Annotated in this window: 99 protein-coding genes, 1 tRNA gene and 1 rRNA gene (1 of these 101 running past the window's edge); 64 read left to right on the top strand and 37 right to left on the bottom strand. The window is 72.1% G+C overall.

Features of this window, described 5'->3' with window-relative positions; all coding sequences use genetic code 11:
• On the bottom strand, positions 1-1,358 hold the 5' portion of the coding sequence (locus tag ACZ470_RS12280; RefSeq protein ID WP_468426798.1) for a DEAD/DEAH box helicase. The gene continues 1,237 nt to the left of window position 1, outside the view; the window shows 1,358 of its 2,595 coding nt (coding positions 1-1,358); its start codon is at positions 1,356-1,358; the stop codon falls past the left edge of the window.
• A gap of 79 nt (positions 1,359-1,437) precedes the next feature.
• Between ACZ470_RS12280 and bldG the strand changes: the two genes are divergently transcribed.
• The 11 genes from bldG (at position 1,438) to ACZ470_RS12335 (ending at position 17,456) form a co-directional block, all read left to right on the top strand.
• Entirely contained in the window at positions 1,438-1,779 is a 342-nt protein-coding gene (gene bldG, locus ACZ470_RS12285; protein ID WP_003991900.1) for an anti-sigma factor antagonist BldG, read from the top strand.
• A gap of 112 nt (positions 1,780-1,891) precedes the next feature.
• Positions 1,892-2,329, top strand: a complete 438-nt coding sequence (locus ACZ470_RS12290) for an ATP-binding protein (RefSeq protein ID WP_468426799.1) — start codon at positions 1,892-1,894, stop codon at positions 2,327-2,329.
• A gap of 321 nt (positions 2,330-2,650) precedes the next feature.
• Complete coding sequence (locus ACZ470_RS12295; protein WP_468426800.1) at positions 2,651-5,056, top strand: sodium-translocating pyrophosphatase; 2,406 nt, start codon at positions 2,651-2,653, stop codon at positions 5,054-5,056.
• 192 nt (positions 5,057-5,248) lie between these two features.
• The gene (locus tag ACZ470_RS12300) at positions 5,249-5,839 is read left to right on the top strand and encodes a small secreted protein (protein WP_468426801.1); all 591 of its coding nucleotides are present in this window, start codon (positions 5,249-5,251) and stop codon (positions 5,837-5,839) included.
• 49 nt (positions 5,840-5,888) lie between these two features.
• Complete coding sequence (locus ACZ470_RS12305; RefSeq protein ID WP_468426802.1) at positions 5,889-7,418, top strand: DUF7059 domain-containing protein; 1,530 nt, start codon at positions 5,889-5,891, stop codon at positions 7,416-7,418.
• Positions 7,419-7,660: 242 nt separating this feature from the next.
• On the top strand, positions 7,661-7,858 hold the full coding sequence (locus ACZ470_RS12310; RefSeq protein ID WP_468426803.1) for a hypothetical protein: 198 nt from the start codon (positions 7,661-7,663) through the stop codon (positions 7,856-7,858).
• A 244-nt stretch (positions 7,859-8,102) separates the two neighbouring features.
• On the top strand, positions 8,103-10,919 hold the full coding sequence (gene topA, locus ACZ470_RS12315; protein ID WP_468426804.1) for a type I DNA topoisomerase: 2,817 nt from the start codon (positions 8,103-8,105) through the stop codon (positions 10,917-10,919).
• A 135-nt stretch (positions 10,920-11,054) separates the two neighbouring features.
• On the top strand, positions 11,055-14,264 hold the full coding sequence (tmk, locus tag ACZ470_RS12320) for a dTMP kinase (protein WP_468426805.1): 3,210 nt from the start codon (positions 11,055-11,057) through the stop codon (positions 14,262-14,264).
• 90 nt (positions 14,265-14,354) lie between these two features.
• Positions 14,355-15,560 carry a DNA polymerase III subunit delta' gene (locus tag ACZ470_RS12325; protein WP_468426806.1) on the top strand — a complete coding sequence of 402 codons (1,206 nt, stop codon included), beginning with the start codon at positions 14,355-14,357 and terminating at the stop codon, positions 15,558-15,560.
• 97 nt (positions 15,561-15,657) lie between these two features.
• Positions 15,658-17,262, top strand: coding sequence for an alpha/beta hydrolase (locus ACZ470_RS12330; protein ID WP_468426807.1), 1,605 nt, complete (start codon positions 15,658-15,660; stop codon positions 17,260-17,262).
• Between the two features lie 117 nt (positions 17,263-17,379).
• Positions 17,380-17,456 (top strand) — tRNA-Thr (locus tag ACZ470_RS12335).
• A 155-nt stretch (positions 17,457-17,611) separates the two neighbouring features.
• On the opposite strand, the gene ACZ470_RS12340 is transcribed toward ACZ470_RS12335, so the two are convergent.
• Both ACZ470_RS12340 and ACZ470_RS12345 read right to left on the bottom strand, forming a co-directional pair.
• The gene (locus ACZ470_RS12340) at positions 17,612-18,088 is read right to left on the bottom strand and encodes an MmyB family transcriptional regulator (RefSeq protein ID WP_468426902.1); all 477 of its coding nucleotides are present in this window, start codon (positions 18,086-18,088) and stop codon (positions 17,612-17,614) included.
• Positions 18,089-18,454: a helix-turn-helix domain-containing protein gene (locus tag ACZ470_RS12345; RefSeq protein ID WP_468426808.1), complete on the bottom strand. Its 366-nt coding sequence runs from the start codon at positions 18,452-18,454 to the stop codon at positions 18,089-18,091.
• A gap of 112 nt (positions 18,455-18,566) precedes the next feature.
• On the opposite strand from ACZ470_RS12345, the gene ACZ470_RS12350 reads away from it, so the two are divergent.
• The 4 genes from ACZ470_RS12350 (at position 18,567) to ACZ470_RS12365 (ending at position 25,466) form a co-directional block, all read left to right on the top strand.
• A complete protein-coding gene (locus ACZ470_RS12350; protein WP_468426903.1) occupies positions 18,567-19,409 on the top strand; it encodes a hypothetical protein in 843 nt (280 codons plus the stop codon).
• Positions 19,410-19,622: 213 nt separating this feature from the next.
• Positions 19,623-20,879, top strand: a complete 1,257-nt coding sequence (locus tag ACZ470_RS12355) for an RICIN domain-containing protein (RefSeq protein WP_468426809.1) — start codon at positions 19,623-19,625, stop codon at positions 20,877-20,879.
• 183 nt (positions 20,880-21,062) lie between these two features.
• Positions 21,063-21,956, top strand: a complete 894-nt coding sequence (locus ACZ470_RS12360; RefSeq protein ID WP_468426810.1) for a glycosyltransferase family 2 protein — start codon at positions 21,063-21,065, stop codon at positions 21,954-21,956.
• Positions 21,957-22,181: 225 nt separating this feature from the next.
• The gene (locus ACZ470_RS12365; RefSeq protein WP_468426811.1) at positions 22,182-25,466 is read left to right on the top strand and encodes an AfsR/SARP family transcriptional regulator; all 3,285 of its coding nucleotides are present in this window, start codon (positions 22,182-22,184) and stop codon (positions 25,464-25,466) included.
• Here ACZ470_RS12365 and ACZ470_RS12370 read toward each other — a convergent pair whose 3' ends face one another.
• A complete protein-coding gene (locus ACZ470_RS12370) occupies positions 25,467-27,158 on the bottom strand; it encodes a bifunctional 3'-5' exonuclease/DNA polymerase (RefSeq protein ID WP_468426812.1) in 1,692 nt (563 codons plus the stop codon).
• A gap of 52 nt (positions 27,159-27,210) precedes the next feature.
• A complete protein-coding gene (locus ACZ470_RS12375) occupies positions 27,211-27,963 on the bottom strand; it encodes a Clp protease N-terminal domain-containing protein (protein WP_468426813.1) in 753 nt (250 codons plus the stop codon).
• An 86-nt stretch (positions 27,964-28,049) separates the two neighbouring features.
• On the opposite strand from ACZ470_RS12375, the gene ACZ470_RS12380 reads away from it, so the two are divergent.
• Entirely contained in the window at positions 28,050-29,162 is a 1,113-nt protein-coding gene (locus ACZ470_RS12380) for a DUF2786 domain-containing protein (protein WP_468426814.1), read from the top strand.
• A gap of 221 nt (positions 29,163-29,383) precedes the next feature.
• Here the strand turns inward: ACZ470_RS12380 and ACZ470_RS12385 are convergent, their stop codons facing one another.
• Positions 29,384-29,899 (bottom strand): DUF4232 domain-containing protein, encoded by a 516-nt coding sequence (locus ACZ470_RS12385; RefSeq protein ID WP_468426815.1) that lies wholly within the window; start codon positions 29,897-29,899, stop codon positions 29,384-29,386.
• A gap of 78 nt (positions 29,900-29,977) precedes the next feature.
• On the bottom strand, positions 29,978-30,520 hold the full coding sequence (locus tag ACZ470_RS12390) for a hypothetical protein (RefSeq protein ID WP_468426816.1): 543 nt from the start codon (positions 30,518-30,520) through the stop codon (positions 29,978-29,980).
• A 386-nt stretch (positions 30,521-30,906) separates the two neighbouring features.
• Here ACZ470_RS12390 and ACZ470_RS12395 point away from each other — a divergent pair, with 386 nt between their 5' ends.
• The gene (locus ACZ470_RS12395; protein ID WP_468426817.1) at positions 30,907-31,191 is read left to right on the top strand and encodes a DUF397 domain-containing protein; all 285 of its coding nucleotides are present in this window, start codon (positions 30,907-30,909) and stop codon (positions 31,189-31,191) included.
• Between the two features lie 88 nt (positions 31,192-31,279).
• Here ACZ470_RS12395 and ACZ470_RS12400 read toward each other — a convergent pair whose 3' ends face one another.
• Positions 31,280-31,798 carry an ATP-binding protein gene (locus ACZ470_RS12400; RefSeq protein ID WP_468426818.1) on the bottom strand — a complete coding sequence of 173 codons (519 nt, stop codon included), beginning with the start codon at positions 31,796-31,798 and terminating at the stop codon, positions 31,280-31,282.
• A gap of 377 nt (positions 31,799-32,175) precedes the next feature.
• Here ACZ470_RS12400 and ACZ470_RS12405 point away from each other — a divergent pair, with 377 nt between their 5' ends.
• The 3 genes from ACZ470_RS12405 to ACZ470_RS12415 all read left to right on the top strand — a co-directional run bounded on the left by ACZ470_RS12405 (position 32,176) and on the right by ACZ470_RS12415 (position 35,285).
• Complete coding sequence (locus ACZ470_RS12405) at positions 32,176-33,000, top strand: helix-turn-helix domain-containing protein (RefSeq protein WP_468426904.1); 825 nt, start codon at positions 32,176-32,178, stop codon at positions 32,998-33,000.
• A gap of 133 nt (positions 33,001-33,133) precedes the next feature.
• Complete coding sequence (locus ACZ470_RS12410; RefSeq protein ID WP_468426819.1) at positions 33,134-34,594, top strand: aldehyde dehydrogenase family protein; 1,461 nt, start codon at positions 33,134-33,136, stop codon at positions 34,592-34,594.
• 49 nt (positions 34,595-34,643) lie between these two features.
• A complete protein-coding gene (locus tag ACZ470_RS12415) occupies positions 34,644-35,285 on the top strand; it encodes a PadR family transcriptional regulator (protein WP_468426820.1) in 642 nt (213 codons plus the stop codon).
• A 13-nt stretch (positions 35,286-35,298) separates the two neighbouring features.
• Here ACZ470_RS12415 and ACZ470_RS12420 read toward each other — a convergent pair whose 3' ends face one another.
• Together ACZ470_RS12420 and ACZ470_RS12425 are read right to left on the bottom strand one after the other, a co-directional pair.
• Entirely contained in the window at positions 35,299-36,696 is a 1,398-nt protein-coding gene (locus ACZ470_RS12420; RefSeq protein ID WP_468426821.1) for a glutamate decarboxylase, read from the bottom strand.
• Positions 36,697-36,747: 51 nt separating this feature from the next.
• Entirely contained in the window at positions 36,748-38,034 is a 1,287-nt protein-coding gene (locus tag ACZ470_RS12425; protein ID WP_468426822.1) for an ion channel protein, read from the bottom strand.
• A 103-nt stretch (positions 38,035-38,137) separates the two neighbouring features.
• On the opposite strand from ACZ470_RS12425, the gene ACZ470_RS12430 reads away from it, so the two are divergent.
• Together ACZ470_RS12430 and ACZ470_RS12435 are read left to right on the top strand one after the other, a co-directional pair.
• Entirely contained in the window at positions 38,138-38,899 is a 762-nt protein-coding gene (locus ACZ470_RS12430) for a MerR family transcriptional regulator (protein ID WP_468426823.1), read from the top strand.
• A 190-nt stretch (positions 38,900-39,089) separates the two neighbouring features.
• A complete protein-coding gene (locus ACZ470_RS12435) occupies positions 39,090-39,959 on the top strand; it encodes a DedA family protein (protein WP_468426824.1) in 870 nt (289 codons plus the stop codon).
• 129 nt (positions 39,960-40,088) lie between these two features.
• Here the strand turns inward: ACZ470_RS12435 and ACZ470_RS12440 are convergent, their stop codons facing one another.
• Positions 40,089-41,783: a threonine/serine exporter family protein gene (locus ACZ470_RS12440; protein WP_468426825.1), complete on the bottom strand. Its 1,695-nt coding sequence runs from the start codon at positions 41,781-41,783 to the stop codon at positions 40,089-40,091.
• A 137-nt stretch (positions 41,784-41,920) separates the two neighbouring features.
• Positions 41,921-42,412, bottom strand: a complete 492-nt coding sequence (locus ACZ470_RS12445; RefSeq protein ID WP_006132604.1) for an inorganic diphosphatase — start codon at positions 42,410-42,412, stop codon at positions 41,921-41,923.
• Between the two features lie 127 nt (positions 42,413-42,539).
• Here ACZ470_RS12445 and dacB point away from each other — a divergent pair, with 127 nt between their 5' ends.
• The 6 genes from dacB (at position 42,540) to folE (ending at position 50,292) form a co-directional block, all read left to right on the top strand.
• Positions 42,540-44,117 carry a D-alanyl-D-alanine carboxypeptidase/D-alanyl-D-alanine endopeptidase gene (dacB, locus tag ACZ470_RS12450; protein ID WP_468426826.1) on the top strand — a complete coding sequence of 526 codons (1,578 nt, stop codon included), beginning with the start codon at positions 42,540-42,542 and terminating at the stop codon, positions 44,115-44,117.
• 217 nt (positions 44,118-44,334) lie between these two features.
• Positions 44,335-45,468, top strand: coding sequence for a zinc-dependent metalloprotease (locus tag ACZ470_RS12455; RefSeq protein ID WP_468426827.1), 1,134 nt, complete (start codon positions 44,335-44,337; stop codon positions 45,466-45,468).
• A gap of 191 nt (positions 45,469-45,659) precedes the next feature.
• Positions 45,660-46,688 (top strand): tRNA lysidine(34) synthetase TilS, encoded by a 1,029-nt coding sequence (tilS, locus tag ACZ470_RS12460; RefSeq protein ID WP_468426828.1) that lies wholly within the window; start codon positions 45,660-45,662, stop codon positions 46,686-46,688.
• Positions 46,689-46,756: 68 nt separating this feature from the next.
• Positions 46,757-47,317, top strand: coding sequence for a hypoxanthine phosphoribosyltransferase (gene hpt / locus ACZ470_RS12465; RefSeq protein WP_037933814.1), 561 nt, complete (start codon positions 46,757-46,759; stop codon positions 47,315-47,317).
• 187 nt (positions 47,318-47,504) lie between these two features.
• On the top strand, positions 47,505-49,544 hold the full coding sequence (gene ftsH, locus ACZ470_RS12470) for an ATP-dependent zinc metalloprotease FtsH (RefSeq protein ID WP_468426829.1): 2,040 nt from the start codon (positions 47,505-47,507) through the stop codon (positions 49,542-49,544).
• Between the two features lie 142 nt (positions 49,545-49,686).
• On the top strand, positions 49,687-50,292 hold the full coding sequence (folE, locus tag ACZ470_RS12475) for a GTP cyclohydrolase I FolE (protein ID WP_468426830.1): 606 nt from the start codon (positions 49,687-49,689) through the stop codon (positions 50,290-50,292).
• Between the two features lie 183 nt (positions 50,293-50,475).
• On the opposite strand, the gene ACZ470_RS12480 is transcribed toward folE, so the two are convergent.
• From ACZ470_RS12480 to folP, 5 genes are all read right to left on the bottom strand, one after another.
• The gene (locus ACZ470_RS12480) at positions 50,476-50,964 is read right to left on the bottom strand and encodes a DUF3180 domain-containing protein (RefSeq protein ID WP_468426831.1); all 489 of its coding nucleotides are present in this window, start codon (positions 50,962-50,964) and stop codon (positions 50,476-50,478) included.
• A gap of 59 nt (positions 50,965-51,023) precedes the next feature.
• A complete protein-coding gene (gene folK, locus ACZ470_RS12485; protein ID WP_468426832.1) occupies positions 51,024-51,635 on the bottom strand; it encodes a 2-amino-4-hydroxy-6-hydroxymethyldihydropteridine diphosphokinase in 612 nt (203 codons plus the stop codon).
• A complete protein-coding gene (folB, locus tag ACZ470_RS12490) occupies positions 51,632-51,991 on the bottom strand; it encodes a dihydroneopterin aldolase (RefSeq protein WP_361035546.1) in 360 nt (119 codons plus the stop codon). The genes folK and folB overlap by 4 nt, the downstream gene beginning before the upstream one ends.
• A gap of 270 nt (positions 51,992-52,261) precedes the next feature.
• Positions 52,262-52,765: a nuclear transport factor 2 family protein gene (locus tag ACZ470_RS12495; RefSeq protein ID WP_468426833.1), complete on the bottom strand. Its 504-nt coding sequence runs from the start codon at positions 52,763-52,765 to the stop codon at positions 52,262-52,264.
• Positions 52,762-53,676, bottom strand: a complete 915-nt coding sequence (gene folP / locus ACZ470_RS12500; RefSeq protein ID WP_468426834.1) for a dihydropteroate synthase — start codon at positions 53,674-53,676, stop codon at positions 52,762-52,764. Before folP ends, ACZ470_RS12495 begins: the two co-directional genes overlap by 4 nt.
• A gap of 461 nt (positions 53,677-54,137) precedes the next feature.
• Here folP and ACZ470_RS12505 point away from each other — a divergent pair, with 461 nt between their 5' ends.
• Positions 54,138-55,361: a hypothetical protein gene (locus tag ACZ470_RS12505; RefSeq protein WP_468426905.1), complete on the top strand. Its 1,224-nt coding sequence runs from the start codon at positions 54,138-54,140 to the stop codon at positions 55,359-55,361.
• Between the two features lie 365 nt (positions 55,362-55,726).
• Here ACZ470_RS12505 and ACZ470_RS12510 read toward each other — a convergent pair whose 3' ends face one another.
• Complete coding sequence (locus ACZ470_RS12510) at positions 55,727-57,061, bottom strand: PH domain-containing protein (protein WP_468426835.1); 1,335 nt, start codon at positions 57,059-57,061, stop codon at positions 55,727-55,729.
• Positions 57,058-57,588, bottom strand: coding sequence for a PH domain-containing protein (locus ACZ470_RS12515; protein WP_468426836.1), 531 nt, complete (start codon positions 57,586-57,588; stop codon positions 57,058-57,060). Before ACZ470_RS12515 ends, ACZ470_RS12510 begins: the two co-directional genes overlap by 4 nt.
• A 31-nt stretch (positions 57,589-57,619) precedes the next feature.
• Here ACZ470_RS12515 and ACZ470_RS12520 point away from each other — a divergent pair, with 31 nt between their 5' ends.
• Positions 57,620-58,771, top strand: coding sequence for an NADH-quinone oxidoreductase subunit D (locus tag ACZ470_RS12520; RefSeq protein ID WP_468426837.1), 1,152 nt, complete (start codon positions 57,620-57,622; stop codon positions 58,769-58,771).
• 12 nt (positions 58,772-58,783) lie between these two features.
• Here ACZ470_RS12520 and ACZ470_RS12525 read toward each other — a convergent pair whose 3' ends face one another.
• Positions 58,784-59,785, bottom strand: a complete 1,002-nt coding sequence (locus ACZ470_RS12525) for an SAM-dependent methyltransferase (RefSeq protein ID WP_468426838.1) — start codon at positions 59,783-59,785, stop codon at positions 58,784-58,786.
• Positions 59,786-59,935: 150 nt separating this feature from the next.
• On the opposite strand from ACZ470_RS12525, the gene ACZ470_RS12530 reads away from it, so the two are divergent.
• The 3 genes from ACZ470_RS12530 to ACZ470_RS12540 all read left to right on the top strand — a co-directional run bounded on the left by ACZ470_RS12530 (position 59,936) and on the right by ACZ470_RS12540 (position 62,545).
• On the top strand, positions 59,936-61,138 hold the full coding sequence (locus tag ACZ470_RS12530; protein WP_468426839.1) for a sensor histidine kinase: 1,203 nt from the start codon (positions 59,936-59,938) through the stop codon (positions 61,136-61,138).
• Positions 61,139-61,209: 71 nt separating this feature from the next.
• Positions 61,210-61,881: a response regulator gene (locus ACZ470_RS12535; RefSeq protein ID WP_468426840.1), complete on the top strand. Its 672-nt coding sequence runs from the start codon at positions 61,210-61,212 to the stop codon at positions 61,879-61,881.
• Between the two features lie 31 nt (positions 61,882-61,912).
• Entirely contained in the window at positions 61,913-62,545 is a 633-nt protein-coding gene (locus ACZ470_RS12540) for an AAA family ATPase (RefSeq protein WP_468426841.1), read from the top strand.
• Positions 62,546-62,563: 18 nt separating this feature from the next.
• Here the strand turns inward: ACZ470_RS12540 and ACZ470_RS12545 are convergent, their stop codons facing one another.
• Together ACZ470_RS12545 and ACZ470_RS12550 are read right to left on the bottom strand one after the other, a co-directional pair.
• Positions 62,564-63,670 carry a DUF5937 family protein gene (locus ACZ470_RS12545; RefSeq protein WP_468426842.1) on the bottom strand — a complete coding sequence of 369 codons (1,107 nt, stop codon included), beginning with the start codon at positions 63,668-63,670 and terminating at the stop codon, positions 62,564-62,566.
• 112 nt (positions 63,671-63,782) lie between these two features.
• Positions 63,783-65,009: a threonine aldolase family protein gene (locus tag ACZ470_RS12550; RefSeq protein WP_468426843.1), complete on the bottom strand. Its 1,227-nt coding sequence runs from the start codon at positions 65,007-65,009 to the stop codon at positions 63,783-63,785.
• A gap of 171 nt (positions 65,010-65,180) precedes the next feature.
• Here ACZ470_RS12550 and ACZ470_RS12555 point away from each other — a divergent pair, with 171 nt between their 5' ends.
• The 10 genes from ACZ470_RS12555 to ACZ470_RS12600 all read left to right on the top strand — a co-directional run bounded on the left by ACZ470_RS12555 (position 65,181) and on the right by ACZ470_RS12600 (position 73,642).
• On the top strand, positions 65,181-66,137 hold the full coding sequence (locus tag ACZ470_RS12555) for a Rossmann-like and DUF2520 domain-containing protein (RefSeq protein WP_468426844.1): 957 nt from the start codon (positions 65,181-65,183) through the stop codon (positions 66,135-66,137).
• 70 nt (positions 66,138-66,207) lie between these two features.
• Entirely contained in the window at positions 66,208-67,206 is a 999-nt protein-coding gene (gene panC, locus ACZ470_RS12560; RefSeq protein WP_468426845.1) for a pantoate--beta-alanine ligase, read from the top strand.
• Entirely contained in the window at positions 67,203-68,909 is a 1,707-nt protein-coding gene (locus ACZ470_RS12565; protein WP_468426846.1) for an L-aspartate oxidase, read from the top strand. The genes panC and ACZ470_RS12565 overlap by 4 nt, the downstream gene beginning before the upstream one ends.
• Positions 68,910-68,914: 5 nt before the next feature.
• Positions 68,915-69,889, top strand: a complete 975-nt coding sequence (gene nadC / locus ACZ470_RS12570; protein WP_468426847.1) for a carboxylating nicotinate-nucleotide diphosphorylase — start codon at positions 68,915-68,917, stop codon at positions 69,887-69,889.
• Positions 69,890-69,897: 8 nt separating this feature from the next.
• The gene (locus ACZ470_RS12575; RefSeq protein WP_468426848.1) at positions 69,898-70,695 is read left to right on the top strand and encodes a type III pantothenate kinase; all 798 of its coding nucleotides are present in this window, start codon (positions 69,898-69,900) and stop codon (positions 70,693-70,695) included.
• A 523-nt stretch (positions 70,696-71,218) separates the two neighbouring features.
• Positions 71,219-71,812 (top strand): glutathione S-transferase family protein, encoded by a 594-nt coding sequence (locus tag ACZ470_RS12580; RefSeq protein WP_468426849.1) that lies wholly within the window; start codon positions 71,219-71,221, stop codon positions 71,810-71,812.
• A gap of 26 nt (positions 71,813-71,838) precedes the next feature.
• Entirely contained in the window at positions 71,839-72,015 is a 177-nt protein-coding gene (locus ACZ470_RS12585; protein ID WP_468426850.1) for a hypothetical protein, read from the top strand.
• Positions 72,016-72,186: 171 nt separating this feature from the next.
• Positions 72,187-72,564, top strand: a complete 378-nt coding sequence (locus ACZ470_RS12590; protein WP_468426851.1) for a BlaI/MecI/CopY family transcriptional regulator — start codon at positions 72,187-72,189, stop codon at positions 72,562-72,564.
• Positions 72,565-72,573: 9 nt separating this feature from the next.
• Positions 72,574-73,107, top strand: a complete 534-nt coding sequence (locus ACZ470_RS12595) for an amino-acid N-acetyltransferase (protein WP_468426852.1) — start codon at positions 72,574-72,576, stop codon at positions 73,105-73,107.
• Between the two features lie 199 nt (positions 73,108-73,306).
• Positions 73,307-73,642, top strand: coding sequence for a histone-like nucleoid-structuring protein Lsr2 (locus tag ACZ470_RS12600; protein ID WP_037939819.1), 336 nt, complete (start codon positions 73,307-73,309; stop codon positions 73,640-73,642).
• Here the strand turns inward: ACZ470_RS12600 and ACZ470_RS12605 are convergent.
• Positions 73,621-74,364, bottom strand: coding sequence for an SCO3374 family protein (locus ACZ470_RS12605; protein WP_468426853.1), 744 nt, complete (start codon positions 74,362-74,364; stop codon positions 73,621-73,623). The two genes, ACZ470_RS12600 and ACZ470_RS12605, sit on opposite strands and share 22 nt — an antisense overlap.
• Before the next feature lie 480 nt (positions 74,365-74,844).
• Here ACZ470_RS12605 and ACZ470_RS12610 point away from each other — a divergent pair, with 480 nt between their 5' ends.
• On the top strand, positions 74,845-77,370 hold the full coding sequence (locus ACZ470_RS12610) for an ATP-dependent Clp protease ATP-binding subunit (protein WP_468426854.1): 2,526 nt from the start codon (positions 74,845-74,847) through the stop codon (positions 77,368-77,370).
• Positions 77,371-77,433: 63 nt separating this feature from the next.
• Here the strand turns inward: ACZ470_RS12610 and ACZ470_RS12615 are convergent, their stop codons facing one another.
• Positions 77,434-78,069 (bottom strand): HAD family acid phosphatase, encoded by a 636-nt coding sequence (locus ACZ470_RS12615; protein WP_468426855.1) that lies wholly within the window; start codon positions 78,067-78,069, stop codon positions 77,434-77,436.
• A 443-nt stretch (positions 78,070-78,512) separates the two neighbouring features.
• Here ACZ470_RS12615 and ACZ470_RS12620 point away from each other — a divergent pair, with 443 nt between their 5' ends.
• On the top strand, positions 78,513-79,232 hold the full coding sequence (locus tag ACZ470_RS12620) for a M23 family metallopeptidase (protein WP_468426856.1): 720 nt from the start codon (positions 78,513-78,515) through the stop codon (positions 79,230-79,232).
• A 19-nt stretch (positions 79,233-79,251) separates the two neighbouring features.
• Here ACZ470_RS12620 and ACZ470_RS12625 read toward each other — a convergent pair whose 3' ends face one another.
• The gene (locus ACZ470_RS12625; protein ID WP_468426857.1) at positions 79,252-79,848 is read right to left on the bottom strand and encodes a TetR/AcrR family transcriptional regulator; all 597 of its coding nucleotides are present in this window, start codon (positions 79,846-79,848) and stop codon (positions 79,252-79,254) included.
• Positions 79,849-79,987: 139 nt separating this feature from the next.
• Between ACZ470_RS12625 and ACZ470_RS12630 the strand changes: the two genes are divergently transcribed.
• The 3 genes from ACZ470_RS12630 to ACZ470_RS12640 all read left to right on the top strand — a co-directional run bounded on the left by ACZ470_RS12630 (position 79,988) and on the right by ACZ470_RS12640 (position 82,807).
• Positions 79,988-81,580 carry an MDR family MFS transporter gene (locus tag ACZ470_RS12630; protein ID WP_468426858.1) on the top strand — a complete coding sequence of 531 codons (1,593 nt, stop codon included), beginning with the start codon at positions 79,988-79,990 and terminating at the stop codon, positions 81,578-81,580.
• A gap of 285 nt (positions 81,581-81,865) precedes the next feature.
• Entirely contained in the window at positions 81,866-82,303 is a 438-nt protein-coding gene (locus tag ACZ470_RS12635) for a helix-turn-helix transcriptional regulator (protein ID WP_468426859.1), read from the top strand.
• A gap of 60 nt (positions 82,304-82,363) precedes the next feature.
• Positions 82,364-82,807 (top strand): VOC family protein, encoded by a 444-nt coding sequence (locus tag ACZ470_RS12640; RefSeq protein WP_468426860.1) that lies wholly within the window; start codon positions 82,364-82,366, stop codon positions 82,805-82,807.
• Between the two features lie 10 nt (positions 82,808-82,817).
• Here ACZ470_RS12640 and cseC read toward each other — a convergent pair whose 3' ends face one another.
• From cseC to ACZ470_RS12665, 5 genes are all read right to left on the bottom strand, one after another.
• On the bottom strand, positions 82,818-84,164 hold the full coding sequence (gene cseC, locus ACZ470_RS12645) for a two-component system sensor histidine kinase CseC (protein ID WP_468426861.1): 1,347 nt from the start codon (positions 84,162-84,164) through the stop codon (positions 82,818-82,820).
• An 8-nt stretch (positions 84,165-84,172) separates the two neighbouring features.
• Positions 84,173-84,871: a two-component system response regulator CseB gene (gene cseB, locus ACZ470_RS12650; protein WP_468426862.1), complete on the bottom strand. Its 699-nt coding sequence runs from the start codon at positions 84,869-84,871 to the stop codon at positions 84,173-84,175.
• 143 nt (positions 84,872-85,014) lie between these two features.
• Positions 85,015-85,668, bottom strand: coding sequence for a hypothetical protein (locus tag ACZ470_RS12655; protein WP_468426863.1), 654 nt, complete (start codon positions 85,666-85,668; stop codon positions 85,015-85,017).
• Positions 85,656-86,195, bottom strand: a complete 540-nt coding sequence (locus ACZ470_RS12660; protein ID WP_468426906.1) for a SigE family RNA polymerase sigma factor — start codon at positions 86,193-86,195, stop codon at positions 85,656-85,658. Before ACZ470_RS12660 ends, ACZ470_RS12655 begins: the two co-directional genes overlap by 13 nt.
• Positions 86,196-86,492: 297 nt before the next feature.
• Positions 86,493-87,428, bottom strand: a complete 936-nt coding sequence (locus ACZ470_RS12665; protein ID WP_468426864.1) for an HhH-GPD family protein — start codon at positions 87,426-87,428, stop codon at positions 86,493-86,495.
• 131 nt (positions 87,429-87,559) lie between these two features.
• Between ACZ470_RS12665 and ACZ470_RS12670 the strand changes: the two genes are divergently transcribed.
• The gene (locus ACZ470_RS12670; RefSeq protein WP_468426865.1) at positions 87,560-89,143 is read left to right on the top strand and encodes a sensor histidine kinase; all 1,584 of its coding nucleotides are present in this window, start codon (positions 87,560-87,562) and stop codon (positions 89,141-89,143) included.
• Positions 89,140-89,805 (top strand): response regulator transcription factor, encoded by a 666-nt coding sequence (locus ACZ470_RS12675; protein WP_468426866.1) that lies wholly within the window; start codon positions 89,140-89,142, stop codon positions 89,803-89,805. Before ACZ470_RS12670 ends, ACZ470_RS12675 begins: the two co-directional genes overlap by 4 nt.
• Before the next feature lie 6 nt (positions 89,806-89,811).
• Here ACZ470_RS12675 and ACZ470_RS12680 read toward each other — a convergent pair whose 3' ends face one another.
• Positions 89,812-90,465: a phosphatase PAP2 family protein gene (locus ACZ470_RS12680; protein WP_468426867.1), complete on the bottom strand. Its 654-nt coding sequence runs from the start codon at positions 90,463-90,465 to the stop codon at positions 89,812-89,814.
• Positions 90,466-90,639: 174 nt separating this feature from the next.
• Between ACZ470_RS12680 and ACZ470_RS12685 the strand changes: the two genes are divergently transcribed.
• Positions 90,640-91,479, top strand: coding sequence for a hypothetical protein (locus tag ACZ470_RS12685; RefSeq protein WP_468426868.1), 840 nt, complete (start codon positions 90,640-90,642; stop codon positions 91,477-91,479).
• A 128-nt stretch (positions 91,480-91,607) separates the two neighbouring features.
• Here ACZ470_RS12685 and disA read toward each other — a convergent pair whose 3' ends face one another.
• Together disA and radA are read right to left on the bottom strand one after the other, a co-directional pair.
• Positions 91,608-92,732, bottom strand: coding sequence for a DNA integrity scanning diadenylate cyclase DisA (gene disA / locus ACZ470_RS12690; protein ID WP_468426869.1), 1,125 nt, complete (start codon positions 92,730-92,732; stop codon positions 91,608-91,610).
• A gap of 81 nt (positions 92,733-92,813) precedes the next feature.
• Positions 92,814-94,223 carry a DNA repair protein RadA gene (gene radA, locus ACZ470_RS12695; protein ID WP_468426870.1) on the bottom strand — a complete coding sequence of 470 codons (1,410 nt, stop codon included), beginning with the start codon at positions 94,221-94,223 and terminating at the stop codon, positions 92,814-92,816.
• Between the two features lie 183 nt (positions 94,224-94,406).
• Between radA and ACZ470_RS12700 the strand changes: the two genes are divergently transcribed.
• A complete protein-coding gene (locus ACZ470_RS12700) occupies positions 94,407-96,185 on the top strand; it encodes a BACON domain-containing protein (RefSeq protein ID WP_468426871.1) in 1,779 nt (592 codons plus the stop codon).
• Between the two features lie 132 nt (positions 96,186-96,317).
• Here ACZ470_RS12700 and ACZ470_RS12705 read toward each other — a convergent pair whose 3' ends face one another.
• Positions 96,318-97,193 carry a DUF3109 family protein gene (locus tag ACZ470_RS12705; RefSeq protein WP_468426872.1) on the bottom strand — a complete coding sequence of 292 codons (876 nt, stop codon included), beginning with the start codon at positions 97,191-97,193 and terminating at the stop codon, positions 96,318-96,320.
• A gap of 95 nt (positions 97,194-97,288) precedes the next feature.
• Here ACZ470_RS12705 and ACZ470_RS12710 point away from each other — a divergent pair, with 95 nt between their 5' ends.
• The 4 genes from ACZ470_RS12710 (at position 97,289) to ilvD (ending at position 101,814) form a co-directional block, all read left to right on the top strand.
• Positions 97,289-98,221 (top strand): Ppx/GppA family phosphatase, encoded by a 933-nt coding sequence (locus ACZ470_RS12710; RefSeq protein ID WP_468426873.1) that lies wholly within the window; start codon positions 97,289-97,291, stop codon positions 98,219-98,221.
• A gap of 90 nt (positions 98,222-98,311) precedes the next feature.
• The gene (locus ACZ470_RS12715; protein WP_468426874.1) at positions 98,312-99,148 is read left to right on the top strand and encodes a sugar phosphate isomerase/epimerase family protein; all 837 of its coding nucleotides are present in this window, start codon (positions 98,312-98,314) and stop codon (positions 99,146-99,148) included.
• A complete protein-coding gene (locus tag ACZ470_RS12720) occupies positions 99,145-99,831 on the top strand; it encodes a TetR/AcrR family transcriptional regulator (protein ID WP_468426875.1) in 687 nt (228 codons plus the stop codon). Before ACZ470_RS12715 ends, ACZ470_RS12720 begins: the two co-directional genes overlap by 4 nt.
• A 129-nt stretch (positions 99,832-99,960) precedes the next feature.
• Positions 99,961-101,814 (top strand): dihydroxy-acid dehydratase, encoded by a 1,854-nt coding sequence (gene ilvD / locus ACZ470_RS12725; protein WP_468426876.1) that lies wholly within the window; start codon positions 99,961-99,963, stop codon positions 101,812-101,814.
• 50 nt (positions 101,815-101,864) lie between these two features.
• On the opposite strand, the gene ACZ470_RS12730 is transcribed toward ilvD, so the two are convergent.
• The gene (locus ACZ470_RS12730) at positions 101,865-103,961 is read right to left on the bottom strand and encodes a protein kinase domain-containing protein (protein ID WP_468426877.1); all 2,097 of its coding nucleotides are present in this window, start codon (positions 103,959-103,961) and stop codon (positions 101,865-101,867) included.
• Positions 103,962-104,144: 183 nt separating this feature from the next.
• On the opposite strand from ACZ470_RS12730, the gene ACZ470_RS12735 reads away from it, so the two are divergent.
• The 6 genes from ACZ470_RS12735 (at position 104,145) to proC (ending at position 108,540) form a co-directional block, all read left to right on the top strand.
• The gene (locus ACZ470_RS12735; protein ID WP_468426878.1) at positions 104,145-104,465 is read left to right on the top strand and encodes an SH3 domain-containing protein; all 321 of its coding nucleotides are present in this window, start codon (positions 104,145-104,147) and stop codon (positions 104,463-104,465) included.
• A 93-nt stretch (positions 104,466-104,558) separates the two neighbouring features.
• Positions 104,559-105,047 (top strand): EamA/RhaT family transporter, encoded by a 489-nt coding sequence (locus ACZ470_RS12740; protein ID WP_468426879.1) that lies wholly within the window; start codon positions 104,559-104,561, stop codon positions 105,045-105,047.
• A gap of 64 nt (positions 105,048-105,111) precedes the next feature.
• Positions 105,112-105,906 (top strand): class I SAM-dependent methyltransferase, encoded by a 795-nt coding sequence (locus ACZ470_RS12745; RefSeq protein ID WP_468426880.1) that lies wholly within the window; start codon positions 105,112-105,114, stop codon positions 105,904-105,906.
• Between the two features lie 33 nt (positions 105,907-105,939).
• The gene (locus tag ACZ470_RS12750) at positions 105,940-106,731 is read left to right on the top strand and encodes an ABC transporter ATP-binding protein (protein WP_468426881.1); all 792 of its coding nucleotides are present in this window, start codon (positions 105,940-105,942) and stop codon (positions 106,729-106,731) included.
• Positions 106,728-107,513, top strand: coding sequence for an ABC transporter permease (locus tag ACZ470_RS12755; protein ID WP_468426882.1), 786 nt, complete (start codon positions 106,728-106,730; stop codon positions 107,511-107,513). The genes ACZ470_RS12750 and ACZ470_RS12755 overlap by 4 nt, the downstream gene beginning before the upstream one ends.
• A 214-nt stretch (positions 107,514-107,727) precedes the next feature.
• The gene (proC, locus tag ACZ470_RS12760; protein ID WP_468426883.1) at positions 107,728-108,540 is read left to right on the top strand and encodes a pyrroline-5-carboxylate reductase; all 813 of its coding nucleotides are present in this window, start codon (positions 107,728-107,730) and stop codon (positions 108,538-108,540) included.
• Positions 108,541-108,558: 18 nt separating this feature from the next.
• On the opposite strand, the gene ACZ470_RS12765 is transcribed toward proC, so the two are convergent.
• Positions 108,559-109,158 carry a cysteine hydrolase family protein gene (locus ACZ470_RS12765; protein ID WP_468426884.1) on the bottom strand — a complete coding sequence of 200 codons (600 nt, stop codon included), beginning with the start codon at positions 109,156-109,158 and terminating at the stop codon, positions 108,559-108,561.
• An 82-nt stretch (positions 109,159-109,240) separates the two neighbouring features.
• Between ACZ470_RS12765 and ACZ470_RS12770 the strand changes: the two genes are divergently transcribed.
• Positions 109,241-110,215 carry a GlxA family transcriptional regulator gene (locus ACZ470_RS12770; protein ID WP_468426885.1) on the top strand — a complete coding sequence of 325 codons (975 nt, stop codon included), beginning with the start codon at positions 109,241-109,243 and terminating at the stop codon, positions 110,213-110,215.
• Here ACZ470_RS12770 and trpS read toward each other — a convergent pair.
• The gene (gene trpS, locus ACZ470_RS12775; RefSeq protein WP_468426886.1) at positions 110,170-111,180 is read right to left on the bottom strand and encodes a tryptophan--tRNA ligase; all 1,011 of its coding nucleotides are present in this window, start codon (positions 111,178-111,180) and stop codon (positions 110,170-110,172) included. The genes ACZ470_RS12770 and trpS overlap by 46 nt on opposite strands.
• Positions 111,181-111,939: 759 nt before the next feature.
• On the opposite strand from trpS, the gene ACZ470_RS12780 reads away from it, so the two are divergent.
• A 16S ribosomal RNA gene (locus ACZ470_RS12780) occupies positions 111,940-112,014 on the top strand; the annotation flags it as partial.

A 112,014-nucleotide genomic window follows, 5' to 3' on the forward strand; every position in this document is an offset into this window, starting at 1 on the left:
AGGACGGCGAGGGCGCCCTGCCCGGACCGTCCCGCGCGGCCGGCCTGCTGCCACAGGGAGGCCCGGGTGCCCGGATAGCCGGCGATCACCACGGCGTCCAGGCCGGAGATGTCCATGCCGAGTTCGAGGGCGTTCGTGGCGGCCAGGCCGAGGAGTTCGCCGGAGTGCAGGGCGCGTTCGAGGGCGCGGCGCTCCTCGGGGAGGTAGCCGCCCCGGTACGCGGCGACGCGCCGGGCCAGCGAGCGGTCGACCTCGCCGAGGCGTTCCTGGGCGATCACGGAGATCAGCTCGGCGCCGCGCCGGGAGCGCACGAAGGTGACCGACCGGATGCCCTGCACGGTGAGGTCGGTCAGCAGGTCGGCGGCCTCGGCGGTGGCCGTGCGGCGGACGGGTGCGCCCTTCTCGCCGTGCAGCTCGGTCAGCGGCGGTTCCCAGAGGGCGAACACCAGTTCACCGCGTGGTGAGGCGTCGTCGGCCACCTCCACGACCGGCACGCCGGTGAGACGGCGGGCGGCGACCGAGGGCTCGGCGGCGGTCGCGGAGGCCAGCAGGAACACGGGCGAGGAGCCGTAGCGGGCGCACAGGCGGCGCAGCCGGCGGAGGACCTGGGCGACGTGCGAGCCGAAGACCCCGCGATAGGTGTGGCACTCGTCGATGACGACGTACTTCAGCGCCTTGAGGAAGGAGGACCAGCGGGGGTGGGACGGGAGGATTCCCCGGTGCAGCATGTCCGGGTTGGTCAGGACGTAGTTGGCGTACTGGCGGATCCACTCGCGTTCCTCGAACGGCGTGTCGCCGTCGTGGACGGCCGCGCGCACCGAATGGCCCAGTGGTTGTGAAAGTTCCTTCACGGCCCGGCACTGGTCCGCCGCGAGGGCCTTCGTGGGGGCGAGGTAGAGGGCGGTCGCGCCGCGGCCGTTGGGGGCCTCCGCGCCGTCCAGGAGCGCCGACAGGACGGGCAGGAGGTACGCCAGGGACTTGCCGGACGCGGTGCCGGTGGCGACCACGACGGACTCGCCGTCCAGGGCGTGCTCGGCGGCGCGTGCCTGGTGGGCCCAGGGGTGCTCGATGCCGGCGGCCCGCACGGCGGCGAGGATCTCCGGACGGATCCGGTCCGGCCAGACGGCATGGCGGCCCTCCCGCGGGGGCAAGTGCTCCGTATGAGTGATGCGCGAAGCCCGGCTCGGTCCGGACGCGAGCCGGTCCAGGACCGCGCCCGGCGCGGGCCTGGACGGGAGGTCCGTCGGGGGTCGATCGGATCGGTGATTCTTGGCCATCGGCACCGAGTGTGTCACTGGCGTGACGGACAATGGAGCCAAGGCGTCGTGCACGCCTGCCGGTAAGTGATTGAATGCCATCGCGGCTGGCGAACCGTCCCGGGGGCTGAGCCGAGATGCCCCAAGGGCGACCGCTCGATAGCTAGGTGCTGGAGGATCCGTGGACCTGTCCCTGTCGACCGAGACCATGGGCGATCGCACGATCGTCAGGGTCGGTGGCGAAATCGACGTATATACCGCGCCCAAGCTGCGCGAGCAGCTGGTCGAGCTGGTGAACGACGGCAGTTTCCACCTTGTCGTCGACATGGAAGGCGTGGACTTCCTCGACTCCACCGGACTCGGCGTGCTGGTCGGCGGCCTGAAGCGTGTCCGTGCCCATGAGGGCTCACTGCGCCTGGTCTGCAACCAGGAGCGTATTCTCAAGATCTTCCGCATTACCGGCCTCACCAAGGTGTTCCCGATCCACACCTCGGTCGAGGAAGCGGTGGCGGCCACCGACTGACCACCCCGCTCCCGGGCCGACGCGCCCGGGCGGCAGAACTGAACCACGAGGAGGGCCGGGCTTTCGGCGGCCCGGCCTCTCCACAGCACGCCCGTAGTCGCGAGGGGGATGCATGGCCACCGTCGAACTCCGCTTCAGCGCGCTGCCCGAGCACGTCAGGACCGCCCGTCTCGTGGCGGCGGCGGTGGCACGCAGGGCCGGAGTGGACGAGGCCGTCCTCGACGAGGTGCGGCTCGCCGTCGGCGAGGCGTGCACCCGTGCCGTGGGACTGCATCAGAACGTCGGAATCTCGGCGCCGGTGAAGGTGCTGCTGATCGAGGAGGAGAAGCAGTTCTCCATCGAGGTCGGCGACGAGGCACCCCACGCGACCCACGGCGCGCGGGCGCCCGGTGACGGGCCCGGCGACGCCGACACGGAGACCGAGGAGGACGAGATGGGCCTCGCGGTCATCAGCGGCCTCGTCGACGACGTGGAGGTCAGCGCGGGGGAGCACGGCGGATCGATCCGCATGAGGTGGCCCACCACGCCGCCGGCCACCCTCCTCGCCTGACCGGTTCACCCGGACGGCGACTGTTTTTCCGAAGGGCCCCACTCGTGGGGCCCTTCGGCATGTGCGGGTGTCAGTGCCCCCGCTTACAGTGGTCTCGTGCGGTTGATCGCGTGAATTGATTCACGATCGGCCGTGCCCTGGAAAATGCGATCACGTGAATGCTTCAAAGGCATTACCGATTTCTGGTCGTCGGCCGTCCGGCGATCATTGCGGAAGAGTGCGTGCAGGCCATTTACATTTCACGCGCTCTGTTTTGATCAGGTTCCGGTACCTACAATCCCGTCCACATCTTGAGCTCAGCCCAAGCGTCAAGGAGGACGAATGGCGGGGCTTTCCATCACACAAGAGTCGGGCCAACCCACATCCCTCGCAGCCGCCGTGCTGACCGACGACAACCGCCTGCTCGTGGTGGTCATCGGCGTGGTCGCGCTGGCGGCGCTGGTGGTCGCGGGAGTCCTGGTGCGCCAGGTTCTCGCGGCCGGCGAGGGCACCGACAGCATGAAGAAGATCGCGGCAGCGGTCCAGGAGGGCGCCAACGCCTATCTGGCCCGTCAGCTGCGCACCCTCGGCGTATTCGCCGTGGTCGTGTTCTTCCTGCTCATGCTGCTGCCCGCGGACGACTGGAATCAGCGTGCCGGACGGTCGGTGTTCTTCTTGATCGGAGCGGCGTTCTCGGCGGCCACCGGCTATATCGGTATGTGGCTCGCCGTGCGCAGCAATGTGCGGGTCGCGGCGGCGGCGCGCGAAGCCACTCCGGCCGAGGGCGAGCCGGAAAAGGATCTCACCGCCGTCTCGCACAAAGCGATGAAGATCGCTTTTCGTACGGGCGGCGTCGTCGGCATGTTCACCGTGGGCCTCGGCCTGCTGGGCGCCTCCTGTGTGGTGCTGGTGTACGCGGCCGACGCACCCAAGGTGCTCGAGGGGTTCGGTCTCGGGGCCGCGCTGATCGCGATGTTCATGAGGGTCGGCGGCGGCATCTTCACCAAGGCCGCCGACGTCGGCGCCGACCTGGTCGGCAAGGTCGAACAGGGCATTCCGGAGGACGATCCGCGCAATGCCGCGACCATCGCCGACAACGTGGGCGACAACGTCGGCGACTGCGCGGGCATGGCGGCCGACCTGTTCGAGTCGTACGCCGTGACCCTGGTGGCCGCGCTGATCCTGGGCTCGGCGGCGTTCGGCGACGCCGGGCTGGCCTTCCCGCTGCTGGTGCCCGCGATCGGCGTCCTCACCGCGATGGCGGGCATCTTCGCGGTGGCCCCGCGCCGCGCCGACCGCAGCGGCATGAGCGCGATCAACCGCGGGTTCTTCATCTCCGCGGCGATCTCGATCGTCCTCGTCGCGATCGCGGTGTTCACCTATCTGCCGTCGTCGTACGCCGACCTCGACGGTGTCACCGACGAGGCGATCCTGGGCAAGGACGGCGACCCGCGGATCCTCGCGCTCGTCGCGGTGGCCATCGGCATCGTGCTCGCCGCCCTCATCCAGCAGCTCACCGGCTACTTCACGGAGACCACCCGGCGCCCGGTGCGGGACATCGGCAAGACCTCGCTCACCGGCCCGGCCACCGTCGTCCTGTCCGGCATCTCCATCGGCCTCGAATCCGCCGTCTACACGGCGCTGTTGATCGGCCTCGGCGTGTACGGGGCGTTCCTGCTCGGCGGTACGTCGATCATGCTGGCGCTGTTCGCGGTGGCGCTGGCCGGCACCGGACTGCTCACCACGGTCGGTGTGATCGTCGCGATGGACACCTTCGGCCCGGTCTCCGACAACGCGCAGGGCATCGCCGAGATGTCCGGCGACGTCGAGGGCGCGGGCGCCCAGGTGCTCACCAACCTGGACGCGGTCGGCAACACCACCAAGGCCATCACCAAGGGCATCGCGATCGCCACGGCCGTACTGGCGGCGGCGGCCCTGTTCGGCTCGTACCGGGACGCCATCACCACCGGCGCGCGGGACGTGGGCGAGCGGCTCAGCGGCGAGGGCGCGCCGATGAGCCTGATGATGGACATCTCGCAGCCCAACAACCTGGTCGGTCTGATCGCCGGCGCGGCGGTCGTCTTCCTCTTCTCGGGGCTGGCGATCAACGCGGTGTCGCGGTCGGCGGGCTCCGTGGTCCTCGAGGTGCGGCGGCAGTTCCGCGAGCGGCCGGGGATCATGGACTACAGCGAGAAACCGGAGTACGGCAAGGTCGTCGACATCTGCACCAAGGACGCCCTGCGCGAGCTCGCCACACCCGGTCTCCTCGCCGTCATGGCGCCCATCTTCATCGGGTTCACGCTCGGCGTCGGCGCCCTGGGAGCGTTCCTCGCGGGCGCGATCGGCGCGGGCACCCTGATGGCGGTGTTCCTCGCCAACTCCGGTGGCGCCTGGGACAACGCGAAGAAACTCGTCGAGGACGGCCACCACGGCGGCAAGGGCAGCGAGGCCCATGCGGCCACCGTCATCGGCGACACCGTCGGCGACCCGTTCAAGGACACCGCGGGACCCGCGATCAACCCCCTGCTGAAGGTGATGAACCTGGTGTCGCTGCTCATCGCGCCCGCGGTCATCAAGTTCTCCTACGGCGCGGACAAGAGCGTCGGGATGCGGGTGCTGATCGCGGTGCTGTCGCTGCTCGTGATCGTCGGCGCGGTGTACGTGTCCAAGCGGCGCGGTATCGCCGTGGACGACGAGGACAACCCCGAGCCGAAGCCCAAGTCCGCCGATCCGGCGGTGGTTTCCTAGGGACGGGCATCGGACCCCGGATCAAGGTGCGGGCGGGCAGCGCGTATTGACGCGGTGCCCGCCCTTCCGTGCGCGGGGCACCCGCGCCGTGAGCCTTCTCTCGCATGGTGCAAATGGCTTCAAAAGTGTCTTACCGGACGTTCGACGGGTGGGTGTAGCCCATCCGGCGTGTATGTTCCGGGGCCGAGAGCCATGGAAGGGACCAATCCGGTGAACAAGAAGCTCGCGGCCGCACTGTCCGGCGGTGCGGTACTGGTACTGGCGCTGACGGGATGCGGCGGCGACGACAACAACGAGAAGCTGGACGCCTGGGCGAAGGAGGTCTGCGACGCGGTGCAGCCGCAGGCCGCGAAGATCAAATCGGCCAACGCCGCGATCCAGAAGGAGACCTCGGACAACAGCACGCCGGAAGAGGTCCAGAACGCCGACTCGAAGGCCTTCCAGGACATGTCCGACGCCTACAAGGCGATCGGCACCGCCGTGAACAAGGCCGGACCGCCGGACGTCGAGGACGGTGAGAAGAAGCAGGCGGACGCGGTCAAGGAGCTCAACAGCATCTCCGCGTCGTACGCCTCGCTGCAGAAGCAGGTCGACGGCCTCGACACCGACGACCAGGCGAAGTTCGCCGACGGCCTGAAGGACATCGCCGCCGAGCTGGACAAGCTGGGCAAGAGCGGCAGCAACGCCCTGAGCACGCTGGAGGAGGGCGAGGTCGGCGAGGCGATGTCCCGGCAGCCGAGCTGCCGGACCGCCACCGCGTCGGCGGAGGTCACCAAGAGCTGACGCGTCGGCAGCAGCCCGCGGGACGCGCCGGGCGAGGGCGGCGGCCACAATGGGGGGCGTGAGTGACGCCAGCCTGCCGCCCCTGCCCTCGTCCGACCGTCCCGAAGCAGCCGCCCGGCTGCGGGACGCGCTGCTCGGAGCCTCCTTCACCGCCGACGGACTGCTCGAACTGCTCGGCGCCCCCGCGTACGCGGCGCTGGCCCGCAGCGAGACCGTGCCCGCGCTCCGGGCCACCCGCGGGGACACGCCCCTGGAAGTGCTCGTACGGCTGTTCCTGCTCCAGCAGCCCGTGCCGCGCGCTCGGGTCGCGGACGTGCTGCCCGTGGACGTCTGCCTGGAGTCCGGGTGGCTGACGCGGGCCGGTGCGGACGAGGTCACCGCGACCGTGGACGTACGGCCGTACGGCGGGCCCGGCGGTGAGGACTGGTTCATCGTGTCCGACCTGGGGTGCGCGGTCGGCGGCGCCGGGGGCATCGGCAGCCGCGACGAGGGCGTGGTGCTCGGTGTGGGCGGGGCGTCCATGACGCTGGCCGGCATCACCGTCCGTACGCCCGTGGCCTCCGCGCTCGACCTCGGCACCGGATCCGGCATCCAGGCGCTGCACGCCGCCCGGCACGTCACGCGCGTGACGGCCACCGACGTCAACCCGCGCGCCCTGCACATCACGGCACTCACGCTGGCCCTCTCCGGAGCCCCGGCGGCCGACTTGCGCGAGGGGTCGCTGTTCACCCCGGTCCGGGACGACGAGACGTACGACCTCATCGTGTCCAACCCGCCCTTCGTGATCTCGCCGGCCGCCCGGCTCACCTACCGCGACGGCGGGATGGGCGGGGACGATCTGTGCCGCACGATCGTTCAGCAGGCGGGGGAACGGCTGAACGAGGGCGGGTTCGCGCAGTTCCTCGCCAACTGGCAGCACGTCGAGGGGGAGGACTGGCAGGACAGACTCAGGTCGTGGGTGCCCCGCGGCTGCGACGCCTGGATCGTGCAGCGCGAGGTGCAGGACATCACGCAGTACGCCGAGCTGTGGCTGCGGGACGCGGGCGACCACCGCGGGGACCCGTCCGAGTACCGGGCGCGGTATGACGCGTGGCTGGACGAGTTCGAGGCGCGCAAGGTGAAGGCGGTCGGCTTCGGCTGGATCACCCTGCGCAAGTCGGGCTCCGCCGTGCCGTCGGTCACCGTGGAGGAGTGGCCGCACCCGGTCGAGCAGCCACTCGGCGAGACGGTCAGGGCGCACTTCGACCGGCTCGACTATCTGCGGGCGCACGACGACGCGGCGCTCCTGGAGGCGCGCTTCGAGCTGGCCGCCGAAGTCGTGCAGGAACAGGTCGGGCTGCCCGGCGCCGAGGACCCGGAGCACGTCGTGCTGCGCCAGAACCGGGGGATGCGCCGGGCCACCAAGGTGGACACGATCGGCGCGGGCTTCGCGGGCGTGTGCGACGGCACCATGAGCGCGGGCCGGATCCTGGACGCCATCGCCCAGCTCCTCGGCGAGGACCCGGTGCTGCTGCGCGACCGCACGCCGGCCCAGATCCGGCTGCTGGTCGAGCAGGGCTTCCTGGAGCCGGCCCGCTGATCCGAGCCGATGGGGCACACAGGTCACATGAGCCGCCGCTTTCACGCCGACCACAGCCACCGCCCCGGCCCTCCCGCAGCGATCCGGAATTTCTTTGAAGGGACCTTCGGGCCGGCGTCCGGGCGACCCGCTCGGGTCCGTAGTCCTCACGTTCACCTCCGGTTCGCCCGCCCGCCGCCCGGGCGTGGCAGCGTCACCGCGGAGCCGGTTCCAGCGGACGGGAAAGAGGGCGTCGGGCGACCATGGAGAGCGGACCAGCGATCTTCGCGGGGATGGTGTTCTGCCTGTTCGGGGCCGCATTGCTGGCCTGGACCGTGACCCGCGTGCGACAGCACCGCCCCGTCGCCCAGGGTGTGAGCCCCGTCGCATCCGTCGCCGTCGCCGGCCTGGTGGCGATGATCTCCCTGGCCCTCGGCGCATGGTGCCTCACCCGCCTCTGAGGAGCGCGGATCCCCGGCGGCTCGCGGTAACCGATAGGTCGCGCTCCGCATAAGCGCGGGCCGAGTCTGGACACTCCGGGCGGCAGGAACGGTGGTAGTCGGGTTACCGTTCGAGTGGCCGTTGTGGGCTTTTCCCGTTTGACACGGGGGCGGGATGTACCGTCACACTCCGCAGCGTCACCATGACCGACCCCGGGGAGACCGCCTGGGGGATCCCGAGCGCCGACCGGAGAGAAGAGCGAAGTTGTCCCCGACCAGCGAGACCGCGAAGGGCGGCCGCCGACTCGTCATCGTCGAGTCGCCTGCCAAGGCGAAGACGATCAAGGGCTATCTCGGCCCTGGCTACATCGTCGAGGCGAGCGTCGGGCACATTCGCGACCTTCCCAACGGCGCCGCCGAGGTGCCGGAGAAGTACACCGGCGAGGTCCGCCGCCTCGGTGTGGACGTCGACCATGACTTCCAGCCGATCTATGTGGTCAACGCGGACAAGCGGGCCCAGGTCAAGAAGCTCAAGGACCTGCTGAAGGAGTCCGACGAACTCTTCCTCGCCACCGATGAGGACCGCGAGGGCGAGGCCATCGCCTGGCATCTCCAGGAAGTGCTCAAGCCGAAGATCCCGGTCAAGCGGATGGTCTTCCACGAGATCACCAAGGACGCGATCCGCGAGGCCGTGGCCAACCCGCGCCAGCTCAACCAGAAGCTGGTCGACGCCCAGGAGACCCGCCGCATCCTCGACCGTCTCTACGGCTACGAGGTCTCGCCGGTCCTGTGGAAGAAGGTCATGCCCCGGCTCTCCGCCGGCCGTGTCCAGTCCGTCGCGACGAGGCTCGTGGTCGAGCGGGAGCGCGAGCGCATGGCGTTCCGCTCCGCCGAGTACTGGGACCTGACGGGCACCTTCTCGACCGGCCGCGCGGGGGACCAGTCGGACCCCTCGTCGCTGGTCGCCCGCCTCCAGACCGTCGACGGGCGCCGGGTCGCGCAGGGCCGCGACTTCGACTCCCTCGGGCAGCTCAAGAGCGCCAACACCCTCCACCTCGACGAGGCGAACGCCCGCGCGCTCGCCGCCGCCCTGGAGAACACGCGGTTCGCCGTGCGTTCCGTCGAGTCCAAGCCGTACCGCCGCTCGCCGTACGCCCCGTTCCGTACGACGACGTTGCAGCAGGAGGCGAGCCGCAAGCTCGGCTTCGGCGCGAAGGCCACGATGCAGATCGCGCAGAAGCTGTACGAGAACGGCTACATCACTTACATGCGTACGGACTCGACGACCCTGAGCGAGACGGCGGTCGCCGCCGCCCGCGCCCAGGTGACGCAGCTGTACGGCGCCGACTACCTGCCCCCGCAGCCCCGCACCTACGCGGGCAAGGTCAAGAACGCGCAGGAGGCGCACGAGGCGATCCGCCCCTCGGGCGACCGTTTCCGTACGCCCGCCGAGACCGGCCTGACCGGCGACCAGTTCAAGCTGTACGAGCTGATCTGGAAGCGGACCGTCGCCTCGCAGATGAAGGACGCCACCGGCAACTCCGTCACTGTGAAGATCGGCGGCACCGCGGCCGACGGCCGGGACGTCGAGTTCACCGCGTCCGGCAAGACGATCACCTTCCACGGCTTCCTGAAGGCCTACGTCGAGGGCGCCGACGACCCGAACGCCGAGCTCGACGACCGTGAGCGCCGGCTGCCGCAGGTCGCCGAGGGCGACGCGCTCGGCGCCGAGGAGATCACGGTCGACGGGCACGCCACCAAGCCCCCGGCCCGCTACACCGAGGCGTCGCTGGTCAAGGAGCTGGAGGAGCGGGAGATCGGCCGCCCGTCGACGTACGCGTCGATCATCGGCACGATCCTCGACCGCGGCTATGTGTTCAAGAAGGGCACGGCCCTGGTGCCGTCCTTCCTCTCCTTCGCCGTGGTCAACCTGCTGGAGAAGCACTTCGGCCGGCTCGTCGACTACGACTTCACCGCGCGGATGGAGGACGACCTCGACCGCATCGCGCGCGGCGAGGCGCGGGCCGTGCCGTGGCTGAAGCGGTTCTACTTCGGCGAGGGCACCAGCAACGGTGACGCGGCCGAGGCGGGCAACGGCGACGGGGACCACCTCGGCGGCCTCAAGGAGCTGGTGACCGACCTGGGCGCGATCGACGCCCGCGAGGTGTCGTCGTTCCCGGTGGGCAACGACATCGTGCTGCGGGTCGGGCGCTACGGCCCGTACATCGAGCGCGGCGAGAAGGACACCGAGCAGCACCAGCGCGCCGACATCCCGGACGACCTGGCGCCCGACGAGCTGACGGTCGAACTCGCCGAGGAACTGCTCGCCAAGCCGAGCGGCGACTTCGAGCTGGGCGCCGACCCGGCGACCGGTCACACGATCGTCGCCAAGGACGGCCGCTACGGCCCGTACGTCACGGAGGTGCTCCCCGAGGGCACCCCGAAGACCGGCAAGAACGCGGTCAAGCCGCGCACGGCCTCCCTCTTCAAGTCGATGTCCCTGGACACGGTGACCCTCGACGACGCCCTGAAGCTGATGTCGCTGCCCCGGGTGGTCGGCACGGACGCCGAGGGCCAGGAGATCACCGCGCAGAACGGCCGCTACGGGCCGTATCTGAAGAAGGGCACCGACTCGCGGTCGCTCCAGTCCGAGGAGCAGCTCTTCACGATCACGCTGGAGGAGGCGCTGGCGATCTACGCCCAGCCCAAGCAGCGCGGTCGGGCGGCCGCCAAGCCGCCGCTGAAGGAACTGGGCACCGACCCGGTCAGCGAGAAGCCGGTGGTGGTGAAGGACGGCCGCTTCGGTCCGTACGTCACCGACGGCGAGACCAACGCGACGCTGCGCTCCGGCGACAGTGTCGAGTCGATCACACCGGAGCGCGGTTTCGAGCTCCTCGCCGAGAAGCGGGCGAAGGGCCCCGCCAAGAAGACCGCCAAGAAGACGGCGGCCAAGAAGGCGCCGGCGAAGAAGACGACGGCCGCCAAGAAGACCGCGGCGAAGAAGACCACGACCGCGAAGAAGACGACGGCGAAGAAGACCGCGGCCAAGAAGGCGACCGCCTCGAACGGCGCGGAGGACTGACCCTTCCCCCGTGACGCCGGGCGATCTTCGCCCGGCGTTCGGAATGCGAACGCCCCGGCAGCACTTCGCTGTCGGGGCGTGTGCATGTCAGGCGCGTCGCTCCGGGCTGTGGGCGCGGGCCGATAGGCTGAACGCATGACGCGAGCCGAGCAGCCAACGGCCCCTCAACCGGCCCCCGACGACGCCCTGGTCGCGGACTCCCGCGAGCGTGCCGTCCGCGCCCTGCTGCGCCGACCCCAGCTGAAACGGCTGTGGAGCGCGCAGCTGGTGGGCGGGGTCGGTGACGTCCTCGCCCTCCTGGTGCTGGTCCTCCTCGCCCTCCAGGCGGCCATCGCCGAGGGGGCCTTCGGCGGGGGCTACCGGGGCGCGGCGTTCGCAGTGGCGACCGTTTTCGGGGTGCGCGTCCTGGCGACGCTGCTGTTCGGGGCCGTACTCCTCGGCCCGCTGACCTCGCTCACCTCGCACGACGGGCCGCTGGACCGCCGCTGGACCATGGTCGGCGCGGACGGGCTGCGGGCCGCCCTGCTCATCGTGGCGCCGCTGTGGATCGACTGGACCCCCGAGAACGCGCTGGCGGTCCTCCTCGTCACCGCCTTCGTGGCCGGTGTCGCCGAGCGGTTCTGGACCGTGTGCCGGGAGAGCGCCGCGCCCGCGCTGCTGCCCGCCCCGCCCCCGGAGGGCGCGACCGTACGGCCGCTGCCCGACCACATGGACGCGCTGCGCCGCCTCTCCCTGCGCACCGGCTTCGTCGCGATACCGCTCGCGGCCGTCACGCTCGTCGTCGCCGCGCTGTTCAACAACCTGCTGGGTACGGGGGTCGACTGGTTCGGCGAGCACCGGGCGGCCCTCGCCTCGTACGTCGCGGCCGGACTGTTCGCCGCGTCGCTGTCCGTCCTGACCTTCCTGGAACTGCCCGACACGCGCACCCCCCGCGCGCGCTCCCCGCTCGAGGGGCTGCGCCGCCCGAGGAGCGCCGCCGGCGCGGACAAGGGCCGCACCGGCGCGATGCCGCTGCTGGTGCTCGCGTCCGCGTCCGTCGCCGCCGCGGTGGCCGCCGCCGTCGCCGTGTCGGTGCTGCACGCCAAGGACCTGGGCGGCGGCCCCGTGCTCTACGGCCTGCTGGTGGCCGCGCTGACCGGCGGCGTCGTCGTCGGCATTCGTACCGCCCCCGCCCTGCTGCCGGCCCTGTCGCGGCGCAGGCTGCTCGCGCTCGCCCTCGCCTTCACCGGCGTCGCACTGCTGGCCGCCGGACTGGTGCCGGACGTCACCAGCGTGCTGCTGATCATGGCGCTGGCCGGCGTCGGCGCGGGCATGGCCGCCAACACCGGCCACACGCTGCTCGACCAGGAGACCGAGGACCAGCGCCGGGCCCGTACGACCGAGCACCTGCACGCGGTGGTGCGGGTCTTCGTGGCGCTCGGCGCGGTGATCGCCCCGGTGGTGGCGGCGGGCATCGGGCCGCACCGGCTGGAGAACGGCCGGTTCGTCTTCGCGCACGGCGGCGCCGCGTTCACGCTGATGCTGGTCGGCGCGCTGCTGCTGCCGGTGGCCGCGCTGGTGCTGGCCAAGGTCGACGACCGCTCCGGGGTGCCGCTGCGGCAGGACCTGCGCGACGCGCTGCTGGGCGGCGACGACCCCGAGCAGACGCCCGCCGCCACCGGCTTCTTCATCGCCCTGGAGGGCGGCGACGGCGCCGGGAAGTCCACCCAGGCCGAGGCCCTCGCCGAGTGGATCAGGTCCAAGGGCCACGAGGTCGTGCTCACCCGCGAGCCGGGCGCGACGCCGGTCGGCAAGCGGCTGCGGTCCATCCTGCTGGACGTCTCCAGCGCCGGACTCTCGCACCGCGCGGAGGCACTGCTGTACGCCGCCGACCGCGCGGAGCACATCGACACCGTCGTACGGCCCGCCCTGGAGCGCGGCGCCGTCGTCATCACCGACCGGTACATCGACTCCTCCGTCGCCTACCAGGGCGCCGGGCGCGATCTGTCACCGACCGAGATCGCCCGCATCAACCGCTGGGCGACCGACGGGCTGGTCCCGCATCTGACGGTGCTGCTGGACGTCGCGCCGGAGACCGCGCGGGAGCGCTTCACCGAGGCACCCGACCGGCTGGAGTCGGAGCCCGCCGAGTTCCACGCGCGCGTGCGGGCCGGTTTCCTCACCCTGGCCGCCGCCGACCCCGGCCGCTACCTGGTGGTCGACGCCGGCCAGGAACCGGAGGCGGTCACCACCGTGATCCGGCACCGGCTCGACCAGGTGCTGCCGCTCTCCGAGGCCGAGATCCAGGCCCGTGAGGAAGCGCGCCGCAAGGCCGAGGAGGAAGCCCGCCGCAAGGCGGAGGAAGAGGCGGCCCGCAAGGCCGAGGAGGAGCGCCTGGAGCGCGAGCGCCAGGAGCAGCTGGCGCGGCTGCGCGCCGAGGAGGAGGAGCGCAAGCGGCGCGAGCTGGAGGAGGCGCAGCGGCGCGAGGCCGAACGGCAGGCGGAGGAGGCCCGGCAGCGGGCCGAGGAGGCGCGCCGGCGTGCCGAGGAGGAGCGGCAGCGGCTGCTCGCCGAGGAGAAGGCGCGCGCCGAGGAGGAGGCCCGCCGCCAGGCCGAGGAGGAACGCCGCCGCAAGCAGGCCGAGGAGGAGGCCCGGCTGCGCGCGGAGGCCGAGGCACTGCGCCTGGAGAAGCAGCGCAAGGCCGAGGAGGCGTTGCTCCGCGCGGAGCAGGCCCGACGGCTCGCCGAGCAGGCCGCGGCCGCGGCGGAGGCGGGACCGAAGGCCGCGGCCGCCCCCGCCGACGCCCCGCGGCCCTCGGCGCCCGCCGACGATGCGGCGACCGTGCCCACCCCGGTGGTGACGCCGACGAACGCGTCGGGCGGGCCGGCCGACGAGACGGCCGTGCTGCCCCGGGTGCCGGAGGAGGACGCCGGGCAGCGGCCGGGCAGGTCCGCGGTGTCCGACGCCGAGGTGACGACCGAGCTGCCGAAGCCGCCGGTCCCGCCGGGCGCGGCCGACGAGACGGCCGTACTGCCTCCCGTCCCGCCGGGCGCCGCGGACGAGACCGCGGTGCTGCCCCCGGTACGGGGGGACGAACAGGGCCCCGCGGGCCGGGTACCGCCGGGCTACTTCCGGGACGAACGCCCGGCGGGCGGCTCCGAGAGGGCCGACGACCGCACGCGCGAGCTGCCCCAGGTCGACCCCGAGGGCTCGCCCCGCCGGCGCCGGCAGCGTTCCGACTGGGCGGAGGAGACCCCGCTGGACGACCTGCCGACGCTGGCCGACGAACTGCTGGGCCCGCGCGACGACGAACACGGGGACGACCACGGCGACGAGGGCGGCCGGGGCAGGGGGCGGCGGCGCTGACCGGATGGGGTGCGGTGGTGTCAGTGCCCACCCGCACAATGGATCCGGTAAGGCAGACGTGGCGCAGGTGACGGAAGGGCGGGCTGACCCATGACCGTGTGGGACGACCTCGTCGGGCAGGAGAGGGTGAGCGAGCGGCTCGTCGGCGCCGCCCGGGACGCCGACGCCTTCGTCACCGCCGCCGCGGCCGACGGCCCACTCCCCGAGACGTCGAGCATGACGCACGCCTGGCTGTTCACCGGCCCGCCCGGCTCCGGAGTGACCCAGACGGCGCGGGCCTTCGCCGCGGCGCTTCAGTGCGTGAGCCCTGACCGGGCGCTGGGCGGCGCCCCCGGCTGCGGCTTCTGCGACGGATGCCACACGGCGCTCATCGGCACCCACGCGGACGTCAGCACGGTGGTCGCCGTGGGCGCGGAGATCCTCTTCAGGGACATGAAGGAGACCGTCCGCAAGTCGTTCACCTCACCCGCGAACGGCCGCTGGCAGATCATCCTCGTCGAGGAGGCCGAACGGCTGAACGAGAAGTCGGGCAACGCCGTCCTCAAGGCCGTCGAGGAGCCCGCTCCGCGTACGGTCTGGCTGCTGTGCGCCCCGTCCGTCGAGGACGTCCTGCCCACGATCCGCTCCCGCTGCCGCCACCTGAACCTGCGCACGCCGTCGGTGGAGGCGGTCGCCGACATGCTGGTACGCCGCGAGGGCGTCGAACCGGACGTGGCCGCCGCGGCGGCCCGCGCCACCCAGGGGCACGTCGACCGCGCCCGTCGCCTGGCCACCGACCCGGCCGCCCGGCAGCGCCGGGCCTCCGTGCTCAAGCTGCCGCTGCGGGTCGCGGACGTCGGCGAGGCGCTCAAGGCGGCCCAGGAGCTGGTCGACGTGGCGGCGGAGGACGCCAAGCAACTCGCCGAGGAGATGGACGCCAAGGAGGCCGAGGAGCTGAAGGCGGCCCTGGGCGCGGCCCAGGGCGGCCGGCTGCCCCGTGGCACGGCCGGCGTGATGAAGGATCTGGAAGCCGATCAGAAACGCCGCAGGACGCGCACCCAGCGCAACAGCCTCGACCTCGCCCTGACCGATCTCACCGCCTTCTACCGCGACGTGCTCGCCCTTCAGCTCGGCTCCCGCGTGGCGATCGCCAACGCCGACGCGGAGGACGTCCTGGAGCGCGTCGCCCGGGCCGGCTCGCCGGAGTCCACGCTGCGTCGCATCGAGGCGATCGCCGCCTGTGGTGAGGCCCTTGACCGCAATGTGCCGCCGCTGCTCGCGGTGGAGGCGATGACGATGGCGCTCAGAGCGGGCTGATCACGGGCCGCCGCTCAGCGGCTGGACGCGGTAACTCGTACGAGGCACGGCGTGCGCACAGAGCACTCATCCCGTCGCACACGGTTACGCTCGCCCCATGCACACAAGGCGCACCCACCGCGGGACCCGTACCGGAGCCGGAGCCGGAGCCGGAGTCGCCCTGCTCGCCGCCGCCGCGCTGCTGGTCTCGGGCTGCTCCTCCGGGAGCACGACGAGTACGGCCAGTACGGCGGCGGAGCAGGCGGCGGCGGCCCTCGCCCCCCTGCCCGGCTCCACACCCGAGACACTCACGCCGTACTACGAGCAGAAACCGGCCTGGCGCGACTGCGGCGTCCCCGGCTTCCAGTGCGCCACGCTGAAGGCCCCGCGCGACTACGCCGAACCGTCCGCCGGCGACGTCCGCCTCGCCGTCGCCCGCAAGAAGGCCACCGGCCCGGGGAAGCGGCTGGGCTCCCTGCTGGTGAACCCGGGCGGCCCCGGCGGCTCGGCGATCGGCTACCTCCAGGCGTACGCCGGAATCGGCTACCCGGCCGATGTGCGTGCCCGCTACGACCTGGTGGCCGTCGACCCGCGGGGCGTCGCCCGCAGTGAGCCCGTCGAGTGCCTGGACGGGCCCGGGATGGACGTGCACACGCGGACGGACATCACCCCGGACGACGCGAAGGAGACCGACGCGCTGGTCACGGCGTTCCGGCGGTTCGCCGAGGGCTGCGGGGCGGACGCGCCGAAGCTGCTGCGCCATGTGTCGACCGTCGAGACGGCCCGGGACATGGACATCGTGCGGGCTGCGCTGGGCGACGAGAAGCTGAACTACGTCGGCGCCTCCTACGGCACCTTCCTCGGCGCGACCTACGCCGGCCTTTTCCCGGACCGGGCGGGCCGTCTCGTCCTGGACGGCGCGATGGACCCCTCGCTGCCCGCGCGGCGGCTCAACCTGGAACAGACGGAGGGCTTCGACACGGCCTTCACCGCCTTCGCGAAGGACTGCGTACGGCAGAGCGACTGCCCGCTCGGCGACCGGGGCACCACTCCCGACCAGGCGGGCAAGAACCTCAGGGCGTTCTTCGACGAGCTCGACGCCCGGCCGATCCCCACCGGGGACGCCGACGGCCGCAGGCTCACCGAGTCGCTGGCCACCATCGGCGTCATCGCCGCGATGTACGACGAGGGCGCCTGGCAGCAACTGCGCGAGGCGCTGACGGCCGCGATGAAGGAGAACGACGGCGCGGGGCTCCTCCTCCTCTCCGACAGCTACTACGAACGTGACGCGAACGGCGAGTACAGCAACCTGATGTTCGCCAACGCGGCCGTGAACTGCCTGGACCTCCCGCCCGCCTTCGAGTCCCCGGAGGAGGTGCGGCGGGCCCTCCCCGAGTTCCGGAAGGCGTCCCCGGTCTTCGGTGAGGGCCTCGCCTGGTCCTCGCTGAACTGCGCGTACTGGCCGGTGGAGGCCACGGGCGAGGCCCAGCGCATCGAGGCGAGGGGCGCCGCCCCGATCGTCGTCGTCGGCACCACCCGGGATCCGGCGACCCCGTACCGCTGGGCCGAGGCCCTGGCCGGCCAGCTCGACTCGGCCCGCCTCCTCACCTACGAGGGCGACGGTCACACCGCCTACGGCCGGGGCAGCGCCTGCATCGACTCCGCGATCAACACCTACCTGCTCACCGGCACCCCGCCCGCGGACGGAAAGCGCTGCTCATAGCGGTGCGCCCACCCCCGGAGGCGGTGGCTCCGGCCCGCCTCCGGGGCTGGTACGAAGCACCCTCGGAAACTGTGTAGACTTACCGACGTTGCTGATCGCACCATAGGTGCGCGGCGCGCCGCCTTAGCTCAGATGGCCAGAGCAACGCACTCGTAATGCGTAGGTCTCGGGTTCGAATCCCGAAGGCGGCTCCATCTTGAACCCCAGGTCAGGTAGTCGATGACCTGGGGTTTTCTGTTGCTCGGGGCATGGCACGTCACACAGCCCGGTGCGCATTCGGGATTCGGTGAGCCGGGACGATACCCCTGCGGGGTCTGCTCGCCCACGCCATCCGGCAGGGACCCGTGGTTCACTCCTTGGCCATGACACGCAGTGCCTCCTCTTCCGGGGAGCCCGGGGCCGCGGTGTAAACGAGGAGACTCAGTTCCGGGTCCTGGGGGAAGCGAGTGATCTCGTACGAGAGGGTGAGTGGTCCGGCCTCGGGGTGATTGATGCGCTTGAGTCCGTACGATTTCGTCCGCACCGTGTGCCGTTCCCAGTGCCGCCGGAACTCCTCGCTGCGCGTGGTGAGTTCGCCGACTAACCGCCACAGCTTCGGGTCCTGGGGGAAGCGCCCCGCCGCGATGCGCAGATGGCCCACCGCCTCGCGGGCGATCATCTCGCGGTCCGGAAAGCGGGGGCCGATCTCCTCGTTGAGGAGGTGGAGCCGGCACAGGTTGCGCTCGGCGACGGGCAGCGCCGTGAAGTCGGTGATGAGCGTGCACACGGCGTGGTTCCAGGCCACGACATCCATGCGGTGCCCCATGACGAGCGCGGGTGCTGTGATCTAGTCCAGCAACCGCTGTATTCCGGTACGTGCTGCTGCATCGTCGACGGCCCGCTGTGGCTCGGGGGCCGTCTGCTGGGGCCGAGCCAACCGGAACAGGTGTGCCCGCTCGTCCTGGTCCAGGCGCAGAGCGTCGGCCACCGCGTCGAGAACGGTGTCCGAGACACCGCGGTTGCGGCCCTGTTCCAGGCGCACGTAGTAGTCGACGCTCACCCCGGCGAGATGCGCGAGTTCCTCCCGGCGCAGCCCGGGCACCCGCCGCAGGCCGGATCCCGAGGCGAACCCGGCGTCCTCCGGCCGGATCCTGGCCCGTCGTGAGCGCAGGAAAGCCCCTAACTCCCTGAGTTCCGCCCTGTGTTCACCCATGCCGTTCATTGTCGCCGTCCCGGGCGCGGAGTTCCCTGGGTACGGCGGACCCTGGGTACGGCGGACCCCAGGAATCACGGGGCGGCGGGAGATCGCGTGCGGCTCCGTGAGCATGGAGAGCGACGACGATCGACGAGGGGGCAGATGTATGCGCAAGCGAGCACGCCGGGTCGGCACAGCCGTGGTGGCGGCGGCGATGGCGGGAGTGTGTCTGCTGCCCGCACCGGCAGCGGGTGACGTCATGGGGCGGTCCGGTGTGCCACAGGCCGATCCCGCGCCCGGTGGCCCTCAGCGTCCCTACGAACCCGAGGTCCCCGGCCCGCGCAACGTCGATACCCTCGCCGCCGGGATCACCCATGACGGTGGCACGGAACAGGGCGTGCGGGTCCGCTTCGACCGCGCCAGCCACGCCGAGCCGGCCGGTCCTCCCGCCGCGGCCCGCCGCTTCGTGTTCCTCTTCGACGCATCACTCCGCTTCCGGCCGGACGCCTTTCCCACCTGTGCCCGCACCGTCATAGAGGAACGGGGGACGGGTGCCTGTCCCCGGCATTCGCTGGTCGGTCGCGGAACCAGTCACCTCTACCCGACGGGCACCGCCCAGGTATACGCCTTCAACACGCGTTACCCGAACGGCGCGCGCGGTGCCCTCGTCGTCATCCCGGCAAGCGACACGATCCTGGAACTCACGTGGGAGCGGGTCACCGCGCCCTACCGCCGCCTCGGCTACCGCTGGGCCCTCGACGAGATCCTGCCACCCACCGTGACTCCGCCCGAGCAGCGCGTCGGCACACGTCGGTTCGAGCTGACGTGGGGCGCTGCCCGCTCCACCGGCGCCAGTGCGGTCAGCTTCGCCCGGACGACCGCGCGACCCGGTGAGGAACTGCGCATCGGCCTGTGGAGCGAGTTCGTCACCGGCCAGATTGCGTTGCCTGAATCGACCGCGACGCGCCCTTGAGCCGGCAGGGCGCGGCGGATGCATGTGGCGGCGGTGCTCACGATCGTTCTTCTGCCGGGCGGGCTGGTCGCGCTGGTGCGGCTGCCGGCGGCGCGACCCGAGGTCTGATCACACGGCCTGTGTCGTCCTACGTTCACCCGCTTGAGGTTCGGACGCAACCATGCGTGATCCAGAGTGAGTTGAGTAAATTCCGAGCCCTGAGGAGCAGCGTTCATGTCACGTCAGCACGAACCCCCGGCCGGAGAGGCGACGCCCGCCGTGGGTGTTCGCCGTGCGGTCTCCGTGCCCGTGCCGGGTCAGGACCCCGGCGCGGATCTGAGACCGGGCACGCCCGAGTCCGCCGCTGCCGCTGACCCCGCCGCCGGTCCGGACGTACCCGTGTCGACGGCGTCGGGCGAGGAGCCGGCGCGCGGACGGCGTTCCAGGTGGCGCTCGCGCTCCCGGACCGCCGCCGCGGAACCGGAGGCGGAGCAGGCGGCGGCGTCCGAGGAGGCGGAAGCCGAGGCGGTGGCCGGTGCGGTCGTGGCCGGGACCGGTGGCGCCGCGGTGGCCGGAGCCGACGCGGACGGGACGCCGCCGGGACGTCTGCGCGGGCCCATGGTGGCCGCCGCCGCCATCGCGGGGGCGGTGCTGATCTGCGTACCCCTCCTGATCCTCGCCCTCAGCGGTGAGGACGACGACCGTACGGTCGAGACGGCTTCCGTCGGCGGAACGACGCTCGACCCCGATATGGCCGAGGAGCTCCCGGCCGCCGACTACCGGGCCGCCTCCCCGTCACCCTCGGTGTCGCCGAGCGCTGCCGAGTCCGCGTCCGGCTCCCCGGCCGGGTCCAAGTCCGAGCCGCTGCCCCCGAGTCCGGTCGTGACGGAGGCCGAGGTGAAGGCCGAGCCGCGGAGCGGCAGCGGGAAGAAGGACGACGACGAGGCCGAGCCCAAGGCGGAGAAGTCCCCTCCGATCACCGCCCGGCAGCTGGCCAACGCCGTCTCCAGCCGGGTCAACGCCCAGCTGAAGAACGTCGCGACCGGCAAGTGCGCCGACCTGCCCTACTTCGACAGGGGTTCGGTCGACGGCCCGGTGAGCCAGTACAACTGTCGGCCCACCACCAAGGACAACCAGCTCTGGGCCCTGGAGGTGGCCGACCGGGACGGTGGGCCGCAAGGAGCGAGCCTGTTCGTCATCAAGAACCGCAAGGACGGGATGTGCATGGACCTGCCGAATTACGGCAGTGTCGCACCCGGGACCAGGGTCTCCGAATACCACTGCCACCGGACGGACGCGGACAACCAGCTCTGGTGGCTGGACCCGCGGCCGGGGGGATACCTGGTCCGCAACCTCACGAGCAACCTGTGCATGAGCGTGACCGGAGGCGCGTCCGCCGGTAACGACGCCAGACTCCAGGTGGCGAACTGCGGCGCCCCCGCGCCGAACGCGCTGCGCTGGCTCGTCGTCGACGTCGTCAAGCCCTCCTGACGTCCCCCCTCACCATCCCCGGCCCGGCCCCGCCCGGTGAACACCGTTCTGCCCCGCTCCGTAGGAGAGTGTGGGCCACGCGGCGCGGCACACAGGCGTCCGCGCGGTCTACTGCGGGCGGCCACGGCATGAACGGCTAGCATCGCGGGCGCAGTCGTCGGCCGGGATGGTGAGGTGAGGGACGTGGAGACGCCGAGGATCGCCGTCGCCGTGGTGACCATGGGGAACCGGCCCGCCGAGGTGGACGCGCTGCTGGAATCCGTGGCGAAGCAGGACGTCCCGCCCGCGCGGATCGTGATCGTGGGAAACGGCTGCCCGCTGCCCGAGTTCGCCGGTCGGCTGTCGCTGCCCGGCGAGGTCACCACCGTGGAGCTGGAGGAGAACCTCGGCTGCCCGGGCGGGCGGAACGCGGCGATCGCGCGGTTGCGGGAGTTCGGGGACGTGGACGTCGTCGTCGAGCTGGACGACGACGGGCTGCTCGTCGACGCCGATGTGCTGCGCCGCGTGGGGGAGTTGTACGCCGCGGACGAACGGCTGGGGATCGTCGGGTTCCGGATCGCCGACGAACTGGGGGAGACCCAGCGGCGGCATGTGCCCCGGGTCGGGAAGTCGGACCCGATGCGCGGCGGGTACGTCACCGGATTCCTCGGGGGCGGGCACGCGCTGCGGATGGCCATGCTGGACGAGACCGGCGACTGGCCCGACGCGTTCTTCTTCGCGCACGAGGAGACCGACCTCGCCTGGCGCGCCGCCGACGCCGGGTGGCGGATCCTCTACGCGCCCGAACTGCTGCTCCAGCACCCGAAGACCTCGCCCGCCCGGCACGCCATCTACTTCCGGGTGAACGCCCGGAACCGGGTCTGGCTGGCCCGGCGGCGGCTCCCGCTCCCGCTCGTCCCCGTCCACCTCGGGGTGTGGGTCCTGCTCACCCTGCTGCGGAACCGGTCCGGCAGCGGACTGCGTGCCTGGTTCGGCGGCTTCGCGGAAGGACTGCGGGAACCGGCCGGCGAACGCCGGGCCATGCGCTGGCGGACGGTGTGGCGGCTCACCCGTCTGGGACGGCCGCCGGTCATCTGACCCGACGGGCAGAGGGCGAGGGGCCCGGTCGCTCACCTCGGCCGACCGGGGGTCCCTCTGGTGCGGATCGGGCCGCGGCGGCGACACTCCCCCGAGCTGCGCGTTCTACGCGCGCACCCCCGGGCCTGATCCGTTGTAGTGATCACATCAGAACTTGCCAACGGATCGCTAACATGTGCCCGGTCGAGCGGGTCGGGGCGGTGGGCGGGAAGGCAGTGGTGCGGCGTGAAGCGGCGCGGGCTGCGGTTCGGACTCCTGGGCACGACGGTGCTGTACGACGCCGGGTGCGCGGGTTCCGTCCGCGTCATCGGCAGTCCCAAACTGCGCATCTTGCTGGCCGTGTTGCTGCTCGACGCGGGGCGCGTCGTCTCCGTCGAGGCGCTGAAGGACGCGATGTGGGGCGGGGCGCCGCCCGTCTCCGCCCAGCCCTCGCTGCACAATCACGTGGCCCGGCTGCGGCGGATGCTCGACGACCCCGGCCGGCTGGTCACCGTGCCCACCGGGTACGTGCTGCGCGTCGGCGAAGGCGAGGTGGACGTTCAGGTCTTCGACGCGCACACCGCCGACGCGCGCGTGGCGCACGCCGGGCAGGACTGGGAGCGGGTGGTGCGCGAGTGCGCGGCCGCGCTCGCCCTGTGGCGGGGGAGCCCGCTGGCCGGGCTGCCGCCGGAGGTGGGCGGATACGCGCTGGTCCGCCGGCTGCGGGAGGCGCGGCTGCTGCTCCTGGAGTGGCGGTACGACGCCGAACTGGCCCTCGGCGGCGGGCGCCTGGCGGGACTTGTACCGGAGTTGACGGCGCTGGCCGCCGAGCATCCGCTGCGGGAGGCGTACCACCGCCAGCTGATGCTCGCCCTGCACCGCACCGGCCGCCGGGCGGAGGCCCTGGCGGTCCACCGCGATCTGCGGGCCCACTTGCGGGACGCCCTCGGCGTCGAACCGGGGCAGGGAGTACGCGAGGCCCATGTGGAGGTGCTGCGGGGGAGCGTCGAGCAGGCGCGCGGTGACGTGCGGGCGCGCGTGGAGGCGGCTGGGGTGGGGGCGGGTGAGCACTACGCCCCCGGGACCGCCGGTCCTGTGGTCCGCGGTGCGGCGCCCGGGCCCGCTTCCCGGCCCGCAGCAGCGGGACACGTCGCCGGGGCTCGCCCGGGGTCTGTCCCCGGGGCTCCCCCGGAGTCCGGTCCCGGGGTGCGCCCGGAGTCCGCGTCCGGGTCTCCCTCCGCGTCCGTTTCCGGGCCCGCCGCGGAATCCTGCACTACGCCTGTCCCCACCCAAGAAGCGTCCGCCCGGTCCGGAGCCGTAAGCCGTGCCGGCGGGCTTCCGCCGCCCCGGCCCGCGCAGTTGCCTCCCGCGCCCCTTCACTTCACCGGCCGGACGGGCGTCCGGGACGAGCTGTGCCGGGTCCTCGCCCCCGGCTCGCGGGCGGTCGCGCCCGTCGGGGTCGTCACGGGTACCGCCGGCGTCGGCAAGAGCGCCCTCGCGCTGCATGTGGCCCATACGCTGGCGGAACGTTTCAGCGACGGGCAGCTCTACGTCAACCTGCACGGGGCGACCCCCGGCATGACCCCTCTGACGCCCGCCCAGGCCCTGGCCGGCCTCCTGCGCGACCTCGGCACCGAGCCGCGCGACATCCCCGAACACCCCGACGCGGCCACCGCGTTGCTGCGTTCCCTGCTCGCGCCGACCCGCACCCTCCTCGTCCTGGACGACGCCGCGAGCGCCGCCCAGGTGCGCCCGCTGCTGCCGGCCGGGCCCGGCTGTGCGGTGATCGTCACGAGCCGCTCGCCGCTCACCGCCCTCGACGGTGCCGCCCGCTTCCCGCTCACCCCGCTGTCCGACGAGGACAGCGCCGCCCTGCTGTGCGCGGCTTCCGGGCGGGACGGGCTGGACGCCGGCCATCCCCTCGTGGCGCTCACCGGCCGCCTTCCCCTGGCCCTGCGGGTCGTCGCGGCCCGGCTCGCCGCGCGCCGGGCCCTCACGCCGGACGTGCTCGCCGGGCAACTGTCCGCCACCGACAGCCGGTTGCCCCACCTGGAGTACGACGACCTCAGCGTCCGCCGCTCGCTGGCCGTCGCGCACGACGCGCTCACCGACTCCGGACGCCGGGCGGACCGCGACGCGGCCCTCGCCCTGTGCCGCATCGGCGCGCTCGACCTGCCCGCCTACGGCGCACCCCTGCTGGCCCGTCTCACCGGCACCGACGAGCGCCGGGCCGAGGCCGCCCTGGACCGGCTGGTCGACGTGGCCCTCGTGGAGGAGACCGCGTACGGCCGCTACGTCCCCCACGATCTGGTCCGCGACTTCGCCCGGGAGCGCGCCGGTGCCAGTGAGACGGCGCGCGACGCCACCGTCGGGACCGCCCTGCGCTGGTACGCGGCCGTCGCCGAACGCGTCCTCACCGCCATCGTCGAGCCCGGCCTCGACCAGGACGACCGCCGCCTCCCCACGCCGTCCCAGCCGTCCGGGCACACGGCCCTCGTCGACACCGTCCCCCCGTTCGCCGACGCCGCGGAGGCCTTCGCCTGGGGCGACCGGGAGTTGGAGAACATCGTCGCCCTCGTCGAGCGGTACTCCGGTGAGGAGGCCGGGGACGGGGAGACCGACCGCCGGGCCGCTCACCCCGCCGTCCTCTCCCTCCTCCTCCGCCTGCTCCACCCGTACCTCCTGCGCGCCGGCCGCATCGCCGAACTGGAGGTGCTGGGGCGGGCCGCGCTCCGCCTGGCGCGGAGGCTCGGCGACGAGGCCGCCGAGGGATGGGCGCTGGGCGATCTCGCGGGGCTGCACTTCCTGACCGGCCGCCTGGGTGACGCCCTCGCCCTCACCGACCGCGCGCTGGGGATCTGGCGGCGGCTGGGCACCGCCTCCCGGATCCGGCGTGCCCTCAACAACCGGGGTCTGCTGCTGGAAGGGCTCGGCCGGTACGCCGAGTCGGAGCGGGCGCTGCGGGAGAGCCTCACGTACTCGCGGCAGCTGAACGACCCCTACGGCGAGGCCGTCACCCACAGCCACCTCGGCAACCTGTACGAGCACACCGATCCGCGCGCCGCCATCGAGCAGCACCGGCGTTCGCTCGCCCTCGGGGACGACATCGGCGCGGTCATCGTGCGGCACTCCGCCCACTGCAACATCGGTTACGCGCACCTCCGACTGGGCGAACCGGCCGCCGCGCTGCCGCACTTCGAGGAGAGCCTGCGCATCCTCGGCGGGCACGGCGACTGGCACGGCGAGTCCCAGACCCGGCTCGGACTGGTCCGCTCCCTGCGGCTGCTGGGGCGCGTCGAACGGGCCGCCGACGAGTGCGCGGAACTGCTCCGCCGCGCGGACGCCCGCGCCGACCGCTACGCCGGCGGCCTGGCCCGCCACCAGTACGGCCTGCTGCTGGGCGGGCAGGGGCGCATGAGCGAGGCGGACGAGCAGTGGCGTGCCGCGCTCTCCGCACTGGACGGGACGGACGAGCAGACGGTGGTGGAGGAGCTGCGCGAGCTGCTCGGAGGAACCCGGCCGACGGAGTGATCACTTGGCGTCGGCATAGCACTCCACCACCGCCGTCGTGAACGGGAACCGCACCGGTGTCTCCCCGAACGTCAGCCGGCCGGCCAGCTCCGCGGCCCGCCCGATCGCCGCCACCACCGCCCCCGCTTCCTCCTCGGGGCAGTGCACGATCACCTCGTCGTGCTGGAAGAAGACCAGCTCGGCCGACATGTCCGCCAGGGTCCGCCGCAGCGCGGCGAGCAGCAGCAGGGCCCAGTCGGCGGCGCTGCCCTGGACCACGAAGTTACGGGCGAAGCGGCCCCGGGCGCGGGCATTGGTCGAGGCGTAGCCCGGCACCCAGGGGCGATCCCCGTCGGCGGCCTCGTCGTCGGCGACCGGGATGCCCGCCTCCTCCGCCGGGTCGTCCGTCGTCCGGGCGGCCGGCGGGCAGGTGCGGCCCAGCCAGGTCCGTACGAGGCGGCCCTCCTCGCCCGCGCGGGCGGCCTCGTCGACGTAGGCCACGGCCCTGGGGAAACGGCGTCTGAGCGCGGCGAGGTTCTTCAGGCCGTCGCCGGAGGTCTGGCCGTAGACGGCGCCGAGGACGGCGAGCTTGGCCTGGGCGCGGTCGCCGGAGAAGGCCCGGTCGGACACCGACTGGTACAGGTCGGTCTCCCGTCCGGCCACCTCCATCAGCCCGGGGTCGCGGGAGATCGCCGCCAGCACCCGCGGCTCCATCTGGTCGGCGTCGGCGACGACGAGTCGCCAGCCGGGGTCGGCGACGACCGCGCGGCGGATCACCTTGGGGATCTGGAGGCCGCCCCCGCCATTGGTCACCCAGCGGCCGGTGACCGTCCCGCCCGCGAGGAACTCGGGCCGGAACCGGCCGTCGCGCACCCAGTCCTGGAGCCAGGACCAGCCGTGGGCCACCCAGATCCGGTACAGCTTCTTGTACTCGACCAGCGGTTCGACGGCCGGGTGGTCGACGGACTCGATCTCCCAGCGGCGGGTCGAGGAGACCTTGATGCCGGCCTGCGCGAAGGCCTTCACCACATCGGCGGGCAGATCGGGCCGGACCCGGCGGCCGAAGGCGGCGGACACCTCGTCGGCCAGCTCGGCGAGCCGGCGCGGCTCGCCCCCGCCCGCGTACCGCTCGCCGAGCAGGTCGTGCAGCACCGCGCGGTGGACGTCGGCCCGCCAGGGCAGTCCCGCGCGGTTCATCTCGGCGGCCACCAGCGTCCCCGCCGACTCGGCGGCCGTCAGCAGCCGCATCCGGTCCGGATGCGCGGTCGCGTCGGTGCGCCGCTGCTGCTCGGCGTAGACCGCGAGGAGGTCCGTCAGCGGCAGCTGGACGCCCCGGGGTTCGAAGAGCGGTGACTGGGCGCCCGGTTCGGCCTGGCGCTGCGGCGGGTCGGGCGGCACGGGGCCGCCGCGCAGCCGGGCCAGCGAGGCCGCGGCCGAACGGGGTTCCCCGTACCGGCCTTCGTGGCCGAGGAGGAGCGTCTCGGCGGTCTCGATGTCGTAGGCCCGCTCCACTCGCACCCCCGTGGCGAGCAGACGCGGATAGACCTCGGCGGTGGACCGCCACACCCATCGCGTGACACCGGGACGGCTCCGTACGGCCTCGGCGAGGTCCGCCTCCCGCAGCACCGGACCGGCGGGCAGCCCGTCCGGACCGAGGGGGGCGACGTCCACGCCACCGTCCTCGGCCGGAGCGAGTGCCCACCGGTCGGCCATGCTGCGAGTGTGGCAGGGGGGTCTGACAACGACCCCCCTGGTCAGTCCTTGGTCAGCCCTCCTGCGCGGGCTGCTCGTCCTCCGTCCGGGGCTCGGTGTACCGCGCCAGGGCCTCGGCGACGTACCGCTCGGTGGCGTCCTTGGTGACGCCGAGACCGCTGAGGAGGCCCTCGCCGTTCTCGTGCTCCAGCAGGGCGAGCAGGATGTGCTCGGTGCCGATGTAGTTGTGGCCGAGGCGGAGGGCCTCGCGGAAGGTGAGTTCCAGGACCTTCTTGGCCGCCGGGCCGTACGGCACCAGCTCGGGGGCGTCCTCGACGGCCGGCGGCAGCGCCGCGCGGGCGGCGTCGGCGACCGCCTGGACGGCGACGCCCTGCTCGTTGATCGCCTTGACGGCCAGGCCCTCCGGCTCGGCCAGCAGACCGAGGACCAGGTGCTCCGGCAGGCCCTCGGCGTTGCGCGCGGCCTGGGCCTCGTTGTGCGCGGCCATGACCGTGTTGCGGGCCCGGGGGGTGTAGCGGTTGAAGCCCTGGCTCGGGTCGAGGTCGTTGCCCTCCTTCGGCACGAAGCGCTTCTGGGCCGCCTGCCGGGTGACGCCCATGCTCCTGCCGATGTCCGTCCAGGAGGCGCCCGAGCGCCGGGCCTGGTCCACGAAGTGGCCGATCAGGTGGTCGGCCACGTCGCCGAGGTGCTCCCCGGCGAGCACCGCGTCCTGAAGCTGTTCGAGGGGCTCCTCGTGGACCTTCTTGATGGCCGCGATGAGGTCGTCGAGACGCACGGATGACTTGATGGCGGGGTTCGTCGTCATGTGTCAACCGTAAGTTGACACCCCAGGGGTGTCAACCCGAAGTTGACACCTTCGGGTGAATCCCCGGGGCATGGCACGATCGGCCCGTGAGTACGTCCAGCACCGTCGACCGCGCCTTCCGGGCCGCCCTCTACGACACCGGCGACGCCGCCCTCGACACCGGCGCGTCCCTGCTCGCCGCCGATCCGGCCGCCGACGCCGAACTCGCGCGGCGGGGCGAGGAGTTCGTGGCCACCGCCTGGCAGCGCGGCTGGCAGCCGGCCGATGTCGTACGGATCGTCCGCCGCGAGCTGGACGACCTCCATGTACGGCTCGTCTCCGCCCTGATCCGCGCACAGACCCGCGACGACCGCCCGCGCGGACCCCGCTGGAACGCCCAGCTCGACGAGCTGGACGCGGAACCCGCCCCGCGCGGCGACCGCTTCTCGTCCGCCACGGCCGTGCTGGAGCTGTACCGCCTGCTGCTGCGCCTGCCCGCCCTCGAACCCCTCGACGAGACCGCCGCCCCCGGTTCGCGGGACCGGCGGCCGGAGTCCCGCATGCTCGGGCGCATCCGCGCGCTGCTGGCCAAGGCGGAGGCGACCGGATTCCCGGAGGAGGCGGAGGCGCTCAGCGCCAAGGCGCAGGAACTGATGGCGCGGCACAGTGTCGACGAGGCCCTGCTCGCCGCGCGGGCGCCCTCCGCCGAGGCGCCGGGCGCCTGCCGGATCGGGGTCGAGCCGCCGTACGAGCAGGCCAAGGCGGTGCTGCTGGACGCGGTCGCGTCCGCGAACCACTGCCGGGCCGTGTGGAACGAACCGTTCGGCTTCTCCACCGTGGTCGGCTTCGCCCCCGACCTGGAGGCGGTCGAACTCCTCTACACCTCACTGCTCGTGCAGGCCACCACGGCGATGACCAGGGCGGAGGCCGCACAGCGGGCGGGCGGACGCAAGCGGACCAAGACCTTCCGGCAGTCCTTCCTCGCCTCCTACGCGCACCGCGTGGGAACCCGTCTCGCGGCCGCCGCCGAGAGCCAGGTGAGCGACGATCTGCTGCCCGTCCTCGCCACCCGCGCGGTGGCCGTCACCGAGCGGACGGACCGCCTCTTCCCGGAGACCACGACCACCCGGCTGCGCGGGGTGAGCGACGCGGCGGGCTGGGAGGAAGGCGCCCGCGCGGCGGACGACGCCCAGGTGAAGCCCCGCCGGCACCTCCCGTGAGGTCCAGGGGGTGTCGTTCGGATCGTGCCGGGGTCGCGGGGTCCGGCACGCGTTCCCCCACTGCCTGAAGGGCGTGGGAGGTGCCCCCGGCGGCGTTGTCGTCGGGTGCCAGGGCTCCGCCCTGTCGCCCTCCTCCGCCTTTCAGCTGCGCGCACCGGACCCCGCTCGGGCCGGCTGACAAGGCGCCGCCACCCGGAGCCGACCTGATCCGAACGACACCCCTAGTCGCCCGCCTGCTGGTAGGCGCTCACGGTGATCTTGTGGCCGGCCCGGTCGTCGGACGCGATCGGGCCGTAGGTCCAGGGGAAGTCGCGGGTGCCGGAGAGCCCGACCCGGAGGGACTCGGCGTCGAAGGCGCCGTCGCCGCTCGTGCCGCGTTCGTAGGTGAGGACGAACGACGCGGAGTCGCCCTTGGCCAGGGTGAGTTCCTGGGCCCTGGCGCCCTCGGCCGGCGGCACCTCGACGGTGGCGGAGTCGCCGGCGCCGGCCAGTCGTACCTCGGGGAAGCCCTCCACGGTGCAGGTGGCGCCCCGGTTGGTCAGGCCGACCGGCACCTCGCCGGTGTCCCCGGCGGCCGGCGCGGTGCTCGCCGGGCCCACCTCGACGCTCACCGTGTCGACCGAGCAGGCGGTGCTCTCCCGCTTCCCGTCACCGCCGTCGTCGCCGTCCGTGGTGCCGCAGGCGGTCAGCAGGAGGAGCGCGGTGACGGCGCTGGCGGCGATCGGCGTGGTGCGCATGAGTGATCCTCTGGTTCGCGGAGTTGCCCACCGGTCATCATCACGCACGGGCCACCGGTCCGCCCCGCCGGACGGTCCCTACCCCAGCCCCGCCGTCGGCAGGTCCGTCGGGAAGCTCCCGCCCTCGGCCCTGGTGTACGTCTCGATGCCGAGGCCGCTCGCCCAGGTGACCTTCAGGGAGCCCCCGCCGACGGATTCCACCGTTCCGTTCGCCCGGTCCTCGTTGCCGTCGCCGCACTTCAGGCGGATCGAGTGGGTCCCGCCCTCCTCCCGCGCGGTGCCACTGCACACGGTGCCGCCCGTGGCGAAGAGGGCGGCCTCCTCGCCGTTCACCATCAGGGCGACGGCCTTGCCGTCGGCCGTGGTGAGCCAGCTGCCCTCCAGCTCGCCCGCCGGGGCCTCGCTCGCCCCGGAACTCCCGGCGCCGCCACCGGAGTCGGCGGTCGCCGTGGCGGAGGGGGTGGGAGTGGGAGTGGCCGTGGAGTCGTCGGAGCCGTCCCCGCTGCACGCGGTCAGCGTGAGCGCGCCGGCCAGCCCCACGACCGCGGCCACGGCCCGTGCGCGCCGGGACCGCGACGCGCGCGGTGCGGCCGAGTACGTCACCGAAGCAACCGAAGTCACTGCAAGCCCCCTCGCTCCCGCCGGCCCCGTCGGCCGGACGACCGCCGTCAGCTAACAGGACTCACCCGGCACGCCACCACCCCTCAGTGACACACTTCGCACCCGGCGCGACCACGGGGAACGGGGCGCGAATTCCCTGCATGTGGACGGCACACAAGGGAACACGAGGGAACACAAAAGCCCCCGCGTGCGTCTCATAGGGAGCGGGGGTCGGTAAAACGTCCGTCAAAGCGGGCACGGCACGAGCGTCAACGCTGTAACCGCAGGAACACCCCGCGTGCACGTGCATCTGCCCATGCATCTGCACATGAACAAAGCTATGATCCGGGTCAGTTGACCACTGCATCAATGGCCACACCAGCCAGTGCACCAGCGGGGAGCGACCTGTGGACCACGACGTGTACGACGGTGACGTGTACGACGGTGCCGACGCGTCCGGCGTGTACAACGGCATGGCTGCCACCCGGCTGCACGGAGTGGCCTGGCAGAAGAGCCGGCACAGCAATTCGCAGGGGTCCTGCGTGGAATTCGCCCGGCTGCCCGGCGGAGAGGTCGCCGTGCGCAACTCGCGCTTCCCCGACGGGCCCGCGCTGGTGTACACCCGCGCGGAGATCGAGGCCATGCTGCTGGGCGTGAAGGACGGCGAGTTCGACCATCTGGTCGTCGGCTGACCGGTGTCCGGGCGCACGCGTGCGCCCGGAGTCGCTCAGGAGGCGCCGACGCGCGTAGAACCGCGGCGCCGGGATGCGCCGCGGTTCGTCAAGCGCCGGGACAGGGGCGGTCGGCGGGGCGCGGCAGCCGGAACAGGGCCCAGACCACCTTGCCGCCGAGCGCTCCGGCCATCGGGTGCCAGCCCCAGCTGTCGCTGAAGGAGTCGACCAGGAACAGCCCCCGGCCCGACTCGGCGGAGAAGTCGTCCGAGTCGCGGGCGACGGGGCTGTCGTCGCTGGGGTCGCGCACCGCGCACACCAGCCGCTCGGTCCACCGCATCAGATGCAGCCGTACCGGCAGGTCCGGCGCCGTCGGCCGCGGGGTGGCGGCCGGCAGGCCGTGGCGCAGGGCGTTGGTGACCAGTTCGGAGACCACCAGGCACACATCGTCGAACCGGTCGCCCAGTTCCCACTGGTCGAGGGTTCTGCGGGTGAACTGCCGGGCCTCGCGGACCGCTTCGTAGCGGGCGGGGAGGGCGCAGGAGGCGGCGTCGGACGCGGCCGCGAGGTTCAGCGGCGGAAGGCCCTGCCGTAACGGCTCGAGCATGGTCGATCCATTCGTCCCCATGCGAGGCACTCCCGGGAATTCGCGGTCGTAGCGAGGCGGCGGTGGTGCGGGGACCATGGTTTCGGATGCGTACAGCAGATGCAAGGGCAGATGCACGTGCAGCTGACCGAATTCGACCCTACCGTACTGGTTTGTTGGCCAATTTTTCCGTCATCTTCCCGTCCTCTTCCGGCTGTTCCCTTGCCTCCTCCTAGCTCTTGCTTGCTCCCACCATGCCCGTTCCGTGCTCCTTCCCGATCGGATCGCGCGGCTGGATTCCGTTTCCGTAACCGTGCGAGTACTGCTCGAAGTGTTTTAGTGGCAGACTGCGGGCCCTGAAGACGTTGGGGAGGCTGGCGAACGTGAGCGCGGGAGAGCCGGGATCGGTGGTGCGGCGCATGCTGCTCGGATCACAACTGCGGCGACTGCGTGAGGCGCGGGGGATCACGCGCGAGGCGGCGGGCTATTCGATCCGCGCCTCCGAATCGAAGATCAGCCGGATGGAGTTGGGCCGGGTGAGCTTCAAGACCAGGGATGTCGAGGACCTGCTGACGTTGTACGGCATCACGGACGAGCAGGAGCGCACCTCGTTGCTCTCGCTCGCCAAGGAGGCCAACGTCGCGGGCTGGTGGCACAGTTATTCGGACGTACTGCCGAGCTGGTTCCCCACGTACGTGGGTCTCGAGGGCGCCGCCTCGCTGATCCGGGCGTACGAGGTGCAGTTCGTGCACGGTCTGCTCCAGACCGAGGAGTACGCCCGCGCGGTGGTGCGGCGCGGCATGAAGGGCGCGAGCGAGGAGGACGTCGAGCGACGGGTGACGCTGCGTCTGGAGCGGCAGAAGTACCTGGTCTCGGAGAACGCGCCCGAGTTCCATGTCGTCCTCGACGAGGCCGCCCTGCGCCGGCCGTACGGCGACCGCGCGGTGATGCGCGGCCAGCTCCAGCACCTCATCGACGTCTCCGAGCGGCCGAACGTCCGGCTCCAGGTCATGCCGTTCAGTCTCGGCGGGCACTCCGGCGAGTCGGGCGCCTTCACCATCCTCAGCTTCCCCGAGTCCGACCTGTCGGACGTCGTGTACCTGGAGCAGCTCACCAGCGCGCTCTATCTCGACAAGGCCGAGGACGTGGCCCAGTACGAGAAGGCGCTCAAGGAGCTCCAGCACGACAGCCCGGGGCCCTCGGAGAGCCGGGACCTCCTGCGGGGGCTGCTCCAGCTGTCCTGAGGGCGCACGGCTCCGATGGCCAACTGTCCTGAGTGGGGCCTTCAACTCACATAAAACACAAGTACGATGACGTGCGATCAGACCGTGCAGTCGATCAGTGTTCTGCTGATGCAGCAAGGGATTGAGGGATCACATGTCGTCGTACTTCACCGACCTCGCTCAGCAGTACATCGACGGTGAGTGGCGTCCGGGCTCAGGCTCCTGGGACATCATCGACTTCAACCCGTACGACGACGAGAAGCTCGCGTCGATCACGATAGCCACGGTCGACGAGGTCGATCAGGCCTACCGGGCGGCCGCCCGCGCGCAGAAGGAGTGGGCGGCGACCAACCCGTACACCCGCCGCGCGGTGTTCGAGAAGGCGCTCAGGCTGGTGGAGGAGCGCGAGGAGGAGATCGCCGGGGCGATCGTCGCCGAGCTCGGCGGCACGCGCCTGAAGGCCGCCTTCGAGCTGCACCTCGCCAAGGAGTTCCTGCGCGAGGCGGTCCATCTGGCGCTGCGCCCCGAGGGCCGGATCATCCCCTCGCCGGTGGACGGCAAGGAGAACCGCGTCTACCGCGTGCCCGTCGGCGTCGTGGGCGTGATCAGCCCCTTCAACTTCCCGTTCCTGCTCTCCCTGAAGTCGGTCGCCCCCGCGCTCGCGCTCGGCAACGGCGTGGTGCTCAAGCCGCACCAGAACACGCCGATCGTCGGCGGCACCCTGGTCGCGAAGATCTTCGAGGACGCGGGCCTGCCCGCCGGTCTGCTGAACGTCCTCGTCACCGACATCGCGGAGATCGGCGACGCCTTCATCGAGCACCCGGTCCCGAAGGTCATCTCCTTCACCGGCTCGGACCAGGTCGGCCGCCACGTGGCCACGGTCTGCGCCTCCCTCTTCAAGCGCGCGGTCCTCGAACTCGGCGGCAACAGCGCGCTGGTGGTCCTCGACGACGCGGACGTCGACTACGCGGTGGACGCGGCCGTGTTCAGCCGGTTCGTCCATCAGGGCCAGGTCTGCATGGCCGCCAACCGCGTCCTGGTCGACCGGTCGGTCGCCGACGAGTTCACCGAGAAGTTCGTCGCCAAGGTCAAGTCCCTCAAGGCGGGCGACCCGCGTGACCCGGAGACGGTCATCGGCCCGGTGATCAACTCCCGGCAGGCGGACGTCCTCTCCGGCGTCGTCGAGCAGGCGATCGGCGAGGGCGCCACCGCCCTGGTGCGCGGCGAGCGCAGGAACAACCTGGTCGAGCCGTCCGTGCTCACCGGACTGCCCGCGGACTCGCCCCTGCTCCAGCAGGAGGTCTTCGGGCCCGTCGCGTTCCTCGTTCCGTTCGACGGCGAGGAGGAGGCCGTGCGCCTCGTCAACGACACCCCGTACGGCCTGAGCGGCGCCGTGCACACCGGTGACGTCGAGCGGGGCGTCAACTTCGCCAAGCAGATCGACACCGGCATGTTCCACGTGAACGACGGCACCGTGCACGACGAGCCGATCGTCCCCTTCGGCGGCGAGAAGCACTCGGGCGTCGGCCGCCTCAACGGCGACACGATGCTGGACGCCTTTACCACGATGAAGTGGATCTCGGTCCAGCACGGCCGCAGCGGCTTCCCGTTCTGAGGGGGCGGGGCGGCCCCGGTGCCGGAACCGGGGGTCCTACGCTGGGCACATGTCAGTGATCCGTCTCCTCGTGCTCGGCGCGGTGCGCCAGCACGGGCGGGCCCATGGGTACCAGGTGCGGAACGACCTGGAGTACTGGGGCGCGCACGAGTGGTCCAACGCCAAGCCCGGCTCGATCTACCACGCGCTGAAGCAGATGGCGAAGCAGGGGCTGCTGCACGCGCACGAGATCGCGCCGTCCACGGCCGGCGGCCCGCCGCGCACGGAGTACGAGATCACCGAGCAGGGGACCGAGGAGTACTTCCGGCTGCTGCGGGAGGCCCTGACCTCCTACGACCAGAAGCCGGACGCGCTCTCGGCCGGGCTCGGATTCATGGTCGACCTGGAGCGCGCCGAGGCCCTGGCGCTGCTGGAGCGGCGCCTGCGGGCGATCGAGGAGTGGCGCACGTCGGTCACCGAGTACTACACCCCCGAGGGCGGCCCCGGCCCGCTGGGCCACATCGGGGAGATCATGGACTTCTGGGTGCACTCGGCCGACACCGGCGCCGAGTGGACCCGCGCCCTCATCGAGCGCATCCGGGGCGGCGCCTACACCTTCTCCGGGGAGGGCGAGCCGTTCGTCGCCGTCCTGGCGGAGGGCGAGGAAAACCCGTACGCGACGGGGGAGAGGCATCCCGGGGACGAGGGTTAGGGCCTGACACCCCCTAGTGGTGGAAGCCCGTGGCCGCCTTCCTGTCGTGGGTGAGGGGGTGCGGCTGGCGGCGCAGCGCCGGCAGCAGCCGGGTCAGGTCCTCGGCGAAGACGTCGGCCAGGTCCTCGGAGAAGCCGTTGCGGCACACCACCCGCAGCACCGACAGGTCCTCGCGGTTCGCCGGGAAGGTGTACGCGGGCACCAGCCAGCCCTGCTCCCGCATCCGCCGGGCCACGTCGAAGACGTCGTACGCCGTCACGTCGTCGGCGGTCGTGAACGCGAACACCGGGAGCTCGTCGCCCCGGGTCAGCAGCCGGAAGTCGCCGAGCGCCCCGATCCGGTCCGCGAGGCCCCCGGCCACGTTCCGCGCGGCCCGCTGCACCGCGCGGTAGCCGTCCCGGCCCAGCCGCAGGAACGTGTAGTACTGCGCCACGACCTGCGCGCCCGGCCGGGAGAAGTTCAGCGCGAAGGTCGGCATGTCGCCGCCCAGGTAGTTCACCCGGAAGACCAGCTCCTCCGGCAGCGCGTCCGCGTCCCGCCACAGCGCCCAGCCGACGCCCGGGTACACCAACCCGTACTTGTGCCCCGAGGTGTTGATCGACGCCACGCGCGGGAGGCGGAAGTCCCACACCAGGTCCTCGTCGAGGAAGGGCGCGATCATCGCGCCGGACGCCCCGTCCACGTGCACGGGGACGTCGAGGCCGGTGCGCTCCTGGAGCTCGTCCAGCGCCGCGCACAGGTCGGCGACCGGTTCGTACGAGCCGTCGAAGGTGGAGCCCAGGACGCCGACGACCCCGATGGTGTTCTCGTCGCACAGCTCGGCCGCCGCCCGCGGGTCGAGGTGGAACCGCTCGCCCTCCATGGGCACCTGACGGGCCTCCACCTCCCAGAAGGTGCAGAACTTCTCCCAGCAGACCTGGACGTTGACGCCCATCACCAGGTTGGGCCGGGCCCCCGGCGCGGGATTCCGCGCGCTCCAGCGCCGCTTCAGCGCCATCCCGGCGAGCATGCACGCCTCGCTCGACCCGGTCGTCGAACAGCCCACGGCCTTCGACGGGTCGGGCGCGTGCCACAGGTCGGCGAGCATCGCCACACAGCGCCGCTCCAGCTCGGCGGTGCGCGGGTACTCGTCCTTGTCGATCATGTTCTTGTCCCGGCACTCCGCCATCAGCCTCCCGGCCTCCGGCTCCATCCAGGTGGTGACGAAGGTGGCCAGGTTCAGCCGCGCGTTGCCGTCCAGCATCAGCTCGTCGTGCACGAGCTGATACGCCGTCGAGGGCGCCATCGGCGAGTCGGGCATCCGGTGCTTGGGCGGCGCCTCGGCCATGTCCCCGACCGGATTGGCCGGTCCGAGGAAGGGGTTGACGTACACGGGGCGCTCGTCGTGCTGCGGGCCGGTGTGGAGCGGCATGGATGACTCCTGTTCTCGGGAGCGTCGGGTGGTGGGGAAGGGCAGAGGAGGTCATCGCACGGCCGTCCCGTCCGCCCTCAGCTGCATGTGCGGGCGGCCCGTGACCAGCAGCCAGGCCGGCAGGGAGGCGACGCACAGAAGGGTGATGATCCCGGGGGAGGCGACCAGGACGGCGGCGACGAACAGGCTCACCCAGCCCTGCCGGGTGATCGCCAGCAGGATCCCCAGCACACCGGCCGACACGCCCACCGCCGGATGCATCCCGGGCACCAGCGCGTGCGCGCACAACCCGAGCGCCGTACCGACGAACACCGCCGGGAAGATCCGCCCGCCCCGGAAGCCGCAGGACGCGGCGACGAGCAGCGCGGCCAGCTTCACCAGCGTCATCGTGGCGAACTCGCCCGCCGTCCAGCCGTCGGGATCGCGCGCCAGCTCCGCGATCTCGTCGAGCCCCTTGAACAGGGTCAGATGCCCGCCCAGGGCCGCCAGTCCGCCCAGCACCGCCCCACCCACGGGAAGCATCAGCATCGGGTGCCGCAGCCGCCGGAACGCCCCGTGGACGAAGGGGAAGGCGTGGACGGCGCACATGCCGAGCACCGCGCCCACCGAGGCCACGACGAGCGACGCCAGCAGATCGCCCCAGCCGGGCCGCCCGAACGGCGGCAGATGCAGATCGAAACTCGGCTGCGAGATCAGCGAGGTGGTGAGCGCGCCCGCCCCGGCGGCAGCCAGCGGCGCGAAGAGGCTGTCCCACAGCTGCCCCTTGATCCGCTGCCCGGCCAGCGCCTCGGAGATGACCAGCGCGGCGGCGACCGGCGTACCGAACAGGGCGCCGATCGTCCCCGCCTCCGCCAGCGCCACCCAGCCCCGCTCCGGGGCCCTCGGGAAGGCCCTGGTGCCCGCCCAGACCGCCAGCGAGACGTTCACCGCGATGATCGGGTTCTCGGGCCCCAGGCTCGGCCCACCGGCCAGCACGAACGCGGTCGCCAGCAGCAGCCCCGGCAGGACCGCGAGCGGCAGCACGGGCGCGTCCAGACCGGTGGTCGCCGGATCGGGGCCCGCGTGGCCGGGGACCTTCCACACCACCAGCCCGACCGCGACCCCGGTGGCGACGAGCACCACGAACATCCACAGCACGGAGTACCTGCCGACCCCCAGGGCGTCCGGTACGTCCTGCCAGAGCACGTCCTGGAGCTCCTCGGCCGCCGTGCTCACGCCCACCAGGACCAGGCTCGTCACCACGCCCACGAGCAGCGCGGGGACAAGGGTCGGCAGCAGGGCGCGCGCCTCGGTCGCGGGGGCGTCGGCGGGTGCTCGGTGTGCGCTGTCCTGGGCCACGCGCACACGATATGCGGATGAAGCGGACAAAACCGTAACCGGCTTGCACCTCACGCGGCGTGAGGACCCAAGGTGGAGCGCGTACCGAGAAGGGAGCGGGGAAGTGAGCTACTCCGTGGGACAGGTCGCGGGCTTCGCCGGGGTCACCGTGCGCACGCTGCACCACTACGACGGCATCGGCCTGCTCGTCCCGAGCGGGCGCAGCCACGCGGGGCACCGGCGCTACAGCGACGCCGACCTCGACCGGCTTCAGCAGATCCTGTTCTACCGCGAGCTCGGCTTCCCGCTCGAGGAGGTCGCCGTCCTGCTCGACGACCCGGACGCGGACCCGCGCGCGCACCTGCGCCGCCAGCACGAACTGCTGACCGCCCGGATCGAGAGGCTGCGGAAGATGGCGGCGGCCGTGGAACACGCCATGGAGGCACGCAAGATGGGGATCAATCTGACGCCCGAGGAGAAGTTCGAGGTGTTCGGGGACAAGGACCCCGAGCAGTACGCCGACGAGGCGGAGGAGCGCTGGGGCGGCACCGAGGCGTACGCCGAGTCGCAGCGCCGCGCGGCGGGCTACACCAAGGAGGACTGGAAGCGGATGCAGGCCGAGGTGGCCGACTGGGGCGAGCGCTACGACGCTCTGATGACCGCCGGGACGTCATCCGCCGACGAGGCGGCCATGAACATGGCCGAGGAACACCGGCAGCACATCTGCACCTGGTTCTACGAATGTTCGTACGAGATCCACAAGGGTCTCGCCGAGATGTACGTCGGCGACGAGCGCTTCAAGGAGTTCTACGACTCCATGCGGCCCGGTCTCGCCGAGCACCTCAGGGGGGCGATCCTCGCCAACGCCGCCCGACACGCCTCCTGAGCGGTCGTGGCCCGGCTCACTCCCGGGCCACGACCAGCGGTGATGCCGTACGGCACCGGATCGCGGCTTTCTCCGGGGCGGATCACAGGGCATGCTGGGTACCCCCGCGGAACCTGGGCCTCTATGGCTGCGTTCATAATTTGGGCAGCCAGCCCAGCCCTTACCCCCCAGCAGCAGGAGCCACATCCCCGTGACCACGCTTGCGCTCGGCCCTGAGTGGCTGAGCCCGGACTACCTGATCGAGACCTTCAGCCTGCCCGGCATCCTGCTGATCGTTTTCGCGGAGTCCGGACTCTTCGCGTTCCTGCCCGGTGACTCCCTGCTGTTCACGGCGGGTCTCTTCGTGGCCGAGGGCAACTACATCAGCCAGCCGCTGTGGCTGGTGTGCACGCTGATCGTGCTGGCCGCCGTCATCGGCGACCAAGTCGGTTACATGATCGGCAAGTTCTTCGGACCCAAGCTCTTCAACCGGCCGAACTCCAAGCTCTTCAAACAGGAGAACCTGGAGAAGGCCCACGAGTTCATGGAGAAGTACGGCCCGAAGGCGATCGTCCTGGCCCGCTTCGTCCCGATCGTGCGTACGTTCGCACCCATCGTGGCGGGCGCCGGCCGCATGAAGTACCGCACCTTCCTCACGTACAACGTCATCGGCGGTGTCGCCTGGGGCTGCGGTGTCACCGTCGCCGGTTACTGGCTCGGCCAGATCGAGCTCATCAAGACCAACATCGAGCCGATCCTCATCCTGATCGTCTTCCTCTCCGTGGTGCCGATCATCATCGAGTACGTGCGCGAGCGCGGGAAGAAGAAGCGCGCCGCCGCCGAGGCCCCGGCCCAGGCCGCCGCCCCGCAGACCCCGGTCATGGACGACGCCACGACCCAGCTCCGCCGCATCACCCCGCCGGCCCCGCAGCAGCCCCAGCAGCAGTACTACGGCAACCAGGGCTATCCGCAGCAGCCCCAGCAGCCGTACGACAACCAGGGCGGCTACCCGCAGCAGCCGTACTCCGACGACCAGTACTACAACCCGAACCAGCAGCAGCCGTACAACCGCGGCTACTGAACCCACCCCCAGGGGCGCGGGGAACTGCGCGAAAAGGCCCCACCGGCCCACGGCCGCCAAGACGCACAGGCCCCCGAGCTGGACGGCGTCCAATAGACATGGCGCCGGCGATCGGAAATGGCGCCGGCGCTAGAATCCCCGCGTCCGCTTGGCGGCACGCCGCTTCTCCGCGGACCCGATCCGCAGGAACATCCGGGACAGCTCGGAACCGAGGTTCACGCCGATCGCGATCGCCATGGCGAGCGCCACCGCCTGCGTCAGATACACCAGCCCGGAGTCGACCTCGTTCTGCGCGATGCCCAGCAGACCGAAGTACGTGGCGGAACCGGGCAGCAGCGGCCCGATCGCCGCCGTGGTGTACGGCAGCGCGGACGCGAACCGGTACCGGGCCAGCAACTGCCCGAACAGGCCCACGAGACCCGCCGCGGCCGCCGTGGAGGCCACCGGTGAGATGCCGCCCACGGTGTGCATCGCCCCGTACACCACCCACGCGACCCCGCCGTTCAGGGTCACCATCAGCACGGTGGATCGTTCCTGCTGGAGCAGTACCGCGAAGGCCAGCGACAGCAGCATCGACGCGGCGATCTGGAGCCACGGCCGCGGGACGCCGCCGAGCGCCGCGTCCGGGTTCAGCTTGGCGCCCAGCTGCACACCGAAGTACAGCACCGTCAGCACCCCGGCCACGATGCCCACGAAGAAGTACAGGACCTCCAGCAGGCGCGCGGACGCGGTGATGTAGAAGCCGGTCAGGCCGTCCTGCACGCCCGCCACCAGGGCCCGCCCGGGCAGCAGCGCGAACAGCCCACCGGTGATCACCGCGGACGCCTTGACGTCCGCGTGCGCCAGCGTCAGCGCCACCCCTATCGCGGCCGGCGGCATCGCCGCCGCCGTGAACTGGTAGAACTCCGGCAGCCCCCGGCCGGCGCACAGCCAGGCCAGCCGGTCGCCGAGCATCGCGCCGATCGCCGCGGCGACGAACACCAGGAAGCCACCGCCGACCAGCATCGAGGCCGCGCCGGCGAGCAGCCCGCTCGCCCCGGTCAGCACCCAGCCGGAGTACGGGTGCCGGTTGCGGCGGATCTCCGCCAGCCGCCCGTACGCCTCCTCCAGGGAGATGTGGGTCTCCTCGTCGCTGAGGTCGTCGACCAGCTGGTAGACCGCCGCCAGCCGGGTGTAGTCGGGGCTGCGGCGGCGCACCGTGCGCGAGGCGGACACCGGGTCGTCGACCAGGGAGGGCTGGTAGGAGATCGACAGCAGGGTGAAGGTGACGTTGGGCTCGCAGCGGTCCAGGCCGTAGGAGCGGCACACGGCGAACATCGCCGCCTCCACGTCCTCGGCGCCCTCACCGCCCGCCAGCAGCAGCTCCCCGATACGCAGGGTCAGGTCGAGGACGCGCGGCACCGCCGGCCCGGCCTCGTCGTGCCGCTGCGCGAGCTCCGGCGCCGGCCGCTCGGTGACCGGCAGGCGCAGCATCGCGCGCATCCGGTCCTGCCACGGCGCGTCCTGGGCCAGCCGGACCAGCGGTATACCGCTCGGCGGGGTGAACGCCGCCGGCTGTTTCACGCTGTAGGTGCTCGGCGGGCTGAACGCCGACCCCTCCGCCTCGGCCGGCGCCGGCGGGGCCACGTCCAGGCCCTGGGGAACGGCGAACTCGGAGGTCGTCTCCGACTCCGAACCGGCCTTCGGGACGGCCAGCCCCTGGGGAACGGCGAACTCGGACGTCGTCGACGAGTCGGACTCGACCGGCGCCGCGACGCCCGAGGGAGGAGTGAACGCGCTCCTCGCCTCGTCCGACTCCGGCTTGCGGTCCTCCGCGTCCGTCACCTGCTCCGCTCTCCCTGTACGACACCGTCCGTAGACGACCGTAAACGTGCCCCGTACTGCCTCAGTATGCGCACGGACAGCAGAACGGGCCGCACGCCCACGCGTGCGGCCCGTTCCGCGTTCCGCGGCGGGAGGGCTCAGTGGCCGCCCTGCTCCTTGAAACGCTTGTAGGACCGCTCGATCTCCGCCTCGGCGTCCACCCGGCCCACCCAGTTGGCGCCCTCGACCGACTTGCCCGGCTCCAGGTCCTTGTAGACCTCGAAGAAGTGCTGGATCTCCAGGCGGTCGAACTCGGACACGTGGTGGATGTCGCGCAGGTGCTCCACGCGCGGGTCCGTCGACGGGACGCACAGCAGCTTGTCGTCGCCGCCCGCCTCGTCCGTCATCCGGAACATGCCGATCGCACGGCAGCGGATCAGGCAGCCCGGGAACGTCGGCTCGTCCAGGATGACCAGCGCGTCCAGCGGGTCGCCGTCCTCGCCGAGGGTGTTCTCGACGAAGCCGTAGTCGGTCGGGTAGGCGGTCGAGGTGAAGAGTCGACGGTCCAGGCGGATCCGACCCGTCTCGTGGTCCACCTCGTACTTGTTCCGCGAACCCTTCGGGATCTCGATCGTGACGTCGAACTCCACCGGTGGCTCCTCCATGATCAGCACATAGTTCTGGTGGTTAAGTGTCCCTCACGCAGGTGTGTGATCGCGAAAGGGGCTGGTGGTCGTGCCAGAGCTGAGGCCTTGGCGGGCCGCGAGACCGCATGTCGTGCGGATCGCGGACGCCGTACGACCACGTCTCGCCCGGGCCGCGGAGACCGTACGGCCACGTCCGGCGCGCGTCGCCGCGGCCGCCGGGCCACGTTTCGCGCGGCCGGAGGGGCCGGGGTCACCGCGGGTCCCGCGGGTCGCGCGGCCGAAGACCTGGCAGTTCACCGCGACCGCCGCCATCGCCGGTCTGGCGCTGGCCGCGGGAGTGGTGACCGCCGCCGGTCCCTGGGACTCCACGGGCCAGCGTACGGCCGAGCGGGACCGGGCCGTGGCCCTGGAAGCCGTGCGTGGCACAGATCACGGCGGTGCCCGCGCGCACGCCGGTACGCCGCCCCGCGGACCGCAGGCCGCCCCGCCGGCCGCCTCCGTGCTCACCGGCCTCGGCGGCACCGCAACGACCGTACGGTCGGCGCCCGGCGGCAAGGCCCTCGCCGCCGTCCTCGACCCGCTGCTGAAGAACCCCGCGCTCGGCCGCCGTTCCGCCGTCGTGGTCGACGTGGCCACCGGCGAACGGCTCTACGGCACCGGCTCCGGCACCGCGCTCATTCCGGCCTCCACCACGAAGATCGCCACCGCCGTCGCCGCGCTCTCCGCGATGGGCGCCGACCACCGCCTCACCACCCGCGCGGTGTACGAACCCGACACGGAGGAGGTCGTCCTGGTCGGCGGCGGCGACCCCACGCTCACCGCCCGCGAGGAGGCCGGCGGCCTCGCGAGCCTGCGCGACCTCGCCACGCGGACCGCCGCCGCCCTGGCCAAGCGCGGTGTGCGCGAGGTGACGCTCTCCTACGACACGACCCTGTACAAGGGCGGCACGATCCACCCGATCGGGGTCAACCCGAACCTCGCCGCCATCACCCCCCTGATGGCCGACGAGGGCCGCACCGACGGCTCCTCCAGCGGCCCGGCGCCACGGGTCGCGGACCCGGCGGCCGACGCCGCGCGGACGTTCGGCGACCTCCTGAAGGAACACGGCATCAAGGCCACGCCGCCCGGCCCGTCGAAGGCCACCAGCCGCGCCTCCACCCTCGCCACGGTCTCCTCGCCCCCGCTCTCGGCCCTCGTCGAGCGGATGCTGACCCACAGCGACAACGACCTCGCCGAGGCGCTCGCCCGCCACACCGCGCTCGCCACGGGCAAGCGTGCCGACTTCGCCGGCGCCGGCGAGGCGATCACCGCCCGGCTGAAGCAGCTCCGGCTCCCGGTGAAGGGCGCCGACGTCCAGGACGGCAGCGGCCTCGACCGTGGCGACCGGCTCACCGCCGACCTCCTCACCGCCCTGCTCGTCAAGGCCGGCGACCCCGCCCACCCCGAGCTGCGCTCCGCCCTCACGGGGCTGCCCGTCGCCGGCTTCACCGGCACCCTCGCCGGCCGTTACACCGACGGGGCGGCCGGCGTCGTACGGGCCAAGACGGGCACGCTCACCGGCGTGAACACCCTCGCCGGAACGGTCGTCGACAAGGACGGCCGCCTCCTGGCCTTCGCCTTCCTGGCCAACGACACCCCGGCCCCGACGACAGCCCAGTCCGCCCTCGACAAGGCAGCCACGGCCCTGGCCACTTGCGGCTGCCGCTGACCCCCACAGGGGCGCGGGGAACTGCGCGAAACGGGGGTCTGGGGGCGAAGCCCCCAGGGACGATGGGGGTCCCCCCGCTCGAGCGAAGCCGAGAGTGGGGGAGGGAAGGGGCGGCGGGGGCGAGAAACGGGGCACACCGAACCGCCCGCTCCTCAGGGGCACCCCCCGCCGTCTCGCCGCCCTGCCCCAAGCAGGACCACTCACGTACCGTTGACGCATGACGAGCATCGGTGGTGCTGCTTCTTCCGGGATGGTCGACTGGAACCTCGCGGTCGCGACCGCGACCCGCCTCATGCGGCCAGGCCCCGACGTGAGCCGCGACGAGGCCCGCGCCGTCGTCGCGGAACTGCGTCGGCACGCGAAGGCCTCGGAGGAACACGTCCGGGGCTTCACTCGTCTGGGTACCGAGGAGACCCACGACACCCCCGTCCTCGTCGTCGACCGCCCCGGCTGGGTCCGGGCCAACGTCGCCGGCTTCCGCGAACTGCTCAAACCGCTCCTCGACAAGATGCAGGAGCGCCGCGGCACCAGCCCCGGCAACGTCGTCCTCGGCGCCGTCGGCGGCAAGGTCACCGGCGTGGAACTGGGCATGCTGCTGTCCTTCCTGGCCTCCCGCGTCCTCGGCCAGTACGAGACCTTCGCCCCCGCCACCCGCGACCTCCCGGCCGGCGCGAACGGCGGCGGACGGCTGCTGCTCGTCGCCCCCAACATCGTCCACGTCGAACGCGAACTCGACGTCGAGCCCCATGACTTCCGCCTGTGGGTGACCCTCCACGAGGAGACCCACCGCACCCAGTTCACCGCCGTGCCCTGGCTGCGCGACCACCTGGAGGGCGAGATCCAGTCGTTCCTGGGGGAGACCGACGTCGACCCCATGACCGTCCTGGAACGCGTCCGTGAGGCCGCCCAGTCCCTGGCCGGCGGCCGTCCCGAGGGCGAGGAGGGCGACGAGGGACGCTCCCTCGTCGAGATCGTGCAGACCCCCGCCCAGCGCGAGATCCTCGGCCGGCTCACCGCCGTGATGTCGCTGCTGGAGGGCCACGCCGACTTCGTGATGGACGGCGTCGGCCCCGACGTCGTGCCGAGCGTCGCCGAGATCCGCGAGAAGTTCCAGCAGCGCCGCGCCAAGGGCGCCTCCCGCCTGGACACGGCCCTGCGCAAGCTGCTCGGCCTGGACGCCAAGCTCCGCCAGTACCGCGACGGCGAACGCTTCGTGCGCGCCGTCGTCGACGAGGTCGGCATGGACGGCTTCAACCGCGTCTGGACCTCGCCCAACACGCTCCCCACCAAGGCGGAGATCGCCAAACCGGCGGACTGGATCACACGGGTGCACCGGAAACCGGAAGCCTGACCACCGCGCACCGATACGCGCCGCACACGGCCGACGGCAGACGGACGCCCCTCCAATCACCCGTCCGAGGGACCGTGAGTCCTGAGTAGGCGTGCAATGCTCGGGGAACGGCCCGGTTCTGTCACCATCTACACACTCTGAGTGACCGACCTCGGGTTCACCCCCCGAAAACTTCATGAAGGGAACCGGACATGGGTCCCCATCCTGCGGTCGCGGCGATACGCCTGGCGGTCCGCCGCGTCCTGAACGACATCCTCGACGACCACGGCGGCCGAATGCCGGCCCGCCTCCCGCACGAGCCGCCCCCCTCACCGCTCGTGCTCGTGGCGTGCTCCGGCGGCGCCGACTCCATGGCGCTCGCCTCCGCCCTCGCCTTCGAAGCCCCCCGCCTCGGCGTCCGCGCCGGCGGCGTCACCGTCGACCACGGCCTCCAGGCCGGCTCCGACCTGCGCGCCGCCGAAGTCGTCCTGCGCCTGGGCGAACTCGGCCTCGACCCCGTCGAGTCCGTCGCCGTCACCGTCGGCCGCGACGGCGGCCCGGAGGCCGCCGCCCGGGACGCCCGCTACGCCGCCCTGGACGCCGCCGCCGAACGGCACGGCGCCACCGCGGTCCTGCTCGGCCACACCCGTGACGACCAGGCCGAGACCGTCCTGCTCGGCCTCGCCCGCGGCTCGGGCATCCGCTCCCTGTCCGGAATGGCCGCGGTCTCGGGGGCCGACGGCCGTTACCGGCGCCCCTTCCTCCAGGTCGACCGGCAGACCGCCCGCAAGGCCTGCATGGTCCAGTCCCTGCCCGTGTGGGACGACCCGCACAACACCGACCCCGCCTACACCCGCTCCCGGCTCCGCCACGAGGGCCTGCCCGCCCTGGAGAAGGCCCTCGGCAAGGGCGTCGTCGAGGCCCTCGCCCGTACGGCCCAGCTCTCCCGCGACGACGCCGACGCCCTTGACGCCTGGGCCGGCCGGGCCGAGGCCGGCGTCCGCGACGCCGACGGCCGCCTGGAGTGTGCCGCGCTGTACGCCCTGCCGCCCGCCGTACGCCGCCGTGTGCTGCGCCGCGCCGCCATCGAGGCCGGCGCGCCGGCCGGTTCGCTGTTCGCCCGCCACATCGAGGAGGTCGACCGGCTGATCACCGGCTGGCGCGGCCAGGGGGCCATCAATCTCCCCGGCCGGGTCGTGGCCCGCCGGCAGGGTGGCAGACTGGTGATTCGGCAGGGCTGATTCCGGACCCCACCGACCCGTACGAGTCGCGGGACGGACCGGACCGGCCGGTGGGACGACCGAAAGTGATGCGGGTGGACGCGAAAGACATGGGTGCCGACCTCGAGAAGGTGCTCATCACCAAGGAAGAGATCGACGCCAAGCTGGTGGAGCTGGCCGCGAAGATCGACGCGGAGTACGCGGGCAAGGACCTGCTGATCGTCGGCGTGCTCAAGGGCGCGGTGATGGTGATGGCGGACCTCGCCCGGGCACTGTCCACACCCGTCACGATGGACTGGATGGCCGTGTCCTCGTACGGGGCGGGCACCCAGTCCTCCGGTGTGGTGCGGATCCTCAAGGACCTCGACACCGACATCAAGGGCCGGCACGTCCTGATCGTCGAGGACATCATCGACTCCGGCCTGACCCTCTCCTGGCTGATCTCCAACCTCGGCTCGCGCGAGCCCGCCTCCCTCAAGGTGTGCACGCTGCTGCGCAAGCCCGAGGCCGCCAAGGTCGCCATCGACGTGGAGTGGGTCGGCTTCGACATCCCCAACGAGTTCGTCGTCGGCTACGGCCTCGACTACGCCGAGAAGTACCGCAACCTCCCGTTCGTCGGTACGCTCGCCCCCCACGTCTACGGCGGCTGAAGCCGGCGCCCGGCCCGCCGTGCGGTGATCGGGAACCCCGGCGGGCTCCGCGGCGTTGGAGCATGCGTGGACGTGATTGCCGGCTGTCCCTCGCGGCTTCGGGGGACAATGCTGGGGTACCGTCCGAAGAACAGCCTTTATCAAACTCACTATGGCAGGAGGGACGGGGCGGCACCGCTCCGTATGGATGGACGTGAAGCGATACTTCCGTGGGCCGGTCATGTGGATCGTGCTGGCCGTCCTTGCCGTGGTCGTGTTGATGCAGGTCGTCGGCTCGTCCGGCGGCTACAAGACAGTGGACACCGGCCAGGTCGTCCAGGCGATCAATGAGAACAAGGTCGAGTCGGCCAAGCTGACCACCGGCGACGAGCAGACCATCAAGGTCGAACTCAAGGACGGCCAGAAGGTCGAGGGCAGCTCGAAGATCCAGGCGAGCTACATCGGCGACCAGGGCGTCACGATCGCCAGCACGCTGCAGGACAAGTTCCAGAACGAGCAGATTCCGGACGGCTACACCGTGTCGCCGTCCAAGCAGAACCCGTTCGTGAGCATCCTGCTGTCGCTGCTGCCGTTCGTCCTGATCGTGGTCGTCTTCCTGTTCCTGATGAATCAGATGCAGGGCGGCGGCTCCCGCGTCATGAACTTCGGGAAGTCCAAGGCGAAGCTCATCACCAAGGACACCCCGAAGACGACGTTCGCCGACGTCGCGGGATCGGACGAGGCGGTCGAGGAACTCCACGAGATCAAGGAGTTCCTCCAGGAGCCGGCGAAGTTCCAGGCCGTCGGGGCGAAGATCCCCAAGGGCGTTCTGCTCTACGGCCCGCCCGGTACGGGCAAGACCCTGCTCGCGCGTGCCGTCGCGGGCGAGGCCGGTGTGCCGTTCTACTCGATCTCCGGTTCCGACTTCGTCGAGATGTTCGTCGGTGTCGGTGCCTCCCGGGTCCGTGACCTGTTCGAGCAGGCCAAGGCCAACGCCCCCGCGATCGTGTTCGTCGACGAGATCGACGCGGTCGGCCGTCACCGCGGCGCCGGCCTCGGCGGTGGTCACGACGAGCGCGAGCAGACCCTGAACCAGCTCCTCGTCGAGATGGACGGCTTCGACGTCAAGGGCGGCGTGATCCTCATCGCCGCGACGAACCGGCCCGACATCCTCGACCCGGCCCTTCTGCGTCCCGGCCGTTTCGACCGGCAGATCGCGGTCGACCGTCCGGACATGCAGGGCCGGCTGGAGATCCTCAAGGTGCACCAGAAGGGCAAGCCGGTCGCCCCGGACGTCGACCTCTCGGCCGTCGCCCGCCGCACCCCCGGCATGACCGGTGCCGACCTGGCCAACGTGCTGAACGAGGCCGCGCTCCTGACCGCGCGCAGCGATCAGAAGCTGATCGACAACCACATGCTGGACGAGGCGATCGACCGTGTGGTCGCGGGCCCGCAGAAGCGGACCCGGATCATGTCGGACAAGGAGAAGAAGATCACCGCGTACCACGAGGGCGGTCACGCCCTGGTCGCGGCGGCCTCACCGAACTCCGATCCGGTCCACAAGATCACCATCCTGTCCAGAGGCCGGGCCCTCGGCTACACCATGGTCCTGCCGGACGAGGACAAGTACTCCACCACGCGCAACGAGATGCTGGACCAGCTGGCCTACATGCTGGGCGGCCGCGCGGCGGAGGAGCTCGTCTTCCACGACCCGACCACCGGTGCCGCCAACGACATCGAGAAGGCCACCGGACTGGCCCGCGCGATGGTCACGCAGTACGGCATGACCGAGCGTCTCGGCGCCATCAAGTTCGGCGGCGACAACAGCGAGCCGTTCCTCGGCCGTGAGATGGCTCACCAGCGGGACTACTCGGAAGAGGTCGCCGCGCTGGTCGACGAAGAGGTCAAGAAGCTCATCGAGACCGCGCACAACGAGGCGTGGGAGATCCTCGTCGAGAACCGCGACGTCCTCGACAACCTGGTCCTGGCCCTCCTGGAGCGGGAGACGCTGGGCAAGGAGGAGATCGCCGAGATCTTCGCGCCGATCGTCAAGCGCCCGCCCAGGCCCGCCTGGACCGGCTCCTCGCGCCGTACGCCGTCCACCCGCCCGCCGGTCCTCTCCCCCAAGGAGCTGGCCCTGACGAACGGGGCGAACGGCGCGACGCCGGCCATCACCACCGCCAAGAGCACCGCGGCGGAGCCCGCCCCGGCGCCCGAGCGGACCCCGGAGGAACGCCCCGAGAGCTGACCCGAGGCTCCCGGTGGCCCCACCGGGCCCGGAATGGATGCCGCGCCCCCCTGGTTCTAGCCTGGGGGGCGCGGCGTTTGCGTACCCGCAGTTGAGACGCGTGCCCCTCACGCGTGTGGACACAGGAACGAGGCACCTCGATATGACCGATCCCGTGACGCTGGACGGCGTGGCCCCCGTCGGTGAGTTCGACGAGAAGCGGGCCCGCAACGCCGTGCGTGAACTCCTGATCGCGGTCGGCGAGGACCCGGACCGGGAGGGCCTCCTGGAGACCCCGGCGCGGGTGGCGCGGGCGTACCGGGAGATATTCGCGGGGCTGTGGCAGAAGCCCGAGGACGTGCTGACGACGACGTTCGACATCGGTCACGACGAGATGGTGCTGGTCAAGGACATCGAGGTGTACTCGACCTGTGAGCACCATCTGGTGCCGTTCCGGGGTGTGGCGCACGTCGGGTACATCCCGGCCACCAGTGGGAAGATCACCGGTCTGTCGAAGCTGGCCCGGCTGGTGGACGTCTACGCCCGCCGGCCGCAGGTGCAGGAACGACTCACCACGCAGATCGCGGACTCCCTGATGGAGATCCTGGAGCCGCGCGGCGTGATCGTGGTCGTGGAGTGCGAGCACATGTGCATGTCGATGCGGGGCATCCGCAAGCCCGGCGCGAAGACCCTCACCTCGGCCGTGCGCGGTCAGCTGCGGGACGCGGCGACGCGCAACGAGGCGATGAGCCTGATCATGGCGCGCTGACGCGACGCGCGCCCTGCCCCGGCACGGGCGTGCCTGAGGTCGTGGGCTGCTGATGCGAGCGCGTCCGAGGCCCCGGGCCGACACGGGTGCGTCTGAGGTCGTGGACCGACGCGGGCGCGCTGAGGCTTGAGGCTTTGGGTCGGCGCGGATGAGCCTGGGATCCCGGGCCGGCGCGGGTGGGCCTCAGGCCGCCGGGGCCGCGCCCTGGCCGTTGTGGTCGTCGTCCTCCGGGAGTTTGCAGACGCGCTCCAGGAAGATGGCCGCAGCTATGACGCCGATGCCCGCCACGACCGAGAAGCCGGCGTAGATGGCCTGGTCCCGGCGGGCAGGGATGTCCAGGGACTCCAGCAGGAAGACGCCCGTGCCGCCGTACATGCCGGCGACGAGCGCGGCCACCAGGGCGCTGGCCTGCCCGAAGACGACCGCGCGGGCCGCCATCAGTGGGTCGACGCCCTTGGCGTCCTGCTGCCGCTCGCGCTGGGCCTTGAGGCGGGCGCGGATGGAGAGCGCGGTGGCCGCGAGGACCACCGCGATCAGGGCGAGGACGATGGGTGCTGCCACGGGCACGCTCGGAAGGGTGCCCAGCGAGTTCCAGAGGCGGGCGCCGGCCCAGGACAGGATCCCGGCCACGACGAAGACGCCGGCCAGCACCCTGATGCGCAGCTCTTTCACGGTGTCCCTTCGCGTTCCCCGGACGGTGCCCCGGAATGTGGTCGTCTCGACCTTAACGGCTACTCGGGCAGCCGGAGTTCCAGGTCCGCGCGGGGCGTGACGCCCTCCCGGGTGACCGTGCCGAGGAGATCGGCGACCGGGCCTCGGCCGGGGAGCTCCGCCTCGGGGTCGACGTCGTACCACGGGGCCAGCACGAAGGCGCGCTCGTGGGCGCGGGGGTGCGGGAGGGTGAGCTGGGGGTCGTCGGAGTGGAGATCCGCGTAGGAGACGATGTCCACGTCCAGGGTGCGCGGGCCCCAGCGCTCGTCCCGGACCCGGTGGAAGGCCTCCTCGACCGCGTGCGCCCGCTCCAGCAGGGAGGACGGCGGCAGGGTGGTCTTGAGGACCGCGACCGCGTTGAAGTACGACGGCTGGCTGCCGGGCTCGACGCCCCACGGCTCCGTCTCGTAGACGGGGGAGACCGCCTTGACGCGGATGCCCGGGGTGTCCTCCAGGGCGTCGACGGCCCCCTGGAGGGTCTCCAGGCGGTTGCCCAGGTTGGCGCCGAGGGAGACCACGGCCCGCTTCGGGTTCTGGAGGGTGGTGTCGGCGGCGTCGACCTGCTCGACCACGGAGGCGGGGACGGGCTGGACGGTCGGGTCGGTGTGGCCCGTGGTGGACGGCCTGGTCATACGCGGCTCCGGGTGATGGTGACGGTCACGTCGTCGAAGGGCACGGTGATCGGCGCGTCCGGCTTGTGGACACACACCTCGACCTCCTGCACCACGTCGTGCTTCAGACAGACCTGGGCGATGTGCTCGGCGAGCGTCTCGATGAGGTTGACGGGTTCCCCCTGGACGACGGCCACGACCTCCTCCGCCACGATGCCGTAGTGCACGGTCTTCGTCAGGTCGTCGTCGGCCGCGGCCGGCCGGGTGTCCAGGCCGAGGACGAGGTCCACGATGAAGGTCTGGCCCTCCTCGCGTTCCTTGGGGAACACACCGTGGTGCCCGCGGGCCTTCAGGCCGCGCAGCGCGACACGATCCACGCGAATCACTCCTGCAGTCGTCGGTCCGGCCGGTCGGTGCCTGTGCGGGCGGCACACCGGCCCACAGTGAATCTACCCGCGGGCACCGACAGCGCCGGTGGCCCGGGGGTGCCGGTGGCCGGAGGTTTCACCGTCTGTTTTCCGTGCGGAGGCCGGGGGCTCACGGGGTGGTAGCGGCCCATACCCGCCCCGTCGTGATTCCAACCACTTCTCGGACGGCCGCGGCTCCGGGGTGCGGCTCCGGGGCGTCCTCGATGTCCGTCTACCCGCTCAGGCCGGGGTGTCGTCGTCCTCGGCGTCCTCCTCCTCGGCGAGGACGGGGGAGGCGTGGTGGGACCAGAGCTTCCAGCCGGCCTCGGTGCGCCGGAACACGTTGGTGGCGACGACGAGCTGGCCGACCAGGGGGCCGAGCTCCTCGCCGGCCTTGGGGGCGGGGCCGCCGCTGAGGATGTTCTCGGTGCAGGTCACCACGGCGGTGTCGCCCGTCACGGAGACATGCGTGTCGGTGAGGAAGAACTGGATGTAATCGGTGTTCGCCATGATCAGGGCGTACGACCTGAGGACCTCGCCGCGTCCGGTGAGCACGGGCCAGCCGGGGTGCACGCAGGAGACCACACCGGTGTCCGCCGGGTCGTGGTACGTCTCGTCGACGCCGAGGTCGCCGGGGGTCAGCCAGAGCGACGCGACCTCTTCGAAGTCGCCCCTTTCGAGTGCCTCGTAGAAGGCGGTGTTGGCGGCCTCGACCTGCTCGACATCGGTGTGGGGTGCGCTCACCGGGCTCCTTCTGCGCCGTGCGCGCCGGTTTCGGGGGGTGTGGTGTCCGCCGTGCGTGCCTGCGCGATGGCGCGCGCGACCCGGACGGCGTCCGCGGTGGCGCGTACCTCGTGCACGCGGACCGCCCACGCGCCGGCCTGCGCGGCGAGGGCGGAGACGGCGGCGGTGGCCGCGTCGCGCTCCCGCGCGGGCGGGGGCGCGCCGTCCGGGCCGGCCAGGACACGGCCGAGGAACCGCTTGCGGGAGGCGGCGACGAGCACCGGGTGACCGAGGTCCAGGACCCGGTCGAGACGGGCGAGGAGCGCCAGGTCGTGGTCGGCGCCCTTGGAGAAGCCGAGACCGGGGTCGACGATCACGCGGTCGGCGGCGATGCCGCCCTCGAGGACGGCCTCCACGCGCGCGTGCAGCTCGTCGGCGACCTCCGTGACCACGTCGGCGTACACGCCCTTGATGTTGCCGCCCTCCAGGAAGCCGCGCCAGTGCATGACGACGAAGGGGGCGCCGGCGTCGGCGACGACGGGGATCATGGCGGGGTCGGCGAGTCCGCCGCTGACGTCGTTGACGAGGGCGGCGCCGGCCGCGAGGGACTGTTCGGCGACGGAGGCGCGCATGGTGTCGACGGAGATGGTGACGCCCTCGGCGGCGAGGCCGCGCACCACGGGTATGACGCGCCTGAGCTCCTCGGCCTCGTCGACACGGGTGGCGCCGGGCCGGGTGGACTCCCCGCCGACGTCGACCAGGTCGGCGCCCTGGGCCACCAGGTCGAGGCCGTGCTTGACGGCGGTGGTCGTGTCGAACCAGCGGCCGCCGTCGGAGAAGGAGTCGGGGGTGACGTTCACGACTCCCATGACCGCGCAGCGGTCCCAGTGAGGAAGGCCCGCGACCTGGCGGCGTCCGCTGTGGTTGCTCATATGTTCAGCGTAGGCCCCGGGACCGTACGGGGTATGCCTCGGCCCTGGCGGGCGCACGCGCCGGGTGCGCGGGGCCGCGAGGTCGAGGAAACCTTCCGCCGGCCTTGCGGGGGAGCCGATGCGCGGCGGATCGGCGGAAGCGCGGTGGATCACGAAACGCGGTTCCCGGGTGGCCCACCCGGGACTCGGGGAAGGAGCGGTCAAAGGGCATCGGACAACTCCGCGCGTGAATAGCCGTATTGACCGAACAGCAAGATCGTTTATCGCCCGTGAACCGCTGTTGAAGCGTTCGCCGAACTCCGCCCGCACAACTTCACGTATGCCCGGTCGCTTTGCCGTACGAAGTGAAAACTCCGATGTGGCTTTGTTTTTGCGGGGCGGGGCACCATCATTCGCCTACGCGCGGTAAGTTTCTGGCCATGCCACGTGGACGTCACCGTCATTCCCCGCCCCTGCACAGGATGCTGCCCCCGTCGGCGATCGCAGGCGTCTCCGTCGTCTGCGCCCTGGGGCCCTGGGTGTTCACACAACCGATGGTGCTTCGTGTCCTGGCCGCGGCCGCCGCGGTCACGGCGGTTGTCGGCGCCGTCGTCATGCGGAACTGGGACTCCCAGGCGGGTAAACGCGTCGCCGATCTCACGCGCGCGCGTGCGAGCGACGAGTGGCGTTTCGAGGAGCGGGTCGCCGAATTGGAGTCCGACCTCGAGGAGTCGCGCGAGCTGCGTACGAAGCTGGAGCAGCGGCTGCGCGCCAAGCGCGCGGAACTCGCCGGGCTGCGCAACGAGCACGCGGCTCTGCTGCGGCGGTACGCCGCGGCGGAGGTCGACCGGGCGAGCGTCCTGGAGGAACGCCGGGTGCTCGAGATAGAGGCCGCTGTTCCGGCCCGCGCGCTGCCGGCGGGACCGTCGGCGGCGGCCGTCGCGGAGCCGCCCGCGGAGGTGCCCGAGCAGGCGACCGCGGCGGAGCCGGAGACGGTGGCACAGGACGACGGCGGCGACGAGGCCGAGCAGACGGCTCCGTCGGTCTTCTCACCGGAGGGCTCCGAGCTGTTCCTGCGTGCGGACGCGGCGCTGTCGCGAATCGCCGGGGACACCGGGGATTCCGGGGCCGAGACGGCCACCGAGGACAGCGCGGAGGCGGTACCCCCGGCCGGTGACATGCCGAAGGACGAAGGCGCCCCCCGGCGGGACGACGCCCCCGAGGGTGACGGGAGCCCCGAGGACGACGGTCCCGGGCCCACGAAGAAGGCAACGTCGGAGCAGACGCAGGAGGACGAGGCCGAGGGGCAGCCCGAGGCGGTCGGCGAGCACGAGCGCACGACCGCCCCTTCCGGTGCCGCGCCCTCCGCCCAGCCCGCGCGCCGGCCCTCCGGTCACTTCACCGTGCCGACGGCGGTCGCGGTCGTACCGCCGACGACGCCCGTGCGGCGGCCGGTGTCCGAGGGCGGCTTCGACTTCTTCGGGACGAAGAAGGACACGGACGACACCGCGCTGGACACCGTGCAGAACGAGGACCTCGCCGACGTGGTCGGCCAGGAGGCGCTCGCGCTGCACAAGGCCGAGGCCGAGGCGGAGTTCAAGCCCGCCGACGAGGACGCGCGCGGCGTCGGCCAGGTCATCGACCTGACGGCCCACGACGAGACGGAACACATCGACCTCCAGGGCCTGCGCAGCGCGGTCTCCTGACCCACCGAACACCCCGACGGGCCCCGCACGCACTCCGCGCGGGGCCCGTTTTCCGTACCACGCCGCCCGCCGACGGGCCGCCCAGCGGTCCGTAGAGGTCTCACGGGGTGTCCTGCCCCGCGACGCCCGGCACGCCCTCTCGCCGCACCGGGCGAACACCTGAGTGCGACCAAGTACGCGGGCGTCCGCCCGGCCCCCAGCCTTCGGCAGGCCCCAGGGGATGTCTCGCCGACCACGCCAGGCTCCCGGCGTCCGGCACCGTGCCTCGCCGCGTGGTCGTCACTCGCCGATTCCCCCACGCCGGTCGCTGATGCGGCCGGATCGGCGAGACCCCTCTGGTCCCGCGGCGCGTGGGCGTGGGGCGGTCAGGCCATCCAGCGGTCCGGGCGGGCGTCCCTGCGGCCGGTGCGGGAGCGTTCCGCCTGGGAGCGCAGGAGGGCCGCCGCCTCCGAGGCGTCGCGGAGGTGGGCCGTCACCGACTTGTTCGCGCCGGTGTCCACATGGACGTCCGCGACGCCCCGGGCCCGCTGCCAGGGCCCCTGGACCAGCCGCACGCTCTGCACCTTGGCGTGCGGCACCAGGGACAGGCTGCGACGCAGCAGCCCGTGACGGGCGGCGAACACCGCGTCGGTCACGGCGAGTCCGTAGCCCCGCCACCACAGCGGGACGCACCAACGGGCGCGGCGCGGCGGCCGGGAGAGCGCCTCGCGCGGTGGCACGCTCACCCCGGGCAGCACCCGCGCGACGACGGACTCGGCGATCTCACGCGGAGCGACCGGCAGCAGCAGCGAGTTGGACGACCCCGCCACGTCCAGTTCCACCCGCACCCAGCCGCGTCGCCGCCACAGCAGCGGCTCGACCAGCCGCACCGTCTGCACCCGCCCCGGCGGCACCGTCTCGTGCGCCCGGTCCAGCAGCCCGTGGTCGATGCGCAGCCCGTCGGGCGACTCGCCCAGCGTCCAGTCGTACTCGGCGACGAACCGGCCCACGCTGCTCGCGCCCGCCGCGCCCAGCATCGGTACGGCCGCGGCGAGCAGCGTCCACAGGCTGTGGGTGGCCGTCCACAGCAGCGGCAGCGCGACACAGGCGACGATGAGCCAGCCCCAGGTCGCCCCGGTCAGCAGCAGGGAGACGGCGAGGACGCCCGGCGGCACCCGCAGCATCTGCCGGGACGGCGCCTCGCCCACCTCGTGCGCGGTCTCCGGCGCGAAACCGGCCGCCCGCGCGAGCAGTTCGGCGCGCAGCGCACGCGCCTCGCCGGCGCCCAGGAAGGCGAGTTCGTCCTTCTTGTCGGTCCCGATGACGTCGAGTTTGAGTTTCGCGACGCCCGCGACCCGCGCGAGCAGCGGCTGGGTGACGTCGATGGCCTGGATCCGCTCCAGCCGGATGTGCGCGGTGCGCCGGAAGAGCAGCCCGGTGCGGATCCGCAGTTCGCTCTCGGTCACCGCGAAGTGGGTGTACCACCAGGTCAGGAAGCCGTAGAGGGCGGCGGCCGGGAGGAGGACGGCGAGACCGATCAGCAGCGTCGTGGTCGTCAGCCGGGTGAGCTGGCGCTGCGCCTGGTCGGGGTCGTGCAGCGCCCACCCGATGAGCACGGCGACGGGCGCCCACGCCCGCCTGAGCGGCGTGACGGGGTGCAGCCGCCGCTCCGTGACGGGTATCCGGTCGCGTACGTCCTCGGGGACGTCGGGGGTCGTCACAGCCCCGCCGATCGGGCCTCACCGAGCTCGGTGAGCCGGTCCCGGAGCCGTTCCGCCTCGGCCGGGTCGAGGCCGGGGATGGTGGCGTCGGTCGCCGCGGCCGCCGTGTGCAGCTGCACGCTGGCCAGCCCGAAGTGCCGCTCGACGGGCCCGGAGGAGACCTCGACCAGCTGCATCCGCCCGTACGGCACGACCGTCTCCTGGCGCCACAGGACGCCCCGGCTGATCAGCAGGTCGTCGGCGCGCTCCGCGTACCGCCAGGAACGCCAGTTCCGCTCCAGCAGCACCCAGCCCCAGATCAGCACGGCCAGCGGCAGCAGCGCGAAGGCGGTCCAGCCGGGCCCGGCCAGCAGCCCCGGCACCAGCCCGGCGGCCAGGGTCAGCAGCCCCAGCCACACCACCAGCAGCAGCCGCCGCATCCGCAGCAGCCCCGGGGGCAGCGCGATCCACACCGGCTCCTCGTCGCCCGGGACCGCCTGCCCGCTCGTTCCCGCCGGCCCTGTGTCGTGCGGGCTCCCCGTCTCCATGGGGCCAGCGTACGTAGGAGAGACTGTGTTCATGACTCCTACGACGGAGACCATGGTCGGTATCGGCGGCGCGGCGGAGAGCACCGACATGGTGCTCAACATCGGGCCCCAGCACCCGTCCACGCACGGCGTGCTGCGGCTGAAGCTCGTCCTGGACGGCGAGCGCATCGTCCGCGCGGAGCCCGTGATCGGCTATATGCACCGGGGCGCGGAGAAGCTGTTCGAGGCCCGCGACTACCGCCAGATCATCATGCTGGCCAACCGCCACGACTGGCTGTCGGCGTTCTCCAACGAGCTGGGCGTGGTCCTCGCCGTGGAGCGGATGCTCGGCATGGAGGTCCCCGAGCGCGCGGTGTGGCTGCGCACGCTGCTCGCGGAGCTGAACCGGGTGCTCAACCATCTGATGTTCCTCGGCTCCTATCCGCTGGAGCTCGGCGGCATCACCCCGATCTTCTACGCCTTCCGGGAGCGCGAGGAGCTCCAGCACGTCATGGAGGAGGTCTCCGGCGGGCGCATGCACTACATGTTCAACCGGGTGGGCGGCCTCAAGGAGGACCTCCCGGCGGGTTGGACCACGCGCGCGCGTGCCGCCGTCGCCGACGTCCGCTCCCGCATGGACCGCTTCGACGACCTGGTCCTCGGCAACGAGATCTTCCGGGGCCGCACGCGCGGAGTCGGCGTGCTGTCGCCGGAGGCCGTGCACGCGTACGGAGTGAGCGGGCCGATCGCGCGGGGCTCCGGCGTCGACTTCGACCTGCGCCGCGACGAGCCGTACCTCGCCTACGGCGAACTGGGTGACGTCCTGAAGGTGGTGACCCGCGCGGAGGGCGACTGCCTCGCCCGCTTCGAGTGCCTCCTGGAGCAGACGCACAACGCCCTCGACCTCGCCGGCGCCTGCCTCGACCGGCTCGCCGAGCTGCCGCCGGGCCCGGTCAACCAGCGGCTCCCGAAGGTCCTCAAGGCGCCCGAGGGGCACACCTACGCGTGGACCGAGAACCCGCTCGGGATCAACGGCTACTACCTGGTCAGCAAGGGCGAGAAGACCCCGTACCGGCTGAAGCTGCGCTCGGCGTCGTACAACAACATCCAGGCGCTCACCGAGTTGCTGCCGGGGACGCTGGTCGCGGACATGGTGGCGATCCTCGGTTCGATGTTCTTCGTGGTGGGCGACATCGACAAGTGACCCCGGCCGGGGTCAGCCGGCGAGTGGGTCCGGAATCCCGACCGGGCGGACGAGCCACCCGAAGTCGCCGAGCCCGCCCGGCGCGGTGAGTTCGGCGGCTTCACCGGCGCCCGCGAGGGCGCGTACGTACCCGGCGGGGTCGGTCGACGCGAGCGTGAGCGGGGGGCGTGCGCCGTTGATGCCCAGGGCGCGCAGGGCGTCCCGCTGCGTCAGCAGGCGTGCGCCCGCGGTGGCCGCGGCGCACGCGTCCAGGGCGACATGCGCGGTGATGTCACACGACCCGTCGGGCACGGGTGTCGTCTCCCGCCCCTCCCGGAAGGCGGTGAGCGTCCCGAACGGCGGCCGCGCGGCGGCCGTGTGCGCGTAGTCCACGGCGACGGCGAGCCCCCGCGCGACCGTCCCGGCAGCCGCCGCCCAGGCCCGGTCCCGGGGCAGTCCGATCTCCGCGCGCAGCCCCTCCTCGGCCCCCGGCGGCCACCACCGCGCCAGCCACTCCGCCTCCGGACCCGTGACCGGCTCCCCGAGCCGCTCCGTCCCGTCCTCCCGCACCAGCACCAGCCGCGGTACGCCCGCCGGGTCCACCTCGGCGACCTCCACGGGCACGTTGTCCAGCCACTCGTTGGCGAAGAGCAGCCCAGTGACCCGCTCCGGGTGCTCCGCCCGCCACTCGATCCGGTGGTCAAGACCGGCGGGCCGGCCGGCGAGCTCGACGGCGTACGCCCGCGTGCGCGCCGCCACGTCGGCGGGCAGTGCGGCGAGGACACCGGTGACGAGTTCGCCCCGTCCGGCCGCCATGTCCACGAAGTCGAGCACCTCGGGCCGGCCCAGCGCCTCGTCGACCCGGCACAGCAGCCGCGCCACGGCACCGGCGAACAGCGGCGAGGCGTGCACGGACGTACGGAAGTGCCCGGCGGGGCCCTCGGGCCTTCGGTAGAAGCCGTCCGGCCCGTACAGGGCGTCCTGGGCCGCCGCCCGCCAGCCGCGCCAGTGGCCCTCCGCCGCCCCTGCCGTCATCGGGCCCACTCGCCCGCCGTCGCCCTTGTCACCGGCCCAGGTTAAGCGCGTGGACGCGCCGGGCCTCCACCTTGCGGAGTACACGTACCGACCGGGGATCGGCCCTCCGGTTGACCCCTGCACTCATTTCACTTCCCTACGCTGGGTTACGTGCAGCGCCTCTACGATTTCCTCCGCAGACACCCGACCTGGGTCGACGGCTTCTGGGCCGTGGTCCTGTTCGGGATTTCGGTGCTCGGCGGAGCGACCGTGGAGGAGTCCCGGGGCACGGACCTGCCCGCCCTCACTGTGCCGGTCATGCTGCTGTTGTCGCTGGTCGTGGCGCTGCGCCGCAGGATGCCCGAGCGGATGCTCGTCCTCGCCCTCGCGGTGGGCGTGGGCCAGCTGATCGCGGACGTGGCGACGATGCCCGCCGACTTCGCGCTGCTGGTGATCGTCTACACGGTCGCCGCGGACGGTGCCCGCTGGGCCTCCCGCTTCGCGCTGACCGCCGCCCTGTGCGCGGCCCCGCTGGCGCAGCTGCGCTGGCCCAACGACGCCGCGAGCATGGCCGAGAACATCGCCGTCGTGATCTTCCAGACCGTGCCCTTCGCCCTCGCCTGGGTGCTCGGCGACTCCATCCGCACCCGCCGCGCGTACTTCGCGCAGCTGGAGGAGCGGGCCGCCCGGCTGGAGAAGGAGCGCGAGGCGCAGTCCAAGGTCGCGGTCGCCGCCGAACGCGCCCGGATAGCCCGCGAGCTGCACGACGTCGTCGCGCACAACGTGTCGGTGATGGTGGTGCAGGCCGACGGCGCCGCCTACGTCCTCGACGCCGCGCCCGACCAGGCGAAGAAGGCCCTGGAGACCATCTCCTCCACCGGCCGCCAGGCCCTCGCCGAGATGCGCCGCCTGCTGGGCGTGCTGCGCACCGGCGAGCACCAGGAGGCCGGGGAGTACGTGCCGCAGCCGGACGTGCGGCAGATCGAGGACCTCGTCGAGCAGTGCCGGAGCTCCGGACTGCCCGTGGACTTCAAGATCGAGGGCACGCCGCGTGCGCTGCCCAGCGGTGTCGAGCTCACCGCCTACCGGATCGTGCAGGAGGCGCTCACCAACACCCGCAAGCACGGCGGCCCCAACGCGGGCGCCAGCGTGCGCCTGGTGTACTTCGACGACGGGCTGGGCCTGCTGGTGGAGGACGACGGCAAGGGCGCCCCGCACGAGCTGTACGAGGAGGGCGGCTTCGACGGCCAGGGCCACGGTCTGATCGGCATGCGCGAGCGGGTCGGCATGGTGGGCGGCACCCTGGACGCGGGCCCGCGCCCGGGCGGAGGATTCCGCATCAGTGTGCTGCTGCCGCTCAAACCCGCGCATTGACGTTGACGCGCGCCCCCTGTTGACACCTGTCACAACCCCTGTGGCGACCTGACCGAACGGAAGAGGCCCCGATGACGATCCGCGTGATGCTCGTCGACGACCAGGTGCTGCTGCGCACCGGGTTCCGGATGGTGCTCGCAGCCCAGCCGGACATGGAGGTCGTGGCGGAGGCGGGCGACGGCGTCGAGGCGCTCCAGGTGCTGCGGTCCACCGCCGTCGACGTGGTGCTGATGGACGTCCGCATGCCCAAGCTCGACGGAGTGGAGACGACCCGCCGGATCTGCGCGGACACCGATCCGCCGAAGGTGCTGATCCTCACCACCTTCGACCTCGACGAGTACGCCTTCTCCGGGCTGAAGGCGGGCGCGTCCGGCTTCATGCTCAAGGATGTGCCGCCGGGCGAACTGCTCGCCGCGATCCGCGCGGTGCACAGCGGTGACGCGGTGGTCGCCCCCTCCACCACCCGCCGGCTCCTGGACCGCTTCGCGCCCATGCTGCCCAGCACGGGCAAGCAGCCCGAGCACAAGCAGCTGGAACGCCTGACCGAACGCGAGCGGGAGGTCATGGTGCTGGTCGCACAGGGCCTGTCCAACGGCGAGATCGCGGCCCGGCTGGTGCTCTCCGAGGCGACCGTGAAGACCCATGTGGGCCGCATCCTGACCAAGCTGGGGCTGCGGGACCGCGTGCAGGTGGTCGTCCTCGCCTACGAGACGGGTCTGGTGCGGGCCGGCGGACACGGCTGAACGGACGGCCGCGCGTCGGTAGGGTCTGCGCATGCTCCTGTGGATCAACGGCCCCTTCGGGGGCGGCAAGACACAGACCGCACACGAGATACGGCGCCGCCTGCCGGGCAGCGTCGTCTGCGACCCGGAGTACCCCGGGTTCGGCCTGCACCGCATGCTGCCGCCCGGACTGCGCGGCGACTTCCAGGACCTGGAGTCCTGGCGGCGGGGCGTCGTCGAGGTCCTCGACCTCGCCCTGACGGGGCACGACGGCGTGGTGATCGCCCCCATGACCGTCACCGACTCCGGGCACTTCGCGGAGACCGTCGGACGGCTGCGCGAACTCGGCCACGACGTCCACCACTTCACCCTCCTCGCCGAGCGCGAGACGGTGCTGCGGCGGCTGCGCGAACGCCGCATCGGCGAGCTCGTGCGGTGGTACACGAGGGGGAAGGAGGGGCCGCGCGGGGAGAGCTGGGCGGTGAGACGGCTCGACCACTGCCTGGAGCGGCTGAGCGAGCCGGAGTTCGCCGAGCACCTGTGGACGGACCACACCACGGTGCCGAAGACGGCGGACCGCATCGCCGTCCTGGCCGGGCTGAAGCTGATCCCCAACCACGAGGGCCGGTTGCGGACCCGGCTGCGGCAGGCGGGCGTGGGCATCCGGCACATCCGCTTCGACTGACGGACACCGTACGCGCCGTCAGCGCAGGATCCCCTCCAGGAAGTCGCTGCCGAGCCGGGCCACCACCGTCACGTCCAGCTGGTGCAGCACGTACCGCCCACGGCGGCGGGTGGTGATCAGACCGGCCTTCTTCAGCACGCCCAGGTGCCGGGATATCTCCGGCGCCGTCATGCCGTGCGTCTGGGCCAGCTCGCTGGTGGTGTACGCGCTGCGGGCGAGATTGCGGCACATGCGCATACGGACCGGATGGGACAGCGCGGTCATCCGCAGGGCGAGCTGCTCGACCGTCGGCGGGGCGGTCGGCTCGGGGGAGCCGACCGGGTAGTGCAGCACCGGCTGCCAACCGTAGCGGTGCAGCACCATCAGGTGCGGCCAGCCGAGGCTGGTCGGGATCAGCAGGAGCCCGCCGTCGCCCGTGGCCGTGCGGCCCTCGCCCAGCTTGTCGACGGTGATCCGCCCGGCGGCCTCGTCGAGCGTCACCGCGGGCGACACGGCGGCGAGGGCCTCGGCCAGTCCCTTGTGCCTGAGCAGGTCGGTCTTGTGGCGGGTGTCCGCGGCGAGTTGATGCCGCAGCCGGGCCCAGGTCCCGGCGAAGAACGCCTCGTCGCAGTCCTGGAGGAACTGCCGCAGCCACGCCCTGATCCGCGGCGGGTCGGCCAGCAGCCGCTCGGTGAACCGCAGCTGACCCGGCCCCCGCGCGGCGGCCAGCTCCAGCGAGCGGCGGCGCAGCCCCTCGTCGGTGAGCGGTCCGGGGCCCGGCAGCCCGTAGGGGAGCGCGCAGGTGAACTCCAGGGCGGCGTCCACGAACTGCTCGTCGGAGAGCTTGTCCAGCAGGTCCAGCTCCTCGGCGAGCGTCCCGCCCGGGAGGGACGCGCGGCCCGGGACGCCGGCGCTCGGCAGGAACAGGTCCGAGAACGTCGAGCGCCACAGGAAGTCCGCCTCGCACATCCGGTCCGCGAGATACGGGTCCAGCCGCGCGGTCACGCCCGTCACCCAGGCCTGGAGCCCCGGGTGGTGCGACGGCTCGGACAGGGCGTGCAGGGCCATGCCGAGCTCGGCGAGGGGGGAGGGCAGGACGGCGACCCTCTCCGGCCGGAGGCCCGCGATGTCGATGTCCACGCTCATGCCCACATGATGCAGCCACTGGGGCTCCGCCCCGGACCCCGCTCCTCAAACGCCGGAGGGGCTGAAATCAGCCCCTCCGGAATGGGAAGGGGCGGCGGGGGCGAAGAAGAGCTCAGCCCTCCCGCAGCAGCCGCCGCGCGAACTCCTCCGCCGCCGCGCGCACGTCGTCCGCGCTCCACTCCAGGCCGGCCGAACGCACGTACACCTCCGTGAAGGACAGCCCCGGCCCCTTCGGATCCCAGTGGTTGGCGAACAGCACGGCCCCCGTCTCCTCGGCCGCCCGGATCGCCGTCTCCGCGACGGCATCGGCGTCGTACGGCAGCCACACCTGGAAGTCATGTGTGTGCGGCACCTCGGGGTGCACGCGGAACCAGGGCAGCCCCCCTGCCTCCAGCCCCTCACGCAGCGCCGCGGCCACCACGCGCGCGTGCCGGACGTACTCCGGCAGCCGAGGCAGCTCCCGCTCCAGACCGATCAGCGCCGACAGCGCGGTGGGGAACTGCTGGAAGACGGCACCGCCGTACCGGTGCCGCCAGGCCTTCGACTCCTCGATCAGGGTCGCGGGACCGGCGAGGGCCGCCCCGCCGAAGGCGTCGAGGGACTTGTAGAACGACACGTAGACGCTGTCCGCGAGGCCCGCGATCTCCTCCAGCGGCCGTCCGAAGTGCTCGGTGCACTCCCACAGCCGGGCCCCGTCGAAGTGCACGACCGCCTCGCGTTCCCGCGCGGCGTCCACCACGTCGGTCAGCTCCTCCCACGTGGGCAGCACGAAACCGGCGTCCCTGAGGGGCAGTTCCAGCATCAGCGCCCCGAAGGGCTCGTCGAAGTCGCGCACCTCCTCGGCGGTGGGCAGCCGGGGCTCACCGTTCATCCGTACCGGACGCAACCCGCTGACCTGGCTGAACGCGTTCCGTTCGTACACCTCCGGGTGGCTGAGCGGATGCAGGGCGACCGCCGGGTTGCCGGTGCGGCCGGCCCAGCAGCGCAGCGCCACCTGCTGCGCCATCGTGCCGGTCGGGAAGAACGCGGCGGCCTCCGTGCCGAGCAGACCGGCGACCCGCTGCTCCAGGGCCTCGACGACACCGTTGCCGTAGATGTCGGACGTCTCGTCGAGGTCGTACACGCTCCCCGCCGCCTCCAGCAGGGCCAGCCGTTCCCTGAGCGGGGCGAGGAAGTCCAGCCGCGCGAGCACGCGCGGGGCGGCGCGCCAGGCGGCGATCCGCCGTTCCCGCAGGGTCGGCCGCGGCGCGTCGTCCGCGTCCGGCCCGGCCGGCCCCTCGTCCCGCACCGCCGTGCCCTCGCTCATGCCGTCCGCCGAATCAGTCATGCCCGCGATCATCGCGTGCCCCGGTCCGCGCGGGCACCCCCATTTCCGCACGCGTGTGTGCCGCGACGGCGCACGGAAACCCACAGCCTGTGGACAACCGACCGCCCCCGGAACCGATCGCGTTAACATGACGAGAAATCGTCCGGTACCCCGAGCGGACTGGAACGGGAAGGCCGCCGTCGCGTGAACACAACCCCACAGCCAGATCCCCAGGACCGCCCCGCGCGGCTCACCGTCGGTGTCGTTGGCGCCGGACGCGTGGGCCCCGCGCTCGCCGCGTCCCTCCAGCTCGCCGGGCACCGCCCGGTGGCCGTCTCCGCTGTCTCCGACGCCTCCCGCAGGCGCGCCGAGCAGCTGCTCCCCGGTGTGCCGGTGGTGCCGCCCGCCGACGTCCTCCAGCGGTCCGAGCTGGTCCTGCTGACCGTCCCGGACGACGCGCTGCCCGAGCTGGTCTCCGGACTCGCGGACACCGGCGCCGTACGCCCCGGCCAGCTGCTCGTGCACACCTCCGGCCGCTACGGCGCGAAGGTCCTCGACCCCGCCCTGCGGGCCGGTGCCCTGCCGCTCGCCCTGCACCCGGCGATGACGTTCACCGGCACCCCCGTCGACGTGCAGCGCCTCGCCGGATGCTCCTTCGGCGTCACCGCGCCCGAGGAACTGCGACTGGCCGCCGAGGCCCTCGTCATCGAGATGGGCGGCGAGCCGGAGTGGATCGCCGAGGAGAACCGCCCGCTGTACCACGCGGCCCTCGCCCTGGGCGCCAACCACCTGGTCACCCTGGTCGCCCAGTCCCTGGAACTGCTGCGCACCGCCGGTGTCGAGGCGCCCGACCGGATGCTCGGCCCGCTGCTCGGCGCCGCCCTGGACAACGCCCTGCGCTCCGGCGACGCGGCCCTCACCGGCCCGGTCGCGCGCGGCGACGCGGGTACGGTCGCCGCGCACGTCACCGAGCTGCGCCGGCACGCCCCGGGGGCCGTCGCCGGCTATCTCGCGATGGCCCGCGCGACCGCCGACCGCGCCCTCGCCCACGGGCTGCTGAAACCGGAACTCGCCGAGGACCTCCTCGGGGTACTCGCCGACGGGGCCGACGGCACCGGAAGCACCGGAAGCACCGGAAGCACCCCGGGGGAGGACCGATGAGCGGCACACCCCGACACCCCGCCCCCCACAGCCGTACGACGACGGGCGCGTCCCGGATCGGAGCCACCCGATGACCGTCACCCTGCTCCGTACCGCCGCCGAACTGAACGCACGCGCGCGTACCGGCCGCCGCGCCGTCGTGATGACCATGGGCGCCCTGCACGAGGGTCACGCCACGCTGATCCGCGCCGCGCGGAAGATCGCGGGCGCCGACGGCGAGGTCGTGGTCACCGTCTTCGTCAATCCGCTCCAGTTCGGCGCGGGCGAGGACCTGGACCGCTACCCGCGCACCCTGGACGCCGACCTCAAGCTCGCCGAGCAGTCCGGCGCCGACGCCGTCTTCGCCCCCTCCGTGGACGAGGTCTACCCGGGCGGCGAACCGCAGGTCCGGATCAGCGCCGGACCCATGGGCGAACGCCTGGAGGGCGCCGCCCGCCCCGGCCACTTCGACGGCATGCTCACCGTCGTCGCCAAGCTGCTCCACCTCACCCGCCCCGACGTCGCCTTCTACGGCCAGAAGGACGCCCAGCAGCTCGCCCTGATCCGCCGCATGGTGCGGGACCTGAACTTCGGCGTGGAGATCGTCGGCGTCCCCACCGTCCGCGAGGAGGACGGGCTCGCCCTGTCCAGCCGCAACCGCTACCTCTCACCCGCCGAGCGGCGCACCGCGCTCGCCCTGTCCCAGGCCCTGTTCGCGGGCCGCGACCGGCACGCGGCCCAGCAGGCGCTGCGCGCGCGGGCCAGCGCGGTGCCCGCCACGCGCGCGCGTGCCGAGGCGCTCAGCGCGATCGGGGAGTCCCGCGCGGCGGCCGACGCGCACGCCGTCGCCACGACCGCCGGCGGCCCGGCGGCGATCCGCGCCGCGGCCCGCCTGGTCCTCGACGAGGCCGCCCGCCTCGACCCGCCGCTCGCCCTGGACTACCTGGCCCTGGTCGACCCGTCCGACTTCACCGAGATCGGCGACGGCTTCACCGGCGAGGCCGTCCTCGCCGTGGCCGCGCGCGTGGGCTCCACCCGCCTGATCGACAACGTCCCCCTGACCTTCGGAACCTTCGGAGCCGCCTCGTGACCAGCACAGGCATACGACTGCACGCCCCAGCGCCCGGATGGTCCATCGACGCGGACGTCGTGGTCGTCGGCTCCGGCGTGGCCGGTCTCACCGCCGCCCTGCGCTGCGAGGCCGCGGGACTGACGACGGTCGTCGTCACCAAGGCCCGCCTCGACGACGGCTCCACCCGCTGGGCCCAGGGCGGCATCGCCGCCGCCCTCGGCGAGGGCGACACCCCCGGGCAGCACCTCGACGACACCCTGGTCGCCGGCGCGGGCCTGTGCGACGAGGAAGCGGTCCGCATCCTCGTCACCGAGGGCCCCGACGCCGTACGCCGCCTCATCGCGACGGGCGCGCACTTCGACGAGTCCACCGAAGGCGGCCTCGCCCTCACCCGCGAGGGCGGCCACCACCGCCGCCGTATCGCCCACGCGGGCGGCGACGCCACCGGCGCGGAGATCTCCCGCGCCCTGGTGGAGGCGGTCCGCGCCCGTGGCCTGCGCACCATCGAGAACGCCCTCGTCCTGGACCTCCTCACCGACGCCGACGGCCGCACCGCCGGCGTCACCCTGCACGTCATGGGCGAGGGCCAGCACGACGGCGTGGGCGCCGTCCACGCCCCGGCGGTGGTCCTGGCCACCGGCGGCATGGGCCAGGTCTTCTCGGCCACCACGAACCCCTCCGTCTCCACGGGCGACGGAGTGGCCCTCGCCCTCCGCGCGGGCGCCGAGGTGAGCGACCTCGAGTTCGTCCAGTTCCACCCCACGGTGCTCTTCCTCGGCCCGGACGCGGAGGGCCAGCAGCCCCTGGTCTCCGAGGCGGTACGCGGCGAGGGCGCCCACCTGGTGGACGCCGACGGCGTGCGCTTCATGCAGGGACAGCACGAACTCGCCGAGCTCGCCCCGCGCGACATCGTCGCCAAGGGCATCATGCGCCGCATGCGCGAGCAGGACGCCGAGCACATGTACCTCGACGCCCGCCACTTCGGCGCCGAGATGTGGGAGCACCGCTTCCCCACGATCCTCGCCGCCTGCCGCGCCCACGGCATCGACCCGGTGACCGAACCCGTCCCGGTCGCCCCCGCCGCCCACTACGCCTCCGGCGGCGTCCGCACCGACTCCCACGGCCGCACCACCGTCCCCGGCCTGTACGCGTGCGGCGAGGTCGCCTGCACCGGCGTGCACGGCGCCAACCGCCTGGCCTCCAACTCCCTCCTCGAGGGCCTCGTCTACGCCGAGCGCATCGCCGCCGACATCGCGCGCACCGGAACCCTCCACCCACGCGTACCGCAACCGCTCCCCGCCACGGAGCGCCCCGCGTACCCGCTCCTCCCCCCGGAGGCCCGCTTCACCGTCCAGCGGATCATGACCAGGGGAGCCGGCGTACTGCGCTCGGCGGCCTCCCTCTCCGAGGCCGCCGACCGCCTCCACCAACTGCACGCCGACGCGCGCGACGCCCTCGACGAGAACGGCAAGACCGCCGAGCCCGGCGTCGACACCTGGGAGGCCACCAACCTCCTGTGCGTGGCCCGAGTCCTGGTCGCCGCCGCGCGGCGGCGCGAGGAGACCCGCGGCTGCCACTGGCGCGAGGACCGCCCGGAGCGCGACGACACGACGTGGCGGCGCCACATCGTCGTACGGCTGAATCCGGACCGATCGCTGGCGGTGCACACCACCGACACCACAGACTTCCCCCCGACCCTCCCCCAGCCCCAGGAGCAGTGACAGCAGTGACCACCCCCGACCTTCCCCTCGTTTCCTCCGGCGGCTGTGGCGACGGCTGCGCCTGCGGCGCCGACGAGGAGACCTACCTGGAGTGCGGCCTCGACCCCGCGCTCGCGCAGCTCCTGGCCGATGCGGGCCTCGACCCCGTGGAGGTCGAGGACATCGCCAACGTGGCCCTCCAGGAGGACCTGGCCCACGGCGTGGACGTGACGACGGTCGCGACCATCCCGGAGGACGCCGTCGCCACCGCCGACTTCACCGCGCGGGAGGCGGGCACGGTGGCGGGCCTCAGGGTCGCCGAGGCGGTCATGTCGGTCGTCTGCACGGACGAGTTCGAGGTCGAACGCCACGTGGAGGACGGCGACCGCGTGGAGGCGGGCCAGACCCTCCTCTCGATCACCACCCGCACCCGCGACATCCTCACGGCGGAACGCAGCGCCCTGAACCTCCTGTGCCGCCTGTCGGGCATCGCGACCGCCACGCGCGCGTGGGCGGACGTCCTCGACGGCACCAAGGCGAAGGTCCGTGACACCCGCAAGACGACCCCCGGACTGCGCAGCCTGGAGAAGTTCGCCGTGCGCTGCGGGGGCGGTGTCAACCACCGCATGTCCCTCTCGGACGCGGCCCTGGTGAAGGACAACCACGTGGTGGCGGCGGGCGGCGTCGCCGAGGCCTTCAACGCGGTCCGCGAGCGCTTCCCCGACGTGCCGATCGAGGTCGAGGTCGACACCCTGCACCAGCTCCGCGAGGTCCTGGACGCCGGCGCGGACCTGATCCTGCTGGACAACTTCACGCCCGGCGAGTGCGAGGAGGCGGTGGCCCTCGTCGACGGCCGCGCCGCCCTGGAGGCCTCCGGCCGCCTCACCCTCACCAACGCCAAGGCGTACGCCGACACGGGCGTCGACTACCTGGCCGTAGGAGCGCTGACCCACTCCTCTCCCATCCTGGACATCGGCCTCGACCTGCGAGCGGCGGAGTAGGACCGGCCATGCTGCTGACGATCGACGTGGGCAACACGCACACCGTCCTGGGCCTCTTCGACGGCGACGACATCGTCGAACACTGGCGCATCTCCACGGACGCCCGCCGCACGGCCGACGAACTCGCGGTCCTCCTCCAGGGCCTGATGGGCATGCACCCGCTGCTGGGCGAGGAGCTGGGAGACGGCATCGACGGCATCGCCATCTGCGCGACGGTCCCGTCCGTGCTGCACGAACTCCGCGAGGTGACGCGCCGCTACTACGGGGACGTGCCGGCGGTCCTCGTGGAACCGGGCGTGAAGACGGGCGTGCCGATCCAGTTCGACAACCCCAAGGAGGTCGGCGCCGACCGGATCATCAACGCGGTCGCGGCGAACGAGCTGTACGGGGGGCCCGCGATCGTCGTCGACTTCGGTACGGCGACGACGTTCGACGCGGTCTCCGCGCGGGGGGAGTACGTCGGTGGGGTCATCGCGCCCGGTATCGAGATCTCGGTGGAGGCGCTCGGGGTCAAGGCCGCTCAGCTGCGGAAGATCGAGGTGGCGCGGCCTCGGACGGTGATCGGCAAGAACACCGTGGCGGCGATGCAGTCGGGGATCGTGTACGGGTTCGCCGGGCAGGTGGACGGGGTCGTCAACCGCATGGCGCGGGAGCTTGCGGACGATCCCGACGATGTGACCGTCATCGCGACGGGTGGGCTGGCGCCGACGGTGCTGGGGGAGAGCTCGGTCATCGATGAGCACGAGCCGTGGCTGACGCTGATCGGGCTCCGCCTGGTGTACGAACGAAACGTGTCACGCCCGTAGCGGCGTCGGTGTGTTCCGGGGGTCGGTTTGCGCGGCCCGGCGCGGTGCGGGTGCCCCGCGCTGGTGTGGGCCGGGGGTGTTTGCGCGGCCCGGCGCCACGGGGGGTGCCCCGCGGGTCCCGGCCGGGTTGCTCGCGCGGCCCGGCGCGGTGCGGGTGCCCCGCGTTGATGTCGGCGGGGGGTGTTTGCGCGGCCCGGCGCCACGGGGGGTGCCCCGCGGGTCCCGGCCGGGTTGCTCGCGCGGCCCGGCGCGGTACGGGTGCCCCGCGTTGATGTCGGCGGGGGGAGTTCGCGCGGCCCGGCGCTTGCGGGGTGCCGTCGCGCCCACCCTCCCCCACTCTCGGCTTCGCTCGAGCGGGAGGTACCCCCATCGCCCCAGCGGCACGACTGCCCGCGGAGAGCGGCAAACGGCTGCCCGCGGAGGGCGGGGCAGGCTGCGCCGGCACGCCCGGCGGAGCGCGACGCGTTCACGCCACACGCGTCCGTTATGCGGTGTTTGTCTGATTAGCGCGTATCGTCGGGGCATGCCCACGCCCTACGGATCCCGCGGCGGCATGGCGTTCGGCGCGGAGGAGCTGCGCGTGCTCCGCCGCGCTCTCGCCCTCGCCCTGCACCCCACCCCCAGCCCCGCCTCGGCCGACGACCTCCAGGACTGCCTCCGCCTCGCCGAACACCTGGACGAGGCGACGAGGGAAAGTGCCCGGCTGCGCGCCTTCCTCCTGGCCGACCTCGGCCGCTACCGCGCTGCCCTCCCCGGCACCGCCGCCGGCTACCTCGCGCTCCTGGAAGAGGCGCTGGGCGCCGGATACCGTCCCCTCCCCGACGATCTGGCCGCCCTCCGGGCCCTGCGCGGCAACCCCACAGCCGCCGCCCTCCTGCACCACTGCCGCCGCACCCACCTCCAGGCCCTCCCCGGTGGCCGCGCGGCCACCGCCGAGGACCAGGAGAAGAAGAAGCCCGCGCAGAAACCCGCCCCGAACCCGAACCCCACCCCCACCCCACCCCCGTCCCCGTCGTCCCCCCAGCCCCCCTCCCGCCCCATCCCCACCCCCGGCGAGGTCTTCCCCCGCCGCAAACCCACCCCACCCCCACCGAACGAGCACCTGGCCGCCGGCTGACGGCGCCCCCTGGCTACCCTGGATCCATGGACTACGTCTCCGCGCTCCTCCCCCCGGCCGTCATGGCCGCCCTCTTCATCGGCGTGATCCGGGTGATCGTGAAGACCCAGGGCGGCGCCAACAAGACCAAGGAGGACGCCGCCGTGGACGCGGCCCTCGCAAAGGTGAACGGCGCCCAGCCCACCCCCAGGGCCGACGCCTGACCCGAACAGCCCCGAGCGGCACCAGCGACACCCCGGCGTACGACCCACGGTCGTACGCCCTTTTTGTGCGCTTCCGTCACTCTTGATGCCCGTCCGGCACGCCATTGACGGGATCTCCCACTAATATTGTGAGTTGTGCCTCGCCCATTGGGAGAACTCGAAGACGCGGTCATGACGCGGGTGTGGAAGTGGAACCGCCCGGTGACCGTTCGGGAAGTCCTGGAAGATCTTCAGAAGGAACGGTCCATCGCCTACACCACGGTGATGACCGTTTTGGACAATCTCCATCAGAAGGGCTGGGTGCGCCGAGAGGCGGAAGGCAGGGCCTATCGATATGAGGCGGTCTCCACTCGCGCCGCCTACGCCGCCGCGCTGATGAACGAAGCGTGGTCGCAGAGCGACAACGCCGCCGCCGCTCTCGTCGCCTTCTTCGGCATGATGAGCGAGGAACAGCGTCAGGCTCTCACCGACGCGGTCCGCATCGTCCAGCTCCCGGAAACCCCCGCCGACGAGAACCCCGGCTCCGCCGAGGACCGGAGCGGGCGATAGCGTCCGCACATGTCCGCAGACAGCCCCGAAGTCGCCGCAAAAGCCATCACGGTCCGGCGGGCCCGCACCAGCGATGTCCCCGCCGTACGCCGGCTCCTTGACGCCTACGTCCGCGGGCGCATCCTGCTCGACAAAGCAACGGTGACGCTTTACGAGGACATCCAGGAGTTCTGGGTCGCGGAACGGGACGACAACGCGGAGGTCGTCGGCTGCGGCGCCCTGCACGTGATGTGGGAAGACCTCGCGGAAGTCCGCACTCTCGCCGTGAAGCCGGGCCTGAAGGGCGCGGGCGTCGGACACCAGCTGCTGGAGAAGCTGCTGGAGACCGCCCGCTGGCTCGGTGTTCGCAGAGTTTTCTGTCTGACCTTCGAAGTGGACTTCTTCAGCAAGCACGGCTTCGTGGAGATCGGTGAGACCCCCGTCGACACCGATGTGTACGCGGAGCTCCTGCGTTCCTATGACGAGGGTGTCGCGGAGTTCCTCGGTCTCGAACGCGTGAAACCGAACACCTTGGGCAACAGCCGGATGCTTCTGCATCTGTGATCTGTGCGGGGTGCCCTATGTCCGAAACGCGCATGTTTCCGGGCCGGGTGCGGGCTGCAGGTCTCTGCCAGGGGTTTGTGTTTTTACGGCAAAAGCGGTTTGCTTTCCGAGGTACTGCAGTACTGCATATAACAAGGGGCGGCGATACGGCGGACGCCGGCACACCCCGGCCCTCAAGTTATCGATGAAAGGAAATCCGGTGGCACAGAAGGTTCAGGTCCTTCTTGTCGACGACCTCGACGGCGGCGAGGCGGACGAGACCGTGACGTTCGCGTTGGACGGCAAGACGTACGAGATCGATCTCACCACCGCCAATGCGGACAAGCTCCGCGGCCTTCTCGAGCCTTACGTGAAGGGCGGTCGCCGTACCGGAGGCCGTGCTTCTGGCGGGCGTGGAAAGGCGCGTGCTTCTTCCGGTGGCAGCCAGGACACCGCGGCCATCCGCGCCTGGGCGAAGGAGAACGGTTACGAGGTCAACGACCGCGGCCGCGTCCCCGCGTCCATCCGCGAGGCCTACGAGAAGGCCAACGGCTGACCGTCGGCCTGTGGAGCGGCGGCACCCGCCCGCCGCAGCCGGACCCGGTGGACCTCCGTGGCCACCGTGTTCACCAGCCGCACGAGATCCGGGGGGCTGTCACGGTCCCCCCTCGCACCACCCCTCGTGCCCATCGCCGACAACGTCGGCAGCGAGGCCTCGACCTCGCGTCCCGGCTCGGGGGGCCGCAGCCACACGGCGGCCCCCTGCGGACCACGGCCCGACGGAACCGGCCCTTCGGCGAGCGCACCGGATCCGCAGCCGGAACCGGACCCGGATACGACGCCGAAATCGGCGCCGGCCGAGGCCCGGACCCCGGTCACCGACCCGAACGCCGACCCGGAGCCGGATACGGCCCCGGGTGGCCGGGGAGCGTCCATGACACCCCCCGCACCGACCGCCACCAGGTCGAGCTCCAGCGCCCCCCAGTCCAGCCACTCCAGCAGCCCCGGCAGCTCCTCCGCGCTGCCCGCCGCCACCAGCAGCCCCATCCGGCCGCCCGACAGGGCCACGGGAAACCTCCGCCACGACGGACACCCACGAAAGCCTCCGCGCGGCCGCCCTTGGCCTTCCAGCCGCTCCAGCGCTGCCCGCCCCGCCTCCGCGGGCACGTCCAGCACGTCGAAGCGCACCCCCACCGCCAGCCGCACCGGACTCCCGGGCACCGTGGGCCACCCCGGCACGTTCTCGTACCAGAGCCGCACCTCCTCGTCGCTCGGCATGAGCGGCCGACGGGGAGACGGCGGTGCGGGGGCGACGGTCGGGACCATGCCCGGCGCAACCCCGCCACCGCCTCTCGGGTTACGCTGTGTGCTCACCCATGAGCGCACAGTGCCGAACAAGGGGGCGCGCGGAGTTGCGGCGAGGCGCAAGGTTGTTCGCCCGTAGCGGAGGGAACCCGTGCACTCGGCATGGACTGTCCGTAGCAGCGGGTAAGACATCCCTAGTGGGAGGGGGCGACACGCAGGGCGGCTCGTTTCCCGTTCGCCATGGGCGTACTGGCGATGGGGGTAACTGCCTGGCCTGCGGGAACATCGTCTCGCACCATCGGGTTGGAGCAGATGTCGGCGTTAGCGGGGTCAGGAGGCCATCGACGGTGTCGGCAGTTGGAATGAGCGGTCCCCGCTTGCGGGACTAAGCTGCGGAAGGACAGGGAGGGGAAGTTCCCCCCACTGCCTGACCGCTCTGAGGAGCGATTAACGATGTTCGAGAGGTTCACCGACCGCGCGCGGCGGGTTGTCGTCCTGGCTCAGGAAGAAGCCCGGATGCTCAACCACAACTACATCGGCACCGAGCACATCCTCCTGGGCCTGATCCACGAGGGTGAGGGTGTCGCCGCCAAGGCCCTTGAGAGCCTCGGGATTTCGCTCGAGGCGGTCCGCCAGCAGGTGGAGGAGATCATCGGGCAGGGCCAGCAGGCCCCGTCGGGTCACATCCCCTTCACCCCCCGTGCCAAGAAGGTCCTGGAGCTGTCGCTCCGCGAGGCCCTTCAGCTGGGCCACAACTACATCGGCACGGAGCACATCCTGCTCGGCCTGATCCGTGAGGGCGAGGGCGTCGCCGCCCAGGTCCTGGTCAAGCTGGGCGCCGATCTCAACCGGGTGCGGCAGCAGGTCATCCAGCTGCTCTCCGGTTACCAGGGCAAGGAGACCGCCACCGCCGGCGGTCCTGCCGAGGGCACGCCCTCCACGTCCCTGGTCCTCGACCAGTTCGGCCGGAACCTCACCCAGGCCGCTCGTGAGTCCAAGCTCGACCCGGTCATCGGGCGCGAGAAGGAGATCGAGCGGGTCATGCAGGTGCTGTCCCGCCGTACCAAGAACAACCCGGTGCTGATCGGTGAGCCCGGCGTCGGCAAGACCGCCGTCGTCGAGGGCCTCGCCCAGGCCATCGTCAAGGGCGAGGTGCCCGAGACCCTCAAGGACAAGCACCTCTACACCCTGGACCTCGGTGCCCTGGTCGCCGGCTCCCGCTACCGCGGTGACTTCGAGGAGCGCCTGAAGAAGGTGCTCAAGGAGATCCGCACCCGCGGCGACATCATCCTGTTCATCGACGAGCTGCACACGCTGGTCGGTGCGGGTGCCGCCGAGGGCGCCATCGACGCCGCGAGCATCCTCAAGCCGATGCTGGCCCGTGGTGAGCTCCAGACCATCGGTGCGACCACGCTGGACGAGTACCGCAAGCACCTGGAGAAGGACGCGGCCCTGGAGCGCCGCTTCCAGCCCATCCAGGTCGCGGAGCCGTCCCTGCCGCACACGATCGAGATCCTCAAGGGTCTGCGCGACCGTTACGAGGCGCACCACCGGGTCTCCATCACGGACGAGGCCCTGGTGCAGGCGGCGACGCTCGCCGACCGCTACATCTCGGACCGCTTCCTGCCGGACAAGGCGATCGACCTGATCGACGAGGCCGGTTCCCGGATGCGCATCCGCCGCATGACCGCTCCGCCGGACCTGCGCGAGTTCGACGAGAAGATCGCCGGCGTCCGCCGCGACAAGGAGTCCGCGATCGACTCGCAGGACTTCGAGAAGGCCGCCTCCCTGCGCGACAAGGAGAAGCAGCTCCTCGCCGCCAAGGCGAAGCGGGAGAAGGAGTGGAAGGCCGGCGACATGGACGTCGTCGCCGAGGTCGACGGCGAGCTGATCGCCGAGGTCCTCGCCACGGCGACGGGCATCCCGGTCTTCAAGCTCACCGAGGAGGAGTCCAGCCGTCTGCTCCGCATGGAGGACGAGCTGCACAAGCGGGTCATCGGCCAGAACGACGCCGTCAAGGCGCTCTCGAAGGCGATCCGCCGTACCCGTGCGGGTCTGAAGGACCCGAAGCGTCCCGGTGGCTCGTTCATCTTCGCCGGTCCGTCCGGTGTCGGTAAGACCGAGCTGTCCAAGGCGCTCGCGGAGTTCCTCTTCGGCGACGAGGACGCGCTGATCTCCCTCGACATGTCGGAGTTCAGCGAGAAGCACACGGTCTCGCGTCTCTTCGGTTCGCCCCCCGGCTACGTGGGCTACGAGGAGGGCGGTCAGCTGACGGAGAAGGTGCGCCGCAAGCCGTTCTCGGTCGTCCTCTTCGACGAGGTCGAGAAGGCCCACCCGGACATCTTCAACTCGCTGCTCCAGATCCTGGAGGACGGTCGCCTGACCGACTCCCAGGGCCGGGTCGTGGACTTCAAGAACACGGTCATCATCATGACGACCAACCTCGGCACCCGGGACATCTCCAAGGGCTTCAACCTCGGCTTCGCCGCCGCGGGTGACACGAAGACCAACTACGAGCGCATGAAGAACAAGGTCCAGGACGAGCTCAAGCAGCACTTCCGGCCCGAGTTCCTCAACCGCGTCGACGACGTGGTCGTCTTCCCGCAGCTCAGCCAGGACGACATCCTGCGGATCGTCGACCTGATGATCGGCAAGGTGGACGAGCGCCTGAAGGACCGGGACATGGGCATCGAGCTCTCCCAGTCCGCCAAGGAACTGCTGTCCAAGAAGGGCTACGACCCCGTGCTGGGCGCCCGGCCGCTGCGCCGGACCATCCAGCGGGAGATCGAGGACTCGCTGTCGGAGAAGATCCTCTTCGGCGAGCTGCGTCCCGGTCACATCGTGGTCGTGGACACCGAGGGCGAGGGCGAGTCCCAGACCTTCACCTTCCGCGGTGAGGAGAAGTCGGCCCTGCCCGACGTCCCGCCGATCGAGCAGGCGGCCGGCGGTGCCGGTCCGAACCTGAGCAAGGACGCGTAAGCGCCCACGGCGACCCGAAGGGGCCGGTGCCCGAAAGGCACCGGCCCCTTCGGCATGCGTGCTTCAGGACAGCTGGCCGTCGTAGTCCGGCAGCTTGAACGTCTTCTCGGCGTGGCCGCCCGACAGGTCGGTCGCGCTGTTGCCGATGTTGGCGATGATCGTGTAGCCCTTCTTCTCGATGTCGACGCGCTGGGCCGTCTTGTACTCGGCGACGTTCCTGAACAGGTCGAAGAAGCCGCGGACGTACAGGCCGGAGGACTCGTAGCCGGCGTGGTCGAGGTTCCACTCGGTGGGCGCGTGGATGATGCCCGGGCGGGCGGTCACGAAGAACACGGCGACGCCGTGGTCCTGGGCGTACTCGGCGACCTCCAGGACCGGCTCGTTGGCCGGCTGCGGGAAGCTGAAGCCGAAGTCGGTCTCCAGCGCGGTGTTGTCGATGTCGAGGACGATCGCCTGCTTCTCGCCCGGCGCGGTGTCCCCGATCCGCTGCTTCAGATAGGGCAGTGCCTGGTCCATGACCGCCTGGCAGTCGCGCTGCCAGGTGTCGTAGTCGACGTCGGCCGCGGCGGCGGCCGCCACCGACGTGGTGGAAGGGGCGGAGCTGTCCGCGGCTTCGGCCGGTGCGGCCAGGGCCACCAGGGCGGCCGCGGAGACGGCGGTGACCGATGCGCGGCTCAGCCAGGAGCGTCGGCTTCTCATAGTGGTGGGGGGTCCTCTCACGTCCGTAACGCTGCCAACGTGTCGTGTGCATGTTCGTCTGCGAGGGTGACGCGAGGAGAACCGTAGGGTTACCGGACGGTAGGCGCATAGAGGCCCGCGCCACATTTATGGAATGGCCGAACCCGGCCGCCGGTGACATGCCGCACAGGCGCTTTGTCCGGTACTAGACGGAATAGTGGATAAACCTATTTCGCAAAACGGACATTTACCCTCACGATCTGATCGATCAGCTCTAAATGGGGGGTTTCATCCCCTAAGAGGGTTGTGTCAAGAGACGTGCATCTCAGTGCATACCTACGGCCTTTCGTCGTAGGTCACACCTTTGCGCCGTTATGACCGGAGGGGCTACCAAGGAATCGCCACCGAGGCGCGGACCTGTTCGCCGGGTGGTTTTCCTCTGTCCCCTTCCTGATGAGGTTGAGATGTCCCAGCGCGTCACGTCCCGTCTCCCCCGTACGTCCCTGACCCGCACCCGCGCGGCCGTCCTGGCCGCCGGCCTGGGCACCACGGTCGTCCTGGGAGCCGGGGTCGCGGTCGCCGCCGCCGACACCACGGCCGCATCCGGTGCCGCCAGTGCAGTCGAGGCGCAGGCCGCCGCTCAGGCGAAGGCCGCGAAGGCCCAGGCCGCCAAGGCCGAGAAGGCCGCCCAGGCGAAGAAGGCCGCGGCCGAGAAGGCCGCCCAGGCCAAGAAGGCGGCTCAGGCCGCCGCCAAGAAGAAGGCCGTGTCGTGGATCGACCCGGTGAAGAGCTACAAGCTGTCCGCGAGCTTCGCCCAGAACGGCGGCATGTGGGCGTCCAAGCACTCCGGCCAGGACTACGCCGTCCCGACCGGCACCCCGGTGATGGCCGTGCACGGCGGCACCGTCGTCAAGGCCGGCGGCAACGGCGCCGGCGACGGCCCGGCGTACGGCAACGCCGTCGTCATCAAGCACGGCAACGGCACGTACTCCCAGTACGCCCACCTCTCGCAGGTCAACGTGAAGATCGGCCAGGTCGTCAAGACCGGCCAGAAGGTCGCCCTGTCCGGCAACACCGGCAACTCCAGCGGCCCGCACCTGCACTTCGAGATCCGCACCACCCCGAACTACGGCTCCGCCGTCGACCCGGTCAAGTTCCTGCGCGCCCAGGGCGTGACCGTCTGACCGGCGTGCGGACAAACGCCTAGGCGCCCCGGGACCCCCGGTGGGCCTGGGTGATCAGATCGGTGGCGACCTCGAGGACGGCCTTGCGCCTCTCCTCGGGGTCGCTTTCGACGTCCTGGAGGATGTGCATCCCCGCGTGCATGGTGAACAGGGCGCTGAGGCAGCGCACCTGGTCGACCAGATCGGCGTCCGGGTCCATGAGGATGTCCCGCAGCCCGAGCATGCGGGTCTTGAACATCTCGCCGATGCGCAGCTCGCGGACCGTCGCCTGGTTCTCCTGCATGAAGCGGAAGAGCGGGGCCGCGCCCATCAGCGCCTCGCTGTACCGGCGGATGATCTCCTGCTTGGTCTCCAGCGAGTGCGGCTGTCGCCGCCCCCACTCGATCAGCTCCTCCAGCGGCCGCGAGAGGTCCTCGAAGATGCCGACGAGGATCTCTTCCTTGGTCTTGAAGTGGTAGTACAACGCCGCCTTGGTGACGTCCAGGCGCTCGGCGATCTCGCGCAGTGAGGTCTTCTCGTAGCCCTGCTCGGCGAAGAGTTCGAGCGCCACGTCCTGGATGCGCTGGCGGGTGTTCCCGCGGCGCCGCTGTTTGGTGCCGTCCATGGTGCCGCCCATCCTCCTACTCGACCCCTCTTGACGAAAACTTACTTGACGCCCGGCTAGTTACGCGGCTATTTTCCCCAGTGTAGTTAACTAGCCGGGCGGCAAGTAAGTAGCAGTGGTCACGCACTCGTGGCCGGGGGAGAAGGAAATCATGGCGGACACACCAGCGCCGGGTGCCGTGGAGACGGACGCGGGCACCGGCAAACAGCCGAGGAGCGTGCGGGTCGTCCTGCTCGCCCTCATGATCGCGATGATGCTCGCGATGCTCGACAACATGATCATCGGCACGGCGATGCCGACGATCGTGGGCGAGCTGGGCGGTCTGGAGCACCTGTCCTGGGTGGTCACCGCCTACACCCTGGCGACCGCGGCGGCCACCCCGGTCTGGGGCAAGCTCGGCGACATGTACGGGCGCAAGACCACGTTCATGACGTCCATCGTGATCTTCCTGATCGGCTCCGCGCTCAGCGGCATGGCCCAGACCATGGGCGAGCTGATCGGCTTCCGGGCCATCCAGGGCCTGGGTGCCGGCGGTCTCATGGTCGGCGTCATGGCGATCATCGGTGACCTCATCCCGCCCCGGGAGCGCGGCAGGTACCAGGGCATGATGGCCGCCGTCATGGCGCTGGCGATGATCGGCGGGCCCCTGGTGGGCGGCACCATCACCGACAACTGGGGCTGGCGCTGGGCCTTCTACATCAACCTGCCGCTCGGCGCGATCGCGCTGGCCGCCGTCGCCGCCGTACTGCACCTGCCGAAGAAGCGGGCCAAGGCCGGCATCGACTACCTCGGGGTCGCGCTGCTGACCGTGGGCATCACCGCCGTCGTGCTGGTCACCACCTGGGGCGGCACGGAGTACGCCTGGACCTCCGCGCGGATCATGGAGCTGATCGGCCTCGGTGTCGCCTCGCTCGTCGGCTTCGTGTTCTGGCAGACCAGGGCCGCCGAGCCGGTGCTGCCGCTGCACATCTTCCGCAGCCGCAACTTCACGCTGATGTCCGTGATCGGCTTCATCACCGGCTTCGTGATGTTCGGCGCGACCCTCTTCCTGCCGCTGTACCAGCAGGCCGTCCAGGGCGCCTCCGCCACCAACTCCGGTCTGCTGCTCCTGCCGATGCTCGGCGCGATGCTGGTGACCTCGATGGTCGCGGGCCGCGTGACCACCGACACCGGCCGGTACAAGATCTTCCCCGTCCTCGGCGGCGCGCTGATGATCGTCGGCCTGTATCTGCTGTCCACGATGGACACCGGGACCTCCCGCCTCACCTCCGGGGTCTTCATGGCCGTGGTCGGTCTCGGCATGGGCTGTCTGATGCAGATCACCATGCTGGTCGCGCAGAACAGCGTCGAGATGAAGGACATGGGCGTGGCGTCCTCGTCCGCCACCCTCTTCCGCACCCTCGGCGCCTCCTTCGGTGTCGCGATCATGGGCGCGCTGTTCAACAACCGCGTCCAGGACGTCATGGCCGAGCGGGCCGGCGCGCTGGGCTCCCAGGTGACCGAGCAGTCCGCCCAGCTGGACGCGGCGCGCCTGGCGAAGCTGCCGGAGGCGGCCCGCGAGGCGTACCAGTTCGCGGTGTCCTCGGGCACCCACTCGGCGTTCCTCCTCGGCGCGGTGGTCGCGGTGCTCGCGCTGGCGGCGGCCGTGTTCGTGAAGGAGGTCCCGCTGAAGGGCGCGGCCCCCGACAAGAAGGACACCGGCGACGGCACCCCGGCCGCCGCGGCGGTGACGGAACCCGTCTGACGGCCCGGGGTGCCCGCGAGGTCGCGCCCGCCCCGCGCGCCCGGTACGCCCTCCCGCCGCACCGGACGGACACTCGAGTACGACCGCGGACGTCCCCCGGCACCCCCCCAGCCTTCGGCCGGGGGACCCCGGAGCACGCACCGGACGCCGTGAGGCCCGTCCTCCGGGCGGACGACGCGAATCGCGGACACGCCCAGCGGTCCGAAGGCCCCCGGAGGCACACCCGCCGCCGGGGGCTTCCGCATGCGCGGCCCGATGTCGGACCCCCGTGCCACCATCGATCGCATGGACAAGGCGCGGCAGCTGAGGCTGGCCAAGGACGCGATGGACCGGGACTGGGCCGACCCGGACCTCGACCTGGCCGCGGTCGCCGCGCACGCCGGGTATTCGCGCTACCACTTCATACGCGCCTTCCGGGAGGCCTACGGCGAGACGCCCGGCCAGTACCTCACCCACCGCCGGATCGAGCGCGCCGAGGACCTGCTGCGCACCGCCAATCTGTCGGTGACGGAGATCTGCCACCTGGTCGGCTTCAGCAGTCTGGGCACGTTCTCGGCCCGGTTCAAGACCTGGACCGGCCTCACCCCCAGCGAGTACCGCGCGAAGCACGTGGGCCGCGGCGCCGCCCTGATCCCGGGCTGCTACGCCATGCACTGGCTCGGCGGATACCGGCCCGGGCCGGGCAGGGCGCAGGCACGACGCAATTCCGGAGAAGCGGACTGACGGCGGCGCTGCCTACGGTGACAGGGCAGTTCCCGAACGGCCGCGACACAGGAGTACGCCATGATCAAGGGTCTCGCCATCACCACCGTCTGGGTCCTCGACCAGGACCGGGCGAAGCAGTTCTACACCGAGAAGCTGGGCCTGGAGGTCCGCACCGACATGACCCTGGGTGAGGGCGGCATGCGCTGGCTCACCGTCGGCTCGCCGGAGCAGCCCGACGTCGAGCTGACCCTCATGGTGCCCGGCGCGGGCATGGACCCCGAGTCCGCCGAGATGATCAAGAAGCTGGTGGCCAAGGGAGCGCTCGGCCCCGGCGTGCTGACCACCGACGACATCCACGGGGACTACGCCAAGCTCAAGGACCGCGGGGTCGAGTTCATCCAGGAGCCGCAGGAGCGCCCGTACGGCACCGAGGCGCTGTTCCGCGACGACTCCGGCAACTGGTTCTCCTTCACCCAGCCCCGCGAGGGCGGCCTCGACATGGACAAGGACTGGTCCTGCTGAGGCGCCCCCGCTACTGCGCCAGTACGGGATAACTCCCGGTGTTCGTCGGCGCGTGCTCGGGCAGCCACAGCACCGCGACGGCTCCCTCCGCCGGCGCGTCGTCCGGCGCCCCCGGCGGACGTACGTTGCGGAAGGTCAGCCGCGCGCCCAGCACCCGGGCCTGCCCCGCCGCGATGGTCAGGCCCAGCCCGTGACCGCGGCCGGCCCGGTCCGCGCTGCCGGTGCGGAAGCGGCTCGGCCCCTCGGCGAGCAGCGCCTCGGGGAAGCCGGGCCCGTGGTCGCGGACCCGGATGACCCGGCCCTCGACGGTGACCTCGATGGGCGGCCTGCCGTGCCGGGCGGCGTTGGCGAGCAGGTTGAGCAGCACCCGCTCCAGGCGCCGGGGGTCGGTGGTCACCTCCGACTCGTGCACCACGCGCACGGTGACGTCCGGGTCCTTGGCGGACACCCGCCGGGCGACGAACTCGCCGAGCAGGATGTCCTGGAGTTCCGCCCGCTCGGAGGCGCTGTCCAGCCGGGCCACCTCCAGGACGTCCTCGACGAGGGTGCGCATCGCCTTGGCCCGGTCCAGCACCAGCTCGGTCGGCCGGCCCGGCGGCAGCAGCTCGGCGGCGGTGAGCAGACCGGTGACGGGGGTGCGCAGCTCGTGCGCGATGTCCGCGGTGACCCGGCGCTCGGCCTCCAGCCGCTGCCGCAGCGCGTCCGCCATGGCGTCCACGGCGCTGGCCAGGTCGTCGGTCTCGTCCCGCACCACCCCGCCGATCTCCTCGCGCACCCGGACGTCCGTCTCGCCCTTCGCGACCCGGTTGGCGGCCGTGGCCGCCTTCCGCAGCCGCCGCGACAGATGCCCGCCGATGAGCACACCGAGCGCGCTGCCGCCCAGCACGACCGCGATGGAGCCGATCACCAGGGCCTGGTCGAGGTCCTTGAGGATGTCCGAGCTGCGGTCCGTGAAACCGGAGTGCAGCGACATCACATGACCGTTCTTCAGCGGCACGGCCGCCCAGATGTCCGGCGCCCCGCCCGGCCGGTCGGCCACATAGGTCGCCCGCCGGCCCTCCTCGACCTTCTCCCGCAGCTCCTTCGGGAGCTCCGGGTCGTCGATCTTGGTGTTGGGGAAGTTCAGCCGCCCGGACAGCTCGTAGTTGCGCTGGGCGATCATGACGCGCTCGTCCGCCAGGTCGCGCGCGTTGTCCAGCATCGACACCCGCGCCGCGTTGTGCACGACCAGGCTCAGCGCGACCGCCACCAGCGCCCCGACCAGCGCGATGGCCGCGCTGAGCTTCCACCGCAGACCCGTACCTATGCCCACCCGGTCGAGGCAGGCCGCCACCAGGCGCCGGAAATACCCGCGCATCGGCCCGCTCAGGCCTTCAGCTTGTAGCCGAAGCCGCGGACCGTCTCGATACGGTCCTGGCCGATCTTCGTCCGCAGCCGCTGCACATGGACGTCGACGACCCGGGTGTCCCCGCCCCAGCCGTACTCCCACACCCGTTCGAGGAGCTTGTCGCGGGAGAGCACGGTGCCCGGCGCCGCCGAGAACTCCAGCAGCAGCCGCATCTCGGTCGGCGTCAGCGCCACGGGCCGCCCGGCCCGGCGCACCTCCATGCCGCCGGTGTCGATCTCCAGCTCGCCGAAGGCCAGCATGCCCCCGTCGTCCCGCGCGTCCTGCTCCTGTCTTCCGCCGCCCGCGCGCCCGAAGCGGCGCAGCACCGCGCGGATCCGGGCCACCAGGACGGCGCCGTCGAACGGCTTGGTCACATAGTCGTCGGCGCCCGCCTCCAGGCCCAGCACCACGTCGATGGAGTCGGCCCGCGCCGACAGCATGATCACCGGCACCGTCGACTCGTCCCGGATGCGCCGGCACAGGCTCACCCCGTCGAGCCCGGGAACCATCACGTCGAGCAGCGCGATGTCGGGGCGGTCCGCGCGGAACGCCTCCAGGCCCGACAGCCCGTCGGGCATCGCGGTGACCACGAAGCCGTCCCGCTCCAGGGCGAGCTGGGTGGCCTCGCGGATGACGTCGTCGTCCTCGACGAACAGGACGTGGGTCTGGTCTGCCATCCCGGTGCTCTCAGTCCTCGTACGATCTCGGTTCGGTGCGCGCGTGCGTTTCCCGGTCCACCCCACGGACGCGGGGACCGGACGGTGGGTTCATCCGTTCATCGGTCCGGACGGCCCCTGCGGTTCACGCGGTGAGCCATGTCTCAGCTGTCGGGCATCGGTGACGGCTCCGCGCCGGCCACCTTCCCGTAGTCGTTGTGCGTGCGGTACTTCTCGGTGAACCGGCCCGCCCCCCAGCGGTACGTGATCACGTTCTCGCCGGACGGACTCGACACCGGGTCGCCCCGGTCGTACACCTGCTTGGTCACCACCAGGTCCCCGCGGTCGATCTCCGCGTACACCGGGGGCTCCTCGGCCGAGAACACGTTCACATACGCGCCGCCCTGCTCCCGGTACACGTACGAGCCGACGCCCACCGCGTCCCCGCAGGTCAGCACGTTGACCACGACGTCGTCGACGGACCCTCCGGTGAGGCTGCCGTAGCTCACGTCGACGGGGTACTCGTCGGCGACGCACGGCTGAAGCTCCCGCTTGACCTCCGCCGAGACCGCCGGATCGGCCTTGACCAGCCGCACCGCGTCCACCCGGTCGGGGGTCCGCGAGGGCTCGACCGACGCCGCGGCGGGGGCGCTCGCCACGGAGTCCGCGCGGGCCGGACCCTCGTCCCGGGCGCCGGTGCCGCCCGTGCCGCACCCGGCGACGAACAGAACGACGGCGGTGAGCACGGCCGTCGCCGTGCTCACCGCCCGGACGGTGGCCCAGGCCCGGCTGGGCCCCGCGCCGGTCAGGCCGCGCAACGCTCCCGCTCCTCACGCTCCAGCGCGCGTGCGTCCAGATCGCGCGCCTCCAGCTCCTCGCGGAGCCGGGCGAGCGCCCGGTGCAGCGTGCTCTTGACCGTTCCGGCCGACATACCGAGGGCGGCGGCCGTCTCGTCCGTGGACATCTGCTCCCAGTGTCGCAGCACCACGACACTGCGCTGCTTCGGGGCGAGGACCTTCAGGACGTCCATCAGCAGCGCCCGGTCCGCGTGCTGCTCGGTGGAGTCGTCCACACAGGCGTCCGGGAGCTGCTCGGTGGGCACCTCCTCCAGCTTGCGGGCCCGCCACCACTCCGTCCGCGTATTGATCATGACCCGGCGCAGATAGGCGTCGGCCAGCCGCTTGTCCTCGATGGTCTCCCAGCGGCCGTACGTCCGGACCAGCGCGGTCTGGAGCAGGTCCTGGGCGTCGACGGGGTCCGGGACCAGGCGACGGGCGCTGCGCAGCAGCGCGTCCTGCCGGGTGCGGACGTACTCCTCGAACTCGAGCACCTCGCCCTGCGCCATGTCACGCGCCATGTCCTGCGCCATGGTGGACCGCCTCCCGCTCCCCGTTCCGGCCCGCCCGTGCGGGCCGGTCGCACTGCCTGTGATCCGTTGACCTCGTGCCCCGTCGGGCACGTGATCGAAGGTACGGAGGCGTTGTCACGGCACTGTCCGAGGAACCCTGCGGGCAGCGCTCGGCTGTCCGTCGGTTGTGTAACGGAAGGAGGAACGGGGTGAAGCGGGCGACCGATCGAGCAGGTTATCGGGTGGTATGACCGGCCGCGCCGATGTGACGTGTGTGCACCGGTGGTGTCCCGGTCAGGTCAGCGGCAGCCGGTACAGACCGCCCGGCAGCGGCTCCACCAGACCGTCGGAGACCAGACCGTCCAGGGCGCGGGCACGCTGCACCGGCTCGTGCCACACCCGGTCCAGCACGGCCTGCGGCACCGGAGCGTGCGCCTCGCGCAGCACGGCCAGCAGCCGCCCGCGGACCTGACGGTCCGTGCCCGCGTACGTCTGACCCCGGCGCGGCGGACCGTCGTGGGCCGGCTTGCCCGCCAGCCGCCAGGCGCACTGAGCGGCGATCGGGCAGCGCTGACAGGTCTCGTTCTTCGCCGTGCACACCAGCGCGCCCAGCTCCATGGAGGCGGCGGCCCACCGCGCGGCGGTCGCCGCGTCCTCCGGCAGCAGCGCGCGGGCGAGCCGGCGCTCCGCGGCGGTGGTGGCGTTCGGCGGGTACTGCGCACCGGTGACCGCGCGGGCGAACACCCGGCGCACGTTGGTGTCCAGCACCGCGTGCCGCTGCCCGTACGCGAACGACGCGACCGCCGCGGCCGTGTACTCGCCGATGCCGGGCAGCGCCAGCAGCTGGCCGTGGTCCGCCGGTACGTCGCCGCCGTGCCGCTCCGTTATGGCGACCGCGGCGCCGTGCAGCCGCAGCGCACGCCGCGGGTAGCCGAGCCGGCCCCAGGCGCGCACGGCCTCGCCGGGCGCCTCCGCGGCGAGGTCGGCGGGGCGCGGCCAGCGCGCCAGCCACTGCTCGTAGACGGGCAGCACCCGGTTCACCGGGGTCTGCTGCAACATGAACTCACTGACCATCACTCCCCACGCGCCGGCCTCCGGGCGCCGCCACGGCAGGTCCCGGGCGTGCTCGTCGAACCAGTCGATGACGGGGGAGTGCAGCGTCTCACCGGGAGCACGCTCGGACGCGGAATCGGCGGTGCCGCCGTACGGCGGTTTGGTGGGAGCAGTCATGACCCTCCGATCCTCCCACGCCGGGACCCGCCTACGGGGGGAGCGCCACGGTGGGGAGCGGGGGAAGGCGCCGCGGATACCTGACGATCGACAGCAGTGGCACACCCGCGTCCGCTTGTAGCGTCGGCGGTATGAAACGTGCTCGTCCCGCCGCGCTCGCCAAGGGCTGCCTGCTCTGGGTGGCCCTCGCCGCCCCGGCGCTCACCGCGGACCGGCTCGGGCTGAACGAACCGCGCGCCCTCTGGCAGTACCTGGCCGGACCGGTCCTGCTCGCCGTCGCCACCGCCGTGTCCCGGCGCCGGCCCCTGGCCGCCTTCGGGCTGACGGCCGCGCTGGGCCTGGCCTTCACCCCCGCGCTGTTCAGCGTCTCCTACGGCCCGGCGCTCGGCGTGTTCGCGCTGCTGCTCGGGCTGCGGGCGGGCCGCACCATCCCCGCAGCACTATGTTTCGTCGCCGTCGGCTGCGCCGGCACCGCGCGGATCGCGCTCACCGGGGTCGACCCGGTCCCCGAGTGGCTGGTCCTGACCGGCACCCTCCTCTTCGGCTGCGTCTTCCCCTGGCTGGGCGGGCGCTACTGGCGGCAGAGCCGCGCCCTCACCGCCGCGGGCTGGCTGCGCGCGGCCCGCCTGGAGGAGGAGCAGCGGCTCACCGAGGAACGCGCCCGGCTGCGCGAGCGGGCCAGGATCGCCCAGGACATGCACGACTCCCTGGGCCACGAGCTGAGCCTGATCGCCCTGCGCGCGGGCGCCCTCCAGGTCGCCCCCGACCTTCCCGGCCACCACCGGGCCGCCGCGGCCGACCTGCGCGCGGCGGCCGCCGACGCCACGGACCGGCTGCACCGCATCATCGGCGTCCTGCGGGAGGACGACGACGAACCCGTGCCGCTCGCCCCGGCCGGCGAGAACGTCGAGCAACTCGTCGCCCGCGCGGCCGAGTCGGGGCTGCCGGTGCGCTGGGAGCCCGGCGGACGCGGCACGGTCGTGGAGCCCGGCGGGGTCGCCGAGCGGCTGCTGCACCGGGTGACCAGGGAGGCGCTGACCAACGCGGCACGGCACGCCCCGGGCGCGCCCGTCGTCGTGGCGGTGACGGGGGACGACGTACGGGGAGCGACCGTCACCGTCACCAACGGACGGCCCGCCGAGGAGAGTTCCCCGGCACCCGGAGGCGGTTCGGGACTGCTCGGACTGCGCGCCGCCGTCACCGGCGTCGGCGGCACCTTCGAGGCGGGCCCGCACGCCGACGGGTTCCGCGTCCGGGCGTACGTCCCCGCGCAGGCGGCCACGGCGGTCCGGCCGCCCCGTCCCGCCTCCGCCCCCTTCACCCGCGCCCGCCGCCGTGCCGTGGCCGGTCTCGGTGCCGCCGCCGGCGCGGGCGTCGTCCTGGTCGGCTCGGCCGTCGGCTGGTACGCGTACACCGAGACGCACTCGGTGCTGGAGCCCGCCGCCTACGCCGGCCTGCGCCCGGGCGCACCGGTCACGGAGGTCGAGAAGGTGCTGCCGGACCGGCACATCCAGGACCCGCCGACGGAGCGCGCGCCCGCACCGCCCGAGGGCACCGACTGCCGCTACTACCGCGCGAGCGGCGAGCTCTTCGTCTCCGTCGACCACTTCCGGCTCTGCTTCGACGACCAGGGCCGCCTGGCCGCCAAGAACGTGATCCCGCGCGTCGGCACCTCCGGCGCGGGGCGGGCCGAATACGAGGAGTTCGCACCGTGATCAGGGTCCTGCTGGCCGACGACGAGGCGATGGTGCGCGCCGGAGTGCGCGCCATCCTGGGGAGCAGCGGGGAGACGGAGGTGGTCGCCGAGGCGGGCGACGGCCGCGAGGCCGTGGAGCTGGCCCGGGCGCACCGCCCCGACGTGGCGCTGCTCGACATCCGCATGCCCCGCCTGGACGGGCTCGCGGCGGCCGAGGAGATCGCCCGCACCGTCCCCGGCACGGCCGTCGCCATGCTCACCACGTTCTCCGAACGCGCCTACGTGGCCCGCGCCCTGGGCGGCGGCGCCACCGGCTTCCTGCTGAAGTCCGGTGACCCGTACGAACTCATCGCGGGCGTCAGGGCGGTGGCGCGCGGTGCGGCCTTCCTGTCGCCCACGGTGGCCCGGTACGTCATCGAAGGTCTCGGCGGCTCCGACGGCGGCGGCCGGCTCGCCCGCGAGGCCGAGGCGCGGGCGCGCGTGGCGGTGCTGAGCCCGCGCGAACGCGAGGTCCTCGGCCTGGTCGGGGCCGGACTCTCCAACCCGGAGATCGCCGCCCGGCTGCATCTCGTCGAGGGCACCGTGAAGGCGTATGTCAGCGCGGTCCTCGACCGGCTCGGCGTACGCAATCGCGTACAGGCGGCGATCGTCGCCCACGAGGCGGGCCTGGTGGCGCCCTGAGCCGGTTCAGCGGCGCCGGTGCGTGGCGTACGGCGGCAGGGGCCGGGTGACGGAACGCGGTCCGGGCCCGGTGATCCACCGCGCGGTGGGCGCCGACGAGGCACGCACGGTCTCCACGAGCCGGACCGCCGGCCGCGTGGCCGACCGTACGACGGCGAAGGCGACGACCGCGCCGAGCAGCAGCCCCACGGCCACGTCGTGCGGGTAGTGCACGCCCACGAACACCCGGGAGAACGCCATGAGCAGGGCCAGCGGGGCCGTCAGCCAGAGGAGCGCGCGCCGGACCAGGACCAGGGCGAGGGCCGAGGCGCCCGCGATGGTGGCGTGGTTGCTCGGGAACGACCAGTCGCCGTGCGGCGGGCACTCCGCCAGCGACGGCGCGACGCCGGTGACCGCGCGGCACGGACGCTCCTCCGTCACAACGGACTTGAGCACCTCACTGCACACATACGCCACGGCCGTGGCCAGAGGTGCAAGGACCGCTATCGCGAACGCGCGGGTGTCGGAGTGCCGGGCCCGCCACCAGCCGGCCACGAACAGCGCGACGAACACCAGCAGTCCGGCCTCCGTCCCGATCTCGGCCGTGTGTCGCACCCATGCGGGGGTGTCGTGCGCGTAGTCGGTGATGTCGCGGTAGAGCCCGCTGTCCACGAAGTCCATGGTCACGGACGGTAGGTGAGGCGCGGATTCGGTCACACCCCGCGATCGTCGTATGCCGTACCTGACGAAAGACAGGGGTGGAACGGCGATTACCGGGATGATGATCCGGAAAAGTTGGTGCCGGAGCGGCGGGTGGGACAAGCGAACGCGCCGATCTCTCGTACAGTTTGCGCCGTGGGATCTCTGCGCAATCCGGTCGGGCCGCTTCCCTCCTCCATCTACTGGCGTCGGAGGGCCGTACTGCTGTCCGTGCTGGCCTTGTTGGCGTTGTTGATCACCTGGATCGTCCTCTCGGGCGGCGGGGGCGGCGACGGCGGCGACAACGGTGCCAACGGCAAGAATCCCGCGCCCTCCATCACTCCCGGACCGTCGAGTTCCGGGCCGGCGATCAGTCAGGCGCCGGGCGGACGCGACGAGTCGGAGGACGACGGGTCCGGCGGTTCGGGCGGTTCCGGAGGCGCGTCCTCCGGGTCCGGTGACGACGGGGCCAACGGCGATCCGGCGGACTCCGGTGGTGGCGACGGGGGCAGCGCGGGCGGCGGCTCCGAGGGCGGTACGTCGGCGGGGGTCGGCGCGGGTGACGCGCTGCCGGCGGGATCCGGGTCCGGACTGCCCAACTGCACCGCGAGCGCGGTCAAGTTCAGCCTGCGCAGCGACCGCAACACCTATGAGCCCGGGCAGACGCCCACGCTTCTGCTGACCGCCCGCAACGTCTCCGGCGGTGACTGCAAGGTCGATCTCGGGCCGGGCAACGCGGTGTTGACGATCGCTCCGGCCGACGGCGACGAGGTGTACTGGGCATCGGACGACTGCCCGAAGGGCGCGCGGAGTCTGGTGTTCCGGGTGCCCGCGGGAGAGAGCATCACCTACACGGTGAAGTGGGACCGCAAGCCGAGCGCGCCGGAGTGCGCGACGCCGAAGGCGGGAACCGCGGGCGCGGGAACGTACCTGGTGGAGGCGAAGGCCCCGGGCTTCGAGCAGGTACGGGCATCCTTCGTCCTGAAGGCCGACTGACCCAGCTGCGGGTTCGCTCACCCGCGCTTGCGGGGTGCGCCGCTGCGCCCACCCGTGCCGCCCTGGGGGTACCTCCCAGGCCCTTGAGGCCCTGGGGGAGGCACGACTGCCCGCAGCTACGGCCGTCCTCAGACGTACCGCTCGAGAATCGAGCTCTCCGCCAGCCGCGAAAGCCCTTCGCGCACACTCCGCGCCCGAGCCTCCCCCACCCCGTCCACGGTCTGGAGATCGTCAACACTCGCGGCCAGCAGCTTCTGCAACCCCCCGAAGTGCTCCACCAGCCGATCGATGATCGCCCCCGGCAGCCGCGGCACCTTCGCCAGCAGCCGGAACCCACGCGGAGACACCGCGGAGTCCAGCGTCTCCGGCGACCCCGTGTAGCCCAGCGCACGCGCCACCGTCGGCAGCTCCAGCAGCTCCGCGTGGGTGAGCGCGTCCAGCTCGTGCAGGGCCTCGTCGACCGTGCGGGAGCGCTTGGCGGTGGGCTCGGGGACGTAGTCCCGCACGACCAGCTCGCGCTCGGGCTCCACGCCCGCGATCAACTCGTCCAGCTGGAGCGCGAGAAGACGGCCGTCGGTGCCCAGTTCGACCACGTATTCGGCGATTTCGGTGGCGATGCGGCGCACCATCTCCAGCCGCTGCGCGACCGCCGAGACGTCCCGCACGGTCACCAGGTCCTCGATCTCCAGCGCCGACAGCGTGCCGGCGACCTCGTCGAGGCGGAGCTTGTAGCGCTCCAGGGTGGCGAGCGCCTGGTTGGCGCGGGACAGGATCGCGGCCGAGTCCTCCAGGACCCGGCGGTGGCCGTCGACGTACAGCGCGATCAGGCGCATCGACTGGGAGACCGAGACCACGGGGAAGCCGACCTGCTTGGAGACCCGGTCGGCGGTGCGGTGCCGGGTGCCGGTCTCCTCGGTGGGGATGGTCGGGTCCGGCACCAGCTGGACGCCCGCCCGAAGGATCTTGGACAGGTCGGACGACAGCACGATGCCGCCGTCCAGCTTGCACAGCTCGCGCAGCCGGGTCGCGGTGAACTCGACGTCCAGCACGAAGCCGCCGCTGCACAGCGCCTCGACCGTCTTGTCGGAACCGAGCACGATGAGACCGCCGGTGTTGCCGCGGAGCACGCGCTCCAGGCCGTCACGCAGGGCGGTACCGGGTGCCACGGCGCTCAGCGAGGCGCGCATCAGGCCATCGGAACCGGCACTCCCACCGGACTTTCCGGGAGCTGCTGCCCGGTCGTTGGCTGCCACTGCACTCCTCCGGTCGCAGGTTCTGGGGCGCCCTCGTTTCGCACACTCGGTTCGTACGGACGGGCGAGACCTGGGCAAAGTCTACCGGCGGTCCTCCTCGTCCCGTGGGGCCTCTCGGCGACGGGAGCGCGGAAGGACCCGCAGCGCGTCCCCCATGTCCGCCACTTCCAGGACCTTCATGCCCGGCGGGACCTTGCCCGGATCGCCCGGAACCAGGGCGTGCGTGAAGCCCAGACGGTGGGCCTCGGCGAGCCTGCGCTGGACGCCCGTGACCCGTCTCACCTCGCCCGCGAGGCCGACCTCGCCGATCGCGACCAGGTTCTTCGGCAGCGGGGTGTCGCTCGCCGCTGACGCCAGCGCGAGCGCCACGGCCAGATCCGCGGCCGGCTCGGAGAGCTTCACCCCGCCCACCGTCGCGGAGTAAATGTCCCGTTTGCCCAAGGCGCTGATCCGGCCGCGCTGTTCCAGCACCGCGAGCATCATCGACACGCGTGAGGTCTCCAGGCCGGACGTGGTGCGCCGGGGGGAGGGGATCTGCGAGTCGACCGTGAGCGCCTGCACTTCGGCGACCAGGGGGCGGCGGCCCTCCAGGGTGACGGTCAGACACGTACCCGGGACCGGTTCGTCACGACGGGTCAGGAAAAGTCCGCTCGGGTCGGCGAGGCCCGTAATGCCCTCGTCGTGCAGTTCGAAGCAGCCGACCTCGTCCGTGGTGCCGTACCGGTTCTTGACGCCGCGCACCAGCCGCAGACGCGCGTGCCGGTCGCCCTCGAAGTGCAGGACGACGTCCACCAGGTGCTCCAGCAGACGCGGCCCGGCGATCGCGCCGTCCTTGGTGACATGGCCCACGAGGAGCGTGGACATCCCGCGCTCCTTGGAGGCCCGGATCAGGGCGCCCGCCACCTCGCGCACCTGGGCCATGCCGCCCGGGGCGCCGTCGATCTCCGGGGACGCCACCGTCTGCACCGAGTCCAGGATCAGCAGGGACGGCTTCACCTCGTCCAAGTGGCCGAGCACGGCGGCCAGATCCGTCTCGGCGGCGAGATACAGATGGTCGTCGATGGCGTGGATGCGGTCGGCCCGCAGCCGGACCTGGCTGGCCGACTCCTCCCCGGTGACGTACAGCGTGCGGTGCTCCTCGCTCGCCGACTTGGCCGCGACGTCCAGCAGCAGTGTGGACTTGCCCACGCCCGGCTCGCCCGCGACCAGCACCACCGCACCGGGCACGAGTCCGCCGCCGAGCACCCGGTCCAGCTCGGGCACCCCGGTGGAACGGGCGGTGGCCCGACGGCCGTCGACCTGGCCGATGGGCAGGGCGGAGGTGGTGACCCGGCCGGGCGTCGTCGTACGCACCGCGGGCGTGCCGTACTCCTCGATCGTCCCCCAGGCCTGGCACTCGGGGCAGCGACCGAGCCACTTGGCCGTCTGCCAGCCGCACTCGGTGCAGCGGTAGGACGGTCGGTCCTTGGAGCTCTTGGTACGGGCAGCCATGCGCACAAGGTAACGGCACCCTCTGACAACGGGACCGCCGCACCCGGCGGCAGCCCGCACGAGAGGGCGGCCCACGGGAAGGCGAAAGGTTCCTGTCCTCGATAGAGGGATCGTTTCACCCGTACGGATTAAAAGTCCGCAGGGCTCCGGTGGGCGCCGACCCGAGCCGCCTACGGTCGCCGGATGACGAGCAGTGGCCCACAGACCTCGACCCGTATGACCGGAGCACACCGGGCGCACCGGGAAGTGCGTGACCGGGGGGCCGCGCGCACGCTGGCGGAGCGGCCGGCCACCCGCTACGAGCCCCACCTGGACGGCCTGTTCACCTACTGCCTGTCCGTGCTGTGCGACCACGACACGGCGACCGCCGCCCTGGCCGACGTCCTCGCGCTCGCGGAGCGCCGCGCCCGGTACGCGCCGGGCGACCCCGGGGACCGCAGGGCCTGGCTGTACGCGCTGGCCCGCTGGGCGTGTCTGCGCAAGCTGGCCGAGGCCAAGCAGAAACGTCAGGCCGGCCACGCCGTGGGCCGCTCCGGGCGGCAGCGGCCGCCCCGGCCCGCCACCGCCCCGGCCCTCGCCGAGGAGGTGCGGGAGCGGCGCCGCCGCGAACTGGCCGAGCTGGCCTGGCCGGAGGCCGCAGGCACCACGCCGGAGCAGCGCGAGGCGCTCGAACTCGCCGTGCGCCACCGTCTCGCGGCCCACGAGGTCGCCGCCGTGCTCGGCATGGAACCACCCGCCGCGCGTGAGCTGCTCGCCTCGGCCGCCTGCGAGGTGGAACGCACCCGCGCGGCGCTCGCCGTCGTCGAGACCGGCGCCTGCCCGGGTGTGGCGCACCTCACCGGCGACCGCAGGCTGGTGCTCAGCGCGACCCTGCGCCGCGAACTCGTCCGGCACGTCGACGACTGCCCGCGCTGCCGCCGTACCGCCGAGCGGGCCATCCCGGGCCGCTGGCCCGGCACCAGCGTCACACCGGACGCCCTGCCGGTCCTCCAGGCGCCCGGCGCGGCCCTGCACGCCGCCCTGGCGCACCACGCACGCGCGCGTGCCGCCGCGCCCCGCTTCGACCGGCGCGGCTTCCCGATGGACCCCAAGGACCGCGTCGCCCGCAGGGACCGCCTGCGCGCGCGTGCCGTCACGACGACGGTCGTCGCCACCGTCGTCGCCGCGCCCGTGCTCGCCCTGTGGGCCGCCTACCGGGGCACCCCCGTGGGGGAGGCCCAGGACGGCCGCTCGGCCTCCGCGCGGGAGGACGGCGGCACCGTCGACCTCGACGGCGAGGGAGCGGGCGGCTACGAGAACACCGGCAACGCCCGCACCCGGCCCGGGGCCGGCTTCGGCGAGGACGCCGAGTCGGACGTGTCCGTGGAGGTCGTCGGCGTCACCGGGGCCGGGCACAGGGGCGCCGCCGCGATGGGCGTCACGGCCGACCACAGCGGCGACACCACGCTGATCACGCTCACCGCGACGGGCGCCGGACCGGTCCGCTGGTCCGCGTCGACGGGCGCGTCCTGGCTCTACCTGAGCCGGTCGTCGGGGACGCTCGCCCCCGGGGAGTCGGTGACGATCAGGGTGTACGTCGACCAGCTGCACGAGCCGTCCGGCCCGTGGAGCGCGACCGTGGCGATCTCTCCCGCCGGTTCGGCCGTGACCATCGACGGGCACGGCCCCGCCCCCTCCACGCCGGGCGGCGGCCCGCCCTCCGGCCACCCCGGCGGTCCGGGCACCGCCCACCCCGGCACCCCGGGCGACCCCCCTCCGTCGTCGTCCGGCCCGGAGCCGACGCCCACCACGCCGGAGCCCTCGGAACCCACACCGAGCGACCCGCCGTCCTCGCCCGGCCCGGACCCCACGACAGGCGGCCCGACCCCCTCCGGTCCCACACCCTCCGGCCCGGTCCCGACCGACCCGGAGGCCCCGCCCCCACCCACCGACGACGACGCCCCGAGCCCGGTCACGTCGTAGGGGGTGTCCCGCCGATCACGCCGGGCTCCCGACGCCCGGCACCGCGCCCCGTCGAGTTGTCCTCACTCGCCACACGGTGCCGGACGCAGCTCGCTGATCCGGCCCGATCGACGAGGCACCCCCTCGGGGGTGTCAGGCCGGGTCCGCCGGGTGGGGTGCCAGCAGGGGCAGCTGCGAGGCCAGCCGTTCCTCGCAGAGCTCGACCAGACGGTCGTAGCCCGCCTTGCCCATCAGCTCGGTCAGCTCCGCGCGGTAGGAGACGTACACCGGGTCCCCGGCGCCGTGCGCCGAGGTGGCCGAGGTGCACCACCAGTGCAGGTCGTGGCCGCCCGGCCCCCAGCCACGGCGGTCGTACTCGCCGATCGACACCTGGAGCACGCGCGTGTCGTCGGGCCGGTCGATCCAGTCGTAGGTCCGCCGGATCGGCAGCTGCCAGCACACGTCCGGCTTGGTCTCCAGCGGCTCGCGGCCCTCCTTGAGGGCGAGGATGTGCAGCGAGCAGCCCATGCCGCCCGCGAAGCCCGGCCGGTTCTGGAAGATGCACGAGCCCTGGAACGGGCGGGTCTGCCGGTCGCCGTCCTCGTCCTCGGACACCCAGCCGTTCCTCGTGCCCTCCGCGTGGTGCTGCCAGATGTCCGGCGTGAGCCTCGCCACATGCTCGGCGACCCGCTTCTCGTCGTCCTCGTCCGAGAAGTGGGCACCCAGGGTGCAGCAGCCGTCGTCCGCGCGGCCCGCCTGGATGCCCTGGCAGCCGCTGCCGAAGATGCAGTTCCAGCGAGAGGTCAGCCATGTCAGATCGCAGCGGAAGACCTGCTCGTCGTCCGCCGGATCCGGGAACTCCACCCACGCGCGGGCGAAGTCGAGGCCCCGCTCGTCGTCCACCGGCGCCGTTCCCGGCGCCTGCGGTGCTGCTGTCGCCCGCGAAGGACCCTCGGCCAGTCCGGCCTTCTTGTCCTTCTTGGCCTTCTTGTCCTGCTTTTCGTCCTTCGCCTTTTTCGTCTTTGGCACCCGTCCAGGGTAAGTCGCCCGGGACCGCGTCCGGGACCGGCTCGGCCTCGGCAGAGGAGCCGTCGCCCCGCGCGGCGGGCAGTAACGTTCCGTACATGAGACTCGGTGTCCTCGACGTGGGTTCGAACACGGTGCATCTGCTGGTGGTGGACGCGCACCCGGGCGCGCGCCCGCTGCCCGCGCACTCGCACAAGGCGGAACTGCGCCTCGCCCAGCTCCTCGACGGCGAGGGGGCCATCGGCCCCGACGGGGTCGACAGGCTGATCGCGGTCGTCCACGAGGCGCTCCAGGCCGCCGAGGACAAGGGCGTCGAGGAACTGCTGCCGTTCGCGACCTCCGCGGTGCGCGAGGCCGGCAACGCGGACGACGTGCTCACGCGTGTGCGCGAGGAGACGGGGGTCGAGCTCCAGGTCCTCAGCGGTGAGGAGGAGGCCCGGCTCACCTTCCTCGCCGCCCGCCGCTGGTTCGGCTGGTCGGCGGGGAAACTGCTCGTCATCGACATCGGCGGCGGCTCCCTGGAGATCGCCTACGGCATGGACGAGGAGCCCGACGCCGCGGTGTCGCTGCCCCTGGGCGCCGGCCGCCTCACCGCCGCCCGGCTGCCCGGCGACCCGCCCCAGCCCGACGACGTACGCGCGCTGCGCCGCCATGTGCGCACCGAGATAGCCCGCACGGTCGGCGAGTTCAGCCGCTTCGGCGCTCCCGACCACGTGGTGGCCACCTCCAAGACCTTCAAGCAGCTCGCCCGTATCGCCGGAGCTCCCGGCTCCGCCGAGGGCCTGTACGTCCAGCGGGAGCTGAAGCGGGAGTCCCTGGAGGGCTGGGTGCCGAGGCTCGCGGCCATGACCACCGCCGAGCGCGCCGAGCTGCCCGGAGTCTCCGACGGCCGCGCGGGCCAGCTGGTCGCGGGGGCCCTCGTCGCGGAGGGCGCCATGGACCTGTTCGGCGTGGAACGCCTGGAGATCTGCCCCTGGGCCCTGCGGGAGGGCGTGATCCTCCGCCGGCTGGATCACATGGACCAGGGATAGACCGGGGACAGCGGCCCTCGCTATGGCAATCACCACAACGGCGAACGGGCACCCCGCACCCACCCGACCCCACCCCGTAACCTGAGGCTCGTGGCAGAACCAAGGGACGTAGTCCGCATCCCGGATGCGAAGGTCGCCCTGTCGACGGCCTCCGTCTACCCGGAGTCGACGGCGACGGCCTTCGAGATCGCCGCGCGCCTCGGGTACGACGGCGTCGAGGTCATGGTGTGGACCGACCCGGTCAGCCAGGACATCGAGGCCCTGCGCAGACTCAGCGACTACCACCGCATCCCCATCCTGGCCGTCCACGCGCCCTGCCTGCTCATCACGCAGCGCGTGTGGTCCACCGACCCCTGGACCAAGCTCCAGCGCGCCCGGTCCGCCGCCGAGAAGCTCGGCGCGAGCACCGTCGTCGTCCACCCGCCCTTCCGCTGGCAGCGGCAGTACGCCCGTGACTTCGTGGACGGCATCTGGCGGATGGCGAACGAGACCGACGTGCGGTTCGCCGTCGAGAACATGTACCCCTGGCGCTACCGCGACCGCGAGATGCTGGCGTACGCCCCCGACTGGGACGTCACCAAGGAGGACTACCGCCACTTCACGATCGACCTCAGCCACGCCTCGACCGCCCGCACCGACACCCTTCAGATGATCGACCGCATGGGCGACCGCCTCGGGCATGTCCACCTCGCCGACGGCAAGGGCTCGGCCAAGGACGAGCACCTGGTGCCCGGCCGCGGCGACCAGCCCTGCGCCGAGGTGCTGGAGGGCCTGGCGCGGAGCGGCTTCGACGGCCATGTCGTCATCGAGGTCAACACCCGGCGGGCCATGTCGAGCGCCGAGCGCGAGGCCGATCTGGCCGAGGCGCTGGCGTTCACCCGCCTGCACCTGGCCTCCACCTCCGCCCTCAAGGTGCCGCGGTCATGATCGGCATCACCGCCGGCGACGGCCCGGACGCCTCCGCCGCCCCGGAAGCCTCCTCCGTCGCCTCCGCCGCCTCCGCGCGGAGCAACGGCACCGCCCGGCGCCGCGGCCGCCCGCCTCGTACGGAATCGGCCGGCACCCGGGACCGCATCCTCGACGCCGCCCGCGAGGAGTTCTCGATCCGCGGGTACGAGAAGACGTCCGTCCGGGGCATCGCCAAGGCGGCCGGGGTCGACTCCGCGCTGGTGCACCACTACTTCGGCACCAAGGAGCAGGTGTTCGAAGCCGCCGTCGAGGTGGCCTTCGCGCCGGTGCTCGGCGCGCGGGACACGGTTCTCGACGGCCCGCTGGACGAGGTCGGCGAGCGGATGACACGCATGATCATCGGGCTCTGGGAGAACCCGGTCACCCGTGTCCCGCTGCTCGCGATCGTCCGTTCCGCCGTGAACAACGAGACCGCGGCCGGCGTCTTCCGCCGACTGATCGCCAGCCAGCTGCTGCGCCGGATCGCCGGGCAGCTCGACGTGGAGGACGCGGAGCTGCGCGCCGAGCTCGCCGCCGCCCAGCTGGTCGGGATCGCGATGGTCCGGTACGTGATCAAGGTCGAGCCGCTGGCCTCGGCGGACGCGGAGCAGATCATCAGGCGGGTGGCGCCGGTGGTGCAGGGGCACCTCACCGGGCGCTGACACCCCGCCGGGGGACCCGCCCCGCGCGGGCCGAGACACGCATCCCGCATTCCGGACACCTTGTCCCGCCCTCTGGATGACCGGCGTACGCTCGACGACAGTCATAACTCTCCGAAGGAGCGAGCGACGATGCCCGAGCTGAGGTCCCGCACAGTCACCCACGGCCGCAACATGGCGGGCGCCCGCGCCCTTATGCGCGCCTCCGGTGTACCCGGCGCGGACATCGGGCGGAAGCCGATCATCGCCGTCGCCAACAGCTTCACGGAGTTCGTGCCGGGCCACACGCACCTGGCCCCGGTCGGCCGGATCGTCAGCGAGGCGGTCGTCGCGGCCGGCGGCATCCCGCGCGAGTTCAACACGATCGCCGTGGACGACGGCATCGCCATGGGCCACGGCGGCATGCTCTACTCCCTGCCCTCCCGCGACCTGATCGCGGACAGCGTGGAGTACATGGTCGAGGCGCACTGCGCCGACGCCCTGATCTGCATCTCCAACTGCGACAAGATCACCCCGGGCATGCTCAACGCGGCCCTGCGCCTGAACATCCCGACCGTCTTCGTCTCCGGCGGCCCGATGGAGTCCGGCCGCGCCACCCTGGTCGACGGCACGGTCCGCACCCTGGACCTGGTCGACGCGATGTCGGAGGCGGTCAACGACAAGATCTCCGACGCGGACATCCTCCGCATCGAGGAGAACGCCTGCCCCACCTGCGGCAGCTGTTCGGGCATGTTCACCGCCAACTCGATGAACTGCCTGACCGAGGCCATCGGACTCTCCCTGCCCGGCAACGGCTCGGTCCTCGCCACCCACACCGCCCGCAAGGCGCTCTACGAGAACGCCGCCCGCACGGTGCTCGACCTGACCCGCCGCTACTACGAGCAGGACGACGACTCGGTCCTGCCCCGCAACATCGCCACAGCCGCCGCCTTCGAGAACGCCATGGCGCTCGACATCGCGATGGGCGGCTCCACCAACACGATCCTGCACCTGCTGGCCGCCGCCCAGGAGGCGGGCGTCCCCTACGGCCTCACCGAGATGGACGCCCTCTCGCGCCGCGTCCCGTGCCTCGCCAAGGTCGCGCCCAACGTCGCCAAGGACCGCACGTACTACATGGAGGACGTGCACCGTGCCGGCGGCATCCCCGCCCTCCTCGGCGAACTGCACCGCGCGGGCCTGCTCAACGAGGACGTGCACTCCGTGCACAGCCCGTCCCTCACCGACTGGCTGAAGACCTGGGACATCCGCGGCGGCTCCCCTTCCCAGGAGGCCGTGGAGCTGTGGCACGCGGCCCCCGGCTGCGTCCGCTCCGCCGAGGCCTTCTCCCAGTCCGAGCGCTGGGACTCCCTGGACGAGGACGCCGAGGGCGGCTGCATCCGCTCCGCCGAGCACGCCTACTCCAAGGACGGCGGCCTGGCGGTCCTGCGCGGCAACCTGGCCGTCGACGGCTGCGTCGTGAAGACCGCCGGCGTCGACGAGTCCATCTGGACCTTCGAGGGCCCGGCGGTCGTCTGCGAGTCGCAGGAGGAGGCCGTCGAGAAGATCCTCACCCAGCAGGTCAAGGAGGGCGACGTCGTCGTCATCCGCTACGAGGGCCCCAAGGGCGGCCCCGGCATGCAGGAGATGCTCTACCCGACCTCGTACCTGAAGGGCCGCGGCCTCGGAAAGGCCTGCGCCCTGGTCACCGACGGCCGCTTCTCCGGCGGCACGTCCGGCCTGTCCATCGGCCACGCCTCCCCGGAGGCGGCCTCCGGGGGCACCATCGCCCTGGTCGAGGACGGCGACCGCATCCGCATCGACATCCCGAGCCGCTCGATCGAGCTGCTGGTGGACGACGCGGAACTGACCCGCCGCGAGCAGGCCCTGGGCGGCAGGTACGCCCCGAAGAACCGCGACCGCAAGGTCTCGGCGGCCCTGAAGGCGTACGCCGCGATGGCCACCAGCGCGGACAAGGGCGCGGTGCGGGACGTGACGAAGCTGGGCTGAGACCCGGTCGCCGGGGGCCGCTTCCGCAGTGCGGGAGCGGCCCCCCGCCGTTACCAGGCGGCCGGACGCCGCCCGTCCACGGCGAACACCGTCCCGTCGGGCGCGGACGCGTAGACGCGCCCGTCCGCGACCACCGGCTGCGGCAGCGCGGCGGCCACGGTGCCGGCCTTCCCCAGCCGGGGCTCCGTCTGCCCGAGCAGCCGCCCCGTCGACGCGTCCACGGCGAGCAGCCGCCCGTCGGGCGCGGTGACGTACACATGCCGTCCGTCGGAGACGGGGGCGGAGCCGCGCACGATCCCCGTCTCCAGGTGCCACAGCCGCTTCCGCGCCGTCATGTCGACGGCCTCCAGCGCACCGCCCTGGGCCAGGAGGTGGACGACGTTCCCGCGCACGGTGGCCCGGACGTCCTGGCGCGGAACGGACAGCGGGACCCGGGTCGACGCGCCGGAGCCGGGGGAGTGGCGGACGAGGGCGGTGGTGTCGCCCGTCACCGGGTCGTGGGCGAGGAAGAACACGGCCCCCGCGTGGACGCCGATCGGCTTCAGCGACCCGTCCAGCCGCACCTCCCACCGCACCGCGCCCGTCTCCGGGTCGATCGCGGTGACCTGTGTGCGGGACCCGTCGGGCGTACGGCTCGTCGCATAGGCCGGCCGTGCCTCGCCGAACGAGTCGAAGGACGCGCCGCGGTGCTTCGGGAAGGCACGGCGCCATGTCGACTCGCCCGAGGCGCCGTCCATCCCCGTGACCGTGCCGTCCGCACGGGTGAGCAGCACCATGGTGCCCGCGTAGCCGGGCAGGGCCGGTTCGGGCAGGTCCTTCTGCCACGCCTTGCGCCCCGACCCGGCGTCCAGTGCCTGCACGCGCCGGCCGCCGCCCGTATAGGCGTGGACGAGTCCGCCCGCCACGACCGGGGGACGGCCGGCGGACTGGTCGGGCACCGGCTTCCGCCACAGGAGGCGGCCGTCCGACGGGTCGAGGGCGAAGACCGCACCGGCCTGCGAACAGAACAGCGCGTGCGCGCCGTACGAGCACTGGGGCATGTCGCCCCCGTCGGCCACGGGCTCCGACTCCCAGCCGCCGAACGCGGGCGCACCGGTGGGGCCGGACGTCCCCCGGGGCGACGGACCGGGCTTGTCCGCCAGTTGGGTGGCGGCGACAGCACCGGACACGACCACCGCCAGCGCCGCACCGATGATCAGAAGGACCCGCTTGCCCGGCCGCTTACGGGGCCGTGGTTCCTCGGGCTCGTGAACGACGGGCGCCGGCTCCGCGGTCCGAGCCGTCCGCTGCGCCGGAATGAACGCCTGGGTGTCGTACGTCGCCGCCACGGACCGGAGCTCCCGCATCAACTCGTCCGGAGTCGGCCGGTCCTCGGGATCCTTGGCCAGACAGCGCAGCACGAGAGGCGTCAGTTCCGCCGGGACCCCGGACACGTCGGGTTCGTCGTGCACCACCTGGTAGGCGACGACGTACGGGCTGTCGGAGTCGAACGGCCCGCGCCCGGTCGCCGCGTGCACCATCACCGACCCCAGCGCGAAGATGTCCGCGGCCGGTCCGACCTCCCGCGGTCGGCGGAACTGCTCGGGCGCCATGAACGGCGGCGTCCCGATCAGTTTGCCCGTCTCGGTTCGCAGCTCACTGTCCTTCGGCCGGGAGATGCCGAAGTCGATGACTTTCGGCCCGTCCTCGGCCAGCAGGACGTTGCTCGGCTTCAGGTCCCTGTGCACCACCCCGACACGGTGGATGTCGCGCAGCGCCTCGGCGAGCCCCGCCATCAGCCGCCGCAGCTGCGCGGGAGCCATCGGACCGTTCCGCTTCACCTCGTCGGCGAGGGTCGGGCCGGGTATGAAGAGGGTCGCCATCCAGGGCTGCGCGTCCTCGGGGTCGGCATCGACGACCGAGGCCGTGAACGCGCCGCTCACCTTCCGCGCCGCCGCGACCTCCTGGCGGAAGCGGCCCCTGAACTCGGGGTCCCGCGCGAACTCGGAGTGCACGACCTTGACCGCGAGCCGCAACCCGGAGGTGCTGCGGGCCAGATGCACCACCCCCATGCCGCCGGAGCCGAGACGTGACTCAAGTCGGTAGTGACCGGCGTACTCAGGAAGTTCCGCTTCCGCGCCCGCCGTGGTGTCCTGCTGTGGCGCCATGGGACCACCCCCGTGCTGTTCGTCCGCGCGCGCGACGCACGGAGCCTAGTCGATGACTCGTACGGGACCGAGGCGACTTGCTAGCCTCCGCGTGCGAGTTGTGAACTCGTGTTTCATGGCTTGTTCCAGGGGTATCAACGTGACCCCATATCAGTCATGGGGTCATCAACGGGGGGAGTTCTCATGTCTGTCGACCGAGCCGAAGAGGTCGAGTCCGGCACGGAGGAGGCCGTCGCGACGACCGCGGCCACGGCTGTCCGCTACTACTCGGTCGCGCCGGGCGTCCGTCTGAACGTCCGCGTCGGCCCGGGGACGGACTACGCCGTCGTGCGCGTCCTCCCCGAGGGCGCCCGCGTCCCGATCTACTGCCAGAAGCCGGGCACCACGGTGACCGGCCCCTACGGCACGTCGAACATCTGGGACAACATCAGCAACGGCGAGTACGTCTCGGACGCGTACGTGTACACCGGCCGCGACGGCTACGTGGCCTCGCGCTGCGCCTGACCGGCCACCACGCCCCGGGCCCGCCTCGGCGGCCCGGGGCGTCCACGTCCGCCCGCCCGGAACCCGCGTCGCCCCCGGAGCCATAATCGACGCGTGAGCGCAGACAACGGCACCCCGGCCGGCCCCCGGCCCGAACCCATCCGCTTCTTCGGCACCACCTGGGTCGACCACTCCGGCGGCTACACCGCCCGCCGCATCGGCGTCGCCGCCGGCTCCCTCGCCGCCGCGGCGGCCGCCTGCCTCGTCCTGCGCGTCGCCTACGACGGCCTCCGGATCGCCGACGTCGGCAGCTTCGTCTCGCTCCTCATGGTCGTGATGTTCGCCGTGTGCAGCGCGCTCGCCTTCCGCCACACCTGGGAGAGCTTCACCCGCCGCCCCGACCCCGACCGCCAGGCCTCCCTCCGCGGCCTCCTGGCCGTCGGCTTCGTCGGCTCCCTCCTCGCCTACTTCTTCCGTTCCCTCACCGAGGCCCCGGGCGAGAAGCTCCACCGCGCGGAGTACGAAACGGCCCGCGAGGAGTACGAGAAGCGCACCACCCGCCGCTCCGGCAACCCCTCCAAGAAGAAGCGCCGCCGCTCCTGAGGGGTGTCCCGCCGGCCGGGGAAAACCCCCTGACGCCCTCCCGTCCCCCGGCCACCATGGCCGTATGACGACACCGAGGGCCGACCAGGTCACCCACACCACCCGAGCCCACTCCTTCAACGCCGCCGCCGCCCAGTACGCCGCCAACCGCCCCTCCTACCCGCCCGCCCTCTTCGACGCGATCGAGGAGCTGACCGGCCGCCCGCTGGCCGGCTCCCGCGTGGTGGACGTCGGCGCCGGTACGGGCATAGCGACCGCCCGCCTGCACGCGCGCGGCGCCGACGTCGTCGCCGTCGAACCCGGCGAGGGCATGGCGGCCGAGTTCCGCCGCGCCCTCCCCGACGTGCCGGTCGTCCGGGGCAACGGCAACGCCCTCCCCCTCGCCGACCACGGCGCCGACCTCCTCACCTACGCCCAGGCCTGGCACTGGACCGACCCCGCCCGCGCCGTCCCGGAAGCGGTGCGTGTCCTGCGCCCGGGCGGCGCACTCGCGCTGTGGTGGAACACCAGCGCGCTCGACGTGCCCTGGATCGCGGAGGCGGCCGACCGCGCCGACCGCGCCTTCCGCATCGACGTCGCCGCCGAGAAACGCAACATCAACGCACGTACCGCCGACCCCACGGGCCGCCTCGACTTCCTCCGCCGCGACATCCGCTGGAGCCGGCGCGTCCCGCTCGACACCCACCTGGCCAACCTCGGCAGCCACTCGATGCTGCTGACCCGGACCCCGGAGCGCCGCGCGGCCTACCTCGCCGAGGAGCGACGGCACGTCCTGGACGCCTTCCCGGACGGAATGGTCGAGGAGACGTACGACGTCATCCTCCTCCTCGCCACCACACCGTCGACCTCGACGGCTTGACGCCTCCCCGGGACCGGGAGGACTATTCATCGCATGATGAATTACTCCTCCCGGCCACCGGAGGAACCGGCCGTCCACGCCCAGGACCTCACCGTCGTCCGAGGCCCCCGCACCGTCCTGCGCGGCCTCGACTTCACCGTCCCGCGCGGCCAGATCACCGGCCTCCTCGGCCCCTCCGGCTGCGGCAAGTCGACCCTGATGCGGGCCGTCGTCGGCACCCAGGCCAAGGTCACCGGCACGCTCGACGTCCTCGGCAGCCCCGCCGGCCACCCCACCCTGCGCACCCGCATCGGCTACGTCACCCAGGCCCCCTCCGTCTACGACGACCTCTCCGTCCGCCAGAACCTCGACTACTTCGCCGCGATCCTCGACCCCGGCCGCGCCTCCGCCGACCGCCGCCACGAGAACGTCACCCGGGCCATCGCCGACGTCGACCTCACCAGCCACGCCGACGCCCTCGCCGGCAACCTCTCCGGCGGCCAGCGCAGCCGCGTCTCCCTCGCCGTGGCCCTCCTCGGCACCCCCGAGCTCCTCGTCCTCGACGAACCCACGGTCGGCCTCGACCCTGTCCTGCGCCGAGACCTCTGGCAGCTCTTCCACGCCATCGCCGCCGAACGCGGAGCCACCCTGCTGATCTCCTCCCACGTCATGGACGAGGCCGAGCGCTGCCACCGCCTCCTGCTCATGCGCGCGGGCGAGATCCTCGCCGACGACACCCCCGACGCCCTCCGCACCCACACCGGCTGCGACACCGTCGAGGCGGCCTTCCTGCACCTGGTCGACGAGGCGATCGCGGCAGGCCGTACGAAGGAGACCACCCGATGAGCACCACCCACCCGGCGACGGCCGCGCCCGCCCCGCCCAGCGCCCTGAACCTCGCCCGCACCACCGCCACCGCGGCCCGGGTCCTGCGCCAGCTCGGCCACGACCCCCGCACCATCGCGCTGATGATCCTCATCCCCTGCGTGATGCTGTTCCTGCTCCGCTACGTCTTCGACGGCAGCGCACGCACCTTCGACAACATCGGCGCGTCACTCCTCGGGATCTTCCCGCTGATCACGATGTTCCTGGTGACCTCCATCGCCACCCTGCGCGAACGCACCTCGGGCACCCTCGAACGCCTCCTCGCCATGCCCCTCGGCAAGGGCGACCTGATCACCGGCTACGCCCTCGCCTTCGGCACCCTCGCGATCATCCAGTCCGCCCTGGCCACCGGCCTCGCCCTCTGGTTCCTGGGCCTCGACGTCACCGGCAGCCCCTGGCTGCTCCTCCTGGTCGCCCTGCTCGACGCGCTCCTCGGCACGGCCCTCGGCCTCTTCGTCTCGGCCTTCGCGGCCTCGGAATTCCAGGCGGTCCAGTTCATGCCGGCCGTGATCTTCCCCCAGCTCCTCCTCTGCGGCCTGTTCACCCCCCGCGACAACATGCACCCGGTCCTGGAGGCCATCTCGAACGTCCTCCCCATGTCCTACGCCGTGGACGGCATGAACGAGGTCCTCAAACACACCGACATGACCGCGGCCTTCATCCGCGACACCCTGATCGTCGCGTCCTGCGCCCTCCTGGTCCTGACCCTGGGAGCGGCCACTCTGAAACGCCGAACGGCATAACCACCCCACCACCCCCCGCGGGCAGTCGTGCCGCTGGGGCGGCACGGGTGGGCGCGGACGGCACCCCACAAGCGGGGTGAGCGACACCCACCCCCGGCCCACCCCACCCCGGCCCCCGGGCCGACATCCCGCCCACTGGACGCCCCACCCCCACCCACCCCCGGGGATGCGAGGATGACAAGGGACGACCCACCCCCGGAGGGCACCAACAGCCATGACCCAGAAAGTCGCAGTCCTCGGCACCGGAAAGATCGGCGAAGCCCTGCTCAGCGGAATGATCCGCGCCGGCTGGGCCCCCACCGACCTCCTGGTCACCGCCCGCCGCCAGGAACGAGCCGAAGAACTCCGCACCCGCTACGGAGTCACCCCGGTCTCCAACCAGGAAGCCGCCAAGACCGCCGACACCCTGATCCTCACGGTCAAACCGCAGGACATGGGCACCCTCCTCGACGAACTCGCCCCCCACGTCCCCGCCGACCGCCTGGTCATCAGCGGCGCGGCCGGCATCCCCACCGCCTTCTTCGAGGAACGCCTCGCCACCGGCACCCCGGTCGTCCGCGTCATGACCAACACCCCCGCCCTCGTCGACGAGGCGATGTCGGTCATCTCCGCCGGAAGCCACGCCGACGCCGGCCACCTCGCCCACGCCGAGGAGATCTTCGGCGCCGTCGGCAAGACACTCCGCGTCCCCGAGTCCCAGCAGGACGCCTGCACCGCCCTCTCCGGCTCCGGCCCGGCGTACTTCTTCTACCTGGTCGAAGCCATGACCGACGCCGGCATCCTGCTCGGCCTGCCCCGCGACAAGGCCCACGACCTGATCGTCCAGTCCGCGATCGGCGCCGCGACGATGCTCCGCGACAGCGGCGAACACCCGGTGAAACTCCGCGAGAACGTCACGTCCCCCGCCGGCACCACCATCAACGCCATCCGCGAACTCGAGAACCACGGCGTACGAGCCGCCCTCATCGCCGCCCTCGAAGCCGCCCGCGACCGAAGCCGCGAACTCGCCTCCGGCAACAACGGCTGACGCCCCCCGGCCGCGGCCTCACCGCGCCGCGGCCACCACCTCCTCGGTCGACACGACGCGCGCGAACCCTCCGCCGTGCAGCGACACCGCCGTCGCCCGCGTCAGCTCGTCCGCGGTCGCCGTCCAGCCGAACGGCCCCGCCAGATCGAACGTGTGCATGGCGTCGAGCGGGAACAGCACGTCGTAGCCGAGATTCCCGCCCATGCGCGCCGTCGTCTCGTTGCACATGTTCGTCTGGATACCGGCGACCACGATCTGCCGCACCCCGGAACCCTTCAGCCACCCGTCCAGATCCGGCTCACCGTAGAAGGCCGAGTTCACGGACTTCGTCACGAGCAACTCGGGGCCGGCACCCTTCCCCCGCCGTTCCTCGACGAAGTCCTTGAAGTCGTTCCCCACGTACCCCACCCGCAGCGGCGACCGCGACTGCGCGGGCGAGTCATGGCGTACGAACACCACGGGGCGCCCGCTCGCCTGCCAGACGTCGACGAGCGCGGCGATGTTCCGCTCCGCCTCCGGATTGTTCCGCCGCCCCCAGAACTCGTCCTCGAACCCCTTCTGCACGTCGACGAGGACGAGCGCGGCGTTCTCCGTGACCTCAAGCTGTGTCTTCTCCATGGCCACGATGCTGCCGCCCCGACCACCCGCACAACAGTGGCAGCAATGCTGAGCATCGATGGATTACTGCCATCATGGTGGCATGCAGCGCATCGCCCTCCTCGCCTTCCCCGGCATCCGCGCCTTCGACGTCTCCGTCATCACCGAGGTCTGGGGCAGCGAACGCGCCCTCCGCGGCGTCCCGCCCTTCGAACTGCGCCGCGCCGCCACCACCCCCGGCGACCCCGTCCCCATGCCGGGCGGACTCACCCTCACCCCCGACCGCCCCCTCGACTGGCTCGACCAGGCCGACCTGGTCGTCGTTCCAGGACTGGTCGACCACGACACCACCGTCGCCACCCCCGTCCTCGACGCCCTGCGCCGCGCCCACCGCGCGGGCACCCCGATCGCCGCCCTCTGCGCCGGCGCCTTCGTCCTCGCCCAGGCCGGACTCCTCGACGGCCGCCGCGCCGTGACCCACTGGCACCTCGCCCCGGAGCTCCAGGCCCGCCACCCCGAGATCACCGTCGAACCCGACGCCCTCTTCATCGAGGACGGCACCGTCTGGACCTCCGCGGGCACCGCCGCCGGCATCGACCTCTGCCTCCACCTGGTCCGCCTCGCCCACGGAGCCGAAGCCGCCGCCACCATCGCCCGCTCCATGGTCACGGCCCCCTTCCGCACTGGCACCCAGGCACAGTTCATCGAGCACCCCACCCCACGCGCCGACCGCGACGCCGACGCCCTCGCCGCCGTGCGCGAGCACGCCCTGCGCCACCTCCACGAACCGCTCACGGTCGCCGACCTGGCCGCCCGTGCCGGGATGTCCCCGCGCACCTTCGCCCGCCACTTCACCGCCGCCTCCGGCACCACCCCGCTGCGCTGGCTCCTCGACCAGCGCATCGCCGCGGCCCAGCGACTCCTCGAACGCACCGACCTCCCCATGCCCGAGATCGCCCGCCGGGTCGGCTTCGGCAGCGAGGTCACGATGCGCCAGCACTTCGCATCGCGCCTCGCCACCAGCCCGCGCGCCTACCGGGCCGCGTTCACCGGGGGCAGCAGCCCGATCGCCCGGTAGGCCGCGTCCACCGTCGGCCGCGCCATGCCCCGCGCCCGCTCCGCACCCTCCCGCAGCACGCCGTCCACATACCCGGGATCGGCGCACAGCTCCTGATGCCGCTCACGCAACGGCCGCAGCACCTCCACCACGGCCTCGGCGGTGTCCTTCTTCAGAGCGCCGTACGAGTCGTACGCCCCCGCCAACTCCGCCGGCTCCTCACCGGTACAGGCGGCCAGCACCTCCAGCAGATTCGCGAGCCCCGGCCGGGACTCCCGGTCGTAGACGACCTCCCGCCCGCTGTCGGTCACCGCCCGCATGACCTTCTTCCGCACCACGTCCGGCTCGTCCAGCAGATAGACGATCCCCGGCCCGGTGTCGTCGCTCTTGCCCATCTTCGACAGCGGGTCCTGCAGATTCATCACCCGGGCCGCCACCGACGGATTCGTGGCCCGCGGCACCACGAACGTGTGCCCGTACCGCTGGTTGAACCGCACCGCGAGATCCCGTGCCAGCTCCACATGCTGAGTCTGGTCGTGCCCGACCGGCACCTCGTCCGTCCCGTACGCCAGGATGTCCGCCGCCATCAGCACCGGATACGTCAGCAGCGACAACCGCACGCTTCCACCCCGCCGCTGCTCCAGCGCCGCCTTCTCCTTGTACTGGATCATCCGCCGCATCTCGCCGTCCGTGGCCACGCACTCGAGCAGGTACGACAGTCGCGCGTGCTCGTCCACATGGCTCTGCACGAACACCGTGCACAGGCGCGGATCCAGCCCGGCCGCCAGCAGCAGGGTCGCCGCCTGCCGGCTGAGCCTGCGCACCCGCGCGGGGTCGTGGTGCACGGTCAGCGCGTGCAGATCGACGATGCAGAACAGCGCATCGGACCGGTGCTGGTCGACGGTGGCCCACTGCCGCATGGCCCCCAGGTAGTTCCCCAGCGTCAGATGCCCGGTCGGCTTGACCCCACTGAAGACCCGTGTCATCGCTTCTCTTCTCCGTCTCCTGTCCGAGGCCGCCGTCCCGGCCGGCCGCCCCTCGGAGTCCTGGAGGGAGAAACAGAAACGGCCGCCGAGGCGGCGGCCGTTGAGTGCGTACGTAGGGGCGGCCGCCGTCAGGCGGCCCACCAGAACTGGCTGTACGTACGCGTGGTCATAGGGACCAGGGTACGCCCCGGGGGTGGGGCGAGGCAGCGAGTTGACACGCCCCGTCGGGATCCGTACTGTTCTCCGAGTTGTCCGACGTGAGCGCCGACTCCGGTCGGTCCCCGGACAGCCATTCCGCAAGTACCACCACTGTTCAAGGCAGCGGCCTGTCCGCAGCCATGGCATTGGCATGCGTATTCGCGAAATGAGGAATCCGCACCCGATAGGGCGCAGGACCCCGATTAGGTCGGGAGCCGGGAATCCGCTAAAGTCTCACTCGTCGGAACGGCCCAACGGCCGGGAAGACAAACCCCGCTGACTGGGGGTCAGGTCGAGAAAAAGATCTGATAGAGTCGGAAACACCGAAGGGAAGCGCCCGGAGGAAAGCCCGAGAGGGTGAGTACGAAGGAAGCGTCCGTTCCTTGAGAACTCAACAGCGTGCCAAAAGTCAACGCCAGATATGTTGATACCCCGTCTCCAGCCGGTTATCGGTTGGGACGAGGTTCCTTTGAAAAACACAGCGAGGACGCTGTGAACGTCGGGACTATTCCTCCCGATGTTCCGCTCTCGTGATGTGTTGCACCGGATTACCGGTAAACATTCACGGAGAGTTTGATCCTGGCTCAGGACGAACGCTGGCGGCGTGCTTAACACATGCAAGTCGAACGATGAACC

It is taken from the genome of Streptomyces sp. NPDC031111, from assembly GCF_055570675.1.

Coding starts and splice junctions, on each gene's coding strand:
- ACZ470_RS12745 (WP_468426880.1), top strand. CDS start 105,112: ATGACGACACCGAGGGCCGACCAGGTCACCCACACCACCCGAGCCCAC.
- ACZ470_RS12765 (WP_468426884.1), bottom strand. CDS start 109,158: ATGGAGAAGACACAGCTTGAGGTCACGGAGAACGCCGCGCTCGTCCTC.
- ACZ470_RS12290 (WP_468426799.1), top strand. CDS start 1,892: ATGGCCACCGTCGAACTCCGCTTCAGCGCGCTGCCCGAGCACGTCAGG.
- ACZ470_RS12640 (WP_468426860.1), top strand. CDS start 82,364: ATGATCAAGGGTCTCGCCATCACCACCGTCTGGGTCCTCGACCAGGAC.
- folE (WP_468426830.1), top strand. CDS start 49,687: ATGACCGATCCCGTGACGCTGGACGGCGTGGCCCCCGTCGGTGAGTTC.
- cseB (WP_468426862.1), bottom strand. CDS start 84,871: ATGGCAGACCAGACCCACGTCCTGTTCGTCGAGGACGACGACGTCATC.
- trpS (WP_468426886.1), bottom strand. CDS start 111,180: ATGACACGGGTCTTCAGTGGGGTCAAGCCGACCGGGCATCTGACGCTG.
- ACZ470_RS12750 (WP_468426881.1), top strand. CDS start 105,940: ATGATGAATTACTCCTCCCGGCCACCGGAGGAACCGGCCGTCCACGCC.
- ACZ470_RS12770 (WP_468426885.1), top strand. CDS start 109,241: ATGCAGCGCATCGCCCTCCTCGCCTTCCCCGGCATCCGCGCCTTCGAC.
- ACZ470_RS12730 (WP_468426877.1), bottom strand. CDS start 103,961: ATGGCGCCACAGCAGGACACCACGGCGGGCGCGGAAGCGGAACTTCCT.
- ACZ470_RS12610 (WP_468426854.1), top strand. CDS start 74,845: ATGTTCGAGAGGTTCACCGACCGCGCGCGGCGGGTTGTCGTCCTGGCT.
- ACZ470_RS12615 (WP_468426855.1), bottom strand. CDS start 78,069: ATGAGAAGCCGACGCTCCTGGCTGAGCCGCGCATCGGTCACCGCCGTC.
- proC (WP_468426883.1), top strand. CDS start 107,728: ATGACCCAGAAAGTCGCAGTCCTCGGCACCGGAAAGATCGGCGAAGCC.
- panC (WP_468426845.1), top strand. CDS start 66,208: ATGACCGTCACCCTGCTCCGTACCGCCGCCGAACTGAACGCACGCGCG.
- ACZ470_RS12520 (WP_468426837.1), top strand. CDS start 57,620: ATGACTCCTACGACGGAGACCATGGTCGGTATCGGCGGCGCGGCGGAG.
- ACZ470_RS12325 (WP_468426806.1), top strand. CDS start 14,355: ATGACCGTGTGGGACGACCTCGTCGGGCAGGAGAGGGTGAGCGAGCGG.
- ACZ470_RS12525 (WP_468426838.1), bottom strand. CDS start 59,785: ATGACGGCAGGGGCGGCGGAGGGCCACTGGCGCGGCTGGCGGGCGGCG.
- ACZ470_RS12410 (WP_468426819.1), top strand. CDS start 33,134: ATGTCGTCGTACTTCACCGACCTCGCTCAGCAGTACATCGACGGTGAG.
- ACZ470_RS12660 (WP_468426906.1), bottom strand. CDS start 86,195: ATGGCGCAGGGCGAGGTGCTCGAGTTCGAGGAGTACGTCCGCACCCGG.
- ACZ470_RS12665 (WP_468426864.1), bottom strand. CDS start 87,428: ATGACTGCTCCCACCAAACCGCCGTACGGCGGCACCGCCGATTCCGCG.
- ACZ470_RS12370 (WP_468426812.1), bottom strand. CDS start 27,158: ATGGCCGACCGGTGGGCACTCGCTCCGGCCGAGGACGGTGGCGTGGAC.
- folP (WP_468426834.1), bottom strand. CDS start 53,676: ATGAGCAACCACAGCGGACGCCGCCAGGTCGCGGGCCTTCCTCACTGG.
- ACZ470_RS12505 (WP_468426905.1), top strand. CDS start 54,138: ATGCTGCCCCCGTCGGCGATCGCAGGCGTCTCCGTCGTCTGCGCCCTG.
- tilS (WP_468426828.1), top strand. CDS start 45,660: ATGGGTCCCCATCCTGCGGTCGCGGCGATACGCCTGGCGGTCCGCCGC.
- ACZ470_RS12755 (WP_468426882.1), top strand. CDS start 106,728: ATGAGCACCACCCACCCGGCGACGGCCGCGCCCGCCCCGCCCAGCGCC.
- ACZ470_RS12305 (WP_468426802.1), top strand. CDS start 5,889: ATGGGGGGCGTGAGTGACGCCAGCCTGCCGCCCCTGCCCTCGTCCGAC.
- ACZ470_RS12680 (WP_468426867.1), bottom strand. CDS start 90,465: ATGGACTTCGTGGACAGCGGGCTCTACCGCGACATCACCGACTACGCG.
- ilvD (WP_468426876.1), top strand. CDS start 99,961: ATGCCCGAGCTGAGGTCCCGCACAGTCACCCACGGCCGCAACATGGCG.
- ACZ470_RS12405 (WP_468426904.1), top strand. CDS start 32,176: ATGCTGCTCGGATCACAACTGCGGCGACTGCGTGAGGCGCGGGGGATC.
- ACZ470_RS12540 (WP_468426841.1), top strand. CDS start 61,913: ATGCTCCTGTGGATCAACGGCCCCTTCGGGGGCGGCAAGACACAGACC.
- ACZ470_RS12575 (WP_468426848.1), top strand. CDS start 69,898: ATGCTGCTGACGATCGACGTGGGCAACACGCACACCGTCCTGGGCCTC.
- ACZ470_RS12310 (WP_468426803.1), top strand. CDS start 7,661: ATGGAGAGCGGACCAGCGATCTTCGCGGGGATGGTGTTCTGCCTGTTC.
- ACZ470_RS12580 (WP_468426849.1), top strand. CDS start 71,219: ATGCCCACGCCCTACGGATCCCGCGGCGGCATGGCGTTCGGCGCGGAG.
- ACZ470_RS12515 (WP_468426836.1), bottom strand. CDS start 57,588: ATGGAGACGGGGAGCCCGCACGACACAGGGCCGGCGGGAACGAGCGGG.
- ACZ470_RS12670 (WP_468426865.1), top strand. CDS start 87,560: ATGAAACGTGCTCGTCCCGCCGCGCTCGCCAAGGGCTGCCTGCTCTGG.
- ACZ470_RS12400 (WP_468426818.1), bottom strand. CDS start 31,798: ATGGGGACGAATGGATCGACCATGCTCGAGCCGTTACGGCAGGGCCTT.
- folK (WP_468426832.1), bottom strand. CDS start 51,635: ATGACCAGGCCGTCCACCACGGGCCACACCGACCCGACCGTCCAGCCC.
- ACZ470_RS12300 (WP_468426801.1), top strand. CDS start 5,249: ATGGAAGGGACCAATCCGGTGAACAAGAAGCTCGCGGCCGCACTGTCC.
- cseC (WP_468426861.1), bottom strand. CDS start 84,164: ATGCGCGGGTATTTCCGGCGCCTGGTGGCGGCCTGCCTCGACCGGGTG.
- ACZ470_RS12385 (WP_468426815.1), bottom strand. CDS start 29,899: ATGCGCACCACGCCGATCGCCGCCAGCGCCGTCACCGCGCTCCTCCTG.
- ACZ470_RS12630 (WP_468426858.1), top strand. CDS start 79,988: ATGGCGGACACACCAGCGCCGGGTGCCGTGGAGACGGACGCGGGCACC.
- ACZ470_RS12605 (WP_468426853.1), bottom strand. CDS start 74,364: ATGCCGAGCGACGAGGAGGTGCGGCTCTGGTACGAGAACGTGCCGGGG.
- ACZ470_RS12330 (WP_468426807.1), top strand. CDS start 15,658: ATGCACACAAGGCGCACCCACCGCGGGACCCGTACCGGAGCCGGAGCC.
- ACZ470_RS12635 (WP_468426859.1), top strand. CDS start 81,866: ATGGACAAGGCGCGGCAGCTGAGGCTGGCCAAGGACGCGATGGACCGG.
- ACZ470_RS12625 (WP_468426857.1), bottom strand. CDS start 79,848: ATGGGCGGCACCATGGACGGCACCAAACAGCGGCGCCGCGGGAACACC.
- ACZ470_RS12585 (WP_468426850.1), top strand. CDS start 71,839: ATGGACTACGTCTCCGCGCTCCTCCCCCCGGCCGTCATGGCCGCCCTC.
- ACZ470_RS12595 (WP_468426852.1), top strand. CDS start 72,574: ATGTCCGCAGACAGCCCCGAAGTCGCCGCAAAAGCCATCACGGTCCGG.
- ACZ470_RS12455 (WP_468426827.1), top strand. CDS start 44,335: ATGACGAGCATCGGTGGTGCTGCTTCTTCCGGGATGGTCGACTGGAAC.
- ACZ470_RS12590 (WP_468426851.1), top strand. CDS start 72,187: ATGACGCGGGTGTGGAAGTGGAACCGCCCGGTGACCGTTCGGGAAGTC.
- ACZ470_RS12375 (WP_468426813.1), bottom strand. CDS start 27,963: ATGACGACGAACCCCGCCATCAAGTCATCCGTGCGTCTCGACGACCTC.
- ACZ470_RS12350 (WP_468426903.1), top strand. CDS start 18,567: ATGGAGAGCGACGACGATCGACGAGGGGGCAGATGTATGCGCAAGCGA.
- ACZ470_RS12535 (WP_468426840.1), top strand. CDS start 61,210: ATGACGATCCGCGTGATGCTCGTCGACGACCAGGTGCTGCTGCGCACC.
- ACZ470_RS12415 (WP_468426820.1), top strand. CDS start 34,644: ATGTCAGTGATCCGTCTCCTCGTGCTCGGCGCGGTGCGCCAGCACGGG.
- radA (WP_468426870.1), bottom strand. CDS start 94,223: ATGGCTGCCCGTACCAAGAGCTCCAAGGACCGACCGTCCTACCGCTGC.
- ftsH (WP_468426829.1), top strand. CDS start 47,505: ATGGACGTGAAGCGATACTTCCGTGGGCCGGTCATGTGGATCGTGCTG.
- ACZ470_RS12735 (WP_468426878.1), top strand. CDS start 104,145: ATGTCTGTCGACCGAGCCGAAGAGGTCGAGTCCGGCACGGAGGAGGCC.
- ACZ470_RS12620 (WP_468426856.1), top strand. CDS start 78,513: ATGTCCCAGCGCGTCACGTCCCGTCTCCCCCGTACGTCCCTGACCCGC.
- ACZ470_RS12710 (WP_468426873.1), top strand. CDS start 97,289: ATGAGACTCGGTGTCCTCGACGTGGGTTCGAACACGGTGCATCTGCTG.
- ACZ470_RS12720 (WP_468426875.1), top strand. CDS start 99,145: ATGATCGGCATCACCGCCGGCGACGGCCCGGACGCCTCCGCCGCCCCG.
- ACZ470_RS12345 (WP_468426808.1), bottom strand. CDS start 18,454: ATGGGTGAACACAGGGCGGAACTCAGGGAGTTAGGGGCTTTCCTGCGC.
- ACZ470_RS12355 (WP_468426809.1), top strand. CDS start 19,623: ATGTCACGTCAGCACGAACCCCCGGCCGGAGAGGCGACGCCCGCCGTG.
- ACZ470_RS12550 (WP_468426843.1), bottom strand. CDS start 65,009: ATGATCGCGGGCATGACTGATTCGGCGGACGGCATGAGCGAGGGCACG.
- ACZ470_RS12295 (WP_468426800.1), top strand. CDS start 2,651: ATGGCGGGGCTTTCCATCACACAAGAGTCGGGCCAACCCACATCCCTC.
- ACZ470_RS12545 (WP_468426842.1), bottom strand. CDS start 63,670: ATGAGCGTGGACATCGACATCGCGGGCCTCCGGCCGGAGAGGGTCGCC.
- tmk (WP_468426805.1), top strand. CDS start 11,055: ATGACGCGAGCCGAGCAGCCAACGGCCCCTCAACCGGCCCCCGACGAC.
- ACZ470_RS12700 (WP_468426871.1), top strand. CDS start 94,407: ATGACGAGCAGTGGCCCACAGACCTCGACCCGTATGACCGGAGCACAC.
- hpt (WP_037933814.1), top strand. CDS start 46,757: ATGCGGGTGGACGCGAAAGACATGGGTGCCGACCTCGAGAAGGTGCTC.
- ACZ470_RS12420 (WP_468426821.1), bottom strand. CDS start 36,696: ATGCCGCTCCACACCGGCCCGCAGCACGACGAGCGCCCCGTGTACGTC.